The sequence below is a fragment of the Burkholderia lata genome (genome assembly GCF_902499025.1).
GTDB classification, from domain to species: domain Bacteria; phylum Pseudomonadota; class Gammaproteobacteria; order Burkholderiales; family Burkholderiaceae; genus Burkholderia; species Burkholderia lata_C.
Genome location: NZ_CABVPW010000030.1, coordinates 1 through 113,331, shown reverse-complemented (window position 1 = coordinate 113,331; position 113,331 = coordinate 1). Strand labels below are relative to the sequence as shown.

Annotated in this window: 106 protein-coding genes and 1 riboswitch (1 of these 107 only partly in view); of the genes, 72 read left to right on the top strand and 34 right to left on the bottom strand. The window is 66.0% G+C overall.

All coding sequences use genetic code 11. The features are described 5' to 3' along the window. From BDI24065_RS27575 to BDI24065_RS27515, 13 genes are all read left to right on the top strand, one after another. Positions 1-295 carry the 3' portion of a hypothetical protein gene (locus BDI24065_RS27575; protein WP_254609873.1) on the top strand. 92 nt of this gene lie to the left of the window's left edge, so the window shows 295 of its 387 coding nt (coding positions 93-387); the start codon falls outside the window, past its left edge; it ends in the stop codon at positions 293-295. Between the two features lie 14 nt (positions 296-309). Next, on the top strand, positions 310-693 hold the full coding sequence (locus tag BDI24065_RS27570) for a hypothetical protein (protein WP_175033943.1): 384 nt from the start codon (positions 310-312) through the stop codon (positions 691-693). 89 nt (positions 694-782) lie between these two features. After that, complete coding sequence (locus BDI24065_RS27565; RefSeq protein ID WP_254609874.1) at positions 783-1,214, top strand: lytic transglycosylase domain-containing protein; 432 nt, start codon at positions 783-785, stop codon at positions 1,212-1,214. A 276-nt stretch (positions 1,215-1,490) separates the two neighbouring features. Further along, on the top strand, positions 1,491-2,735 hold the full coding sequence (locus tag BDI24065_RS27560) for a Crp/Fnr family transcriptional regulator (RefSeq protein ID WP_175033941.1): 1,245 nt from the start codon (positions 1,491-1,493) through the stop codon (positions 2,733-2,735). A 13-nt stretch (positions 2,736-2,748) separates the two neighbouring features. Further along, positions 2,749-3,513, top strand: coding sequence for a flagellar motor protein (locus tag BDI24065_RS27555; protein ID WP_089453483.1), 765 nt, complete (start codon positions 2,749-2,751; stop codon positions 3,511-3,513). Positions 3,514-3,552: 39 nt separating this feature from the next. Further along, the gene (locus BDI24065_RS27550) at positions 3,553-4,233 is read left to right on the top strand and encodes an OmpA/MotB family protein (protein ID WP_175033940.1); all 681 of its coding nucleotides are present in this window, start codon (positions 3,553-3,555) and stop codon (positions 4,231-4,233) included. A 169-nt stretch (positions 4,234-4,402) separates the two neighbouring features. After that, positions 4,403-6,265, top strand: coding sequence for a methyl-accepting chemotaxis protein (locus BDI24065_RS27545; RefSeq protein ID WP_175033939.1), 1,863 nt, complete (start codon positions 4,403-4,405; stop codon positions 6,263-6,265). A gap of 105 nt (positions 6,266-6,370) precedes the next feature. Beyond that, complete coding sequence (locus BDI24065_RS27540; protein ID WP_175033938.1) at positions 6,371-7,159, top strand: hypothetical protein; 789 nt, start codon at positions 6,371-6,373, stop codon at positions 7,157-7,159. Between the two features lie 192 nt (positions 7,160-7,351). Continuing rightward, on the top strand, positions 7,352-7,807 hold the full coding sequence (locus BDI24065_RS27535; RefSeq protein WP_175033937.1) for a GNAT family N-acetyltransferase: 456 nt from the start codon (positions 7,352-7,354) through the stop codon (positions 7,805-7,807). Positions 7,808-8,183: 376 nt separating this feature from the next. Beyond that, entirely contained in the window at positions 8,184-9,194 is a 1,011-nt protein-coding gene (locus tag BDI24065_RS27530) for a hypothetical protein (RefSeq protein WP_175033936.1), read from the top strand. Continuing rightward, positions 9,191-9,802 (top strand): GTP pyrophosphokinase, encoded by a 612-nt coding sequence (locus BDI24065_RS27525; protein WP_175033935.1) that lies wholly within the window; start codon positions 9,191-9,193, stop codon positions 9,800-9,802. Before BDI24065_RS27530 ends, BDI24065_RS27525 begins: the two co-directional genes overlap by 4 nt. A 246-nt stretch (positions 9,803-10,048) precedes the next feature. Continuing rightward, entirely contained in the window at positions 10,049-11,776 is a 1,728-nt protein-coding gene (locus tag BDI24065_RS27520) for an RNA-directed DNA polymerase (protein ID WP_175033934.1), read from the top strand. 257 nt (positions 11,777-12,033) lie between these two features. Further along, a complete protein-coding gene (locus BDI24065_RS27515) occupies positions 12,034-12,288 on the top strand; it encodes a hypothetical protein (protein WP_175033933.1) in 255 nt (84 codons plus the stop codon). 295 nt (positions 12,289-12,583) lie between these two features. Here the strand turns inward: BDI24065_RS27515 and BDI24065_RS27510 are convergent, their stop codons facing one another. From BDI24065_RS27510 to BDI24065_RS27500, 3 genes are all read right to left on the bottom strand, one after another. Next, on the bottom strand, positions 12,584-13,819 hold the full coding sequence (locus BDI24065_RS27510) for a metal-dependent hydrolase family protein (protein ID WP_175033932.1): 1,236 nt from the start codon (positions 13,817-13,819) through the stop codon (positions 12,584-12,586). Positions 13,820-13,831: 12 nt separating this feature from the next. Further along, positions 13,832-15,148, bottom strand: coding sequence for an MFS transporter (locus BDI24065_RS27505; RefSeq protein WP_175033931.1), 1,317 nt, complete (start codon positions 15,146-15,148; stop codon positions 13,832-13,834). A 133-nt stretch (positions 15,149-15,281) separates the two neighbouring features. Then, on the bottom strand, positions 15,282-16,193 hold the full coding sequence (locus tag BDI24065_RS27500) for a LysR substrate-binding domain-containing protein (RefSeq protein WP_175033930.1): 912 nt from the start codon (positions 16,191-16,193) through the stop codon (positions 15,282-15,284). 69 nt (positions 16,194-16,262) lie between these two features. On the opposite strand from BDI24065_RS27500, the gene BDI24065_RS27495 reads away from it, so the two are divergent. The 4 genes from BDI24065_RS27495 (at position 16,263) to BDI24065_RS27480 (ending at position 19,680) form a co-directional block, all read left to right on the top strand. Next, positions 16,263-16,661, top strand: a complete 399-nt coding sequence (locus tag BDI24065_RS27495) for a hypothetical protein (protein WP_217481836.1) — start codon at positions 16,263-16,265, stop codon at positions 16,659-16,661. A 43-nt stretch (positions 16,662-16,704) separates the two neighbouring features. Beyond that, on the top strand, positions 16,705-16,932 hold the full coding sequence (locus BDI24065_RS27490; protein ID WP_175013407.1) for a hypothetical protein: 228 nt from the start codon (positions 16,705-16,707) through the stop codon (positions 16,930-16,932). A 504-nt stretch (positions 16,933-17,436) separates the two neighbouring features. Then, a complete protein-coding gene (locus BDI24065_RS27485; RefSeq protein ID WP_175033928.1) occupies positions 17,437-18,699 on the top strand; it encodes a serine hydrolase domain-containing protein in 1,263 nt (420 codons plus the stop codon). A 78-nt stretch (positions 18,700-18,777) separates the two neighbouring features. Further along, positions 18,778-19,680 carry a LysR family transcriptional regulator gene (locus tag BDI24065_RS27480; protein WP_175033927.1) on the top strand — a complete coding sequence of 301 codons (903 nt, stop codon included), beginning with the start codon at positions 18,778-18,780 and terminating at the stop codon, positions 19,678-19,680. Here the strand turns inward: BDI24065_RS27480 and BDI24065_RS27475 are convergent. Beyond that, a complete protein-coding gene (locus BDI24065_RS27475) occupies positions 19,631-20,086 on the bottom strand; it encodes a carboxymuconolactone decarboxylase family protein (RefSeq protein WP_175033926.1) in 456 nt (151 codons plus the stop codon). The two genes, BDI24065_RS27480 and BDI24065_RS27475, sit on opposite strands and share 50 nt — an antisense overlap. Before the next feature lie 271 nt (positions 20,087-20,357). Between BDI24065_RS27475 and BDI24065_RS27470 the strand changes: the two genes are divergently transcribed. From BDI24065_RS27470 to BDI24065_RS27460, 3 genes are all read left to right on the top strand, one after another. Further along, entirely contained in the window at positions 20,358-20,768 is a 411-nt protein-coding gene (locus BDI24065_RS27470) for a TIGR02594 family protein (RefSeq protein ID WP_175033952.1), read from the top strand. 143 nt (positions 20,769-20,911) lie between these two features. Continuing rightward, positions 20,912-21,544 carry a glutathione transferase gene (gene yfcF / locus BDI24065_RS27465; protein WP_175033925.1) on the top strand — a complete coding sequence of 211 codons (633 nt, stop codon included), beginning with the start codon at positions 20,912-20,914 and terminating at the stop codon, positions 21,542-21,544. 142 nt (positions 21,545-21,686) lie between these two features. Continuing rightward, positions 21,687-22,193, top strand: coding sequence for a hypothetical protein (locus BDI24065_RS27460; RefSeq protein WP_175033924.1), 507 nt, complete (start codon positions 21,687-21,689; stop codon positions 22,191-22,193). Positions 22,194-22,645: 452 nt separating this feature from the next. Here the strand turns inward: BDI24065_RS27460 and BDI24065_RS27455 are convergent, their stop codons facing one another. Then, positions 22,646-23,563 carry a LysR family transcriptional regulator gene (locus BDI24065_RS27455; protein WP_175033923.1) on the bottom strand — a complete coding sequence of 306 codons (918 nt, stop codon included), beginning with the start codon at positions 23,561-23,563 and terminating at the stop codon, positions 22,646-22,648. A gap of 176 nt (positions 23,564-23,739) precedes the next feature. On the opposite strand from BDI24065_RS27455, the gene BDI24065_RS27450 reads away from it, so the two are divergent. Continuing rightward, positions 23,740-24,372: an FMN-dependent NADH-azoreductase gene (locus tag BDI24065_RS27450; RefSeq protein ID WP_175033922.1), complete on the top strand. Its 633-nt coding sequence runs from the start codon at positions 23,740-23,742 to the stop codon at positions 24,370-24,372. Between the two features lie 155 nt (positions 24,373-24,527). On the opposite strand, the gene BDI24065_RS27445 is transcribed toward BDI24065_RS27450, so the two are convergent. The 5 genes from BDI24065_RS27445 to BDI24065_RS27425 all read right to left on the bottom strand — a co-directional run bounded on the left by BDI24065_RS27445 (position 24,528) and on the right by BDI24065_RS27425 (position 30,163). After that, positions 24,528-25,964, bottom strand: a complete 1,437-nt coding sequence (locus BDI24065_RS27445; RefSeq protein WP_175033921.1) for an efflux transporter outer membrane subunit — start codon at positions 25,962-25,964, stop codon at positions 24,528-24,530. 19 nt (positions 25,965-25,983) lie between these two features. Beyond that, on the bottom strand, positions 25,984-27,558 hold the full coding sequence (locus tag BDI24065_RS27440; protein ID WP_175033920.1) for a DHA2 family efflux MFS transporter permease subunit: 1,575 nt from the start codon (positions 27,556-27,558) through the stop codon (positions 25,984-25,986). A 13-nt stretch (positions 27,559-27,571) separates the two neighbouring features. Next, the gene (locus tag BDI24065_RS27435; protein ID WP_175033919.1) at positions 27,572-28,666 is read right to left on the bottom strand and encodes an HlyD family secretion protein; all 1,095 of its coding nucleotides are present in this window, start codon (positions 28,664-28,666) and stop codon (positions 27,572-27,574) included. A 63-nt stretch (positions 28,667-28,729) separates the two neighbouring features. Continuing rightward, positions 28,730-29,161 carry a MarR family winged helix-turn-helix transcriptional regulator gene (locus BDI24065_RS27430; RefSeq protein WP_175033918.1) on the bottom strand — a complete coding sequence of 144 codons (432 nt, stop codon included), beginning with the start codon at positions 29,159-29,161 and terminating at the stop codon, positions 28,730-28,732. Positions 29,162-29,242: 81 nt separating this feature from the next. Further along, positions 29,243-30,163 (bottom strand): LysR family transcriptional regulator, encoded by a 921-nt coding sequence (locus BDI24065_RS27425; protein ID WP_175033917.1) that lies wholly within the window; start codon positions 30,161-30,163, stop codon positions 29,243-29,245. Between the two features lie 90 nt (positions 30,164-30,253). On the opposite strand from BDI24065_RS27425, the gene BDI24065_RS27420 reads away from it, so the two are divergent. The 3 genes from BDI24065_RS27420 to BDI24065_RS27410 all read left to right on the top strand — a co-directional run bounded on the left by BDI24065_RS27420 (position 30,254) and on the right by BDI24065_RS27410 (position 32,560). Further along, positions 30,254-30,682, top strand: coding sequence for a MarR family winged helix-turn-helix transcriptional regulator (locus BDI24065_RS27420; protein WP_175033916.1), 429 nt, complete (start codon positions 30,254-30,256; stop codon positions 30,680-30,682). Positions 30,683-30,870: 188 nt separating this feature from the next. After that, positions 30,871-32,118: an aconitase X gene (locus BDI24065_RS27415; protein WP_175033915.1), complete on the top strand. Its 1,248-nt coding sequence runs from the start codon at positions 30,871-30,873 to the stop codon at positions 32,116-32,118. Then, positions 32,111-32,560, top strand: coding sequence for an aconitase X swivel domain-containing protein (locus BDI24065_RS27410; protein ID WP_175033914.1), 450 nt, complete (start codon positions 32,111-32,113; stop codon positions 32,558-32,560). The genes BDI24065_RS27415 and BDI24065_RS27410 overlap by 8 nt, the downstream gene beginning before the upstream one ends. 21 nt (positions 32,561-32,581) lie before the next feature. Here the strand turns inward: BDI24065_RS27410 and BDI24065_RS27405 are convergent, their stop codons facing one another. The 3 genes from BDI24065_RS27405 to BDI24065_RS27395 all read right to left on the bottom strand — a co-directional run bounded on the left by BDI24065_RS27405 (position 32,582) and on the right by BDI24065_RS27395 (position 34,905). Further along, on the bottom strand, positions 32,582-33,184 hold the full coding sequence (locus BDI24065_RS27405) for a hypothetical protein (RefSeq protein WP_175033913.1): 603 nt from the start codon (positions 33,182-33,184) through the stop codon (positions 32,582-32,584). Further along, positions 33,181-33,726 (bottom strand): hypothetical protein, encoded by a 546-nt coding sequence (locus BDI24065_RS27400; protein WP_175033912.1) that lies wholly within the window; start codon positions 33,724-33,726, stop codon positions 33,181-33,183. Before BDI24065_RS27400 ends, BDI24065_RS27405 begins: the two co-directional genes overlap by 4 nt. Positions 33,727-33,822: 96 nt before the next feature. Next, positions 33,823-34,905 carry an AraC family transcriptional regulator gene (locus BDI24065_RS27395; RefSeq protein ID WP_175033911.1) on the bottom strand — a complete coding sequence of 361 codons (1,083 nt, stop codon included), beginning with the start codon at positions 34,903-34,905 and terminating at the stop codon, positions 33,823-33,825. A gap of 85 nt (positions 34,906-34,990) precedes the next feature. Between BDI24065_RS27395 and BDI24065_RS27390 the strand changes: the two genes are divergently transcribed. Beyond that, positions 34,991-37,024 (top strand): NADPH-dependent 2,4-dienoyl-CoA reductase, encoded by a 2,034-nt coding sequence (locus tag BDI24065_RS27390; RefSeq protein ID WP_175033910.1) that lies wholly within the window; start codon positions 34,991-34,993, stop codon positions 37,022-37,024. Positions 37,025-37,200: 176 nt separating this feature from the next. On the opposite strand, the gene BDI24065_RS27385 is transcribed toward BDI24065_RS27390, so the two are convergent. Beyond that, positions 37,201-37,605: a DUF2471 family protein gene (locus BDI24065_RS27385; RefSeq protein WP_059237403.1), complete on the bottom strand. Its 405-nt coding sequence runs from the start codon at positions 37,603-37,605 to the stop codon at positions 37,201-37,203. Positions 37,606-37,770: 165 nt separating this feature from the next. Further along, positions 37,771-38,664 carry a LysR family transcriptional regulator gene (locus BDI24065_RS27380; protein WP_175033909.1) on the bottom strand — a complete coding sequence of 298 codons (894 nt, stop codon included), beginning with the start codon at positions 38,662-38,664 and terminating at the stop codon, positions 37,771-37,773. An 86-nt stretch (positions 38,665-38,750) separates the two neighbouring features. Here BDI24065_RS27380 and BDI24065_RS27375 point away from each other — a divergent pair, with 86 nt between their 5' ends. Both BDI24065_RS27375 and BDI24065_RS27370 read left to right on the top strand, forming a co-directional pair. Continuing rightward, positions 38,751-39,536: an NAD(P)H-dependent oxidoreductase gene (locus tag BDI24065_RS27375; RefSeq protein ID WP_175033908.1), complete on the top strand. Its 786-nt coding sequence runs from the start codon at positions 38,751-38,753 to the stop codon at positions 39,534-39,536. 152 nt (positions 39,537-39,688) lie between these two features. Beyond that, the gene (locus BDI24065_RS27370; protein ID WP_175033907.1) at positions 39,689-40,879 is read left to right on the top strand and encodes a hypothetical protein; all 1,191 of its coding nucleotides are present in this window, start codon (positions 39,689-39,691) and stop codon (positions 40,877-40,879) included. A 105-nt stretch (positions 40,880-40,984) separates the two neighbouring features. Here the strand turns inward: BDI24065_RS27370 and catC are convergent, their stop codons facing one another. From catC to BDI24065_RS27355, 3 genes are read right to left on the bottom strand one after another with little or no spacing between them, the layout of a single operon-like run. Next, the gene (gene catC / locus BDI24065_RS27365; RefSeq protein WP_021157297.1) at positions 40,985-41,275 is read right to left on the bottom strand and encodes a muconolactone Delta-isomerase; all 291 of its coding nucleotides are present in this window, start codon (positions 41,273-41,275) and stop codon (positions 40,985-40,987) included. 43 nt (positions 41,276-41,318) lie between these two features. Continuing rightward, the gene (gene catA / locus BDI24065_RS27360; protein ID WP_175013304.1) at positions 41,319-42,221 is read right to left on the bottom strand and encodes a catechol 1,2-dioxygenase; all 903 of its coding nucleotides are present in this window, start codon (positions 42,219-42,221) and stop codon (positions 41,319-41,321) included. Between the two features lie 31 nt (positions 42,222-42,252). Further along, positions 42,253-43,386 carry a muconate/chloromuconate family cycloisomerase gene (locus BDI24065_RS27355; RefSeq protein WP_175033906.1) on the bottom strand — a complete coding sequence of 378 codons (1,134 nt, stop codon included), beginning with the start codon at positions 43,384-43,386 and terminating at the stop codon, positions 42,253-42,255. Positions 43,387-43,477: 91 nt separating this feature from the next. Between BDI24065_RS27355 and BDI24065_RS27350 the strand changes: the two genes are divergently transcribed. Then, entirely contained in the window at positions 43,478-44,368 is an 891-nt protein-coding gene (locus BDI24065_RS27350; protein ID WP_175033905.1) for a LysR family transcriptional regulator, read from the top strand. Positions 44,369-44,518: 150 nt separating this feature from the next. Here the strand turns inward: BDI24065_RS27350 and andR are convergent, their stop codons facing one another. Continuing rightward, on the bottom strand, positions 44,519-45,478 hold the full coding sequence (gene andR / locus BDI24065_RS27345; RefSeq protein ID WP_175033904.1) for an anthranilate 1,2-dioxygenase regulatory protein AndR: 960 nt from the start codon (positions 45,476-45,478) through the stop codon (positions 44,519-44,521). A gap of 213 nt (positions 45,479-45,691) precedes the next feature. Here andR and andAc point away from each other — a divergent pair, with 213 nt between their 5' ends. From andAc to BDI24065_RS27320, 5 genes are all read left to right on the top strand, one after another. After that, positions 45,692-46,981: an anthranilate 1,2-dioxygenase large subunit AndAc gene (gene andAc / locus BDI24065_RS27340; protein WP_175033903.1), complete on the top strand. Its 1,290-nt coding sequence runs from the start codon at positions 45,692-45,694 to the stop codon at positions 46,979-46,981. After that, entirely contained in the window at positions 46,978-47,466 is a 489-nt protein-coding gene (gene andAd, locus BDI24065_RS27335) for an anthranilate 1,2-dioxygenase small subunit AndAd (RefSeq protein WP_011355917.1), read from the top strand. The genes andAc and andAd overlap by 4 nt, the downstream gene beginning before the upstream one ends. Positions 47,467-47,486: 20 nt before the next feature. Then, positions 47,487-47,813: an anthranilate 1,2-dioxygenase ferredoxin subunit AndAb gene (andAb, locus tag BDI24065_RS27330; RefSeq protein WP_089474370.1), complete on the top strand. Its 327-nt coding sequence runs from the start codon at positions 47,487-47,489 to the stop codon at positions 47,811-47,813. Then, entirely contained in the window at positions 47,803-49,023 is a 1,221-nt protein-coding gene (andAa, locus tag BDI24065_RS27325) for an anthranilate 1,2-dioxygenase system ferredoxin--NAD(+) reductase (RefSeq protein ID WP_175033902.1), read from the top strand. The genes andAb and andAa overlap by 11 nt, the downstream gene beginning before the upstream one ends. A 173-nt stretch (positions 49,024-49,196) precedes the next feature. Next, a complete protein-coding gene (locus tag BDI24065_RS27320; protein WP_175033901.1) occupies positions 49,197-50,483 on the top strand; it encodes a DUF445 domain-containing protein in 1,287 nt (428 codons plus the stop codon). Positions 50,484-50,540: 57 nt separating this feature from the next. On the opposite strand, the gene BDI24065_RS27315 is transcribed toward BDI24065_RS27320, so the two are convergent. Together BDI24065_RS27315 and BDI24065_RS27310 are read right to left on the bottom strand one after the other, a co-directional pair. Then, positions 50,541-50,840 (bottom strand): addiction module antidote protein, encoded by a 300-nt coding sequence (locus tag BDI24065_RS27315; protein ID WP_039344756.1) that lies wholly within the window; start codon positions 50,838-50,840, stop codon positions 50,541-50,543. A gap of 3 nt (positions 50,841-50,843) precedes the next feature. After that, positions 50,844-51,161, bottom strand: coding sequence for a type II toxin-antitoxin system RelE/ParE family toxin (locus BDI24065_RS27310; protein ID WP_166886314.1), 318 nt, complete (start codon positions 51,159-51,161; stop codon positions 50,844-50,846). Positions 51,162-51,512: 351 nt separating this feature from the next. Between BDI24065_RS27310 and BDI24065_RS27305 the strand changes: the two genes are divergently transcribed. The 12 genes from BDI24065_RS27305 to BDI24065_RS27250 all read left to right on the top strand — a co-directional run bounded on the left by BDI24065_RS27305 (position 51,513) and on the right by BDI24065_RS27250 (position 68,035). After that, the gene (locus BDI24065_RS27305; RefSeq protein ID WP_175033899.1) at positions 51,513-53,153 is read left to right on the top strand and encodes an acetolactate synthase large subunit; all 1,641 of its coding nucleotides are present in this window, start codon (positions 51,513-51,515) and stop codon (positions 53,151-53,153) included. A gap of 29 nt (positions 53,154-53,182) precedes the next feature. Then, entirely contained in the window at positions 53,183-54,616 is a 1,434-nt protein-coding gene (locus BDI24065_RS27300) for an aldehyde dehydrogenase family protein (RefSeq protein WP_175033898.1), read from the top strand. A 242-nt stretch (positions 54,617-54,858) separates the two neighbouring features. After that, entirely contained in the window at positions 54,859-56,442 is a 1,584-nt protein-coding gene (locus BDI24065_RS27295) for a Na+/H+ antiporter (protein WP_175033897.1), read from the top strand. Between the two features lie 479 nt (positions 56,443-56,921). Then, positions 56,922-58,055: a hybrid sensor histidine kinase/response regulator gene (locus BDI24065_RS27290; protein ID WP_175033896.1), complete on the top strand. Its 1,134-nt coding sequence runs from the start codon at positions 56,922-56,924 to the stop codon at positions 58,053-58,055. 123 nt (positions 58,056-58,178) lie between these two features. Then, positions 58,179-59,855 (top strand): methyl-accepting chemotaxis protein, encoded by a 1,677-nt coding sequence (locus tag BDI24065_RS27285; RefSeq protein ID WP_175033895.1) that lies wholly within the window; start codon positions 58,179-58,181, stop codon positions 59,853-59,855. Then, positions 59,852-60,364 (top strand): chemotaxis protein CheW, encoded by a 513-nt coding sequence (locus BDI24065_RS27280; RefSeq protein WP_175033894.1) that lies wholly within the window; start codon positions 59,852-59,854, stop codon positions 60,362-60,364. The genes BDI24065_RS27285 and BDI24065_RS27280 overlap by 4 nt, the downstream gene beginning before the upstream one ends. Beyond that, positions 60,361-61,797, top strand: a complete 1,437-nt coding sequence (locus tag BDI24065_RS27275) for a CheR family methyltransferase (protein ID WP_175033893.1) — start codon at positions 60,361-60,363, stop codon at positions 61,795-61,797. Before BDI24065_RS27280 ends, BDI24065_RS27275 begins: the two co-directional genes overlap by 4 nt. A gap of 46 nt (positions 61,798-61,843) precedes the next feature. Next, complete coding sequence (locus tag BDI24065_RS27270; RefSeq protein ID WP_175033892.1) at positions 61,844-62,557, top strand: chemotaxis protein CheW; 714 nt, start codon at positions 61,844-61,846, stop codon at positions 62,555-62,557. Beyond that, entirely contained in the window at positions 62,554-64,863 is a 2,310-nt protein-coding gene (locus tag BDI24065_RS27265) for a hybrid sensor histidine kinase/response regulator (protein WP_175033891.1), read from the top strand. The genes BDI24065_RS27270 and BDI24065_RS27265 overlap by 4 nt, the downstream gene beginning before the upstream one ends. Then, positions 64,860-65,879 carry a chemotaxis response regulator protein-glutamate methylesterase gene (locus BDI24065_RS27260; protein ID WP_175033890.1) on the top strand — a complete coding sequence of 340 codons (1,020 nt, stop codon included), beginning with the start codon at positions 64,860-64,862 and terminating at the stop codon, positions 65,877-65,879. The genes BDI24065_RS27265 and BDI24065_RS27260 overlap by 4 nt, the downstream gene beginning before the upstream one ends. A gap of 70 nt (positions 65,880-65,949) precedes the next feature. Further along, positions 65,950-66,056: riboswitch (Fluoride riboswitch) on the top strand. A 79-nt stretch (positions 66,057-66,135) separates the two neighbouring features. Beyond that, positions 66,136-67,377: a voltage-gated chloride channel family protein gene (locus BDI24065_RS27255; RefSeq protein ID WP_175033889.1), complete on the top strand. Its 1,242-nt coding sequence runs from the start codon at positions 66,136-66,138 to the stop codon at positions 67,375-67,377. A gap of 76 nt (positions 67,378-67,453) precedes the next feature. Continuing rightward, the gene (locus tag BDI24065_RS27250; RefSeq protein ID WP_175033888.1) at positions 67,454-68,035 is read left to right on the top strand and encodes a shikimate kinase; all 582 of its coding nucleotides are present in this window, start codon (positions 67,454-67,456) and stop codon (positions 68,033-68,035) included. 31 nt (positions 68,036-68,066) lie between these two features. Here the strand turns inward: BDI24065_RS27250 and BDI24065_RS27245 are convergent, their stop codons facing one another. Together BDI24065_RS27245 and BDI24065_RS27240 are read right to left on the bottom strand one after the other, a co-directional pair. Next, positions 68,067-68,780 (bottom strand): riboflavin synthase subunit alpha, encoded by a 714-nt coding sequence (locus tag BDI24065_RS27245; RefSeq protein ID WP_175033887.1) that lies wholly within the window; start codon positions 68,778-68,780, stop codon positions 68,067-68,069. 208 nt (positions 68,781-68,988) lie between these two features. After that, positions 68,989-70,851 carry an ABC transporter ATP-binding protein gene (locus tag BDI24065_RS27240; RefSeq protein ID WP_175033886.1) on the bottom strand — a complete coding sequence of 621 codons (1,863 nt, stop codon included), beginning with the start codon at positions 70,849-70,851 and terminating at the stop codon, positions 68,989-68,991. A 490-nt stretch (positions 70,852-71,341) separates the two neighbouring features. Here BDI24065_RS27240 and BDI24065_RS27235 point away from each other — a divergent pair, with 490 nt between their 5' ends. Continuing rightward, on the top strand, positions 71,342-72,223 hold the full coding sequence (locus BDI24065_RS27235) for a Dyp-type peroxidase (RefSeq protein WP_175033885.1): 882 nt from the start codon (positions 71,342-71,344) through the stop codon (positions 72,221-72,223). A 101-nt stretch (positions 72,224-72,324) separates the two neighbouring features. On the opposite strand, the gene BDI24065_RS27230 is transcribed toward BDI24065_RS27235, so the two are convergent. Both BDI24065_RS27230 and BDI24065_RS27225 read right to left on the bottom strand, forming a co-directional pair. Continuing rightward, positions 72,325-72,726, bottom strand: a complete 402-nt coding sequence (locus BDI24065_RS27230) for an OsmC family protein (protein ID WP_175033884.1) — start codon at positions 72,724-72,726, stop codon at positions 72,325-72,327. 98 nt (positions 72,727-72,824) lie between these two features. After that, positions 72,825-73,748 (bottom strand): LysR family transcriptional regulator, encoded by a 924-nt coding sequence (locus tag BDI24065_RS27225; protein ID WP_175033883.1) that lies wholly within the window; start codon positions 73,746-73,748, stop codon positions 72,825-72,827. A gap of 496 nt (positions 73,749-74,244) precedes the next feature. Here BDI24065_RS27225 and BDI24065_RS27220 point away from each other — a divergent pair, with 496 nt between their 5' ends. The 6 genes from BDI24065_RS27220 to BDI24065_RS27195 all read left to right on the top strand — a co-directional run bounded on the left by BDI24065_RS27220 (position 74,245) and on the right by BDI24065_RS27195 (position 80,270). Continuing rightward, on the top strand, positions 74,245-75,297 hold the full coding sequence (locus tag BDI24065_RS27220) for a helix-turn-helix domain-containing protein (protein ID WP_175033882.1): 1,053 nt from the start codon (positions 74,245-74,247) through the stop codon (positions 75,295-75,297). Next, positions 75,246-76,562 (top strand): Nramp family divalent metal transporter, encoded by a 1,317-nt coding sequence (locus BDI24065_RS27215; RefSeq protein ID WP_175033881.1) that lies wholly within the window; start codon positions 75,246-75,248, stop codon positions 76,560-76,562. Before BDI24065_RS27220 ends, BDI24065_RS27215 begins: the two co-directional genes overlap by 52 nt. An 81-nt stretch (positions 76,563-76,643) precedes the next feature. Beyond that, a complete protein-coding gene (locus BDI24065_RS27210; protein ID WP_175033880.1) occupies positions 76,644-77,234 on the top strand; it encodes a phosphatase PAP2 family protein in 591 nt (196 codons plus the stop codon). 469 nt (positions 77,235-77,703) lie between these two features. Beyond that, entirely contained in the window at positions 77,704-78,492 is a 789-nt protein-coding gene (locus BDI24065_RS27205; protein WP_059521513.1) for an SDR family oxidoreductase, read from the top strand. A gap of 37 nt (positions 78,493-78,529) precedes the next feature. After that, positions 78,530-79,546, top strand: a complete 1,017-nt coding sequence (locus BDI24065_RS27200) for an NADP-dependent oxidoreductase (protein WP_096474887.1) — start codon at positions 78,530-78,532, stop codon at positions 79,544-79,546. 208 nt (positions 79,547-79,754) lie between these two features. Continuing rightward, positions 79,755-80,270 (top strand): thioesterase, encoded by a 516-nt coding sequence (locus BDI24065_RS27195; RefSeq protein ID WP_175033879.1) that lies wholly within the window; start codon positions 79,755-79,757, stop codon positions 80,268-80,270. A gap of 43 nt (positions 80,271-80,313) precedes the next feature. Here BDI24065_RS27195 and BDI24065_RS27190 read toward each other — a convergent pair whose 3' ends face one another. The 4 genes from BDI24065_RS27190 to BDI24065_RS27175 all read right to left on the bottom strand — a co-directional run bounded on the left by BDI24065_RS27190 (position 80,314) and on the right by BDI24065_RS27175 (position 84,788). Continuing rightward, entirely contained in the window at positions 80,314-81,366 is a 1,053-nt protein-coding gene (locus BDI24065_RS27190; RefSeq protein WP_175033878.1) for an AI-2E family transporter, read from the bottom strand. A gap of 250 nt (positions 81,367-81,616) precedes the next feature. Further along, positions 81,617-82,201: a BPSL1445 family SYLF domain-containing lipoprotein gene (locus BDI24065_RS27185; RefSeq protein ID WP_175033877.1), complete on the bottom strand. Its 585-nt coding sequence runs from the start codon at positions 82,199-82,201 to the stop codon at positions 81,617-81,619. A 64-nt stretch (positions 82,202-82,265) separates the two neighbouring features. After that, positions 82,266-82,652, bottom strand: coding sequence for a DUF883 family protein (locus BDI24065_RS27180; protein ID WP_011355880.1), 387 nt, complete (start codon positions 82,650-82,652; stop codon positions 82,266-82,268). Positions 82,653-82,937: 285 nt separating this feature from the next. Continuing rightward, positions 82,938-84,788, bottom strand: a complete 1,851-nt coding sequence (locus tag BDI24065_RS27175; RefSeq protein WP_175033876.1) for an ExeM/NucH family extracellular endonuclease — start codon at positions 84,786-84,788, stop codon at positions 82,938-82,940. A 205-nt stretch (positions 84,789-84,993) separates the two neighbouring features. On the opposite strand from BDI24065_RS27175, the gene BDI24065_RS27170 reads away from it, so the two are divergent. The 8 genes from BDI24065_RS27170 (at position 84,994) to BDI24065_RS27135 (ending at position 92,024) form a co-directional block, all read left to right on the top strand. After that, positions 84,994-85,347 carry a YciI family protein gene (locus tag BDI24065_RS27170; protein WP_175033875.1) on the top strand — a complete coding sequence of 118 codons (354 nt, stop codon included), beginning with the start codon at positions 84,994-84,996 and terminating at the stop codon, positions 85,345-85,347. 125 nt (positions 85,348-85,472) lie between these two features. Continuing rightward, positions 85,473-85,892: a YciI family protein gene (locus BDI24065_RS27165; RefSeq protein ID WP_175033874.1), complete on the top strand. Its 420-nt coding sequence runs from the start codon at positions 85,473-85,475 to the stop codon at positions 85,890-85,892. A 42-nt stretch (positions 85,893-85,934) separates the two neighbouring features. Then, positions 85,935-86,351 (top strand): VOC family protein, encoded by a 417-nt coding sequence (locus BDI24065_RS27160; RefSeq protein WP_175033873.1) that lies wholly within the window; start codon positions 85,935-85,937, stop codon positions 86,349-86,351. Next, positions 86,348-87,616, top strand: coding sequence for an RNA polymerase sigma factor (locus tag BDI24065_RS27155; RefSeq protein WP_175033872.1), 1,269 nt, complete (start codon positions 86,348-86,350; stop codon positions 87,614-87,616). The genes BDI24065_RS27160 and BDI24065_RS27155 overlap by 4 nt, the downstream gene beginning before the upstream one ends. A gap of 245 nt (positions 87,617-87,861) precedes the next feature. After that, on the top strand, positions 87,862-88,284 hold the full coding sequence (locus BDI24065_RS27150; RefSeq protein ID WP_089428047.1) for a rubrerythrin family protein: 423 nt from the start codon (positions 87,862-87,864) through the stop codon (positions 88,282-88,284). 123 nt (positions 88,285-88,407) lie between these two features. Further along, the gene (locus BDI24065_RS27145; RefSeq protein WP_175033871.1) at positions 88,408-89,745 is read left to right on the top strand and encodes a heterodisulfide reductase-related iron-sulfur binding cluster; all 1,338 of its coding nucleotides are present in this window, start codon (positions 88,408-88,410) and stop codon (positions 89,743-89,745) included. 31 nt (positions 89,746-89,776) lie between these two features. After that, positions 89,777-90,358 (top strand): DUF3501 family protein, encoded by a 582-nt coding sequence (locus BDI24065_RS27140; protein ID WP_175033870.1) that lies wholly within the window; start codon positions 89,777-89,779, stop codon positions 90,356-90,358. 724 nt (positions 90,359-91,082) lie between these two features. Continuing rightward, entirely contained in the window at positions 91,083-92,024 is a 942-nt protein-coding gene (locus tag BDI24065_RS27135; protein ID WP_175033951.1) for a transposase, read from the top strand. 122 nt (positions 92,025-92,146) lie between these two features. Here BDI24065_RS27135 and BDI24065_RS27130 read toward each other — a convergent pair whose 3' ends face one another. Then, entirely contained in the window at positions 92,147-93,673 is a 1,527-nt protein-coding gene (locus BDI24065_RS27130; RefSeq protein WP_175033869.1) for a mannose-1-phosphate guanylyltransferase/mannose-6-phosphate isomerase, read from the bottom strand. Positions 93,674-94,101: 428 nt separating this feature from the next. Between BDI24065_RS27130 and BDI24065_RS27125 the strand changes: the two genes are divergently transcribed. From BDI24065_RS27125 to BDI24065_RS27080, 10 genes are all read left to right on the top strand, one after another. Further along, a complete protein-coding gene (locus tag BDI24065_RS27125) occupies positions 94,102-95,475 on the top strand; it encodes an undecaprenyl-phosphate glucose phosphotransferase (protein WP_175033868.1) in 1,374 nt (457 codons plus the stop codon). A gap of 66 nt (positions 95,476-95,541) precedes the next feature. After that, a complete protein-coding gene (locus BDI24065_RS27120; RefSeq protein WP_175033867.1) occupies positions 95,542-96,954 on the top strand; it encodes a UDP-glucose dehydrogenase family protein in 1,413 nt (470 codons plus the stop codon). A 30-nt stretch (positions 96,955-96,984) separates the two neighbouring features. Further along, positions 96,985-97,428: a low molecular weight protein-tyrosine-phosphatase gene (locus BDI24065_RS27115; protein ID WP_175033866.1), complete on the top strand. Its 444-nt coding sequence runs from the start codon at positions 96,985-96,987 to the stop codon at positions 97,426-97,428. Then, on the top strand, positions 97,422-98,600 hold the full coding sequence (locus BDI24065_RS27110; protein ID WP_175033950.1) for a polysaccharide biosynthesis/export family protein: 1,179 nt from the start codon (positions 97,422-97,424) through the stop codon (positions 98,598-98,600). Before BDI24065_RS27115 ends, BDI24065_RS27110 begins: the two co-directional genes overlap by 7 nt. Positions 98,601-98,650: 50 nt before the next feature. Beyond that, the gene (locus tag BDI24065_RS27105; RefSeq protein ID WP_175033865.1) at positions 98,651-100,876 is read left to right on the top strand and encodes a polysaccharide biosynthesis tyrosine autokinase; all 2,226 of its coding nucleotides are present in this window, start codon (positions 98,651-98,653) and stop codon (positions 100,874-100,876) included. 64 nt (positions 100,877-100,940) lie between these two features. Beyond that, the gene (locus BDI24065_RS27100; protein WP_175033864.1) at positions 100,941-101,900 is read left to right on the top strand and encodes a glycosyltransferase family 2 protein; all 960 of its coding nucleotides are present in this window, start codon (positions 100,941-100,943) and stop codon (positions 101,898-101,900) included. Between the two features lie 43 nt (positions 101,901-101,943). Further along, positions 101,944-103,092: a glycosyltransferase family 4 protein gene (locus BDI24065_RS27095; RefSeq protein WP_175033863.1), complete on the top strand. Its 1,149-nt coding sequence runs from the start codon at positions 101,944-101,946 to the stop codon at positions 103,090-103,092. 10 nt (positions 103,093-103,102) lie between these two features. Continuing rightward, entirely contained in the window at positions 103,103-104,569 is a 1,467-nt protein-coding gene (locus BDI24065_RS27090; protein WP_175033862.1) for an O-antigen ligase family protein, read from the top strand. Continuing rightward, a complete protein-coding gene (locus tag BDI24065_RS27085; protein ID WP_175011723.1) occupies positions 104,566-105,750 on the top strand; it encodes a glycosyltransferase family 4 protein in 1,185 nt (394 codons plus the stop codon). Before BDI24065_RS27090 ends, BDI24065_RS27085 begins: the two co-directional genes overlap by 4 nt. Further along, positions 105,750-106,916: a glycosyltransferase family 4 protein gene (locus tag BDI24065_RS27080; RefSeq protein ID WP_175033861.1), complete on the top strand. Its 1,167-nt coding sequence runs from the start codon at positions 105,750-105,752 to the stop codon at positions 106,914-106,916. The genes BDI24065_RS27085 and BDI24065_RS27080 overlap by 1 nt, the downstream gene beginning before the upstream one ends. Before the next feature lie 126 nt (positions 106,917-107,042). Here the strand turns inward: BDI24065_RS27080 and BDI24065_RS27075 are convergent, their stop codons facing one another. Then, positions 107,043-108,278, bottom strand: a complete 1,236-nt coding sequence (locus BDI24065_RS27075) for an MFS transporter (protein ID WP_175033860.1) — start codon at positions 108,276-108,278, stop codon at positions 107,043-107,045. A gap of 154 nt (positions 108,279-108,432) precedes the next feature. On the opposite strand from BDI24065_RS27075, the gene BDI24065_RS27070 reads away from it, so the two are divergent. Continuing rightward, complete coding sequence (locus BDI24065_RS27070; RefSeq protein WP_175033859.1) at positions 108,433-108,885, top strand: winged helix-turn-helix transcriptional regulator; 453 nt, start codon at positions 108,433-108,435, stop codon at positions 108,883-108,885. Between the two features lie 13 nt (positions 108,886-108,898). Here BDI24065_RS27070 and BDI24065_RS27065 read toward each other — a convergent pair whose 3' ends face one another. The 3 genes from BDI24065_RS27065 to BDI24065_RS27055 form a co-directional block, all read right to left on the bottom strand. Beyond that, on the bottom strand, positions 108,899-110,347 hold the full coding sequence (locus BDI24065_RS27065) for an MFS transporter (protein WP_175033858.1): 1,449 nt from the start codon (positions 110,345-110,347) through the stop codon (positions 108,899-108,901). A 166-nt stretch (positions 110,348-110,513) separates the two neighbouring features. After that, complete coding sequence (locus tag BDI24065_RS27060) at positions 110,514-111,287, bottom strand: helix-turn-helix transcriptional regulator (RefSeq protein ID WP_175033857.1); 774 nt, start codon at positions 111,285-111,287, stop codon at positions 110,514-110,516. A gap of 35 nt (positions 111,288-111,322) precedes the next feature. After that, positions 111,323-111,664, bottom strand: a complete 342-nt coding sequence (locus BDI24065_RS27055) for an FKBP-type peptidyl-prolyl cis-trans isomerase (protein ID WP_011355854.1) — start codon at positions 111,662-111,664, stop codon at positions 111,323-111,325. Between the two features lie 581 nt (positions 111,665-112,245). Here BDI24065_RS27055 and BDI24065_RS27050 point away from each other — a divergent pair. Beyond that, a complete protein-coding gene (locus BDI24065_RS27050; protein ID WP_175033856.1) occupies positions 112,246-113,163 on the top strand; it encodes a metal-dependent hydrolase in 918 nt (305 codons plus the stop codon). The last annotated feature ends 168 nt before the right edge of the window (positions 113,164-113,331 follow it).

Here is a 113,331-nt window from a genome sequence, read left to right as displayed (position 1 = left end):
GCACAACGACGCGCCCTCCGCGTCGACGTCCCTCGTCGATTTCGTCATACCAGCCGATGCGCTTGGGGCACGCGATCCTCAGCTGACCGCGTTGCTCGCGAAAGTCGGTGCGCTGGCATCGAAGCAATCGCAACCGATGACGATTCGCGTGGCCGCGCTGCCGCAGGATTTCGGCTACCTGAACCAGTCCATCCGGCGCGGCATCGCGACGCCGCGTGTTGCGGCGGTGCGCGTCGAGAACGTCGCGGCCGGTAGTTGCCGGCCGTACAGCGTCCAGGTCGGACCGACCCAGTAACAGGAGATCCCGCGATGCTACGACTATCGATCTGTGCAGCTGTGCTCGTGTGCGGCACCGCGTTTGCGGCGCCACCCGGCGACGGCGCGCCGTTTGCCCCTGCCGCATCCAACCAGGTGTTTCCGCCGCTGCCGCCGTTCGCGTCGCTGCCGCCGGGAGCGGGGGGGGACGACGAAGTGCAGGCGCCCGCACCGACGGGCGGGCGTCGCGCGAAGAAGCTGCGCCACGCGCAGCCCGTGAAGAAGGCGCCGGAATTTCAGGTGCGTCTCGTCGTGACCGACGAGTCGCGCGCGGCGCTCGCCGCCGAGGACAAGAAGCTCGACGACGCGCTGGCGAAGAGCACACACGAGCGGCGCACGACGGGGGCCGGTGCCGCTGCGCTGGCGATGACGCCATGAACCCGCGGAATCGAAGCGGCGGATACGTGGCGGCCCGCACCCGGATTGTCTCGATGCGACCCGGCGGCATGCCGTGGCGGTGGTTCGCGATGTTGTTGCTGAGTGCGCTCTTCGTCGCGCCGGTGCGTGCGGATGACGCGGTGCCCGACGGCGAATGCTTCGAGCGCGCGGCCGGCTATCAGGGCGTCAACCCGCAGATCCTGCGCGCGATCGCCTGGTACGAATCGAAGGGCAATCCGGCTGCCGTGCATCGCAACGCGGATGGCAGCATCGACGTCGGCCAGACCCAGATCAACTCGGTGCATTTCGGCGAGCTGCGCCGCTACGGCGTGCCGCCGGGCGCGCTGAAGGATGCCTGCGTGAACATCTACGTCGCGGCGTGGATGCTGAAACGCAAGATGGTCCGCTACGGGAACACCTGGCAGGCGATCGGCGCCTATCACTCGGAGACGCCGCGCTTTCGGGACGAATATGCGCGAAACATCCACGCGGTGCTCGTGTCGTGGGGCTTGCACGAGTGAGCCGCGTGTTCGTGTGCGTTGAAGGCCGGAAGTAAGGATCGCGGCGGGCCCGGCCGATTCGAAGCACGCGCCGCGGCCTGTCGTTTTCCCTGATGCATCAAGCCGTTTCCGCAGCGCAAACGATTTACATCAAATTCTGCTCACGGAACCCCTGCGACGAGGTTAAAGAACTCCACCGCTCGTGTCGTAAACGGGAGCACGGGGACGGCGGCGATGATCGCGCATGCAGCGCGACGCGCAGCCGCACAAGAAAGCAAGCGCAGCAGGGGAATCGACGTGAATCGTCAGCAATCATGGACGCGTACAGCGGCGCCCGGGGAAATCATTTACTCCGAGGGCTTTGCGGGTGAGCCCGTCATCTTCTTGATCACCGACGGCAAGGTCGAGCTGTCCACGCGATGCGACGACAAGCGCGTCGTCGTCGCGACGCTCGGCCGTGGCGAGTTCTTCGGTGAATCGGCGCTGCTCGCGGCCGAGCCGCGTGCCCATACCGCGAAGGCCCTTTCATTCTGTCAGCTGACGGTCGTGCCGGCCGGCATGCTCGACGAAGAAATCGAGCGCGTGTCGGCGCTGCTGCGCCATATCGTGCGGACGATGATCCGCCGCGTGAAGCGCAAGGACGACCAGCTCGCCACCTACACGCACGCGGACTTCATGCCGGGCGTGCTGTCGTATGCGCATGTGCTGGCGCTGATGGCGGGTGCCGATGCGCGCGATGGCGGCGATGCGTGGGCGCGCCGGCCGATGCAGACCCATGCGGCCGAAACCTCGGTACCGCTCGCCGAAGTGATCCGCAAATGCCGTGCGATTGCCGGCCACTCGCGGCCGCACGTGCTCGCGATGCTGCGACGCATGGAGAAGCTCAATCTCGTCACGATAGAGGCCGCGCAGACGGACCTCTCCGGCGGGGCAACCGACTATGCGTCTTCGTCGGATGCACGCCAGGTCGTCACGTTCGACGCCGCGCGCGTGATCGATCGCGCGCAGCAGGTGGCCGATCACGATCTCGACCTGTCGATCAACAGCGAACTCGAGCTCATCGAGCTGGCCGATCTCGAAGCGCTGATTGGTGTCGAGAAGACGATGCTGCTCAACAAGCTGTCGAACGGCGAGATTGCCGACGAGTTGTTTGCGTTCCGTAAATCGAAGGTCCTCAGTTACGTCGAGCAGAAGGGGGTGACGTACTTCTCGCGGCGCAACGCGCGACGCGGCGGCGACGTGCGCGCGCTCGAGGATCTCGTGTGGATCGACCAGCGCACGCTGTTCGACGTCATCAGCGCGTTCGATACCTACGATCTCGCGAAGCTGATCGCGAATCTCGACGATCGCGCGGTGGCCGACAAGCTGTTCTCCGTGATGACCGAGGCGCGGCGCAACGAGGTGTCGTGGGTGATGCGCCGCGAGCTCAAGCTCGATCCGGTCGAGATCGAGGACATCGAGCGGCGCGTGCTGGATGCCGTTCGCGCGGCGAAGGCGCCGGCGGCGGGCACTGCGCCTGTCGCATCGGCTTCGGATGCATGACGAGGAGGCGCGTATGGATCTGTTGACCCTGGCCGGTGTGGTGTTGGGTGGCGCGGCGATCGTGTTCGGTTTCGCGCTAGAAGGCGGGCACTTCTCGATGTTGTTCCAGTTCGAGGCGCTCGTGATCGTGCTCGGCGGCACGCTCGGTGCGGTGATGATCCAGAACACCTGGGCGCGCTTCTTCGACGCGGTGAAGCAGTTGCGGCTCGCGTTCGTGCGGGCGCGCGAGGTCGATCGCAAGAACCTGTCCGACCTGCTCGAATGGGGCGATCGCGCGAAGCTCGACGGGCTGCTCGCGTTCGAATCGATGGACGTGAGCGGCATCCATCCGTTCGCGCGCCGCGGGCTCGAACTGCTGGCGAACGGCGTATCGACCGCCGTGCTCGAGGACGCGTTGCAGCGCGAACTCGATGCCTACGAACGCAGCCGCCTCGCCGCCGCGCGCGTGTGGCAGCAGGCCGGCGGGTATGCGCCGACGTTCGGCATCCTCGGGTCGGTGCTCGGGCTCGTGCAGGTGACGAGCCATATTCTCGAACCGGCGCAGCTCGGGCCGGGCATTGCAGTCGCGTTCATCGCGACGCTGTACGGGCTGGCGTTCGCCAACCTCGTGTTCCTGCCGCTTTACGGCAAGCTGCGCGCGCAGATCGACAGCGAGCTGCGGTTTCGCAAGCTGTATCTCGACGGCTTGCTGGCGATATCGCGCAAGGAATCGCCGCATACGATCGAGACGCGCCTGACCGGTGACGTGCGCGGGCGTGCGGCCGAATCGCTCGCGTGATGCGCGTGTGTCATACGACGAACCCGGAATTCCAATCGCATGACTGCTCGAACTGACGGTGCATCCGCCGCCGATCGCGACGACGACGAACTCGAAGGCGCGCAATCCGGCCGCTGGCTGATTTCGTACGCGGATCTCATCACGACGCTGATGGTGCTGTTTCTCGCGTTGTACGTGCTCCAGCTCGCGAAATACAACGCGCTCGACGCACGGTACCAGACGCTTGCGCGGCATGCCGAAAACGCGGCGAGCGCATCGGCTGCCGCTTCCGCTGGCGTGACGCCTGAGCACTCGCCGCCGTGGCTCGCGTTGCTCGATTCGTTGAAGTCGAACGGCCGGATCTCGCTCGTGAAGGCGCCGCATGGCGTCGAGATCGGCATCGACGCGAAGATCCTGTTCAATGTCGGCGATGCGCGCCTGCTGCCCGATTCGTCGCCCGTGCTGAACCAGATTGCGCAGGCACTGAGCGATCACGCGACCGGCGACATTCTCGTCGAAGGGCATACCGACAGCGTGCCGATCGCGAATGCGAAATACGAATCGAACTGGGAGCTGTCGTCGGCGCGTGCGGGGAGCGTCGTGCGCTACCTGACCGAGCGCGGCGTCGCCCCGCATCGGCTCGCGGCGATCGGGCGGGCCGATACGCAGCCGCTCGTCGCGGGGGACGATGCGGCCGCGCGGGCGCGAAACCGGCGTGTCACGATCTTCGTTGCATACTGATTCGCGCTGAATTTTTGTCGATCTTGCGTCTATAGGCGGCCGCATATGCCCGCCTGACAACAACATAACGAATCTCGCATGATGAACATCTGAAATCAGCGATGCGGTTCTGCGCATGCATGCCGATAACCCAATCTGGCTCAGACCGAGCGGTTATCGAGGGTTCCCCATGCATTTCTGGCGCAAGCTTTCCATACAGAACAAGCTGATTCTCAGCATGACGAGCTGCCTGCTCGTGTTCGTCGCGATCTCGAGCGGACTCAGCATCCGTCTGATCGGCAACGCGGTGCGCGATCGCGTCGTCCGCGAAGAGCTGCCGACGGCCGTGAACGGCATCCGCGCCGACGTGCAGCGGCAGATGGCCGGGCCGATCGCCGCGTCGCGGATTTTGGCGCGTGACGCGTTCCTGCTGCAATGGGAAGCCGACGGCGAACCCGACGCCGGCACGCGCAACTGGATCCAGCTCGCGAAGAACGTGAAGGACGAGCAGAAGGCGGCGTCGGTGCAGTGGGTGTCCGTGAAGAGCGGCAACTACTACAACGAATCCGGCCTGCAGCGGAAGGTGACCGACAAGGATCAGTGGCTGACCGGCTTCCTGTCGTCCGGCAAGGCGTTCGACGTGAACATGGACCGTGAGGTGACGGTCGGCGGCTACATGATGTTCATCAACAGTCGCGTTGAACTCGACGGTGTGCCGATCGGTGCGGCGTGCATGAGCTTGTCCGTCGATGCGCTCGCGAAGGGTATTGCTGCGTATCGGATCGGTGAGACCGGGTTCGCGTATCTCGTGCGTCCCGATGGCGCGATCATGATGCATCGTGATACGGCGCTGATTGATGGCAAGCATTTCATGAAGGATCAGCCGGGGCTGCCTAGTGATGCGTCGTCGACGCTGTTGGCTGGTCAGCCGTATGCGTATCTGAGCTACAACGGCGACGGCGGTGCGCGATTCATCGCGACGTCGTTTATTCCGGAGTTGAACGCGTATGTCGTGGTCGAGGTGCCGCAGGCCGAGCTGCTCGGGCCGGTGACGCGTGCGATTCGTAGTGCAGCGCTGGTTGCTGCGGTGGTGGGGCTGGGTGTCGCACTGCTCGTGATCTGGCTGGTGGGGCGCGCGATTGCCGCGCCGATCCGCCGGGCGGCGACGTTGCTGTCGGAGATCGCAAGCGGTCAGGGCGACCTGACGCGCCGGATGACGGTCGAGAGCCAGGACGAGATCGGGCAGTTGTCGGATGCGTTCAATCGGTTCGTGTCGTCGCTTTCGACATTGGTGCACAGCATTCGCGCGGCTTCCTCGTCGATTGCGACCGGGTCGGCGCAGATTGCGACGGGGAATGCGGACCTCAGCGAACGCACCGAAGGGCAGTCGAGCAACCTGGAACGCACGGCTTCGTCGATGGAAGAGATCACGGCCGTGGTGCGGAACAACACCGAGACGGCGACGACGGCCGCGAAGATGATCAACGGCGCTTCCGATACGGCGGCGCGCGGCGGGCAGGTGGTGGGTGAAGTCGTGAGCACGATGCAGGAAATCAGCGACGCGTCGCAGCGGATCTCCGAGATCATCGTGATGATCGACAGTATTTCGTTCCAGACGAATATTCTTGCTTTGAACGCGGCTGTGGAAGCGGCTCGGGCCGGCGAGCAGGGGCGCGGGTTTGCGGTGGTGGCTTCGGAAGTGCGGAATCTGGCGCAACGCAGCGCGCAGGCGGCGAAGGAGATCAAGGTGCTGATCGAGCATAGCGCGGGGACGGTGAATACCGGGTCGCGGCTGGTGAGTGAGGCCGGGAAGGTGATGCGCGATGTTGTCTCGCAGGTTCAAGGCGTGAGCGCGATGATGAGCGAGATCGCCGAGGCTAGTCTGGAGCAGAGCGCTGGTATCGATCAGATCGGGGACGCGGTGCAGTCGCTCGATCAGATGACGCAGCAGAATGCGGCGCTGGTGGAGGAAAGTGCGGCGGCCGCGGCGAGCTTGAAGCAGCAGGCGGCGGAATTGACAAGGCTGGTGTCGGCTTTCAAGGTGGATGAGTAAAGTCTGATTCGCGATTTAGAATAAGGCGTTTCTGAGGGACGGCTGCCGTGGGGTCACGGCAGCCGTTTTTGCATGTCGGCGCGGGATTTGGTAACGCTTATAAAAATGAAACGCATTTCCAAGTGGAAGATCGGGGTGGGGGCGGCGGTGCTCGTCGCGGTGGCGGCTGCGGTGGGGGCGAAGGTGATTGCTTCGCCTACCGATTCGTATCTTGCCTATCGGAAGAAAGCCGTCGACACGATTACAGCGGCGCGGATGGAAGATCAGGGGGATCTGGACAAGAAATACACGGCTGAGGTGAGTGCGCGGCTGGTCAAGCTTGTCGGGACGGTTAGGGCGAGAGGCTTTTCCGCGAAGGCGGGGAGTACCGTGGATACCCTTTACATCGACAACGGGATGACGCCCGGGCCGGACGGACTGCTTTTGAAGTCAAATGACGGGAAGGTGAATCTCGTTGTAACGACGGTTCCGCTTTTGAAGGCCTGGGTGGCGACGGCCGATGCGGGGATCAAGTCGGCGGATGACGTAGCCGCGATTTTCGATTACGAGACGTTTTACACCGACGTGCTCGGTGGCGACGCTGCGGAGTATCGATTTGCTGAATTGCCGGTGAAGCGGAAACCGGCTGATGCGGTGGTGAAGGCGTTGTTGTTGGGTGACAGCCAGGACGGGATGCCGGATGGGCCGAATACGTTGATGGTGTCGGTCAGGCAGGGGGCGCGGGTTTATCTCATGTGGCGGGATGCGACGTTGCCGACGATTGTCGCTTGCAGTGCGGGGCACGTGGCCGAGGAACAGCGGCCAGCCTGTTTCGCGCAGCAATTGCCCAAGCAGAGGCGCTATTCACGGTTTGTCTCGGATGCGCAGGCGATGGTCGATGCGGTTGTTCAATAGGATGCATTTGTCTTGATGGTCGGTGAATCGGGCGATCTCACGAGGTGATCGGATTCGCCTGGTTTTTTGAGAGGTTCGACAGCGCCGGAGACATCGCTGAGAATTAGCGTCTGAAAACCGGACGGCCATCGATGTCGCGCATGGCTTCGTCGCCGGGTACTTCAATTTCCCTTTTGCCCAGCTTTGTCAGCCATGACTATCGCCTTCGAGTCTCCCGACCAGCCCGATGTGATTGCTCTCATCGCCGATCTTGATGCGTACCAGGACACCCTATACCCGCCTGAGAGCCGCCACGCTCTGGATATCGCGTCACTGAAGCAATCCAATGTGCTGTTCGCCGTTGCGCGGGACAGCGAGGGCAAGGCAATCGGGTGCGGGGCGATTGTCCTCAACCCCGAGTTCGGCGAATTGAAACGCATGTACGTCAGCCCGCGCGGGCGTGGGCAGGGTGTGGCGAGGAAGCTAATGACTATGCTTGAGCTACGGGCGGTCGACTCGGGTTGCAAGGTGATCAGACTTGAGACTGGACCCTATCAACATGAGGCGCTGGCTTTGTATGCATCTGCCGGATATCAGCGAAGGGGACTGTTTGGCGATTATTCGGACGATCCGTTGAGTGTTTTCATGCAGAAACACATCGGGTCCTGAGGGGCAGACTAGTGCGGACTCGAAATGGCATCTAGTGATGTCCAGTTGGTGGTCTAGTTTCGGGCATCTATGGACGTTAATCCATACTTGCACTCGGACGTTCGAATGTCGGCTCCGCCTCGCGTGCTCTGTGCCCTGAAATTCAGAGGGAGGGCTGCTCCACGGCATACCTTGGTCATCAGACTGGCTCGACTAAAAATTGTCGCTTGATGACAGATTGACCTGCCCCTAAATTATCAGAAGACACTCTAGTTCTTTCCCTTATCTACGCAAAGAAAGAAGCATCGATCGAAGCCGATCTGATACGCTAATCAGGAAACTAAGAAAAAAGGTCGACCGAGTTAGATCTACTCTAGGGCATCGGGGGAATTTGAGTATGTCAATCGAAAGCATCTACAGTTTTCTGACCTATCCAAAGAACCATGAGCGGGCTGCCGATTCCATCGATGGTATCCACATCAGACCAGACAAGGGCAAGCTTTCCAAGATGCTTTCGGAAGTATTTGATAGCGCCAAGTCCCGGCGCGATGTTCCGGTCACATTCGTTTCCGACAATCAAATCAATCCGATCCGGGAGCAACTGCTTGCCTTCTTTGCGAAGCCGAGGCTAGCGAGTGCGCTCCCGTTGGCACAGTCATTGCAAGCCGCAACGCCTGGCACTGCAGGTATGGGGCTATTCTTCGTCTGTCTGGGTGCTGACGAGGGCAAGGCAGGTAAACGCACCGTGCTTTCTCGCTTCGCTGCGGACGAAGGAGTTGTAGCTAGTAAGAACGGCAGCGCGCTAAGTGTGGAGTTTGTTGAGCAAGTTTTTTTAAAGAATGCACACACGTACAAAGCTGCGACATATCGGCACGAAGCGGGTAAAAGCGACGCATGGAAAGGCATCGCCACAGATCGACAACTAAATCACGGATCGAAAGCAATCGCCGATTATTGGATTGTGGACTTCCTGCGCTCAGAACTCACAACCACCGCGGCGGAGGGGACCCGTCGGCTCGCCATTGCCATGAAGGATGCAAGCAGGTCTACCAGCGACCCTCGAGTTCGTGGAGAGATCGTCGCAGCCGCGCGACTCGCGGGCAATTTGACATCAAACGCAATGACTATTGAACAGTTCTGCGATCAGTTCGCGATGTCCCAAAGGGCCAAAGACGCAGTAAAAGCCGCTGTCAAGCCAGCGCGTCTCATCACTGAATCATTTCGATTTGATGCCGACGAGTTCATTAAGCATGTCCCATACAAGCAAATAGAACTGGATAATGGTGCAACTTTGTCCGCACCGACGGATAGATTTGAGGACATCTTCCATCCGGAGAAAATAGGTGACGCCCACGCCTATTCCACTCAAGGGATGATCGTGGACGAAAAGCTGAGGTCAAGTCGATGAGTGACGAAGAACTTTTCGCTGAGTATTCGCGCCGGCATGCGAATGTTCTTTCTCCCTTGGCTACGGGCCTAATGTCATTCCTAACTCAGCGTCTCGACGGCATAAAACACATCGATCGAGTCAGCGCACGCGCCAAGGATCCTGCGCGATTCCTCGCAAAGGCAGTCAAAGAAAACGGCGGGAAGCGCAAATATTCCGACCCTTTTAGTGAAATACAGGATCAGGTCGCCGCTCGTATCATTGTCTTCTATCTGTCGGACGTTGAAGCGGTCGAGGTAGCAATCATGAAATACTTCAATCGCATCGAAGCAAACTCAGTCATACAAGATTCGCCAAAGCAATTTGGCTACGAAGGTAGGCACCTTGTGTTGGCGATTCCTGAAGAACTATTCGAGGATGAAGAGCACAACGATGCCCCGGATTTCTTTGAGTTGCAAATTAAGACGCTTTTTCAACATGCATGGGGAGAAGCCGAACACGACCTATCCTATAAACCGTCGTCACCGCTAACCGAACTTCAAGCGCGGGAGATTGCGTTCACTGCAGCGCAGGCTTGGGGGGCAGACCAAATGTTTGCCAAGCTCGCTAAAGAATTAGCGGCTAGATAAATTTTTATATTTCGGTGACGACCGGGATCCAACTAGACGGTGATGACTGCAGTAATCTGCAACCCGCCATTCAAAGGAGACGAGTTCGAGCATCCGAGAAGTGCCGGCATCTACCGTCGGCATCCGCGGCATCCAACTTTCACTTTAAAAGACAATCGCTGGATTCGATTTTTCCGTATCAAAGAAAAACGGAATGTTTTTGTGATCTCTACTGGTAAACTGTAATTTATATTACAAGAATTAATAATGACAATTTACAAAAATCTTCTTGCGCGTGGTTATTTCCCGAAGGAACTACCTCCTTCATTTTTCTCCGATCATTTCGCGGCCTATGCGACGTCAAAGGCTGGAAGGGCAGTTTTGGATAGCTACAAGCCTTCTGACAATTTTACCGAGTGCGTCTCCTACCGCCTCGCGTTGCCTGGATTAAATCATCGACTGCTTCGTATCCCTCATCCTTACTCTTATTCAAAACTGGCTAGGATAACCGCGAAGAATTTTCGACGCCTTCTTCAGAAGGCTGGCAAATCAACTTTTTCCAAAAGCCGCCCTGTGTATCAAGTTGGACAACGACGTGCGTTACGCACACTTGTCAAACCTAGCAGCTTGGCACGCGAGCGCGCTTTGAGCCGCGGGGGGGCGTCGCATCTTCTTAAGGTCGATATTAGTCAGTTTTATCCGTCTCTCTATACTCATGCGGTCGGTTGGGCAGTTGATCCAAAGCTCCGGGATCGAGCAAATTGGTCAAAAAAATCTTTGGTTGGCAAACAACTTGATCAAGCTTTAATGGATTTGCAGGGGAAGGTGAGCCAAGGAATCCCTATTGGAACTGACCTCTCATTTCTACTCGCTGAAACGGTTTTATCGCAAGTTGATAATTCTATAGATATCGGCAAGAGCAGCGCCTACCGGTGGTTCGATGATTATGAATTCGCATGTAATACAAGAGAGGAGGCTGAAAGAATCCTATCCAGCCTTCAACGAGAACTTGACAGCTTCCGGTTGCGCCTCAACCCCAAAAAAACACAGATTATTGAGTTGCCGCAACCGGCGAGTGATGGCTGGCATGACGTAATAATTGATGCGAGTAAAACTGCATTCTCTCGCCCTCACGCGATGGTCAGGTATTTTGATATTGTATTTTCTCTGGCATCAGGACACCCCGAGCTACCAATATTGCTGTATGCAATCGGAGCGCTTTTCCAAAATCATAAACCTTGGGATTCTGTCCTTCGTGTGGCGGAAAGTTGCATCTCCCAAGCTATGCTGCGAGAGCCTGGCTGCGCCCAAAAAGGACTGTCGCTTCTCCAGTTCTGGCAAATTAACGGTTGTCCGATTGATAGAGCGCTTTGGGCGCATACGGTTGAGCAGATTATCCTGCGCCACGAACGGAGCGGCGCCAGCAGCGATGTCGCATGGGCCTTAGCTTTTTGCATAGCCCAAAAGCTGCCGGTTTCAAAGAAAGCCGGCCGCATTCTCGCCTCTCTCGATGACGACGTGATATCAATTCAGTCATTGCACGCTAATTCATTAGGGCTGGTTAGTGGCTTATCGAAATCTGGAATAGAGAAGTTTCTCTTAAAAAGCGAGATGGACGGAAACCATTGGTTTGCAATATATGAATCTGTTCGTCATGGTTTTCTGACTAGCCTTGCGTTGAAAGTGACAAGCAATAATCTGATGAATGATATGCTTAATAAAGGTGTTACTTTCTACCGTCCCACTTTGCCATCATACTCGTTAGTGATTCACTCTGGTGGGGCTCCTGATTGGATTACTCGAAAATGGATCAAAACCATTACCACTACAAATCCAGAGAAGTTTGAAGAAATTTTTGCTGGCAATTCCATACTTGCGCTGATGGGAGAGGACCTAAAGAGCATCCCACACCAGGAGAAAAATGAAATTGAGATTCTCCTCGACTTGATGAGCATCGAGGAACCGGACACCGCTGTTTTTGAGCCTTACGCTTGACTCTCTGATGCCTGGACATCCTGAACTTCCGGGGGCGTTCGCAGCCCGCTCAGATATGTCTGTGGGTGTTGACGAGCAGCCATTGGAGTTCGGATGTCTTGATAGTCCGCTCAGGGTCGCTTCCGGCCAGTCGCCATACTTCGATGCCGTCTTGGCTTATGCGAAGCGCATGAGGTGTAGTCGACCAGTAGTGGTCGTTCGACCCCATTGACTAGATCGTCGATAATGCGGTTATGGACCGCACCGGGATCAGAATAATGAACACAAAACGAGAGTTTTTGCTGCCGTTCGGGATCGAAATCACCGTCGAACACGGAAATGTAAGTATCGAATCTCACTTGCCAGAAGTGCTACCCAGCTTCCACGATCCCGTCGGAAGTGGACGCATTGTCGGAGTTGTCGAAGGGGTGGAGCAATTGTTGCGTTCGCTCGCTCGTGTTGGCATCGATTTATCCCATCCGCACTTCGCAGAAGCAATCCTCGACTGCGTAGCCAACCTTCGATCTGGCTGATCGGCATCCAGCCCGACGTGTATCTCGTATTCAATTTCGATCTTCGGATCATCACCATCCAACCTGATCGCAGGGCGCTGAACTGGCGAGAGCAGCCTTACGGCGCGGCCGCCCAAGAAGAGGAACCGGAATAAGCAACAAGCGCCGCTTCGCGCGGCTCTTGTTGCGGGATTGCTGTTTCCGCGTGAGCACAACCGAGAGCGGGGGCTATTGCGGGCCCCGTGCCGGTGTTGATACTCACCTTTAACGATTGTCACGGCCGCTGTACACGGCGCGATCCACGCAACCGCAAACCCTAACCCGCCCGCACCTTCACGATCTTCCCACGCTGCAGCACATATTCGACTCGCTCCCCCTGACCGGCCACCACCCCGATATCCTCAAGCGGATTCCCATCGAGCACGACCAGATCTGCAATCGCTCCCGCCGCCGCCACCCCGAGCTGCCCCTGCATATTGACGATCTCCGCCGCCACGGTCGTCGCCGACCTGAGCGCTTCCAGATTCCCGAGCACCTCCGCCCGAATCCGAAACTCGCCAGACTGAAACGTATGCATTTCCCCGAGCAGATCCGACCCGAACCCCATCTTCACGCCGGCGTTCGCATAGATTTCCAGCGATTCGCGTCCTTTCTGCTGAACGGAGGCCACCTTCGCCACCGATTCCGGCGGCATCCCAAACTCCGCACCGTGTTTGGCAAGCGCGTCATAAGTAACAAGCGTGGGCACCACAAACGCCCCGCGCTCATGCATCAGTTTCGCCGCCGCCTCATCCACAAGATTCCCGTGCTCAATCGTCCTAACCCCACAGCGCACCGCCCGAGCAATCGCCCGCCCCGTATACGCATGCGCCATCACATAAGTATTCGCGGCCTCGGCTTCATCCACGATCGCCCGAATCTCGTCCTCCGAATACTGCGTGTTCGCAATCGGATCGGTCGGCGAAGCCACGCCACCTGACGCCATGATCTTGATCTGCGTCGCGCCTTTCTGAATTTCTTCACGCACAGCGAGCCGCACACCCTCAACCCCGTCCACCACCCGAGCAATCGCCCCCGTCCTGAAGCAGCAAGAACAAGGCTCCAGCAAATCCCCGCGAGGCCGAAAGTCCCCATGCCCGCCGGTCTGCGACAACGCCTTTCCCGACGGAAAAATCCGCGGCCCCGACACCAGCCCGGTTTCGACTGCCTGCATCAAACTCCAGTCCGCACCGCCTGCATCACGCACGCTGGTGAACCCGCGCGACAACATCGCATCGAGAATCGGCAACGACCGAATCGCGGCAAGAATATTCGGCTGCGTCGCATTCGCGCCGAGATTCGCATTCGAAGCCAGCACATGCACATGGCAATCGATGAACCCCGGCATCACGGTATTGCCGCGCACGTCGATCACCTGCGCATTCGGAAAATCCACCGGCCGATCGGTGACTTCGACGATCCGGTCGCCGTCGATCACGACATGATGATGGTCGAGCAGCACGCCCCGTTCGAGATCGAGTACGTTGCCGCCTTGCAGCACGGTAATGGTCATGGAGAGAGATCCTTATCGATTGACGGAAACGGCACGCTTGGCGTCCTTCACGAAGCGCGTGCCGATGAAGCTGACGGCTGCCGCGAGGGTCACGTAGAAAGCAGGCGCCATGTTGCTGCCGGTGCGGGCGATGAGCCAGGTGATCAGGAACGGCGCGAAGCCGCCAAAGATCGTGACCGCGAAGTTGTAGGCGACGGACAGCCCGGTCGACAGCACCTTGGTCGGGAACAGTTCGGCGAACGCCGCGAGGATCGGCCCCGTGTAGATCGCGATCAGCACGCCGAACACGGCCTGGAACACGATCAGCGACGTGAACCCGGGCGCATGGTTGATCCACGCGAACATCGGCCACGCGAGCACGAAGATGGCAAGCGCCGATCCGGACAGGAACACGCGCCGTCCCCACACGTCGGCGAGCCGGCCGACGATCGGCGAGCAGCACATGATCATCAGCCCGCCGACCATGCCGGCCGCGAAACCGGTCGATTGCGGCAGATGCAGCGTGCGCACGGAATAAGTCGGCATGTAGAAGAGCAGCACGTAGGTGCAGACGGTCCACAGAATCACCATCGAAAAGCTCGCGAACGTCTCGCGCGGGTAGGTGGACAGCACTTCCTTCAGCGGCGAGCTTTCTTTTGCCTGCGCTTCGACGGCACTGAATGCGGGCGTCTCGTCGATATGGCTGCGGATGAAGTAGCCGACGGGCCCGACGATGATCCCGAGCAGGAACGGCAGTCGCCAGCCCCAGCTATGCAGCGCCTGCACGTCGAGCGACGTCGTGACGAAGGTGCCGGTCGCGGCGCCGAGCAGCACCGCGAAGCCGATGCTCGACTGGATCCAGCTCGAGTAGTACGCGCGCTTCTCCGGCGGCGCGTATTCGGTGAGGAACGCGGTGGCGCCGCCCATCTCGCCGCCGGCCGAGAAACCTTGCAGCAGCCGCGCGACGACGATCAGCAGCGGCGCGGCGATACCGGCCTGTTCGTAGGTCGGCGCGAGCCCGATGAGCGCGGTGCCGGCGGCCATCATGAGGATGGTGAGCGACAGCGCGGCCTTGCGCCCGACCTTGTCGGCATAGATGCCGAGCACGATGCCGCCGACGGGCCGCATGAAGAAGCCGACGCCGAACGTCGCGACGGTCAGCAGCACGGACGTCAGCTCGTTGCCGGTCGGAAAGAACAGTTTCGCGATGATGACCGCGAAGAAGCTGTAGACGGTGAAATCGAACCATTCGAGACCGTTGCCGATCACGGTCGCGACGATGGCGCGGCGACGCTGCTGCACTGCCGCATCGACGGCAGGCGCGGCGCGCGGGGAAAGCGTTCCTTGCATGGTCTCTTCCTTGGTCAGAAGACGGGACGGGCGCCCCGCGTGAACCCCATGCTAAGGACAGCGCGATTTTTTTCTGAAACGAAAGATTCGCATGCACGCATGCGCTGCACGCATGCGTTGCGTTCCGGATGAGTCAGGGCGCCGTCTGCCGCTCCGCCTGTTCGAACAGCCAGCGTGTGAACAGGCGTGCGGCGTGGTTCTGCGCGCGGTCGTTGGGCGAGATCACGTAGTAGCCGCCACCGTGGCTCGCGGATGCGTCGGTCACGCGCACGAGCAGCCCGGCCTCGATGCACGCGTCGATCATGTAGCGCCAGCCGAGCGACACGCCCTGGCCGAGAATGGTCATCTGCACGATCTGCGGATACGAGTTGATCGTGATGTCTTGCGGTTGCGTCTTCTGCCGGTCGATGTCGTTCTGGTCGAACCATTCGGACCACGACATCCACTGACGTTGCCCGTCCTCGAGGCGCAGCAGCGTCTCGTTCGCGAGATCGGCCGCGTCGAGCGTGCGGCCGGCCAGGTAACCCGGCGCGCAGACGGGAAACACTTCCTCGTCGAACAGGCGGCGCGCGGTGTATTCGGCGGGCGCCTGCTGGCGCACGTAGTAGACGCCCACGTCGAACTCCGCCGGCGACATCGACGCAAGCCCGTCGCGCACGATCAGCCGCAGCTTGATGTCCGGATACGTGGCGCGAAAATCGGGCAGCCGCGGCGTGAGCCACAGCAGCGCCACACCGGACGAGCACGCGATCGTCAGTTCGAGATCGCCGTAGGGTTTCATCACGTCGTGCGTGGCTTCCGCGCATTGCGTGAGCAGATGGTGCACCTGCGCCGCGTATTGCTCGCCGGCGATCGTCAGCCGCAGCGAACGATGTTCGCGCACGAACAGCGAGCGGCCGAGGAATTCCTCGAGCTGCTGGATCTGCCGGCTGATTGCGCTTTGGGTCAGGTGCAGCTCGGCGGCCGCGCGCGTGAAGCTCGCATGCCGCACGGCGGCTTCGAACGCGATGAGGCACTGGAGGGGCGGTAGGGGCGTGATGCGCATGGCGGGCGTGAAGGTCTCGTGGCTCGCGACATCATAAGCGCGGATCGAAAGGAAATCACAAGCTGACGCATGGGGGAAAGCCCGACCGTCTGGGGCGTAATACAGATTTACAAAGTCCGGGCGATGCGGCGTCAACAGTGGATCGCGGCGGGGCGTTCACTACTGCGGGAACAATCCCTTTCACGACAAGACGGAAGAACTGCACTCATGAAACTCAAATCCATCCCCGTGATTCTGTGCGCCGCTTTGATGGCGAACGCCGCGTTCGCCGACGAGCTTCACAACAAGGCAATGGCCGCCACGCACGATCTTCAGCGGTCCATCGAGGAAATGCACATCATCCAGCAGGAACATGGCGGCGAGTTCGGCGGCCACATGGCGCGTGCGGAGCAACTGGCCCGGCAAGCCGAGCAGGAGCGTAATGCCGCGCTCGAGTACTACCGCGCGCGACATCCCGGCTGGCAGTAACCCCAGTCCGCCTCACATGGCCACGACGTCTGGATGATCAATGATGAAAACGAAAACCTGTTACACCCTGGTCGCGTCGCTGCTGTTGGGCGCGTCGCTGTCCGGCTGCGTGGTGGCGCCGGCTGAACCGCCGGCAGTCGCCCCTGCTGGCGTCGTCTATGTTGCGCCGGTCGGCGTGATGCCGGCTCCCGGCTATTCGTGGCGCTATCACCCGCACTATGGGTGGGGATGGTGGCATCCGCACTACGGCTGGCATCGCGGCTGGCGTTGATGGGTGACCGTGCGCGGGAAGGCCCGCGCGTCGATCGCGGACGCAGAGCAGGGTACTCGCGATTTAGAATGACGCGTTTCTGAGTGACGGCTGCCGTGGGATCACGGCAGCCGTTTTACCTATCCGCGCAGGATTCGGTGACGTCCATAAAAATGAAAGGATCCGAGCGGGGGCGGTAGTGCTGCTCGCGATCGTTGCAGGGGGGCGGCGAAGGCGATCGAGTCGCCGACCGATGCTTGCCTGGCCTATCGAAAGCGGGCTGTCGAGGTGATCGATGCGGCGCAACTGGACGACCAGGCGGATCTGGACAAGAGGATGCAATTGTCCTGGAACCGATGCGCCGGCATCCGGGAATTTCCCGTGATTCGTGGCGCCCGCATCGATAAAAACGAAGCGAACACCGAGTAACAAGCTGAAATACTTCGACCGTCAACGACATCGCACATTGACCGTCGAGCGTCGATTTGAAGGTAGCTGCAGCCCCTATAAAAAAGGAGTCTTGCCATGCTGCACAGTGTTAAAGCGGTTGCTGTCGGTAGCGTATTGATTCTGTCCTGTACCGTTGCACAACCCAATCCCGTCTTTTCCGATACCGGATACGCGGCCGACGCCTACGGTGCCGGCGATCACTATCCGTTGCCGGTGCCCGGCCACACGAGAACGCAGCGGCAGTTCGTCGGCTATTACACGCACTTCGACAAGGTTCGCATGGCCGATCCCATCGCCCGGGCCGGCACGCCGTCGATACTGAAGTCGTCCGAGCACGAGCTGACGCTGAATTACCCGTATGGCGGGCAGAATCGCAATCTCGACGATTATCTCGAGCGCAATCCAGTAACCGGCCTGCTGATCGCGCGTGGCGACACGATCCTGTACGAACACTATCGCTACGCGCGAACGGATTCCGATCGCTTCATGTCGCAATCGATGGCGAAGACGCTGGTCGGCATGCTGGTCGGCATCGCGGTATCGGAAGGCGCGATTCGCTCGATCGACGATCGTGCGGCTGTCTATGTGCCGGAGCTGGCGGACAGTCCATACGGACAGACGTCGATCCGCGACCTGCTGCACATGTCGTCCGGCGTCCGTTTCTTCGAGGACGACAACGCCGGCGACGATCGCGACAAATTCGGGCTTGCACTCTTCGATCCGCACGGGCTGGGCGCGATCGATGCCGTCAAGCACTTCAACACGCGCGAGCGTGCACCCGGTACGCATTTCCACTACGCGAGCATCGAAACGGAAGTGCTCGGGCTCGTGTTGAGCCATGCAACCCACATGACCGTCGCGCAATACGCGAGCGAGCGGATCTGGCAAAAAATGGGCATGGAGTCGGATGCATCGTGGGGGCGTGATGCGACGGGACAGAACATTACGTATTGCTGCGTGAGCGCCACGCTGCGCGACTGGGCACGGCTCGGCATGATGCTCGCGTACGACGGTCGGTGGAACGGCCAGCAGATCGTTCCGCGAGACTGGGTGTTGCAGGCCACGACGGTGGCGGCGCGCGACGGCTTTCTGGCGCCGGGCACGGCGAATCCGGTTTTCGGATACGGGTATCAGGTCTGGCTGTTGCCGGGCGAGCGGCGCATGTTTGCATTGCAGGGGATGGACGGTCAACGAATCATCGTCGATCCGGCCTCGAAACTCGTCGTCGTGCAGACAGCGGTGTGGACCAACGATCATGATCCCGGCATGAAGGAGATTTATGCGCTGTGGTATGCGCTCGTCGCCCAATATGGAAACACCAGCCTCGCGAGTCGCTGACGGGTTGCTCTCGGGAAACGCGATCGATCATGGCGGGCGGATGCTCGCCCCACATCCAATTCACCCAGCCAGACCACCATGGACCGCTTCGAAAGCATGTCGGTGTTCGTCGAGATCGTCAGCACCGGCAGCCTGACCACCGCGGCCGAGCGGCTCGGCCTGTCGCCGAGCATGGTCGGCAAGCACCTGAACGCGCTCGAAGCACGCCTGGGCGTGAAGCTGCTTCACCGCACGACGCGGCGCCATCATCTGACCGAGGCCGGCGCGCTTTACCTGGAGCGCTGTCGCGACATCCTCGACCGGGTCGAGACCGCCGACGATGCCGCATCCACGCTCGGTAGCGATCCGTCGGGCCACCTCCGCATCGCCGCGCCGATTTCGTTCGGCGTCACGCAGCTCGCGCCGGCCGTTGCCGCCTTTCTCGTGCAATACCCGCGCGTCGATATCGAACTCGTGCTGACCGATGCGGCAGTCGATCCGGTCGGTGACGGTATCGACCTCGCGTTTCGCGTCGGTCCACTGGCCGATTCGACACTCGTCGCGCGGCCGTTGCCGTCGTACTACCGGATGGTCGTATGTGCGTCGCCGGATTATTTGGCCCGCCACGGCACACCGGCCACGCCGCACGATCTGCTGAATCACGATTGCCTGGGCCATACGCGCTGGGGGCCGCGTTACCGGTGGCGATTCGACGGGCCGGATGGCGCGATCGAAGTGCCGGTCGCGTATCGATTGCGAGTCGACAGCGGCCCCGCGCTGCGCGAGGCCGCGCTGGCCGGTGGCGGCGTGATCCTGCAGCCGTTCGGGCTGGTCAAGGCCGACCTCGAAGCCGGCCGCCTGCGTCGGCTGCTGGCCGCGTATGAATCGCGCGGCCGCGATTTATACCTGCTCTACGCGCGCGATGCCGGCGCGCCGGCCAAACTCCGCGCGTTCATCGCGTTTGCGCTGGATCGTTTTGCGGCGGCGGACTCGACGGATTGAGCGTGTCGGCATCGGGCAGGGCGGCGAAGACTTCCGCCACGACGCCCAGCGCATTGTTCACGGCCGCACCGCCGGCATAGAACATCGTCTGCAGGATCGTCTCGATGATCTGCTCGCGCGTCGCGCCGGCAACCAGCGCGGCTTCGGTGTGCGCGCGCAACTGCGGCAACGCGTATCCGAGCGTCACGCAGCAGGCGATCACGACCAGCTCGCGCGTCGCCAGATCGAGCCCCGGCCGGTCCAGCACGCCGGCGAACGCCCATTGCATCGTCATCGTCAGGAAGTCGGGGCAGAGCGTTTCGCGCGACTGCGCAAGATCCTTGCCGCTGTGCGCGCCGTGCAGGCGCTCGAACAACGCGAGGCCACGTGCATAGGTGTCGTCGCGGGGAAGTAGGGGCTGCGTCATCGTTGACCTCGTCGGGAAGCGCCGAAATGCCGGCGGACCAACGCAGTGTGGGGCGACGGGGCGCGTTGAAAAACACCTGTTCGGTTGGATCATTTCGCACCGGGAGTGGGGAATGCATCAGGGGCTGATCGTCCATCCGGCGTCGTGTTACCGGTGACGCTCGTCGCCGTGCATCATTCATGCGAAGATTGACCGCACATCACACTCGCCCGAGAACGACGTGACCCGATCGAACCCTGAGAGCAAACCGGAAGCCGCCGATCCGCCGTGGATGCCCGTCGCGATGGCCGAACTCGGCATCCGCCGCCATCCTCCCGGCAGCATCAACCCGCGCATCGTTGAATACAACAACCAGACGAACCTGGTCGGCTACGACGACAAGATTTCCTGGTGCTCGTCGTTCGCCAACTGGTGCATGACGCACGCCGGCATCCGCGGCACCGGCTCCGCACTCGCACGCTCGTGGCTCGAATGGGGCCGGCCGCTGGAACGCCCGGTCTACGGCTGCATCGCGATCCTGACGCGCGACGACCCGGCGAGCTGGAAAGGGCATGTCGGTTTCTACCTGCGTCACGACGACGAACAGGTGTATCTCTTCGGCGGCAACCAGCTGGAAGAAGTCCGCGAACTTGCATACCCGTTGAACGAAGTGATTGGATACCGTTGGCCCGACGCCGCATGACCGCGTAGCAACAGCACACACAAAACCACAGACATTACGAAACCAGCCGCTGCTAACCTGTCACACAACCGCATCGACCCACCCGGAGCCCGTCGGCGCATCAACGAGCAGCCGCCGGCCTCCGTACCCACAAGGAGCCAGCAGTGCAAACCGGTAATCTCCGCCTCTACGCAGATACGCAATACGCGAGCCCTTACGCGATGTCGGTCTTCGTTGCGCTCGAGGAAAAATCGCTGCCTTACGAACTGGTGACGGTCGATCTCGGCAACCGCGCGCATTTCGCGCCCGACTATGCGGCGACGTCGCTGACGCAACGCGTGCCGACGCTCGTGCATGACGATTTCGCGCTGTCGGAATCGTCGGCGATTACCGAGTATCTCGACGAGACGTTCCCGGGCACGCGGCTCTATCCGGTCGAGCCGCGCCAGCGTGCACATGCACGACAGGTGCAGGCATGGCTGCGCAGCGACCTGATGCCGGTTCGGACGGAGCGGTCGACTGAAGTGCTGTTCTACGGCCCGTCGAGCGAGCCGCTGTCGAGTCTGGCGCAGGCTGCCGCGCAAAAGCTGTTCGCGGCCGCCGACAAGCTGCTCGCGCCGGGCACGGCAAACCTGTTCGGCGAGTGGAGCATTGCCGATGTCGACCTGGCGGTGATGCTGAACCGTCTGGTGCTGAACAACGATCCGGTGCCGCAGCGCCTCGCCGACTATGCGCGTGCGCAGTGGGAGCGGCCGTCGGTGCAGCGCTGGGTGAAGCTGAAGCGGCCGCCGCTGTAATTCGCGGAGGCAAGGGGCGGCAGCGCGGGCGTCTGCGCTGCACGCCGATGAGTTGTAGGTCAGTCGGTCCCGCACGCATCGAGAAGTGGTATGTCGGCGCGACTTCATGTCACCCGCCGAATCGGCGTGAGAGCGTATATCGATGAAGAAGATCGGTTTGTCGGTCGCGATCATGGCCGTGTCCTGTATCGGATGGGCAGCGCCTCCGGGCGACGGGCTGGTGAAAAGCTGCCTGATGGCGCAGTCTGTCTCGCCGTCCATTGCGATCCAGGACATCGACACGCACGAGGTGTCGCAAGAGGGTGACTACGCAGACGGATTCAACGCCAGTTACGTCGTCAAACATGAGGGTGCCGACGTTGGCTACGCTGAAGGAAAGTCGACGCAGGCGCTGATCTACGCTGGCAAGCTCTACCGATTGTCCGCGGCGATACCCGTTGGAAATAACGGTGGAATCAAGCCGACTGCATTCGATCCCGCGCTGGCCGAGTGGAGCATGGCAACGGTCGGCCGTCAGCGCTATCTATGCGTGAGCTTCGATTTCGACGGGCTCGGGCGAAGCGGGTCGTATCAGAATGTTCACGGTGGATACCTGCTGAACGCGAAAACCAAAGACCTGTACTTTGTTGTGCGCGACGTCAGGAAGTGAGTGACCTTTTCTTGCACGGTGCTGCGTCGTGCAGGGCAGGGGTGCCATTCGGTGCTGTATCAGTCTGGACTACAGCAGGCCGGCAGCGTCAGATTGTCTGACTCGGTTCGGCCAGTTTCGGTCGTTCGCATGAAGCGATGGCGGGACATTCAAACGTCGGGTGGGCGTTCAAAAGCGGACGCCCGATCGATGTATCGCGCACAGGCACCATCGGATACCTGTCGCGGAAATCTCATTGCTGCTCGGATTCAAAGAGGCGAGTTCTTTCTATCGCGCCTTCGAGCGCTGAACAGCAACAACGCCCGATGAAATTCGGTGACGACGGGTGCGTCCCGCTGAACCCGTCTGACGCGATCGCCCGGTCAATCCGTGCCGAGGTACGGGCCAATGGCAATTGCTGCACGTGCATCTATCTTCCATGCCGGATTGAGCATCCGCGGGGACTGGAACGCTCACGACTCCCCGTCGAACGACTGCTTCAAGCGATGCCGCAGATCTTCGAGCAGCCAGCCTCCTGCACGGCCCAGAGGTCGATCGCGAACATGTGCCGCGTAGATCGGCAGCGATCCCGTTGGCGACAACGCTTCATCGGCAATGTTCAGCTCGACGAGGCTACCGTCGGCCAGATACGGCTCGACGATATACGGCGGCATCTTGCACCAGCCAAAGCCAGCACGAAGGAAATCGAGTCGCCTGCCAAGATCGACGAAGCGCCAGATGCGACGCCCGATGACGCCGTGCCTGGGGCCCTCCGCGCCATAGGCATCGGACAAAACGAGCTGCACGTGCGACTCCAGGTCGTACCGGTTGAGCGGCCGGCCAAGGCGAACGAGCGGGTGATCGGCGGCGGCGACAGGCACCAGCGTGAGGTCCATGAGCGGATAGGCGATCAGGTCGTCCGGGATGGACGGCAACAGCAGGCACAGTGCGAGCGACGCTGCGTTGTCGCGCAGACGTTGTTCGGCACCGCCCACCCCCTCGGTGGAGAACGAAACCGGCAGGTCCGGGAAAGCATCGTGCAACGCACGCAGACTGGCTATGAGCGGCGCGGTCGGGACCAGCGGGTCGATCGCCACGGTGATTGACGGTTCAAGCCCTGTCTTCGTACCTGCCGCAATGGCCTCGAATCGGTCTGCGCTCGCCAGGACGGCGCGGGCCTGCTCAACGAGTGCGCGGCCAACCGGTGTCAGCACGGGTCGTTGTCGGGTGCGGTCGAACAGCTCGATTCCCTGTGTTTCCTCGAGCGTCCTGACCGACTGGCTGATGGCCGACTGAACGCGCCCAAGTGCGCGGCCAGCTGCCGAGAAACTGCCGACATCGCTAACGGTCACGAGGACACGCAACTGATCGAGTGTGAGACTGCCAATCAAACCTATCTCCAAATATGATTGAACTCATCGAAATTTAATCACTTCCGGAGTTAGGTGTCACGTCTTATATTGCGTTGCATGTTCGCAGGCTTGCGCATCACGCGATGAGGCGTGTCTTGCAGAAAAGCCGTCCGGCAAGACGGTTCTCCCATCCATCAACGTCAAAGGTTCCTCTCATGCCCACATTGCTCGTAGTCGAAGCCAGCCCGCGCGGCGAACGGTCCATCTCCCGTGGACTCACGAAAATGTTCGTCAATCAATGGAAGCGGGAACAGCACGACGGCCGCGTGATCCAGCGCGACCTGATGGCGACCGACCTGCCGTTTGTGACGATGCCGTGGCTCGACGCCTATTTCACGCCCCCGGAACATCAAACGCAGGATATGAAAAACCTTCTGCGTCTTTCCGATGAACTCGTGGAGGAGATACTGTCCGCTGACCACATCGTCATTGGCACGCCGGTTTACAACTACAACGTCCCCGCCGTGCTGAAGGCGTATATCGACCATATCGTGCGAAAGGGCAAAACGCTGGGCTTCTCCGGCGAAGGTCTGGTCAAAGGCAAGGCATGCACGATCCTGATGGCGTCCGGTGGCGCGTACACGCCGGATTCGCCCATTCGGGACCGCGATATCGCGACCGGCTATTTGCGACTGATCCTCAAGGTGATCGGGATTGAAGACGTCACGGTCATCGCAGGGGGGAACGCAAAGGCGGTCGATATGGGTGAAATATCGCGTAGTGACTTCCTGGAAGCGTTCGCGTCCGATATGGCTGGCGCAGTGGCAAGATCCGTAGTGCAGGTGTAAATCTGGACGGCCGGCATCCTCACAAACCGGCCACTCGATTTGCTGCAGTGGACAGACGGGTTCGGGTCGGTCACCGCCCTTGACGAGGTGACGTCCAGGCAAGCGCAGAGCTGATCCGACGCTGACTGGGAGAGCAGTTCCAGACTGACACGGCTTCAGTCCTTCGCCACCGCCTCTACCTCCGGCCCACCCGCCGCGTCATTCCTGCTCCACCCACCCCCAAGCGACCGATACAGCGCGACCGCCGCCAGCGCATGCTCGCGCTTGACCTGATTCAGCGAATCCGAATCCCGCAGATAAACCTCCTGCGCGGACAGCACATCCAGAAAATCCGTCGCGCCACCCTTATAGAGCTGATTCGCCAGCCCAAGCGCTTTGTCCGACGCAGACAGCGCACTACCAAGCCTGCGCGACGCCTCATCGGAACTGACGAGATTCGCCCGCGCATCCTCGACTTCCCGCAACGCCTGCAGCATCGTCTGCCGTAGCCCGAGTTCCGACTCGCGCATCCGGCTTTCGCTCTGCGAGATATCGGCGGTAATCCGCCCCGCGTTGAAGATCGGGCTCGTCGCGCTCAACGCGGCGCTGAACAGGTTATCGGTCAACGTAGGCAACCCGAGATACGAAGCAGCGAGAATCCCGTCCGTCAGGTTCAACGAAAACTTCGGATACCGCTCGGCCTTTGCCACACCGACTTGCGCTGCTCGCCGCTCGACCTGCGCATACGCCGTCAACACATCCGGCCGCCGCAGCAACGCCTGCGAAGGCAACGTCCCCGGCGCGCCAACCGGCGGCGCCGGAATCTCCCCGGCCTGCACGAGCACGAGCCGATCGACCGATTCCGGCGTGCGCCCCGAATACACGGCAATCAGATTGAGCTGATGCGCAATCTGCGCCTGCGTCGGCGGAATGCGCGCTTCGAGCGCATCGAGCTGGTTCTGTGCGCGTGTGACGTCGAGTTCCGTCGACAGTCCGAACGCCTGCCGCTTGCGCGTGAGTTCGAGCGCATGCTGCCGGATCTTCGCGTTGTCCTGCAGGATCTTCAATTCCTGCTGCGCCCAACGCAGATCGACATACGCGGAAGCCGCATCCGCCGCGAGCGCAAGCCGCATCGCATCTTCCGCGTGCTTCTGCCCGACCAGCTCGGATTGTGCGGCGAGGAGGTCGAGCCGTTCACCGCCAAACACATCAGGCGACCAGCTCAGCGCGAGCCCCGCGCCGGCCTGCCGCACATACCCGAGCGGGGGCGGCGTGTTCTGCCGCGCGTCGGCCGCATGCGCGGTCGCATCGAGTTCGGGCAGCAGCACCGCGCGCTTCTGCACGGTCAGCGCCTGCGCCTGCTTCACGCGTTCGGCTGCCGCCTGCAGATCGAGGTTGCCGTCGAGCACGGTCGCGATCAGCCGGTCGAGCACGGGATCGTGGAATTGCGCCCACCACGCGGCGGCGTCGATGTCCGCGCGCGGCACATCGGTATCCCAACCATCGGGCGCGAGCGTTCGAACCGAATCCTGAAGCGCCGGATGCTGCGCGGGCTGCACCGCACATCCTGCGGCGAGTGCGCTGACGGCGAGGGCGACGAGAAGTTTTTTCATGATGGTGATGACCTCAACCTCAGTGCGCGTCCGGCGGCGGCGCGTTCAGGGAAATGGGTTTGGAGAAGACGACCGCGATCAGCGCGACGACGAAGCACAGCGACAGCGCGTAGTACGCATCCGCATAGGTGAGCGTCAGCGCTTCGCGATAGATCAGGTGGTGCAGGTTCGCGAGCCCGGCTTGCGCGGTGTCCAGCGTGTTGCCGGCCACGGAGGTCCAGTACGCGGCCTGGCGATCGAGCAGCGATGCGACCTGCGGCTGGCCGGCGCTCACGTGCTCGTTCAGGCGCAGGTAGTGAAAGTTCAGCCGGTCGTTGAGCATCGTCGCACTCACCGCGATGCCGATCGCCCCGCCGAGATTGCGCATCAGGTTGAACAGGCCGCTCGCCGATTTGAGGCGCGACTGCGGCAGCGAGCCGAGCGCCATCGTCACGATCGGCGGCACGCTGAACTGCTGGCCGATGCCGCGCAGCGCCTGCGGCAGCAGCAGTTCGCGCCAGCCCCAGTCGTGCGTGATCGGCGTGTACAGGTAGCAGCCGAGCCCGAAACAGATCAACCCGAACACGAGCAGCGCACGCAGGCTGAAGTAGCGCGCGGCGAACGCATACGCACAGAGCGCGACCAGCTGGAACGCGCCGACCGACAGCAGCGCCATGCCGATCTGCAGCGAGCTGAACGCGCGCACCTGCGCAAGAAACAGCGGCGTCAGGAACACGGTCACGAAGATCCCGATGCCGGTCACGAACGACAGCAGGCTGCCGATCCCGAAGTTGCGCACGACGAGCGCGCGCAGGTCGACGATCGGATCCTTCGCGGTCAGCGCATGCACGATGAACAGGAAGCCGCAGATGCCGGAGATCCATGCGCAGATCACGATCGCGTCGTCGCCGAACCAGTTCTTGCGCGGGCCTTCCTCCAGCACGTATTCGAGGCAGCCGAGGAAGCCCGACATCAGCACGATGCCGAGATAGTCGCCGCGCTTGATGAGGCTGAGGTCGGGTTCGTCGATGTGCACGTAGCGCGGCACGAGCGCGGCCACCGCGATGCCCGGCACGAGGTTCAGGTAGAACAGCCAGTGCCACGACCACTGGTCGGTGATCCAGCCGCCGATCACGGGGCCGATCGCCGGCGCGAGCGACGCGAGCGCGCCGATGGTCGTCGACGCGATCAGTCGCTGCTTGCCGGGGAACAGCACGAACGCGGTGGTGAACACGGTCGGGATCATCGCGGCGCCGAGCGCACCCTGCAGCCCGCGAAACAGGATCATCGAGTTGATGTCCCACGCGACGCCGCACAGCATGCTGGTGATCGTGAAGCCGACCGCCGATGCGGCGAACAGCCAGCGCGTCGACATCACTTTCGACAGCCAGCCCGACATCGGGATCACGATGATCTCGGCGATCAGGTAGGCCGTCTGCACCCACGACAATTCGTCCTGGCTGGCGGACAAGCCGCCGCCGATGTCGCGCAGCGACGACGCGACGATCTGGATGTCGAGTGTCGCCATGAAGAAGCCGACGCACATCAGCGCGAACGCGAACACGCGCTGCCTGGTCGGTTGCGACGCCGGGTCGCCGGAAAACGCGGTGGTCATCGTCGTCTCCCGTTCAGCTCGCGTGGCCGGTATGCACGGTCACGACCGCGGACAGGCCGGGACGCAGCACGTGGTCGAGGCCCGGCTGCGGATCGAGATGCACGCGCACCGGCACGCGCTGGACGATCTTCGTGAAGTTGCCGGTCGCGTTCTCGGGCGGCAGCACGCTGAAGGTCGCACCGGTGGCGGGCGCGAGGCTGTCGACGCGGCCGTGCAGTTTCGTGTTCGACGCATCGAGCGACACGTCGACGCGATCGCCCGCATGCATCTTGCGCAGCTGGTCTTCCTTGAAGTTCGCGTCGATCCACAGCCCGGAAGCCGGTACGACCGTCAGCAGCGGCACGCCGACGTTCGCGAGCATCCCGACGCGGCCCGTGCGGTTGCCGACGTAGCCGTCGACCGGCGAGCGGATCGTCGTGTATTCGACGTTGAGTGCGGCGACGCGCTGCGCGGCGAGCGCGGTGTTCACGCGGGCCTGCGCATCGGCGAGCTGCGCGCCGAGCACGTCGAGTTGCCGCTTCGACGCGAGCAGCGCGGCGTCGCTGCGCTCGACGGCGGCACCTGCCTTCGAATAATCGGCGTCCGCGCGTTCGACGATCTGGTTCGACACGGCGTCGGATTTCACGAGTTCGCGGTAGCGCACGCGATCCGATGCGGCACGCGTGAGTTCGGCCGACGACGCGTTCTTGTCGGCCGCCTGCTGGCCGATCACCGCGTATTGCAGTTGCTGCTTCGCCGCGAGTTCGGTCACGGCGGAGCGGGCGCTGTCGACTTCTGCGCTGGCCTGCGCGAGCTTTGCGTCATAGTCGCGCGCATCGAGCTGCACGAGCACGTCGCCGGCCTTCACGCGCTGGTTGTCGGTCACGAGGATCTTGTCGACGAAGCCGTTGACCTTCGGCGCGAGCACCGTCACGTCGCCGCCGACATACGCATCGTCGGTGCTCTCCTGGAAGCGCAGCACGAACAGCCAGTCGAGCGCGGCGGCGGCGACGACGACGATGACCGCACCCACCGCGATGCGCATCCACGGCACGCGGCGCTGCTGCTTCGCGGGCTTGTCGAGTGTGGCTGCTTCACGGGATGAGGCAGCGGCTTGGGTCGTATCCATCGATTCACCTATGTATATGCACTTATCAAGTCGATCGACGGCATGTCGTCGATCGGGGAAGGGCTAGCGTTCCGGCAGGTTGTGCGTGATCCGGAACAATTCGTCTCTCAGGCGGGCCGCCTGCGTCGGCCCGAAGCGCCGCTCGAACGCTTCCTGCGCGGCGAGCCAGTGCACCTGCGCATCGGCGATCTTCGTTTCGCCGTGCGCGGTCAGCGCGAACGTCTGGCGGCGGTACGGCGGATCGATCCGGCCGGCCACCAGCGCCGCGCCGACGAGCGGCTTGAGCGCGCGCAGCAGCGCGGTGCGTTCGATCACCAGCACCGCCGACAGCGTCGCCATCGTCAGGCCCGGCCGGTCGCGCAGCAGCGCGAGAATGCTGTACTGCGACGGCGTCACGCCCGCGCGCGACAGATAACGCTCGTAGAACTGCGAGATCCGGCGTGCGGCTTGCCGGACCGCGAAGCAATCGTCATCGGTGAGCGTCGTCTTGTGCATGTACACATGTTAGGGGGCAATACGGCGCGAAGCGAGCAGTGGGGCGCGATCAGATTGTTGTCACGGCTGTACCAATCGGCGTCAGGCCGCCGCCGGAACGATCCAGCCTTCGCGGTCGCAGTAGGCGGCCGTGTAGTCGATGAACGCCTTGACCTTCGCGGGCAGCAGCGCGCGGTTCGCGTACGCGAGCTTGATCTCGACGAACGCATCGACGAGATCGGCGTCGGCCAGCAACTGCACGAGCGCGCCCGACGCGAGCTGGGCACCGACGAGCGTCTTCGGCACGACGCCGATGCCGAAGTCGTGCATCACCATTTCGCGGTTGAAGACGGGGCTGTTCGACGAGATGTCGAAGCGGAACGGCACGGTCAGCGTGTTGCCGTCGACGCGGAACGACAGCGCGGGCCGGCGCAGCGATGGCGACATCGGCACGAACGGATGGTCGGCGAGATCGGCAGGCGCGACCGGGCGCGGATGGGCGCGCAGGTACGCGGGCGTCGCGACGATCACGAGTGGAATCCGCTCGACCAGCCGCACGACGGTCGATTCGTTCGTCAGCATGTACGGCACGACGATGCCGATATCGTAGCCTTCGCCGACCAGATCGACCGGCCGCTCGGTGAGCGTCACGTCGAGGCGCACCTTCGGGTGTGCGGCCTTGAAGCCGGCGATCAGCGGCACCAGTTGGTTCAGCGCGGCCGTCGTGTGCGCGACGAGGCGCAGCAGACCCTCGGGCTCGCGCGTGTGCGTCTGCGCTTCCACCTCGAGTGCGTCGAGTTCGTCCAGCACGGCCGCGCAGCGCTCGTAGATGCGCTCGGCCGTTTCGGTCAGCGACACCTGGCGCGTGGTCCGGTGCAGCAGCCGGCTGCCGAACCGCGCCTCCAGATCCGCGACCGCGCGCGACACGACAGGCCGTGCGAGGCCGTGCATGTCGGCGGCGCGCGTGAAGCTGCGCATCTCCACCACCGACCGGAAGATCCGCAGCTTGTCGATGTAGTCCATGTCCGTCTCCTTGACGCGAGGCCGGCCACCGGCCTTGTTACGGCGGAGTGTACATTGACTTTATGCATATGCACATATAAATTGGCAGGCATGAACGACACCTCGATTGCCCAGGCGTGCAACTGTCTCGCGCTGCGTCAGGCGGCGCGTTTCGTCACGCAACTGTATGAGCGCCATCTGGCCCCGGTTGGCGTCACGCCCGCCCAGTTCTCGATCATGGCGAACCTGACGCGCCGGCCCGGCCTGCTGATGAGCGAACTCGCCGATACGCTCGTGATGGACCGCACGACGCTGCTGCGCGCGCTGAAGCCGCTGCAGCGCGACGGCTTCGTCGCGACGGCCGCGTCCGAGCACGATGCGCGCGCGCATGCGCTGAGCCTCACGAAGCTGGGCGAGCGCACGTTCGTGCAGGCGAAAGTCGCGTGGCAGGCCGCGCAGGACGAATTCGAGACCCAGTTCGGCCGCGACCGCGCGAAGGCGCTGCGCGACGAACTGTTCAGTGTGACCGCGGAACGCTAGACGGCGGGCTGGCGGCAAACTGGAGCGGAATTCGAGCCATTGGCCACTTCCGCGGCGTTCAAGAGCGGAAATTGGTTTTTGAAACTGTCCGGATCGATGGCGATCTGGACAGTTTTTATTTCCAGTTGTAGAGTCCCCTGACGGATTTCACGGGCCGGCGCCGCCGGCACGCGTCAGAGGAGTCACCGATGCTGCAGTTGAGTGACCGCGACAGCGCGATGCTGCGCGGGGATTTCGGCGAGGGCGTCGCACGCGCGATGCGGATCGTCGCGCGCACGGCGCACGTGATGTCCGCGCCGCACCTGATCGACATCACGTCCGCCCATATCGACGGCTGCCTGTACCACGGCCAGACCAGCCTCGACTTCGTCGAGTATTTCGTCGACACCGGCGCGAAGGTCGCGGTGCCGACCACGCTGAACGTCGGGTCGCTCGACCTGATCCATCCCGAGCTGTACCACGGCGACCGCACGATCCAGCGCGACGCGCAGCGCCTGATGGACGCGCATCTGCAGCTCGGCTGCGAATCGAGCTTCACGTGCGCGCCCTATCAACTGAAGAACCGTCCCGCGAAAGGCGAGCAGATTGCGTGGGCCGAATCGAACGCGATCGTGTTCGCGAACTCGGTGCTCGGCGCGCGGACGAGCCGGTACGGCGATTTTCTCGACCTGGCCGCCGCGATCACCGGGCGTGCGCCTTATGCGGGGCTGCATGTGGAGGCGAACCGCGCCGCGCGGATCGTGTTCAACGCGCCGGACTTCAGCCGCTTGCCGTCGCGCGATATCTATTTCGCCGCGCTCGGGCTGCTGATCGGCAGGATCGCGGGCGCGGTCGTGCCGGCGATCGTCGGGCTGCCCACGGACACCACGGAAGACGAACTCAAGGCGCTCGGCGCGGCGGCCGCGTCGAGCGGCGCCGTCGCGCTGTTCCATGCGGTCGGCGTGACGCCGGAAGCGCCTACGCTCGACGCCGCGTTGCACGGGCAAGCGGCGCAACGCACGGTTGACGTCACGATGGCCGACCTCGACGAGATTCGCCGCACGCTGAACCACGGTGCGGCCGGCGATGCGCTCGTCGCGGTGGCGCTCGGCACGCCGCATTTCTCGCTGGCCGAATTCCGCACGCTCGATGCCTTGCTCGACGCGTTCGACGGCAAGCCGGCCTGCGATTTCTACGTGAACACGAGCCGGTTCATCTTGTGGGAGCTGGACGAAGCCGGCCTCGCGGAGAAATTCGCCGCGCGCGGCATCCAGATCGTCGTCGACACCTGCACGTACATCACGCCGGTGATGAAGCAACTGTCGGGGCTCGTGATGACCAATTCGGGGAAATGGGCGTCGTATGCGCCCGCGAATATCGGCGTGACGGTTGCGTACGGCAGCATGCGCGAATGCGTGCGCTCGGCGTTCGAAGGAAAGGTGCGATTCGATGACTGACGCGACGGGCAAGGTGTTGACGGGCGATACGCTCGTGCCGGGCAGCGCGTGCGCGCGCCCGTTCGTGCTCGACAAGCCACTCAGCTTCTGGGGCGGCTACGACTCCGGTGCGGGAAAGATCGTCGATCGCGGGCATCCGCAGGCGGGCGCGAGCCTCGCCGGCAAGGTGATGGTGATGCCGCACGCGAAGGGCTCGAGTTCGAGCAGCAGCGTACTCGCGGAAGCCGTGCGCAACGGCACGGGGCCGGTCGCGATCGTGCTGAAGGAGCGCGACCTGATCATCTCGATCGGCGCGATCGTGGCCGCCGAGCTGTATGCGATCGCAGTGCCGGTGGTGTGCGTGACCGATGACGTGTATGACGCGATCGTCGCCGCGACGGGGGAGGTGCGGATCGAAGCGGGCGAGGGGGATGGCGGCGCGAGGATCTGCGTCGGCCACTGACGACTCGTGTGCCGGATCGGCTCAGATGAAGCGAATGTGCGGTGTTTCTTCGTTCGAGAGCGACAGTGCGCTCCGGGCAGCATTCATCTCGCGCTTGCCGCCTGGCTGCCTGAGCCGCCGGATCTCGGGCCACACGATTGCGCCGAACACGGTGCGCAGGATCGTGCTCAGCAGGAAGAGGGCGATCGCGGCGCCGCCGAACCATGTGGATATCTCCAGCACGCTGTCCGTGCTGCGTTCCATCGCGGACACGAGGCCGATGGTGATGGCCATGGCGACCAGCATGCCGATCGTTACGACAACATCGATGCGGGCAGCCGCGACTTTCGCGGTGCGAACGAGATACACCGAGCCATCGGTCACGTTGCGGATAGCGTAGATGGCGCGGCGATCCTGACTTTGGGTGTATGCGACTGTCAACTGGTCGCCCGCGACGATGAACACGCTTCGCGTGCTGTCCGTCCCGAGTGTGAGCGGTACGTCGATCGTGTCGAGGTGGAGCGCGATCTCCTCGATGCTTTGCGTGGTCATGCCCAGGTTGTTGCTCCAGACCTTCGTACTGATCGTCTGCTGGCTCACGGACGTCACGCAGCCAGACGCGATCTGCATGGTGCGATCGCTCATGCGTTGCTCCGTTCCACCGTGAAACTGACGGGTTCGTATTGCCACTTTTCCTGGGCTTCGCGCCGTTGAGGCCGGAAGACCAGTTCGGACAGGCCGGCGATCGCGAGCAGGGTGCCCAGCAGGCTGATGATGCCCACGACCAAGGTCACCGCGCCGACGAACGCCCAGCCCGATTTGAAGGCGGCCCCGTCGATCAGCAGGCTCAGCATGAAGATGCATGACGCCCACGTGAGCAGCGACAGGTTGCTGTTCTTCTGTCGGAACGCATCGTAAGGGGCGATCGCCAGATCGTGGCTCCTGATCCACGCGATCTGGTGCCGGCCGCGATCGTCGAAGGTGCACGCGCGCACCGCCATCCCGGGCTTCAATTGATCGATCTGCTTGAACGCCTCTGCGTCGATATCGTCGGCGGAGAGGAAGTAGCACGTGCCCCGCATCGTCAGGCGATAAAGCGGCACCTTCTTGATATCGGACGCGACACGGATGAGGTTCGTATCGATACGGTCGATCGTCGCTTCGATCAGGGTGGTGTGATTGGGCATGGGGCGGGAAGTGCGCCGGTGGGCGCCGCTTTGGCGTGGGAATGATCATACCGATGAAATCGCGGGCGGGGGCGTCGTGCCGTTCGCAGTTTCCCATTACTCGCGTGCGGCACCCGCGGCCGCGTCCCGATACGCACTCGGCGTCTGCCCCGCCCAGCGCCGGAACGCGCGCGTGAAATTCGCCGGGTCGGTGAATTGCAGCCGCTCGGCGATCGTCTTCAGGTCGAGATCCGACGCGGCGAGCAACTGCTTCGCGTCGCGAAACCGCGCTTCGTCGAGCAATTGCCGATAGCTCGAACCGGCTTCCTCGAGCCGGCGCCGCAGCGTGCGTGTCGACACGAGCAGCGCGTCGGCGAGCGTCTCCGGCCCGGGATAGTCACCGGCCCCGCGTGCCAGTTCCGCGCGCACGCGCTCGACCAGATCGCCTTCTTCCTGGCGTACCTGCGCATACTCGCGCTCCACCTGCACGAGCGCCTGCCGGTGCGCGACTTCGTCGGCGAGCGGCAGCGGCCAGTCGAGCACGTCACGCGCGATCCACAGCGCGTTGGCGGCGCAGCCGAATTCGACCGGCGGCAACTGGTCGCGATAGCGCGCGAAATAGGGCGGCTCCGGCCACGCGAATTGCAGCTTGATCGGCGGCGACGCGCGCCCGGCCCATTGCGAGATGTTCTGCGCGAGCCCCGTCAGCACGAATTCGAACATCACGTGATGCTGCAGCACGGGGCTGGCCTGCACGCCGTGCAGTTCGAGCGTCGCGCCGCGCGCGTCTTCGTCATAGGTCAGCCGATATTGGCGGTTGCGCATCCGGAAGTAGCGCTGCGTGACGGAGAGCGCCTCGCGGATGTCCCGCGCGGTCAGCGTTGCGTAGCCGAGAAAGCCGTGCACGGTCGGCTTCAGCAGCAGCCCGAACGCGAGCCCGATGCCCGGATCGCCGCCGATCTCGATCGCATTGAGCACGAGCCGCCCCCATTGCGACGGCGCAACGCGCGCGTCCGGTTCGGCCAGCACCGCATCGCGCAGGCCCGTGCCGGCGCGCACGGCGGCCAGGTCGACGCCGCGCGCGGCCAGCGCCTGCAGCAGCAGGCGCGTATAGGCGACCGGAATCGTCGGCCGGCGCAGCCCGAGGCGGTCCTTGGCGAGAGGGGAAGTCATGTCGTCTTGGCCGGAAATGACAAGCATTATGGCTGTTTGCCCCCTCACGTTCAAGGCGGCGCGCGCCTACGATGTCACGCATCGCTTACTGGTACGAATTGGCACGCTCATCATGACCACGACCTTTCCCCACCTGCTCGCCCCGCTCGATCTCGGCTTCACGACGCTGAAGAACCGCGTGCTGATGGGCTCGATGCACACGGGCCTCGAGGACAGCCGCAAGACGCTGCCGCGGCTCGCCGAATATTTCGCCGAACGCGCACGCGGCGGCGTCGGCCTGATCGTGACGGGCGGCTTCGCGCCGAACGTGGCCGGCTGGACCAAGCCGTTCGGCGGCACGCTGATGACGTCGGCTGCCGCGCGGCGGCATCGCGAGATCACGGAGGCCGTGCACGCGGAGGACGGCAAGATCGCGCTGCAGATCCTGCATACGGGCCGTTACGGCTATCACCCGTTCGCGGTCGCGCCGTCGAAGATCAAGTCGCCGATCTCGCCGTTCGCGCCGCACGAACTGAGCGCGCGCGGCGTCGAGCGGCAGATCCGCGCGTTCGTCCGCTGCGCGACGCTCGCGCGTGAAGCCGGGTATGACGGCGTCGAGATCATGGGCTCCGAAGGCTACCTGATCAACCAGTTCATCTCGATGCATACGAACAAGCGCACCGATCAGTGGGGCGGTTCGTACGAGAACCGTATCCGGCTGCCGATCGAGATCATCGAGCGCACACGCGAAGCGGTCGGCCGCGACTTCATCCTGATCTACCGGCTGTCGATGCTCGACCTGATTCCGGACGGCAGCGACTGGAGCGAAACCGTGCAGCTTGCGAAGGCCGTCGAGCGCGCAGGTGCGACCATCATCAACACGGGGATCGGCTGGCACGAAGCACGGGTGCCGACGATCGCGACGTCGGTGCCGCGCGGCGCGTTCGCCTGGGTGACGAAGAAGATGAAGGGCGAGGTCGGCATTCCGCTCGTGACCACCAACCGGATCAACCGTCCCGAAGTGGCCGAGCAGATCCTCGCGGACGGCTGCGCGGACATGGTGTCGATGGCGCGCCCGCTGCTCGCGGATGCCGAGTTCGTCGTCAAGGCTGCACAGGGCCGCGCCGACGAGATCAATACCTGCATCGGCTGCAACCAGGCGTGCCTCGATCACGCGTTCAAGAACAAGATCGCGTCGTGCCTGCTGAATCCGCGCGCGTGCCACGAGACGGAGCTGAAATACACGCCCGCCGCGCAGCCGAAGCGCATCGCGGTGGTCGGCGCGGGGCCGGCCGGGCTCGCGTGCTCGACCGTGCTTGCGCAGCGCGGCCATCAGGTCGACCTGTACGATGGCGCGGCCGAGATCGGCGGCCAGTTCAACATGGCGAAGCGGATTCCGGGCAAGGAAGAGTTTCATGAGGCGCTGAGCTACTTCGGCCGCCAGGTCGAGCTGACCGGCGTGAACCTGCACCTGAACCGTCGTGTCGACGCGAGCGACCTGATCGCGGGCGGCTACGACGAGATCGTGCTCGCGACCGGCGTCGCGCCGCGCGACCCGAAGATCCCGGGGCAGGACGGGCCGAACGTGCTGAGTTACATCGATGTGCTCGCGGGCAGGCAGCCGGTCGGCCGGCGTGTCGCGGTGATCGGTGCGGGCGGGATCGGCTTCGATGTCGCCGAGTACCTGGTGCAGGAGGGCGAATCGCCGGCGCTCGATCTGGAAGAGTGGAAGGCCGAATGGGGCGTGACCGACCCGGCCGCGACGCGTGGCGGCGTGACGCGCGCACAGGTGACGGCGCCGGCGCGCGAAGTGACGCTGCTGCAGCGCAAGGCCGCGCCGCTCGGCAAGGGGCTCGGCAAGACGACCGGCTGGATTCACCGCGCGACGCTGAAGATGAAGCAGGTGAAGATGATCGGCGGCGTGAACTATGAACTGATCGACGCGCGCGGGCTGCATGTGTCGTACGGCAAGCAGCGCACCGATCACGAGCTGATCGAGGCCGACACGATCGTGCTCTGCGCGGGGCAGGAGCCGCAGCGCGCGCTGCTCGCGCCGTTGCAGGCGGCCGGGCGCTCGGTGCACCTGATCGGCGGCGCGGAACTGGCCGCCGAACTCGACGCGAAGCGCGCGATCGATCAGGGCTCACGGCTCGCGGCACGGCTGTAACGGGCGGTCGCTGCAACGGCCAACCGGAGGTACGCCGCGCGGCGGTTCGTGGCTCACCGGTCGATGCACCGATTCGCTGGCGCAGGGCTGCCATGAGCTGCAGTACCGGCCGCGCCACCACGCAACGTGACGGCGCGATCCGGACAGACCGTGACCGCGAACGGCCATCGCATGGCTCAGGCCGCTTCGGCGCGCTCTTCCTCTTCCGCGTCGAGCATCGCCTTGACGATCAGGTAGATGGCCGGCAGGTCGTCATCGTCGCGGCGCCAGTCGACCGGCTCCTCGACGTCCGCTGCGACCAGGCGGCTGTCGCGCAGCCGGATGAAGGCATCGACGACGGCCGGATCGTTGCGGTTCAGGAAGCCGGCATTCGAGAATGCCAGCTCTTCGACGTTCAGCAGCGCCTGCCAGCTCATCGTGCGGACGGCCGCAGGATGGGTGCGGCGCCGCAGGCCGAGCGCCCGCTGCGCGGGGCCGCCGGCGACACGCTGCAGATCGACGACCGCCCGCTGCGCGGCGCGCTCGAAGTGGACGGGGTTGAAGCCGGGTTGCTCGGGATCGAATGCGGATGCCTGGAACATGGTCGCCTCACAAAAGTCCGTCCGTCTGTGGATGACGGAATTCGGGTCAAATGGTGCAAAAAGCACTGTAAATATATACAGTGTTTGGAGCGGTTTCAAGCCCCGGATGAAGGATTTCGTGCGACGGCCATCGAAGCGGGTGGCCGCACCGGGCAGGCGAACGATCTACACCGCTGCCGCGATCGTCTCCCGCAACCACCGGTGCGCCGGATCGCGATGCACGCGTTCGTGCCACAGCATCGACATTTCGTAGCCGGGCACCTCGACGGGTGCTTCCACGACCCGCAGCGCGGGCACGTCGCGCGCCAACCGCTCGGGCACCATCGCGACCAGATCGGTGCTGGCAACGGCCGACATCACGAACAGGAAATGCGGCACCGACAGCACGACGCGCCGCGTGGCACCCACCTTCGCGAGCGCTTCGTCCGTCACGCCGAAGAAGCCCGCGCCGTCGGGCGACGTGATCACGTGCTCGAGCGTGCCGAACTGCGCGAGCGTGGGGCGCCGCTTCAGCTTCGGGTGACCGGCGCGGCCGATGAGCACGTAACGTTCGACGAACAGCGGCAGGCGCCGCATGCCTGCCGGCGATCCTTCGGTCGTGTGGAACGCGAGGTCGACGCCATTTCGTTCGGTATCCTGTTCGATGCGCGGCGGCACGAGCTCGACGACCGCGAGCCGCGTACCGGGGGCGGACGAACGCAGCGCATTCAGCGCGGGCAGGACGATCGTCGATTCGCCGTAGTCGGTCGCGGCCACGCGCCACGTGTTCTGCGCGGTGGCGGGATCGAACGGCGTGGCGGGGATCACCGCGCGCTCGATCGCTTCGATCGCGTCCCGCAACGGTTCGCGCAGCGCTTCCGCGCGCGCGGTCGGCCGCATCCCGCGCGGCCCCGGCAGCAGCAGCGGATCGCCGAACAGGTCGCGCAGCTTCTGCAACTGCACGCTCACCGACGGCTGCGACATGTTCAGCTTCTCGGCCGCACGCGTGACGTTGTGCTCGGCGAGCAGCACGTCCAGCGTCACGAGCAGATTGAGATCGAGTCGTCTGAGATTATTCATGGCTATACCTGGAATATCAGGAATTCATTTCAAATATACCGTTGATAGCGGCATCCTGCAGTCATTCAATCAACGGAGTACCGAACATGAATGTGCTGATCGTTTATGCCCATCCCGAACCGCGTTCGCTGACCGGCGCGTTGCGCGACTTCACCGTCGAGCATCTCGAAGCGGCCGGCCACACGGTGCAGGTGACCGACCTGTATGCGATGAACTGGAAGGCGGCGTTCGACGCGGACGACATGACCGGGCGTGACCCGGACGCGCGTTTCGATCCGTCGAACGACTCGAAGCACGCGTTCGCGACCGGCACGCAGCGCGAAGACATCGTGCGCGAGCAGGACAAGCTGAGGTGGGCCGATGCGGTGATCCTGCAGTTCCCGCTGTGGTGGTTCTCGATGCCGGCGATCATGAAGGGCTGGTTCGAGCGCGTATATGCGTGCGGCTTCGCTTACGGCGTTGGCGAGCACTCCGACACGCATTGGGGCAATCGCTATGGCGAAGGTTCGTTTGCCGGCAAGCGCGCGATGCTCATCGTCACGGCGGGCGGGTGGCAATCGCATTACAGCCCGCGCGGCATCAACGGACCGATCGACGACGTGCTGTTCCCGATCCAGCACGGGATGCTGTATTACCCGGGCTTCGACGTGCTGCCGCCGTTCGTGATCTACCGGTCGGGGAAGATGAACGAAGCGCGCTTCGACGAAACGCGTGCGGCGCTCGGCAAGCGCCTGGACGAACTGTGGGCCACGCAGCCGATTCCGTTCCGGCGGCAGAACGCGGGCGACTACGAGATTCCGGCGTTGACGCTGAAGGACGAGATCGCACCGGGGACGGTGGGGTATGCGGCGCATCTGGCGCACGCGTATTGATGACGCATGGCGGGCCCGCGCGCGAACGCGACGCGCGGGCATATCGACACGTGCGCTCGAATCAAGTAGTTTCCGGAGATCGACACGATTCGTCTGCACAATAAGCCGGCACATCCCGCACAGCGAATCGGTCTCGACGGAGAACAACAACGATGACTTTCGAACAACCGGGCCACGCAGAACCGATCGATGACAACCGCGCCGTCCTGCTGATCACGCTCGAAGCCGGCGGCTATCTGACGGAGGAGCAGGCGGCGCGTGTCACCCAGCGTCTGAGGGACGCACCGGCCGAGTTTCCCGATACCGATTCCGCCCGCACACTGCTCGACTGGCTGATCGCCGAGGGCTACACGACCGCGGACGCCGAGGCGAAAGCGACGCATGAGCTGCTGGACGGCAGCTACGGGAGCGCCGACGAGAAACTCGTCCTGATGACGATGCTGGAGGAGATCGATCCGCCCCGGTTCGAACAGCGTCTGAACGAAACGGTCGCATCGATCCAGCGCGCGCAAAAGAAGAAGCAGATGCTGATCGGCTTCGGCGGCCTTGCTGCGGCGCTCGCGGTGGGCGCTTACCTGTTGTGGCCCGCATCGACGCCTGCGTGCAGCGCGTCGAGCACCACCAAGGCGCTGAATTCGCTGATGTTCGACGCACGCATGGCCATGATGCGCGAGAACCCGATGCAGATGCTCGACCAGGGCAGCAAGTCGTTTCCACGCGTCAGCAACCCCCGTGAGGTCGGCTACGACGAGGCCGATCGTGCACGCGGCTGCCTGGCGGACGTGAGTATCGCCGGCGAGCACGCGACGCTCGGCTATGTGGTCCGGCACGACGACAAGGACAAGAGCGCCTTTGTCGTGCAGATGTTCCCGCCCGAATACGTGACGGCTCGCTACAGTGCGCAAGGCCTCGATCCGAAGCTCGGCGCACCGCTCGGCCGCGACGCCATCAGCACGGCTTTCATGGCGGGCGTCGCACAACTCGACAAGGACGTGTCGGCGCGCATGCCGAGCTACGGCAAGCCGATGTTCGGCGACGACAAGCCGACGACGCTGACGAGCAGCGTGCTGGGCGTCATGCCGGCCGCCGACTGCAAGCAGATCGACGGCGACCATGTGTCGTGTCCGTTGCTGATCGATTATCGCGACCGGTTGCTCGGCGCGATCGGCGCACCGTCGATGCTGCAACTGAAGGGCGATTTCACGTTCGTCAAGGATGGCAGCGGCTGGAAAACCGCCGACGATTTCGACAAGACGCTGATGCAGGCGATCGTCGCGCGACGTGTCGCGAAGGTGTATGGCGACGAAGCCGCCGACAAGATGGAGGCGCAGAAGCAGAAGTAGGCCGCGCGGCAACCCGATCCACCGCTGCGAATGACGAAATGAAACGGGCGGCCTGCGAGGCAATCGCGGGCCGCCCGTTGTTCTTGTCAGTGCTCGACCGTCTGCTTACCGATCGTCTTCCCGCACCGAAGAAGGATGCCGGCACAGCGCCCGCACTTCCATCTCCATATACGGGAACAGCGGCAGCTGACTCAGCAGGTCATGCAGCTGCTGCACGCTTTCGACGTCGAAGATGCTGACGTTCGCATACTGCCCGGCGATCCGCCACAGATGCCGCCAGATCCCTTCGTTCATCAGCCGCTGGCACATCGCCTTTTCTTCCGCCTTCAGCGTGGCCGCCTTGACCGGATCCATGTCCGTCGGCAGACGGACGGTCATTTCCACATGAAACAGCATCCTGCACTCCTTGCGTTATCGGTTCGTCGAACGGGAAGGCCGCTCACGCCTGCGCGCGGGCCCGCTCGACTTCGCTGCCCGGCACGTCCTGCTTTTCCTTGAGCAGCGAGAAGTCGAAGTCGATCAGCGCGAACTGCCCGTCGACGCCGTACGGTTTGCCTTCCGCGCCTTCGGCCTGCTTCACCGGCGGAATCAGCCCGTCGCGCGTCGCGAACGCGAAGTCGTCCCACAGGTGCGGATCGCCATCGATGTTGATCTGCGTCGTCAGCTTACGATAACCGTCCGCCGAAACGAAGAAGTGAATGTGCGCCGGACGATGGCCGTGGCGGCCGAGCTGGTCGAGCAGCTGCTCGGTCTTGCTGCCCGGCGGCACGCTGTAGCCGACCGGCAGCACGCTGCGGAAGCTGTAGCGGCCTTCGGCATCGGTGCGGATCGAGCGGCGCAGGTTGAACGCGGGCTGCGACTGATCGAAGTACGAGTAGTTGCCGAGATGGTTCGCGTGCCACACCTCGACCAGTGCGTTCGCGATCGGCGCGCCATCCTGGCCGAGCACCTGGCCGCGCATGATGAGCGTTTGGCCCGGATCGGTGCCGTCGTCGAGACGCGCATGGCCGAGCGACTCCGGCGCACCGGCGACATACAGCGGCCCTTCGATCGTGCGCGGCGTGCCGCCCTGGATGCCGGCCTTTTCCTCGGCTTCGTCCATGCGCACGTCGAGGAAGCGCTCGAGGCCGAGGCCTGCGGCGATCAGCCCGAATTCGCGGCCGGCTTCGTTCAGGTAGTTCAGCGCCGTCCAGAATTCGCTCGGCTGCACGTCGAAGTCCTCGATCGTGTAGCAGATGTCCTGCACGATCCGGTTGACGATCGCGCGCACGCGCGGGTTGCCCGGCTTTTCGGCGGCGTCGTCGAAGGTCTTCAGCAGTGCGTCGATGGCTTGCTTGTTCATCTGTGTCTCCGGTTTCGGTTGTCGTGTGGGGTCAGCGGGCGTCGCGTCGCATCCGTTCGATGCGGGCCCAGTCGAAGGTGATGCCGAGGCCGGGCGCTGCCGGCAGGTGCAGCTTGAAATCCGCGTAGCGCAGCGGCTCGACGAGGATTTCCTCGGTGAGCAGCAACGGGCCGAACAGCTCGGTGCCCCATTTCAGCGAGTCGAACGTGCTGAACAGTTGCGCGGACGCCATCGTGCCGGCCGCGCCTTCGAGCATCGTGCCGCCGTACAGTTCGATGCCGGCGGCCGCCGCGATCGACGCGACGCTCGCCGCCCCCTGCAGGCCGCCCGATTGCGCGATCTTCACCGCGAACACGTCGGCCGCGCGATCCTGCGCGAGCGCGAATGCATCGACGGGGCCGTGCAGCGCCTCGTCGGCCATGATCGGCACTTGCGCGAGCTGCGTGAGGCGTTTCAGCCCCGCGCGGTTGGTCGCGGCGATCGGCTGTTCGACGAGGCTCACGCCGGCTTCCGCCAGGCGCGCGCCGGCCCAGATCGCGTCGGTTTCGCTCCAGGCCTGGTTCACGTCGACGCGCACGTCGCCACGCTCGCCGAGTGCGCGCTTGATCGCGATCACGTGCGCGACGTCGTCGGCCACGGCGTTCGAGCCGATCTTCAGCTTGAACGCGCGGTGGCGGCGCGCTTCGAGCATCGCTTCTGCTTCCGCGATGTCGCGCTGCGTGTCGCCGCTCGCAAGCGTCCATGCAACATCGACCGCATCGGTTCGACGGCCGCCGAACAGTTCCGACAGCGGCACGCCGAGGCGGCGCGCCTGCGCGTCGAACAGCGCGGTCTCGATCGCGCACTTCGCGAAGCGGTTGCCCTGGAACAGCTTGCGGGCACGCGCCAGCGCGGCGCCCGGACGGGTCGCGTCCATGCCCTGCAGCAGCGGCGCGAAGTAGGTGTCGATGTTGACCTTGATGCTTTCGGGGCTCTCCTCGCCGTAGGCGAGACCGCCGATGGTCGTCGCCTCGCCGACGCCTTCGATACCGTCCGTGCATCGAACACGCACCAGCACGAGGGTCTGGCAATTCATCGTGGCGACCGACAATTTGTGGGGCCTGATCGTCGGCACGTCGACGAGCAGCGTCTCGATGCGTTCGATGGTGGCGGCAGTTGCTATCATGCGATTCCTCCTGTTGGTGCACATGGTAGGAATTCCCGCCCCGCGTCGTCCAACACTCTTTCCGACTACTTCCATACCTTTGAGGCATGAAATGGAATTGCGTCAGCTCCGCTACTTCATCGCCGTCGCCGAGGAAATGAACATCACGCGGGCGGCGGAGCGGCTGCACATGACGCAGCCGCCGCTGAGCCGCCAGCTCCAGGCGATCGAGGACGAGATCGGGTTGCCGCTGTTCGAGCGCGGTGCGCGGCCGCTGAAACTGACGGATGCGGGGCGCGTGTTCTATGCGCAGGCGAAGCGCCTCGTCGACCAGGCCGACGAGCTCGGCCCGCTGACGCGGCGGCTCGCGCAGCTGTCGGAGCGGATCGTGATCGGCTTCGTGCCGTCAACGCTGTATGGCGCGCTGCCGGACGTGATCCGCGCGTTTCGCGAGGCGCAGCCGGACGTCGAGCTGTCGCTGATCGAAATGTTCACGCTCGAACAGCTCGGCGCGCTGAAGGGCGGGCGGATCGACGTGGGCTTCGGCCGGCTGCGCTTCGACGACGACCAGCTGGTGCGCGAGGCGCTGATCGAGGAAAAGCTGATCGCGGCGCTGCCGGTCGGGCATCCGCTTGCCGATCCGGCCCGGCCGCTGACGCTCGCGGATATCGCGGGCGAGACGCTGATCGTCTATCCGAGCACGCCGCGGCCGAGCTTCGCCGATCAGCAGCTGTCCGCGCTGCGCGACGGCGCGCTGGTGCCGGCGGCCGTCCACGAAGTGCGCGAGCTGCAGACGGCGCTCGGGCTCGTGGCTGCGCAGGTCGGCGTGTCGCTGGTGCCGGAGAGCGTGGAGGGCGTGCGCGTGAAGGGCGTGGTCTACCGGCGGTTGCCGGAGCCGGCCGCGACGTCGCCGATCATCATGAGCCGCCGGCTGCACGGCGAGAGCGCCGCCACGGCCGCGTTTTGCGCGATTGCGCGCGAGATGATCGTGCCGGTAGGGTGACGATCGCCATTAAATTCCGCAAATCGCAACTAACGGTCTGTTTCGGCCGGTACTGGCAGATGCGGGGAGGGCGTCGCGATGTCATGCGCTGTCGTGTGAGCGCTTTGGCGGTTACGCAAGCCGCAGGGCGCGCGAGCATGCGCGACGACGTCAGCGCTTCCCGTCGAGCGTTTCCGACGGCGATTCCCCGAACTTCTCCCGATACGCGATCGCGAACCGCCCCAGGTGTGTAAACCCGCAATCGAGCGCGACATCGGCGATCCGCCGGTCGGACGCCGTGCCGCGCAGCAGCTCGCGCGCGTGGTCGAGCCGCGTCGCGCGCAGGTATTGCATCGGGCTCATTCCGCGGAACTGCAGGAACGCGTCGCGCAGCGTCCGTTCCGGCACGTTGGCGGCCTGGACGATATCGGCGAGCTGCAGCGGCTGCGCATAATGCGCGTTCACGAACTCCTGTGCACGCCGCACGAAGCCCGGTGCCGGGTCGCGGTGCGATGCCTGCAGCACGGACGGCGGGTGGCCCTCGATCAGCAGGTCGATCAGCAGGTGCTCGAGCTGGGACGCGACGCGCGGGTTCGCGTTCGCGCGTTCGAGCAGTTCGGGCGAGCGTGCGACGAGCATCAGTTGCTGGCGCCACGCGGCGAGCGCGGCGTCGCTGACATGCAGCACGGGATCGAGCGTCGCGCGCGGGTCGCCGGTCAGCGAGCCGACGGTCGCCGCGTCGATGCGCAGCACGAACTGTTCGCAATCGGCCGACAGCACCGCGTCGAAGCGTTCGCCGGGCGCACACAGCACGCCGGTCTGGCCGTCGACGCCGAGCTGCCGCCCCATCGCGCGCACCTCGGCCTGGCCGGACAGGCAGAACATCAGCAGGTAGTAGCCGTCGACCGCGTCGACCTGCACGCGCATCGCGTCGCCGAATGCGATCGTGCCGATCCCGAGCCCGCCGAGCCTGACGAAATCCATGTGCGACGCACCCCGCGTGCGGCCGCTCGGCAGCAGCGCATGCGGCTGCATCACGCGCGAGATCCGCTCGCGCGTCTCGTCGAGATCGCGGGATTCGAACAGCCGGTGCGCGCGCAGCGCGAGCGGCTCGAACGACGTTGGGGACATGGGCATCAGCCTTGGTGTAGACGGCGTGCGCTTCGATCCGATCAATGGGTCGCGATCGTGCGCCGGGTCGTGTGTGCCGTCATGCTAGCGCAGAAATCCGCCGAAAGTGGATATTGCACCGCCGCAATCGCACTTTCCGGATAGACGGGGAATATTAGCTTTTCAAAAATCGGCTCCATGCATTCAACGAAACGGATCGACAAGGAGTCCGACATGGAGCAGACAGAATCGCCCGTCGTTTTCGCCGCGCGCGGCGACGCATCCGACGTGACCTTTCCGCACGACGACGGCTCGCGCGTGCCGTACAAGGTGTTCAGCTCGCGCGCGGTCTACGATCGCGAGCAGGAACGCATCTTCCGCGGCCCGACCTGGAACTTCGTCGCGCTGGAAGCGGAAATCCCGAACGCCGGCGACTTCAAGAGCACGTTCGTCGGCGATACGCCGGTGGTCGTCACGCGCACCGAGGACGGCACGCTGTCCGCGTGGGTGAACCGCTGCGCGCACCGTGGTGCGCAGGTGTGCCGCAAGTCGCGCGGCAACGCGAGCTCGCACACGTGCGTCTATCACCAGTGGAGCTTCGACAATTCGGGCAACCTGCTCGGCGTGCCGTTCCGGCGCGGCCAGAAGGGGATGTCCGGGATGCCGGCCGACTTCGACCCGAAGCAGCACGGGCTGCGCAAGCTGCGCGTCGACAGCTATCGCGGGCTCGTGTTCGCCACCTTCAGCGACGACGTGATGCCGCTGCCCGACTATCTCGGCGAGCAGATGCGCCCGTGGATCGACCGGATCTTCCACAAGCCGATCGAGTATCTCGGCTGTACGCGCCAGTATTCGAAGTCGAACTGGAAGCTGTACATGGAGAACGTGAAGGACCCGTATCACGCGAGCATGCTGCACCTGTTCCATACGACCTTCAACATCTTCCGCGTCGGGATGAAGGCGCGCTCGATTCCGGATGCGAACCACGGGCTGCACAGCATCATCACGGTGACGAAGACGGGTGACGACACGTCGGCGGCCTACAAGCAGCAGAACATCCGCTCGTTCGACGAAGGCTTCCATCTGGAAGACGAATCGATCCTCGATCTCGTGTCGGAATACGACGAGGACTGCACGAACCATATCCAGCCGATCTTCCCGCAGCTCGTGATCCAGCAGATTCACAACACGCTGGTGGCGCGGCAGATCCTGCCGAAAGGCCCCGACAACTTCGAACTGATCTTCCACTTCTTCGGCTACGCGGACGATACGCCCGAGCTGCGCGCGCTGCGCATCAAGCAGGCGAACCTCGTCGGGCCGGCCGGCTACATCTCGATGGAGGACACGGAGGCGACCGAGCTCGTGCAGCGCGGCACGGTGCGCGACGGCGACGCGACGTCGGTGATCGAGATGTCGCGCGGCAATCCGGACCAGCAGGACACGGTGATTACCGAAAGCCTGATCCGCAAGTTCTGGGTCGGCTACCAGAAGCTGATGGGCTATCGAAGCGGGAGCGCGGAATGATGGAAAACCTGACGGAAGACATGAAGACGTGGTTCGAGATTTACATGCTCCAGAACCGCTATATCGGGCACCTCGACAACAACCGGCTCGAAGCATGGCCGACGATGTTCACCGAGGACTGCACGTACGAAATCGTGCCGAAGGAAAACGCCGATCTCGGGCTGCCGGTCGGGATCGTCCACTGTACGAACCAGCGGATGCTGCGCGACCGCGTGGTGTCGCTGCGGCACGCGAACATCTATGAAGAGCACACGTACCGGCACATGACGTCGGGCCTGACGATCGTCGCGGAACGCGACGGCGAGATCGACACGGAGAGCAACTACGTCGTCGTGCAGACGCGCAGCAACGGCGAGTCGAACGTGTACCAGGCCGGCAAGTACTACGACACGGTCGTGCGCACGCCGGACGGGCTGCGCTACAAGACCAAGCGGGTGATCTACGACACGTCGCGCGTGCAGACGCTGCTCGCCACGCCGATCTGATACGCAAGCAAGGAACAGACATGACCGAAGCAACGCTGACCGAGTGGCATCCGCTCGGTGCTTTCGACGAATTCTCCGAAGACGAACCGGCGGCGCGCGTCGCCGGCCAGAAGCCGATCGCCGTGTTCCGGATCGGCGACGAACTGTTCGCGATGCACGACCTCTGCACGCACGGCCATGCGCGGCTGTCCGAAGGCTATGTGGAGGACGGCTGCGTCGAATGCCCGCTGCACCAGGGGCTGATCGACATCCGCACCGGTGCGCCGAAATGCGCGCCGATCACGGAGCCGGTGCGAACCTATCCGATCCGGATCGTCGACGGGCAGGTGGAAGTCAATGTCGGCTGACCCGTTCGTGATCGTCGGCGCCGGCCATGCGGCGCGGCGCACGGCCGAAGCGCTGCGCGAGCGCGATGCGGCGGCGCGCATCGTGATGATCGGCGCGGAGCGCGAGCTGCCGTACGACCGGCCCGCGCTGTCGAAGGATGCGCTGCTGAGCGACGGCGGCGAGCAGCGTGCGTTCGTGCGCGATGCGACGTGGTACGACGCGCAGCGCATCGAGCTGCGGCTCGGCACGCGCGTCGATGCGATCGAGCGCGATGCGCTGCGCGTGCGGCTCGACGACGGCACGACGCTGCCGTATGCGCGGCTCGTGCTCGCGACGGGCTCGCGGGTGCGCACGTTCGGCGGGACGATCGACGAAGGCGTCAAGCCGCATTACGTCCGCACGGTCGACGATGCGCGTGCGTTGCGCGCGCAACTTTCGCCGGGCCGCCGCGTGGCGGTGCTCGGCGGCGGCTTCATCGGCCTCGAGGTTGCGGCGGCGGCGCGCCAGCTCGGCTGTGACGTGACGGTGATCGATCCCGCGCCGCGCCTGCTGCAGCGCGCGTTGCCGGAAGTCGTCGGTATGTATGCGCGTCAGATGCACGACGCACGGGGTGTGGTGTTCCAGATGGCGACGCTGCCGCGCGCGATCCGTCGCGCACCGGGCGGCGGCGCGATCGTCGAGACCGATCGCGGCGACGTGCCGGCCGATCTCGTCGTGGTCGGCATCGGTGTGGTGCCGAATGTCGAGCTGGCGCAGGCGGCCGGACTCGATGTCGACAACGGGATACGCGTCGACGCGGGCTGCCGCACGGTCGATCCCGCGATCTTCGCGGCGGGCGAGGTGACGATGCACTTCAATCCGCTGCTCGGGCGTCACGTGCGGATCGAATCGTGGCAGGTCGCGGAAAACCAGCCGGCCATTGCGGCCGCGAACATGCTCGGTGCCGACGACACCTATGCCGAGCTACCGTGGCTGTGGTCCGATCAATACGACTGCAACCTGCAGATGCTGGGGCTGTTCGGCAGCGAGCGCACGATCGTCGTGCGCGGCGATTCGGCGAATGGGCCGTTCACCGTGTTCGGGCTGGGGGACGACGGCAGGATCGCGGCGGTGGCCGCAGCGAACCTGGGGCGCGACATCGGCGCATCGCGCCGGTTGATTGCGGCGGGGGCTGTGCCGGACCCGGTGAAGCTTGCGGATCCGGCGGTAAACCTGAAGACGTTCATGTAGCAGGCGCACGGTCGTCCGGCCCGGCATGCAGTGACGATGCCGGCCGGCGCCGCCGTGTGCGATCCGCCGGTCAGATCCGGGGGGCTGCGGCCCGCTCGACGCGCGTCGCAATGTTTGTCGGCGGCACCGCAACCGGTGCATATTAGCGGCATCGTTCGCCCGACCCGTTGCCCATGACGCCAGACAAAGCCCTTGAACTGAAACGCAGCAAGCGCCGCGCGCTGTGGCTGCTGCTGGCCGCCGTCGCGGTGTTCGTCACGACGATCCTGCTGCCGCGCGGCCCGTGGGTCGACGGCTTCAAGGCCGTGGCCGAAGCCGCGATGGTTGGCGCGCTCGCCGACTGGTTCGCGGTCGTCGCGCTGTTTCGCCGCGTGCCGATCCCGTTCGTGTCGCGCCATACCGAGATCATTCCGAAGAACAAGGACAAGATTGCCGACAACCTCGCGGTGTTCGTGCGCGAGAAATTCCTCGGCCCCGATGCGCTCGCCGCGCAGATCCGCCAGCACGATCCCGCGCAGAAACTCGGTGCGTGGCTCGGCGAGCCGGCGAACACCGAGGCGCTCGGCGGCTACGTGACGAAGCTGATGAGCTTCGCGCTCGACATGACCGACGACGCGCGGATCCAGTCGTTCGTCCACGACGCGTTTCGCGCGGTGATCGACCGGGTCGACCTGTCGCAATCGGCCGGCGCGATCCTCGACACGCTGACGAAGGACGGCCGCCACCAGGCGCTGCTCGATGATGCGATCGAACAGGTGGTCGACGTGCTCGACAAGGAGGAGAACCGCGAGGTGATCGCGGGTTTCATCGTCGAATGGCTGAAGACGCAGTACCCGAAGGTCGAGAAGATCATGCCGACGCAGTGGTTCGGCGAGAACGGCGCGCGGATGCTCGCGAGCGCGGTGAGCCGCGTGCTGGAAGGCGTGGCGGCCGACCCCGAGCACGAACTGCGGCAGCGCTTCGACCGGACGGTCGTGCGGCTGACCGAGCGGTTGAAGCACGATCCCGCGTTCATCGCGAAGGGCGAGGAGATCAAGCGCTATGTCCGCGATGGTGCGGCGTTCAACGAGTATGTGCGCGACCTGTGGGATCAGTTGCGCGCGTGGCTGAAGGCCGATCTCGCGCGCCCCGATTCGGCGCTGCACCGGCAGGCCGCGACGCTCGGCGGCTGGCTCGGCGCGCGGCTTGCGGAGAGCCCGGCATTGCGCGCGTCGCTGAACGAGCACGTCGAGAAGGCGGTGCACGAGATGGCGCCGGATTTCGCGGATTTCCTGATGCGTCACATTCGCGACACGGTGCGCAACTGGGATGCGCGCGAGATGTCGCAGCAAATCGAGCTGAACATCGGCAAGGATCTGCAATACATCCGCATCAACGGCACGCTGGTCGGCGGACTGATCGGGCTCGGGCTGTACCTGGTGTCGCTGGTGCCGCGCTGGGCGGCCGGCTGGCTGCACTGACGCGGCCACCGGTATCGCACGGCGGGCGCGGCGGGCGCGACGGGCTGCGCCCGCGCATCACGCGTGCGCTTTCGAGCCGTGCAGTTGCAGGCCGAGCGCCTTGATGACCTTCAGGATCGTGCCGAAGCTCGGGTTGCCGTCGTGCGACAGCGCCTTGTACAGCCCTTCGCGCGACAGGCCCGCATCGCGCGCGACCTGCGACATGCCGCGTGCGCGTGCGATCACGCCGAGCGCGTGCGCGATGAAGGCCGGATCGTCGCCGGCTTCCTGCAGGCACGCTTCGAAGTAGTCGGCCATGTCGTCTTCGGTCTTCAGATGATCGGCCGAATCCCACGGCCGGGTGCTGATCTTGTCCATCGGTTACTCCATGTCGAGATGCGCGAGCATCGCGTGCGCGGCGCGGATGTCGGCCTGTTGCGTCGATTTATCGCCGCCGCAGAGCAGGATGACCCAGATCGTTCCGCGCCGGACGTAGTAGACGCGATAGCCGGGGCCGTGGTCGATCCGCATCTCGACGACCGGCGAGCCGGCGGACTTCCAGTCGCCCGGATTGCCCATCGAGAGACGATCGATGCGTGCCTGGATGCGGCGCTTCGCGACGCGATCGGGCAGGCCGGCAAACCAGGCATCGAAGACGTCGGTGGTCCGGATGCTGAACGTAGGCGCACTGTAGGGCATGGATTGCAATGTGTCAACCATGGTTCACAAGTCTGATGTGTTGAATGGCGTGGCCGCTACAGTAGGGCGCGCGCTTCGTTTGCGTGCGAATTGGCCGTTCGGCCGAAGTCGGGATCTTCCGAATCCGTCTACAATCAAAAACATCTTTGCCGCCCGTGCGTGCTTGCCGCGCACGGGCGAGTCCGTTTGTCCTCCGGTATCCGGAGGCGCCGCCGTGCAGCGCGTGTCGCGCGGCGGGCAGTGCCGTGGTTTGTGTCCAGTAGGTAAAGCGTCCGCGTGCCGTAGGCCGGCGCGCGTTCTGAACGCTGCGTGTCCGTAGGCCGGGCAGGCGGCATCAACCGAGAGTCCCCCATGAAAGCATCGGATCTGTTCGTGAAGGCGCTGGAAGCCGAAGGCGTCGAGTACGTGTTCGGCATTCCCGGCGAAGAAAACCTCGATCTGCTCGAATCGCTGCGGCGATCGAAGATCAAGCTCGTGCTGACCCGGCACGAGCAGGCGGCCGGGTTCATGGCCGCCACCTACGGCCGCCTGACGGGCCGCACCGGCGTGTGCATCGCCACGCTCGGGCCCGGCGCGACGAACTTCGTGACGGCTGCCGCGTATGCGCAGCTCGGCGGCATGCCGATGCTGATGATCACCGGGCAGAAGCCGATCAAGTCCAGCAAGCAGGGTCACTTCCAGATCGTCGACGTGGTCGACATGATGCAGCCGCTCACGAAGTTCACGCGGCAGATCGTGTCGATCGGCAACATCCCGTCGGCCGTGCGCGAGGCGTTCCGCCGCGCGGAGGAAGAGCGCCCGGGCGCGGCGCACCTCGAACTGCCGGAAGATATCGCGCACGAGGAAGGCGACGGCAAGCCGATCCCGCGCAGCTACAGCCGGCGGCCGGTGGCCGAGGAGAAGGCGGTCGCGCACGCGATCGACGCGATCCAGGCCGCGCGCCATCCGCTCTTGATGATCGGCGCGGGCGGCAACCGCAAGACCACCTGCAAGATGCTGCTCGAATTCGTCGACAAGACGGGCATCCCGTTCTTCACGACGCAGATGGGCAAGGGCGTGATCGACGAGACGCACCCGCTGTGGCTCGGCAACGCGACGCTGTCCGACGGCGATTTCGTGCACCGCGCGATCGAGCATGCGGACTGCATCATCAACGTCGGCCACGACGTGATCGAGAAGCCGCCGTTCTTCATGCGTACCGACGACAAGACCGTGATCCACGTGAACTTCCTCGGTGCGCAGGTCGACCCCGTCTACTTCCCGCAGATCGAGGTGGTCGGCGATATCGCGAACGCGGTATGGCAGATGAAGGAGGCGCTCGCGCCGCAGCCGCACTGGGATTTCGCGCGCTTCGCGATGATCAAGGAGCACTTCGACGCCCATCTGGAGAAGGGCCAGCACGATCCGCGCTTCCCGATGTACCCGGTGCGGATCGTCAACGATCTGTACAACGCCATGCCGGTCGACGGCATCGTCTGTCTCGACAACGGGATGTACAAGATCTGGTTCGCACGTTACTGGCGTGCACACGAGCCGAATTCGCTGCTGCTCGACAACGCGCTCGCGTCGATGGGCGCGGGCCTGCCGTCGGCGATCGCGACGAAGATCGTGCATCCGCAGCGCAAGGTGATCGCCGTGTGCGGTGACGGCGGCTTCATGATGAATTCGCAGGAGCTCGAAACGGCCGTGCGGCTGAAGCTCGACCTCGTCGTGATGATCCTGCGCGACGACGCGTTCGGGATGATCCGCTGGAAGCAGGAGAACATGAACTTCCCCGATTTCGCGATGACGCTGCAGAACCCCGATTTCGTCGCGTATGCGCAAAGCTACGGCGCGCACGGGCATCGCGTCGAATCGGCCGACGATCTCGAGCCGCTGCTGCGCGAGTGTTTCTCGTCGCCGGGCGTGCACGTGATCGATGTGCCGATCGACTACTCGGACAACGAGCGCGTGCTGAACCGCGAGATCAAGCGCCTGTCGGCGCAACTCTGAATGTCCCGTTCACAGGAAGGAGTCGTTCCATGTTGAAGGAAACCTATCCGTACTACCTCGCCAACGAAGCCGTCTACGCGAACACCGATCTGGAAGTGACGGACAAGTTCAGCGGCAAGGTCGCGACGCGCGTCGCGCTGGCCGACGCGAAGGCCATCGACGCGGCGATCGGCGCGGCGGTCGATGCCGCGAAGCCGATGCGCGAGCTGCCGGCCTACAAGCGCCAGGCCGTGCTCGACCATTGCGTTGCGCGCTTTCGCGAGCGTTTCGACGAGCTGGCCGAGGCGTTGTGCATCGAGGCCGGCAAGCCGATCAACGATTCGAAGGGCGAAGTGACGCGGCTGATCGACACGTTCCGCGTGGCGTCCGAGGAATCGGTACGTATCGACGGCGAGATCATCAACCTCGAGATCTCCGCGCGTGCGCAGGGCTATACGGGCTACACGAAGCGCGTGCCGGTCGGCCCCTGTTCGTTCATCTCGCCGTTCAACTTCCCGCTGAACCTCGCCGCGCACAAGGTCGCGCCCGCGCTCGCGGCCGGCTGCCCGTTCGTGCTGAAGCCCGCGAGCCGCACGCCGATCGGCGCGCTGATCATCGGCGAGGTGCTCGCGGAAACCGACTTGCCGAAGGGCGCGTTCTCGGTGCTGCCCGCGCATCGTGACGGCGCCGACCTGTTCACGACCGACGAGCGTTTCAAGCTGCTGTCGTTCACGGGTTCGCCGGCCGTCGGCTGGGCGCTGAAGGAAAAGGCCGGCAAGAAGAAAGTCGTGCTGGAGCTCGGCGGCAACGCGGCCGCGATCGTCGATGCGGACCAGCGCGACCGGCTCGACTACGTGGTCGAGCGTCTCGCGTTCGGCGCGTACTACCAGTCGGGCCAGAGCTGCATCGGCGTGCAGCGGATCCTCGTGCATGCCGACCTGTACGACGCACTGCGCGAGAAGCTGATCGCGAAGACGCGTTCGCTGAAGATGGGCGATCCGAAGGATCCGTCGACGTTCGTCGGCCCGATGATTTCCGAATCCGAATCGCGCCGGCTGTCGGGCTGGATGGATGCAGCCGTCGCAGCGGGCGCGAAGATCGTCGCGGGCGGCAAGGTCGATGGCGCGATGTTCGAGGCGACGCTGCTGGAAGACGTCGGGCACGAGCAGGACCTGTACCGGAAGGAGGCCTTTGGCCCCGTTGCGATCCTCGAGAAGTTCGACCGGTTCGACGATGCGCTCGCACGCGTGAACGACAGCGACTTCGGGCTGCAGGCCGGCGTGTTCACCGATTCGCTCACGCATGCGCAGCGTGCGTGGGACGAGCTGGAGGTCGGCGGCGTCGTGATCAACGACGTGCCGTCGTTCCGCGTCGACAACATGCCCTATGGCGGCGTGAAGGATTCGGGCCTCGGCCGGGAAGGGATCCGCTACGCGATCGAGGACATGACCGAGCCGCGGCTGATGGTCGTGCGGCGCCGGTAACGCGCGGGCAAGCGGCGCGGTGCCTCGACGGCACGCGGGCGGGCGATCGGGCCGGCCCGCGTGCCGTTTTTCATGGTATCGCACGCATCGGGCCGGCATCGGGCGTGCCTCGTGCCCGCAGCGCGTGGCGGGTTGCCCAAACGCGCTCGACTGCGGGCCGCGCCTCGTGATGTAATCGCGCGAAACTGCCGACCGGGGTACGACGCCGGAAAGCGCGAATTCATTCTTCACGAGGTCGATTCATGTCTCCCGTCTCGGCATTCAAGCTGGTTTTGTTGTCATTTCTCGCGATCGTCGCGCTCGAATGCATCGCCAAGCGGCTGCGGTTGCCGCCCGCGGCCGCGCTGCTGATCGGCGGCATCGGCATCGCGTTCATCCCCGGCCTGCCGCCGATCAATCTCGATCCCGAACTGGTGCTGCTGGTGTTCCTGCCGCCGCTGCTGATGGACGGCGCGTACTTCTCGGTGTGGGAGGAGTTCAAGCGCAACGTCGGCGGCATCCTGCTGCTTGCGATCGGCGCGGTCGTGTTCACGACGTTCGCGGTCGGCTTCGCCGTGCACTGGGTGGCGCCGTCGCTGCCGTGGGCCGCGTGCTTCGCGCTCGGCGCGATCGTGTCGCCGCCCGACGCCGTTGCCGCGAAGGCCGTGCTCGAACGCGTCGCGCTGCCGCGCCGGCTGATGGTGCTGCTCGAAGGCGAGAGCCTGCTGAACGATGCGGCCGGCCTCGTGCTGTTCCGCTTCGCGGTCGCGGCCGCGCTCACCGGCGCATTCAGCCTCGAGCACGCGGTCGTGCGCTTCGCGGAGCTCGGGCTCGGCGGCGTGGCGATCGGCTTCGCGGTCGGCAAGCTCGTCGTGTGGTTCCTGAAACAGCTCGACGACGACTATCTCGTGATTACCGTCGCGGTGATCGCGGGCTGGATCGCGTACATCGCGGGCGAAATGGTGGAAGTGTCCGGCGTGATCGCCACGGTCACGGCCGGCATGATCATCGGCTGGCATCAGCACGAGGTGTTCTCGGCGGCCGTGCGCACGCGCGGCACCGCGTTCTGGCAGGTCATCGTGTTCCTGCTCGAAGCGATGGTGTTCGTGCTGATCGGGTTGTCGCTGCGCGGCGCGATCCACCGGCTCGGCGGCTTCGAGCAGGTGCTCGCCACGATGGTGCCGCCGATGCTCGCGGTGCTGGCGGCGGTGATCGTGTCGCGCTTCGTGTGGATCTACGCGGTCGAGGCGCTGAAGTGGCCGGTGCGCGGGATCGCGCGGCGTGGCGAAGCGCCGGACTGGAAGGCCGCGACGATCATGAGCTGGGCCGGGATGCGCGGCGTCGTCACGCTGGCGATCGCGCTGTCGCTGCCCGAGGCGATGCCCGGCCGCGACGTGATCCTGGTCGCGTCGTTTGCGGTGATCCTCGTCACCGTGCTGCTGCAGGGCACGACGATCGGGCCGCTGATCCGGCTGCTGCGCCTGCCGCAGCGCGAGGAACGCGCGGCGCATCATCTGACCGAGCCGCAGACGTGGGCGTACGTCGAGGCTGCGCAACTCGCGGCGATCCAGCCGCTCGTGCGCGACGAGAACGGGGTCGTGATCCATCCGCGCCTGCTCGAGCAGTACACGTATCGCGCGGAGTTGACCGAGCGGGCGAAGAACGAGCCCACCTATCCGGCAGAAGTGCGTACCGCGCACTACGACGTCGTGCTGGCCGCGATCAAGGCCGGGCGCGCGGAACTGTTGCGCCTGCACCGTTCGGGCCATATCCACGACGAGATGCTGCACGCACTCGAGCGCGACCTCGACCTGCAGGAAGTGTCCGCGCAGCACGCGCGCGGGTAGGGCCGCACAGCGCCTTCACATCACCATCGAGCGGCCGGCGCCAGCCGGCCCGAAGCGCGCGCGGGCCGATCGTTGCCCGGCGCGCTTTTTTTTCGCGCGCCCGCCAATTCGGCTCATTTCAATCCGGCCCCAAATGCAGCGGATAGCCAGCCTTGCAGCGCATGCAAACCTTATCGCACCGGTCTCGCAAACGTTATCGTCTTTCGAATCCGGAAATGATCGGATTTAACTGTTTCCGTCTGTTTCTGCATATTTGGCAAAACTAAACCGGATTGAGATAGATGCTGTGTTCTAATTTCATTTAGAATCAGCCGGTTATGTTTATTGAGAGAAAGGATGCGGAGGTAATGCGGCCGCCAACGGGGAGAAATCGGCGTCCAAAACCCTGCGAGGCAGTGCCGACAGGCCAAATCGGCGGAATCAGGCGGGGTTTTCAACCGCCCGAATAAGATAGCGTCCAAGTCTGATAAACAACTCCTATGAAAGAATCGATTGGAGAATCGGCGTTTGAAACTGTATTTATGAAAGAATCGAGCGGTGATAATGCCTCGGATTGTCTTGAATCGGGGTTATCGGTCCTTCTCGTCGACGATCAACCGTTCGTCGGCGAGGTGATCCGCCGCGCGCTGCGCAGTGAACACGACATCGACCTGCACGTGTGCACCGACGCGCACCGGGCGATGGCGGTGGCGCGCGACGTGAAGCCGACAGTCATCCTGCAGGATCTGGTGATGCCGGAGATCGACGGCCTCGATCTGGTCCGCGCGTGGCGCGCGGACGCCGGCACTGCCCGCGTGCCGATCATCGTGCTGTCCGCGAAGGAGGAGCCGATCGTCAAGCGCGAGGCGTTCATCGCCGGCGCGAACGACTATCTGGTGAAGCTTCCCGACGCGATGGAGCTGGCCGCCCGTATCCGCTATCACTCGAATTCCTACCTGATGTCGCGGCAACGCGACGAGGCGCTCGATTTCCTGTCGCACGACATGCGTTCGCCGCAGACGTCGATCCTCGCGCTGCTCGACGTCTACCGCGCCGAGCACGGCGAGATGCCGGCGATCATGGAGCGCATTGCCGGCCACGCGCGGCGCGCGCTGGCGCTTGCCGACGGCTTCATCCACCTGACCCGCGCGCAGTCCGAGCGCCGCGCGCACGAGGTCGTGAGTCTCAACGAAATCGTGCTCGACGCCGTCGACCAGCTGTGGGAGAAGGCGGCCGGGCTCGGCAGCCGGGTCGCCGCGCAGGTGCCCGATACCGAGTGCGTGACGATGGGCGACCGCTTGATGCTCACGCGCGCGGTCGCGAACCTGATCGACAACGGGCTGAAGTACGGCCCGGCCGGCACGGACGTGCACTGCACGCTGAGCAGCGAGGACGGTGCGTGGCTGATCGGCGTCGAGGATACCGGCGCCGGGATCGCACCGGAGCAGCGCACGGCGGCGACCGAGTCGTTCGTGCAGCTCGAATCCGCGCATGGCGCGGCGCGCGGCGGCTTCGGCCTCGGGCTCGCGTTCGTTCGCGCGACGGCGGCGCGGCATCGCGGCCAGATCCTGATGCGCAATACGGCGCGCGGCTTCATGGTCGCGCTTCGGCTGCCGGCGCAAGCGGAGCGGTGATTTCGCGGCGCGGCCTGCCGGCGCCGCGCCGCCCGCAGACCCCGATGCGCTCGTGGCGCGCCGTCCGGCGCGCAGGCGGGCGCGGATTTTTTCAACGCTGATATTAGAAAGCCCATAACGAACATGGCCACCGTGACGCCCCGCGCGACCAATGAAAGCCTGCATCCGACGATCGGCGCTGCCCGGCTGACGCTCGGCAATCGCATCCTGCTCAGCTTCGGCGTGCTGTTCGTGCTGATGCTGGTGACAGCCGGCGTGTCGTACGAGCGACTGCGCGCGATCAACAGCGAAGCCGTCAGCATCGAGCGCGACTCGTTGCCCGGCGTCTACCTCGCGTCGTCGCTGCGCGGTTCGGTCAACGAATCGTTCACGCTGCTGCAGCAGGCGACCTTCGTCGACACCGATCCCGAAATCGTGCAGCGCGATCTCGCGAAGATTTCCGACGCGCTGAAGGATATCGAGTCGCTGTCGGTCGACTACCAGAGCACGACGTTCCGCGACGACGACCGGCAGCGCTTCGCGGCGTTCCGCGGCGCGTACGACCACTATGTGCCGCTGCTGAACGAAGCCGTGCAGAAGAGCCGCGTGTCCCGCGAGGAGGCCGTCGCCGCGTACGCAAAAACGCAGCCCGCGTGGACCGAGGTCGTGCGCAACGCGAACGTGCTGGTGCAGGAAAACCGCAAGTTCGCCGAACAATCCGCGAAGCTGATCCGCGAATCCGTGCAGGACACCGAGGTGGTGCTCGCGGTCGCGGTGGCGTTCGTGCTGCTGTCCGCGCTCGGGCTCGGCTATGTGCTGTACCGTTCGGTGACCGTACCGATGGCGCGGCTCGTCGAGGTACACGACGTGATGCGCACCGGCAACCTCACGCATCGCCTCGACCTGCGCCGCCGCGACGAATTCGGCACGCTCGAGACGGGCTTCAACCGCATGGCCGACGAGCTGACCGAGCTCGTCGCACGCGCGCAGCAGTCGTCGCTGCAGGTGACGACGTCGGTGGCCGAGATCGCGGCGACGTCGCGCGAACAGCAGGCGACCGCGAACGAAACCGCGGCCACGACGACCGAGATCGGCGCGACCTCGCGCGAGATCTTCGCGACGTCGCGCGACCTGCTGCGCACGATGAACGAAGTGGCCGGCGTGGCCGAGCAGTCGGCGACGCTCGCGGGCGTGAGCCAGAGCGGGCTCACGCGGATGGGCGAGACGATGCGCAGCGTGATGGACGCGGCCGGCTCGGTGAACGCGAAGCTCGCGATCCTCAACGAGAAGGCGCTGAACATCAACCAGGTGGTCGCGACGATCACCAAGGTGGCCGACCAGACCAACCTGCTGTCGCTGAATGCGGCGATCGAGGCGGAGAAGGCCGGCGAGTACGGCCGCGGCTTCGCGGTCGTCGCGACCGAGATTCGCCGCCTCGCCGACCAGACGGCGGTGGCGACCTACGACATCGAGCAGACGGTGAAGGAAATCCAGTCGGCGGTGTCGGCCGGCGTGATGGGGATGGACAAGTTCTCCGAGGAAGTGCGTCGCGGCATGCTCGACGTGCAGCAGGTCGGCGGGCAGCTGTCGCAGATCATCGCCGAGGTGCAGACGCTCGCGCCGCGCTTCCAGATGGTCAACGAAGGGATGCAGACGCAGGCGAACGGCGCCGAGCAGATCACGCAGGCGCTGTCGCAGCTGTCGGAAGCCGCGCAGCAGACGGCCGAGTCGCTGCGCCAGTCGTCGCAGGCGATCGACGACCTGACGCTCGTCGCGAACCAGTTGCGTACCAGCGTGTCGCGCTTCAAGGTCGACGCGTGACGCGCGCCGACCCGCAGAACGGCGCCCACGCGCTGTTCCTGATGTTCGAGCTCGACGGCGAACGCTATGCGCTCGACGCGGCCGGCATCGAGGAGGTGCTGCCGCTCGCGGTCACGAAGGCCGTGCCCGGCGCGCCCGACTGGATCGCCGGGCTGCTGATGCGCGGCGGCCAGCCGGTGCCGGTGATCGACGTGCCGATGCTGGCGCTCGGGCGCCGCGCGCATGCGTTGCGCTCGACCCGGCTCGTGATGGTCCGCTATCGCGCGGCCGAGGCGGGCAGCGAGCGCACGATCGGGCTGATCGTCGAGCGTGCGACACAGACGATGCGGATCGACCGCGCGGCGTTTCGGTCGAGCGGCATCTCGACCGCGCGCACGCGCTGGCTCGGGCCGGTCGCGAATACGCCCGACGGTGTCGTGCAGCAGGTCTCGGTGTCCGACCTGGTCGACGACGTAGCGCGCCTGTATCTGTTCGACGGCCTGCCGGGCCACGGGGGGGAGTTCGCATGAAAGAGTCCGAATCGCGATTTCGCGGCTGGCTGCTGCGCGAGACCGGTATCGACCCCGATTCGCTCGGCAACGATTTCCTGACCCGTGCGCTGACGGAACGCGTGCACGCGCTGCAGGCGGATGGCGAGCGCCTGCCGTCGGCGGCGCGGCCGCCGGTAACGCAGGACGCGCTCGACGCCTACTGGCAACAGCTCAACGCGTCCGCCGACGAGCGGCGCGCGCTGATCGAGCTGTTCGTCGTGCCCGAGACCTGGTTCTTCCGCGATCGCGAGGCCTTCGCGACGCTCGCGCGGCTCGCGGCCGAACGGCTCGCCGCGCTGCCCGGCCGCATGATCCGCGTGCTGAGCGCGCCGTGCTCGACGGGCGAGGAGCCGTATTCGGCCGCGATGGCGTTGCTCGACGCGGGGCTCGACCCGGCCAGCTTCACGATCGACGCGATCGACCTCAGCGCGCGCGCGATCGAGCAGGCGCGGCTCGGCTGCTACGGGCGCAATGCGTTCCGCGGCACCGCGACGGAGTTTCGTGCGCGGCACTTCACGCCGACCCGCGACGGCTGGCTGCTCGACGAGCGCGTACGCGCGTGCGTGCAATTCAGTCAGGCGAACCTCGTCGAACCGGCTGCCGATACGGGCATTCGCTACGATTTCGTGTTCTGTCGCAACGTGCTGATCTACTTCGATCGCGACGCGCAGGACCGCGTGATCCGCTCGCTCGACGAGCGTCTGGCCGACGACGGCATGCTGTTCGTCGGGCCGGCCGAAACGGGGGTCGCGATGCGGCACGGGATGCGCTCGGCGCGCGTGCCGCTGGCATTCGCGTTTCATCGCGGGCCCGCCGGCGCGGCGGCCGACGTATTCGCGGCCCGGCCGGCGGCACCGCTGTCGGCGGCAGCGCCGTACCGGCGCGCGGAGCGTTTCACGGTCGCGCCGCTCGCGGCGACGCGTTCGGTGCTGGCGGTCGCGCCGCCGGCCTGGCTCGGCGATGCGCGTCAGCCGTTCGCGGCGCCGCCGCCCGCGATGCAGGCGACTGCGTTCGACGGATGGACCGACCTGCCGGTGGCGGCGGCCGAATCGGCTGCGCCGGTTGTGCCGGTTGTGTCGGTTGTGTCGGTTGCGCCGGTCGCTGAAGTCGCCGCGCCGACGCTGGAAGATGCGCAGGCGCTCGCGAATGCCGGCGCGTTCGACGAGGCCGAGCGTGTGCTCGCGCAGTTCTCGGCGCGTGTCGGTCCGCATGCCGATGCGTTCTACCTGAACGGGCTGATCGCGGATGCGCGCGGCCGCGCTGCAGAAGCCGGCGACTTCTACCGGAAGGCGCTGTACCTGCGGCCCACGCACCACGAAGCGCTGACCCATCTGGCGACGCTGCTTGACGTCGGCGGCGATCGTGCGGGCGCGCAATGGCTGCTCGAGCGCGCACGGCGCTCGGCCGGCTGACAAGACTACGGGTTGGGGACCGACACCGCGATGACGAGAGGATTTGATGAACCGCGCCGCCGCTGCCATTGACGAGACGACGATCGACGTCGACGATTGCTGGAACCGGATCGGCACGCGTGGCGACCGCACGTGCGAGCGGCTGAACGACTGCCTGCGCTGCCTGAACTGCCCGGTGTACGCGTATCACGCGGCGAAGCTGCTCGAGCGCCCGCTCGACGCGGCCGAGATGGCCGACGCCACGCGCCGGATGAGCGCGCCCGGCGCGCCGCACGTGCACGACACCGATGCCGATACGCGCCACGCGGCGCTGGCATTTCGCGTGGCCGACGAATGGCTCGCGCTGCCGATCGGCGTGCTGCGCGAGATCGCTGGCACGCGCCCGATCCATTCGCTGCCGCATCGGCGCAATTCGGCCGTGCGCGGCGTGGTCAACATCCGCGGCACGCTGCGCATTGCGATCTCGATCGGCGCGCTGCTCGGCCTCGACGCCGGCAAGGGCGGCCACGGCCACGGTGGTGACGATGGCCGCTTCACGCGGCTGTTGGTGGCTGCGCACCAGGGCGAGCCGGTCGTGTTTCCGGTCGACGAAGTCGAGGGCGTGCTGCGCTTCGGCGCATCCGACTGGGTGCCCGTGCCGGCGACGGTCGGGCGCGCGAGCGCCGGCCTGTCGCGCGGCGTGCTGTCGTGGCGCGGCAAGTCGGTGGGCCTGCTCGACGACGACCGCCTGTTCGACGCAGTCACACGGAGCATGCGATGAGCGGCGATGACGACCTGAGCCACCTGTCGCTGCTCGAGCTGTATCGCGAGGAGACGCGCACGCAGACCCAGGCGCTGTCCGAGCGGCTGCTCGCGCTCGAATCGGGCGAACCCGATTCCGTCGCGCTCGAGGCGTGCATGCGCGCCGCGCACTCGCTGAAGGGCGCCGCACGCATCGTCGGCGTGCCGCTCGGCGTCGAGATCGCGGGGCGCATGGAAGAGTGCTTCGTCGCCGCACAGGCCGGCACGATCGCGCTGACGGCCACGCACGTCGACGTGCTGCTGGCCGGCGTCGATTTGCTGGTGCGCGTCGGCGATCCGCAGGGGCAGCCCGTCACGCAGACCGAGATCGACGTGTTCGCGGCGGCGCTGACGGGTGCCGACGGCGCGCAGACGATGCAGGCGCCGGCCGCCGTCCCGCCGCCGTTGCCGCCGTCGGTCGTGCCGTATCGCGAGCACGACGGCGCGGCGAACGAGCCGGTCGGCGCCAACGCCGCGGTGCCGCCGCTCGCCGTGTCGGGCACGGTGCCCGATCCGGCCCAGGCCGGCCGCGTGGCCGGTGCCGGCGCGATGCGCCGCGTGCGTGCGGATACGCTGAACCGGCTGCTGAGCTTGTCCGGCGAATCGCTGGTCGAATCGCGCTGGCTCAAGCCGTTCGCCGAATCGATGCTGCGCGTGAAGCGCGCCCAGCGCGACGCGGCCCGCTCGCTCGATTTGATGTACGAACAATTCGCCGACGATCTCGACGCGGGCATGCTCGCGTCGATGAACGAAGTGCGGCACATGCTCAACGACCTGCAGCGTTCGCTCGCGGAGCGCATGGACGAATTCGACCGCTTCGAGCGGCGCAGCACGCATATCGCCGAGCAGCTTTACGACGAGGCGCTGCAATGCCGGATGCGGCCGTTCGGCGACGCGACACGCGCGTACCCGCGCATCGTCCGCGATCTCGCGCGTTCGCTCGGCAAGCAGGTGCGTTTCTCGATCGTCGGCGAGGGTACGCAGGTCGACCGCGACATCCTCGACCTGCTCGACGCGCCGCTCGGCCACCTGCTGCGCAACGCGATCGATCACGGTGTCGATTCGCCGGACGCACGGCGTGCGCGCGGCAAGCCGGCCGAGGCGAGCGTGACGCTGGAGGCGCGTCACAGCGCCGGCTCGCTGCTGGTCAGCGTGATCGACGACGGCCCGGGCGTCGACATGGACGCGCTGCGCGCGGCCGTCGTCCGCCAGCGCCTGACCGACGACGAGACGGCCGCGCGGCTGTCCGATCCCGAGCTGCTCGAATTCCTGCTGCTGCCGGGCTTCTCGATGCGCGATGCGGTGACCGACGTGTCGGGCCGCGGCGTCGGCCTCGACGCGGTGCAGGAAATGGTGCGCGGCGTGCGCGGCGCGGTGCGGATCTTCAACGAGCCGGGCGCGGGCATGCGCTTCGTGCTGCAGTTGCCGCTGACGCTGTCGGTGATCCGCAGCCTGCTCGTCGAAGTCGGCGGCGAGCCGTATGCGTTCCCGCTCGCGCACGTGCGCCGCACGCTCGAACTCGCGCACGACGATATCGACGTGCTCGAAGGGCAACCGCATTTTCCGTTCGACGGCCGGCGCGCGGGCCTCGTCGCCGCGCACCAGTTGCTCGATGCGGGCGAGCCCGACGTCGCGCGCACGAGCACGGCGGTGGTGGTCGTCGGCGGGGAGCCCGAACTGTACGGTGTCGCGGTCGACCGCTTCCTCGGCGAGCGGATGCTCGTCGTGCAGCCGCTCGACAGCCGCCTGCACAAGATCCAGAACATAGCGGCCGGCGCGCTGCTCGAGAACGGCGACCCGGTGCTGATCGTCGACGTCGAGGACCTGATCCGCTCGGTCGACAAGCTCGTGCGCGGCGGCCAGCTCGCGCGGCTCACGCGTGACCCGCAACTCGCGCTCGTCGACCGGCGCCGCCGCGTGCTGGTCGTCGACGATTCGCTGACGGTGCGCGAGCTCGAACGCAAGCTGCTGGAAAAGCGCGGCTACGACGTGACGGTCGCGGTCGACGGGATGGAAGGCTGGAACGCGGTGCGCAGCGACGCGTTCGATCTGGTCGTCACGGACGTCGACATGCCGCGCATGGACGGCATCGAGCTCGTCACGCTGATCAAGAACGATCCGATGCTCAAGCGCCTGCCGGTGATGATCGTGTCGTACAAGGATCGTGACGAGGATCGCCGCCGCGGGCTCGATGCGGGTGCCGACTACTACCTCGCGAAGAGCAGCTTCCACGACGAGGCATTGCTCGACGCCGTGCACGACCTGATCGGGGACGCGCGCGGATGAACATCGGCATCGTCAACGACTTGCCGCTGGCCGTGGAGGCGCTGCGCCGCGTGATTGCGCTGCGCACGGACCACCGCGTGCTGTGGGTCGCGACCGACGGCGACGAGGCGGTGGATTTCTGCGTCGCGCATCCGCCCGATGTCGTGCTGATGGATCTCGTGATGCCGAAGGTCGACGGCGTCGCCGCGACCCGCCGGATCATGGCGCGTGCGCCGTGCGCGATCCTGATCGTGACGGCGAGCGTCAGCGCGAACACGTCGTCGGTCTACGAGGCGATGGGCGCCGGCGCGCTCGATGCGGTCGACACGCCGACGCTCGCGCTCGGGCTGTCGGCCGGCGCGTCGCCGCAGGCGCTGCTCGCGAAAATCGACCAGATCGGCCGGCTGCTCGAAAGCCGCACCGCGGCGCTCGTGCCGCCGGGGCCGGCGCCCGAGCGCGGCCAGCCGACGCTCGTCGCGATCGGCGCGTCGGCTGGCGGGCCGACCGCGTTGACCGCGCTGTTGCGGGCGCTGCCGGCCGATTTTCCGGCGGCCATCGTGATCGTCCAGCACGTCGACCAGGCGTTCGCACTCGGGATGGCCGAGTGGCTCGACGGCTATACGCGGCTGCCGGTGCGCGTCGCGCGGCAGGGCAGCGTGCCGCAGGCCGGCGAGGTGCTGCTCGCGGCGACCAACGATCACCTGTACCTGTCGCCGCGCGGGGTGCTCGGCTATACGCGGCATCCGGTCGAGACGCCGTACCGGCCGTCGATCGACGTGTTCTTCAACAGCGTCGCCGACGGCTGGCAGGGCGAGGCGTTCGGCGTGCTGCTGACGGGCATGGGGCGCGACGGCGCGCTCGGCCTGAAGGCGATGCGCGCGAAGGGCTGCTACACGATCGCGCAGGACGAGGCGACCAGCGCCGTCTACGGGATGCCGAAGGCGGCCGCGGCGATCGGCGCGGCGTCGGCAATCCTGCCGCTGGAGCGGATCGCGCCCCAGCTGATCTCGCGCATCACGCGCCCGCTGCGCGACTGACGGCGCCCAGGGCGCGCGCGGAGCCGCCCGGTGGCCGCATTGCGAGCGGTGCGTGGCGTCGCGTACAATGGCGGCCAGCGGAGATGGCATGCCTCCCTGCGGTCGTACGCGGCGCGTTGTTGCGCACGGTGCGGCCCTCAACCGCCGGTTAGCCCGGCTGATGATGCCTGCGTGTTCCTGGGTCGTCAGGAGGTCGCAGGCCGTCCATGCGGATTTCTGCCGCCCAGGTTTTGATGTTCCGTCGAATCTGGAAATCATGTTTTTCACGACTTCTGCCGATCTTCTCGCGACCGTGCGCTACGTGTGCCGCTGGCTCGCGCTCTCGGCCCTGCTTGGCACGCTGGCCGGCACGGCTTCCGCCCTGTTCCTGATCGCGCTCGACTGGGCGACCGGCACACGCGTCGCGCATCCGTGGCTGGTGTGGGGGCTGCCGGCCGCCGGTTTCGCGACCGGCTGGATCTACCATCGCTTCGGCCAGTCCGTCGCGCGCGGCAACAACCTGCTGATCGACGAGATTCACGACCCCAAGGCACTCGTGCCGAAGCGGATGGCGCCGCTCGTGCTCGTCGCGACCGTCGTCACCCACCTGTTCGGCGGCTCGGCCGGCCGCGAGGGCACGGCGGTGCAGATGGGCGGCGCGCTCGCCGATCGCATCACGCACGTGTTCCGTCTCGATCGCGAACATCGCCGCGTGCTGCTGATGGGCGGCATCGCGGCCGGTTTCGCATCGGTGTTCGGCACGCCGCTCGCGGGCGCGGTGTTCGGGCTCGAGGTGCTCGCGATCGGGCGCGTGCGGTACGACGCGCTGCTGACCTGCGTCGCCTCCGCGATCGTCGCGGACGTCGTCTGCCGCGCGTGGGGCGTGCATCACACGGCCTATGCGATTCCGTTCGTGCCGGCCGTGTCGGCGACGGGGCTGGCCGTGACGGTCGTCGCGGGCATCGCGTTCGGCGTGGTCGGGCGGCTGTTCGCGTTCGCGACGCATGCGCTGACCGCGTGGTTCCGCCGCATCGTCCGCTATGCGCCGCTGCAGCCGGTGCTCGGCGGCCTGCTGGTCGCGGCGGCCGCCACCGCATTGAACGTGCCGCAGTATCTCGGCCTCGGCATCCCGACGATCGAGGCCGCGTTCCACGGCCCGCTGTCGCTCTACGATTTCGCCGGCAAGTTCGCGTTCACCGTCGTCACGCTCGCATCGGGGTTCAAGGGCGGCGAAGTGACGCCGCTGTTCTACATCGGCGCGACGCTCGGCAACGCACTCGGCCAGGTGCTGGCGCTGCCGGTGCCCGTGCTCGCGGGGCTCGGCTTCGTCGCGGTATTCGCCGGTGCGGCCAATACGCCGATCGCATCGACGATCATGGCGATCGAACTGTTTGGCGCGGATATCGGCGTGTACGCGATCGTTGCATGTGTCGTCGCGTATCTGTTCTCGGGGCACGCGGGGATCTATCGCGCGCAGCGTGTGGCGGTGGGGAAGGGCACGCAGGCCGAAGCGGAGTGACGCGGGTGCGTAATGAAGATTCGTCGCGGCTCCTCCGGGAACGCGATGCGAGCGATGCCGGCGGGGGAGCGAGTCGTTGCTGGTACATCTGATCGGGCCGGGCGGGGCCGGCAAGACCACGGTCGGGGCGATCGTCGCGGCGCGCCTGAACTGGCGGTTCGTCGATGTGGATCGCTGTTTCCTGGCCGCGCACGGGAACATCGCCGAGTTCATCCGGGACCGCGGCTATGTCGAATACGCCGCGCACAACGTCAGGCTGTACGCGCAACTCAGGCGCGATACTTCGGTGCCCACGATCTGCGCGGTTTCGTCCGGTTTCATGCTGTATCCGACCGAGGTCGCGCCGGCCTATCCGGCGCTTCGCCGTGGCATCGAGGAGGACGGATACACCGCGCTCCTGCTGCCGTCGTTCGACCTCGAACGCTGCGCGACACTGATCGTGGGCCGGCAAATGTCCCGGCCGTATCTACATGCGAATGAAGCCGACGAGATGCGCAAGATCCGCGATCGGCTCCCCGCGTTCATGCGCCTGAACTGCAAGCGGTTTGCGAGCGACGGTTCACCCGAAAATGTGGCCACCGACATCGAACGCTTTATCGTGGCGTCGATGGCTTTGCGTGACCACGGTTCGCATCCGGTCGCGGCCGGTACGCGGTGATCCAGCGGATCACCTGGCTTCCCGGCACCCGTTACTGCTTCGGCAGGCGCGCGACATGGCGCGCCAGCAGCTCCTCGATATCGATGCCTTTTTCCGCCAGCAAGGCGGTGACGACGCCGTTCAGTTCGCCGAGCGTTTCCTTGACCGATTCCCGGATCGTATCGACGACCACCTGCGTGCTGCGCTCGATCTCGATGTTGACCGTGTCGTTGACGCCTTTTGCATCGAAGGTCGTCGCGCGGCGCGTTTCGGGAATCAGCCAGACATCGAACCAGCCTTCGTCGCGGTTGACGTCGGACACCGTCAGGCTGCAGCCGTTGATCGCGATATAGCCCTTCGCGAACACATACCGCTTGAATGCCTCCGGCACTTCGATGCGCACCATCCGGTTGTGTTCGGACATCGCGATGTGCCGGATGGTCCCGGTGAAGTCGACATGGCCGGACAGCGGATGCCCGCCGATTTCCGCGCCGTCCTTCGCGGCCCGCTCCACGTTGATGTGCGCGCCCGTCGCGAGATCGGCCAGCGTGGTGATCCGCAGGCTCGGCAGCATCACGTCGAAGTCGATCAGTTCCGGCGAATGGATGGTCGTCACCGTCAGGCAGACGCCGTCGACCGACACGCTGGCGCCGATCTCGATGTCGTCGGTAAAGCGTTCCGGGAATTCGATGCTGAAGGTTCTCAGTTCCCCGTGATCGGCGATGGTCTTGATGGTGGCAACGCCCTGGACAATTCCTGTAAACATGGTCGATCCCTAGTCGCAAATTTCCTGGTCGACATGATAAGGGATACCGGAAAAGGGCACGTCGCGGCGCGCGGCGTCGGGGCGGCAGGTGCGAGGCGCGGACGCAAGAAAAGGCCGTGCACCTGGCACGGCCTTGATCCGGATCCGTTTATCGACGCGTGCCGGCGGTGATGACCGCACCGCCGGCACGCATGGCGACATGCTTGCGTCACACCTCGGCCGGCTCGCCCAGCGGCCCGGCATCGTCGTCCGCCGTGCGCCGCGGCGAATCGGTGAGCCCCTTCGCGAGTTCCAGCGCCTGCCGCTCGAACAGCCGGCGATAGATGCCGCCGTCGATCCGGATCAGCGCATCGTGGCTGCCTTCCTCGATCACCTTGCCGCGATCGAGCACCAGCAGCCGGTCGAGCGCGCGCACGGTCGACAGCCGGTGCGCGACCACGAGCGTCGTGCGGCCGACCATCAGCCGCTCCATCGCCTGCTGGATCAGCAGCTCGCTCTCGCTGTCGAGGCTCGACGTGGCTTCGTCGAGGATCAGGATCGGCGCATCGGCGAGGAACGCACGCGCGATCGCGACCCGCTGGCGTTCGCCGCCCGACAGCTTGATCCCGCGTTCGCCGACGAGCGTGTCATAGCCGTCCGGCAGCGTGGCGATGAAGTCGTGCGCGCTGGCCAGCCGCGCGGCACGCTCGATATCGGCCCGGCTCGCGTCGGGGCGCGCATACGCGATGTTCTCCGCGAGCGTGCGGTGGAACAGCACGGGCTCCTGCTGGACGATCGCGATCTGGCTGCGCAGCGAATCCTGCCGCACCCGCGCGATGTCCTGGCCGTCGATCGTGATGCGGCCGTCCGACACGTCGTACAGGCGCTGGATCAGCTTGATGAACGACGTCTTGCCCGACCCTGAATGGCCGACGAGGCCGACGCGCTCGCCCGGCGCGATCCGCATCGAGAAATCGTCGTACAGCGGCACCGGATGGTTGTCGTAGCGGAACGTCACGTGCTCGAAGCGGATCTCGCCTTGCCCGATCCGGATGGCCGGTGCGCCGGGACGATCGTCGATGCCGAGCGGCTGGCGTTCGAGCGCGACGAGTTCTTCCATGTCGTTCACCGAGCGCTGCAGGTTGCGGATGTGCATCCCGACGTCGCGCAGGTAGCCCTGCAGCATGAAGAACATCGTCAGCGCGAACGCGATGTCGCCGACGCTCGCCTCATTGTTCGCCCACAGCCGCAGCGCGACGCCGATCATCGCGGCCTGCATCGCGACGAGCATCGCGCCCTGCAACCCGCCGTTGAGCGTGCCGCGCACCCACGTGCGGCGCGTGCGCTGCCGCCACTTGCCGATCACGCGCGCGAGCCGCGCTTCCTCGCGCGTTTCCGCGCCGAACGCCTTGACGACCGCGTTGCAGCTCACGGCATCGGCAAGTGCGCCGCCCATGCGCGTATCCCACAGGTTGCCGAGCCGCGCGGCCGGCGCGACGATGCCGAGCGACACCGCGACCGTCACCGTGATGTACAGCAGCGAACCCGCGCCGACGACGAGCCCCATCACGGGCCAGTGCGTGCCGAGCAGCACGGTGGCGCCGACGAGCATGGTGACCGACGGCAGCAGCGCGATCAGCACGGTGTCGTTCAACAGGTCGAGCGCCCAGATGCCGCGCGTGATCTTGCGTACGGTCGAGCCCGCGAAGCTGTTCGCGTGCCAGTCGGTCGAGAAGCGCTGCACGCGATGGAACGACGCGGCCGCGATCTCGCTCATCATCTTCAGCGTGAGCGTGATGATGTTCAGGTAGACGCCTTGCCGCAGTATCGTCGCGCCGAGCCCGAGCGCGGCGAGCGTGCCGAACGCGACGAGCGCCGCATGCCACGCGGCGGCGCGGTCGGTCAGGCCGGTCGACAGCGCGTCGACGAGGCGGCCGGCGAACAGCGGCGTGAGCACGTCGGCGAGCGCGGCGAGCAGTGCGAGGCCGGCGACCGTGGCGGTGCGGGCCGGCTGCTTGCGCCAGTAACGGAAGGTGAAGCCGAAGACGGCCTGGAATGCCTGGCCGCCCAGATGGGAGGTTTTTCTGGTCATTTATCGTTGCCCGGCGCATCGCGCGACGGGACTTTCCGGTTCGGAGAACATCGAAAACGCAACAGCCGGACCGCGCGAAAATCGCGGGCGGAAAACGAAACGGGCTGTCGGGAAACGGCGCGGCTGACGGGTTAGCGGAAAACTCGGGAGCCGGCGCGGACGGCGGGCTGGATCAGCTGCGCCGTGGGACCACGTTCGGGAAGGTTGCTGGCAATCGGAACATCTGCACCTCCCCTGAAGTGAACGGTTGAAAGGACGCCGAAAAGACGTGGAAAGATTCTATCAGCAGTGTCGGGCGCGCCGCAACGTCTGACGAATGCGGCGTTGCAGCGTCGATACGGTTAGTATTCAGGGTTTCGGCCCTTCTTTTGCGGCCTTTCCCCAGTGCGGCAGCGCAAGGGGCGGCACCCGCATCGATTACACTTCAGCGTCTGCGGCGCACGCCGCCGCGGCCCTCGCAGATTCACCACGATACATTCCTGAGGAAACGATGAGCGACGTTCAGCAAGGCATCCTGACCCCGATCGATACGGCGGCCCGATACCTCACTTTCACGATGTCGAATGACGGCAATGTGGCGGCGGCGCTGGCCGCGCTGCGCGAGATCGTCGACGGACGCGACACGGTCGTCGGGTTCGGGCATGCGCTGGCGGCGCACCTCGGGCACCCGGTGCCGGGCCTGACCGAATGCCCGGCGTTCGCGGTGAAGGACCGCACGCTGCCGGTGACGCCGGCCGACGTGTGGGTCTGGCTGCGCGGCGACGATCGCGGCGAGATCGTGCTGCGCGCACGGGCGATCGAACGCGCGCTGGCGCCCGCATTTGCGTTGCAGGATGCGGTCGACGGTTTCCGCTATTCGAACGATCGCGACCTGTCCGGCTACGAGGACGGCACCGAGAACCCGGAAGGCGACGAAGCGGTGGCCGCGGCGATCGTGACGGGGCAGGGCGCGGGGCTCGACGGTGCGAGCTTCGTCGCGGTCCAGCAATGGCTGCACGACTTCGACCAGATGGAGCGCATCCCGACGGGCGACATGGACAACATCATCGGGCGCCGCCGCTCGGACAACGAGGAACTCGACGACGCGCCCGCATTCGCGCACGTGAAGCGCACCGCGCAGGAGAGCTTCGAACCCGAGGCGTTCATGCTGCGCCGTTCGTCGCCGTGGTCGGATGCGCGTCGTGCGGGCCTCTACTTCGTCGCGTTCGGCTGCTCGTTCCGCGCGTTCGACGTGCAGATGCGCCGGATGAGCGGCGCGGAAGACGGGATCGTCGACGGCCTGTTCCGCTTTACGCGGCCGCTGACGGGCGCGTATTTCTGGTGCCCGCCGCTGAAGGACGGCAAGCTCGACCTGTCCGCGCTCGGTCTGTAAGCGCCTGACGGGTTCGACGAAACGGGGGGCCGCGCATCGTGCGCGGCCCCCCGTTTTTTTGCGCGGCGATCGTGCGTCGCGTGCGCGGCGCGCGCTGCGTGTCAGTTCAACGTCGTGTCGATCCGCGTGCCGCGCTTGATGAACTGCGTGACCGGCGTCTTCTCGCAGATTTCGGCCAGGCGCTGGCGTTGCGCATCGTCGAGCGGGCCGTCGAGCGTCACGACGCGGCGCACGTATTGCGTGCCGTCGCGATCGGCATGCAGCTCGGTGCGCACGTCGATGCGTGTGGCCGGCCACGTCTTGCGCTGCATGTACATGCGTAGCGTCGCGGCCGTGCATTGCGCAAGGCCGGCCAGCACGAACTCGTAAGGCGCCGGCCCGCGACCCTGGCCGCCTTCGCGGGGCGCTTCGTCGCCGGTCAATGCGTGCGTGCCGGCCTGCAGCTGGACGACGTAGTCGGGCGCATCGGCGTCGAGGACGGCGGCGGCATGGATGAGCGACATGGCAAGTCTCCGGTCAGCAGTAGGAAGGAAGCGGGCGCCGCGTGGCGGCGTGCAGCCGTCAGCATACCGCCCCGGTCGTGACGACGCGCGCGATGCGGTTACGCGTCGGCGGCGCCGGCGCTGCTGCGCACGAGCGCGGCGATGCGTTCGCGCACCCACTGGTGCGCACGATCGGCGTCGCGCGATACGTGCCAGTACGCGAGGAGCGGGAACGGCTTGAGCCGCAACGGCAGCGGCCGCACGACGATCGGCAGCAGCGCGGCCATCCGCAACGCATAGGTGTGCGGCAGCGTGACCAGCAGGTTGCCGGTCGCGGCGATCTGGCACGCGGCGAAATAGTGCTGGCAGGTGAGCCGGATATCGCGCAAGCGTCCGTCGTTGCCGAGCAGCACGTCGAGCGATTGCGGCTCGCCGAGCGACGACACCGCGACATGCTGCGCCGCGAAATAGTCGCCGCGCCGCAGCGTGTCGCGCGCAAGCGGATGATCGCTGCGCAACGCGACGACGAGCGAATCGTCGAGCAGGTGTTCGGTGGCGATGCGCGGGCCGGTCGGCACGCGGCGATCGACGGCGAGATCGAGATTGCCCGATGCGAGTTCACGCTCGATGTCGGCCACCGCGATGCGGCGGCTCACGAGCCGCAGGCCCGGCGCTTCGTCGGCGAACGCGGCGACGATCCGCGGCAGAGCGATCGATTCGAGCACGTCGCGAATGCCGACCGCGATGCTCAGGTCGAGCGTCGCGGGATCGAATGCCGACGGCGTGCGTGCGGTGCCTTGCAGGCCCTTCAGGTGCAACTGCACGTCCGCGATGATCGAGCGCGTGCGCTCGGTTGCGACGACGCGGTTGCCCTGCCGCACGAACAGCGGATCGTCGAAGTGCGCGCGCAGCCGGTTGAGCGCATGCGTGACGGCCGGCTGCGTGAGATGCAGCGCGCGGGCGGCCGCGCCGATGCCGCCATGCACGTAGACGGCGTCGAGCACGCGAAACAGGTTCAGGTCGAGACGGTGATCGGCGGGCACGGGGCGCGGGTGGCGTGGTGAAGGGTGGACCGATTCTAAAGGATGCGCAGGCAACGGATGTGCAGGCTTTCGTGCATGGCGATCGATGGGTTTGAAACCGTATCGATATCGTTTGCGCCGATATTCGGTTGTGCATTTATCCGGATACCCGACGCAATATATCGCGATGAAATGCGCGGATTGCGACGTACACGATCGCAATAATTGGCGCCATCGGCCCGGGTAATTCCGCGCAGCCCCACCAGCAACCCCTGACAGCCTGTAGTAATCCGCCATCATGCTGTCCACGTCGGCCATTTCGCGCCAAAGGCGCGACCCGTTCGGCTAAGATGCCGTCGCTTCATATTTCGGGATAGCCGTCCTGTCGCACGCATTCAAACCAAATATAAGCCTGACAGTTCGACGGTATTAAAAGAAGTCGAACAAGTCGGGGGCTTGGCCAGTGAATGCAGCAGATCAGAGATGGGTCGTTATCTATTTGAGTACGGGATTTTCGTTGGCCCAGGCCGCGCGCCTTGGCGAGGCTTTCAACCTGGCGAATCGCCTGCACGCATACAGTGCCGACTACCAGTTGAAGTACGTATCCGAAAGCGGGGGGCTGTTGCAGTCGTCGTCCGGCGTCAGCATCGCAGCCGATCCGTTCGGCGACGAGCACGGTCGCCGCGCGCTCGCGTTCTTTCATCTTCACGGTGACCGCGCGGCCGTCAACTGGGACGACGCATTGCAGCGCCGCCTCACCGACATTCGCCGTCATGCGCGCTGGATCGTCGACGGGATGGACCTGCCCACGCTGGCGGCCATGCAGCGTCCGTCGGCGGCGCTCGATGAGCGGCCCGGCCGGGGCGGGCGTCGGGTCGCCACGACGGTCGAGGTGCAGGCCGGCGAAACCGACGTGTTCGCTGCCGTGCTCGACATATTCCGCGTCGATCTCGGCGACGGCGCCGCGCAGGAGATCGCCAGCAACATGCTGCGGCCGGTCGAGCAACGCTATACGCAGTCGATGTGGGCCTTTCGCGAGCTGAGCGCGAGCCCGTCGATCCGGATGTCGGCGCAGCGGCTGCGCGCGCAGAGCGTGAACCGCATCTCGATCGCGAACGCCGCACAGGCCGCCGCGATGAGCGAGCGCAACTTCCTGCGGCGCTTCAAGAAGGAGATCGGCGTGACGCCGACCGAGTTCGTCCAGCACGTGCGGCTCGAGCGCGCCTGCCACATGCTGGTGCACACGACGCTGCCGGCCGACAAGGTCGCGCGCCGCACCGGGTTCGGCAGCGGCGAGCGGCTCGCGAAGCTGTTTCGCCAGCGCATGCTGATGTCGCCGACCGAATATCGCGTCACCGAGCGTGAACGGATCCTCACCCGTGGCACCCCGCCGCCCGATGCGGACGGGGGGGACGGCGACGACACCGGGGGGCTATGCGCCACGTGCACCGTCGCGCGGGAGAAAACCGGACGGATACCCGTAGAATCGTCCTGTCGCGATCTCGATCCCCGGTTTCCATGCCCTTCCTCCCCACTACCGCCACCGCCCCTTTCTGCCCGTCGGAAGTAAAGGGCAGCATCACGATCGATGCCGGCGCGCCGCGCTGGCAGAAGCTCAAGCGTTTCTTCGGCCCCGGCCTGCTGGTCGCGATCGGCTACATGGATCCCGGCAACTGGGCGACGGACATCCAGGCCGGCTCGCAGTTCGGCTATTCGCTGCTGTGGGTCGTCGCGTTCTCGAGCCTTGCGGCGATCTTCCTGCAGATGCTCGCGGCGCGGCTCGGGCTCGTCGCGGGCAGGGATCTCGCGCAGGCCAGCTACGACCGTTATGGCCGGTTCGGCCGCATCGTGCAGTGGGTGACCGCCGAAGTGTCGATCATCGCGTGCGACATCGCGGAAGTCCTCGGCTGCGCGCTTGCGTTCAAGCTGCTGCTCGGCGTGCCGCTCGCGTGGGGGATCGTGCTGACCGCGCTCGACACGGTGATCGTGCTCGGCCTGCAGGGCAAGGGGTTCCGGCAGATCGAGGCGATCGTGCTCGCGCTGATCGCGACGATGGCGTTCTGCTTCGTCGCGCAGGTCGCGATCACGCCGCCCGACTGGCACGCGGTGGTCGGCGGGCTGGTGCCGGGCGATCCGGGCCACGACCGCAAGGACGCGATCGTGCTCGCGCTCGGCATCGTCGGCGCGACGATCATGCCGCACAACCTGTACCTGCATTCGTCGGTCGTGCAGACGCGGCGCGTGGTCGGCGGCGCGCGCGGGATGATCCGCGACACGCTTGCGCTGGTGCGCATCGATACCTTCGTGTCGCTGTTCGTCGCGATGCTCGTCAACGCGGCGATCCTGGTCGTCGCCGGCGCCGCGTTCCACGCGACGGGCCAGCACAACGTGACCGACATCGAGCAGGCCTACAAGCTGATTACGCCGATCGCGGGCGGCGCGGCCGCACTGCTGTTCGGCATCGCGCTGCTCGCATCGGGGCAGAGCTCGACGCTGACCGGCACGATCGCCGGCCAGGTCATCATGGACGGCTTCCTGCACACGAAGATCCCGTGCTACCAGCGCCGGCTGATCACGCGCGGGCTCGCGCTCGTGCCGGCGCTGATCGGCGTGCTGTGGCTCGGCGACGGCTCGGTCGGGCAGCTGCTCGTGTGGAGCCAGGTGCTGCTGAGCCTGCAGCTGCCGTTCGCGATGTGGCCGTTGATCCGCTCGGTCAGCGATCGCAACACGATGGGCGAGCACACGATCGGGCGCGGGATGCAAATGGCCGCGTGGGCGCTGTTCGCCGTCATCACCGGCACGAACCTGCTGCTGATTACCGGTGTCGCGGGCTGATACAGCCTGTCACAGGCTGACACAGTCGCGCGGCGCGCATGCGGTAAACTGCGGCCTTTCGATCGTCGTCCGAAGTCCGTTATGTGGAGTGAAATCAGCAACATCGGCGATGCCGCGCTGACCTTGCCGATCGCGCTGACGTGCGCCGCGTGGTTCGCGCTGACCGATTGGCGCCTCGCCGTCCGCTGGGGCGTGCTGCTCGCCGCCGGCATGGGCCTCGTCGGCGCCACCAAGATCCTGTATGCCGGGTGCGGCATCGAGCTGCCGCAATTCGATTTCCGCGTGATCAGCGGCCATACGATGCTGTCGACGTCCGTGTGGACCGTCGCGCTGTCGATGCTGTGGCAGGCGTTCCGGCCGGGCAAGGCGCCCGGCATCGCGGCCGGGCTGGCCGTCGGTGCGATCACGGCCGTCGCGCGCGTGTTCGATCATTCGCACACCGTTCCGGAAGTGATCGTCGGCTGGATGCTCGGCGCGCTGGTCGCATTGCTGTTCCTGCGCGGCTACGACAGCGCGCGGCAGCGTGCTTTCTCGCCGCGCGTCGCGGCCGCCTGCCTGCTGCTCGTGTCGGGCATCGCGTACGGGCACCGCGCGCCGTTCCAGCAGATGATCGACACCCATTCGCCGCAGCTCTGCGCGTTCGTGCGCGCGCCGTCGGGCGACGGATTCTGACGGTAGGCGGTCGCGGCGCACCGGCGCCGCTTTCTTGCCGCCGGCGTTCGCTCGGCGGTTGCACGGTTCCACACCCGTCCATCTTCCCGGTTGTTTCCTCGCCTGCGCGGCGCGCGCCTTCCGTTACGCCCCAAATCAATGAACCGGCGGCCCTGCATGACCGGCAGGCGCCGCGCGCCTGTGCATGCGTGCCGGCACGCGAAGGTCATGAACCGTGCGTATGACCGGGCATAACGATTATTCATTTCATCGATTGGCGGCATTCGCGTACGCTGGCTGTCGTTCAACGGCGTCAGGCTGCCCGGCGCGCGTCCGGCACGCGTCAGGTTCATCTCGATATACTCGCGGAAACCGTGCGGCGCCTTGCGATGTCGAGGCACGGTCGACCGGCCCGCGTCGGCCGGAACAGGCACGGCCAACCCGTCGCGGCAGCGTTCCGCGACGACGATTCACGATAGGAGCAGGTCACATGACAGTCGTTTCTTCGCGCCTTGCCGGCAAGTGCGCATACATCACGGGCGCCGCGGGCGGCCTCGGCCGCGCGATCGCGCGCCGGATGGTCGAGCAGGGCGCGCGCGTGTTCGTGACCGACATCGCCGACGCGGCGGTGCTCGACGCGTTCGCGCAGGAACTCAACGCGGGCCACGCGACGCCGGTCGCGTTCGCCGCGACGCAGGACGTGCGCGACGAAGCGCGCTGGCAGGCGCTGCTCGCGCAGGCGGTCGACGCGATGGGCGGGCTGTCGGTACTCGTCAACAACGCGGGCGTCGGCTCGATCGGCTCGCCCGCGCAGATCGAGCTGGACGAATGGCGGCGCGTGATGGCGATCAACGTCGAGAGCATCGTGCTCGGCTGCAAGCATGCGCTGTCGTATCTGGCCGAAAGCCATCCCGCGTCGATCATCAACATCTCGTCGGTCGCCGCGTTCAAGGTCGAGCCGGATTTCACCGCGTACAACGCGTCGAAGGCGGCGGTCGCGTCGCTGACGAAGTCGGTCGCGATCGACTGCGCACGCCGCGAGATCGACGTGCGCTGCAACTCGATTCACCCGGCGTTCATCCGCACGGGGATCGTCGAGCCGCTGTTCCAGTCGCTCGGCGAACGCGACGCGACACGCAAGCTCGCGCGCGGCATTCCGCTGCGCCGGCTCGGCGAGCCGGACGACGTCGCGCATGCGGCCGTGTATCTCGCGTCCGACGAGAGCCGCTTCGTGACGGCCGCCGAACTCGTGATCGACGGCGGCATGTGCGCGGTCTGACGCGCATCCCGAACTACAACGACCGGAGGAGAACATCGTGTCCACACCCGTGAACCGCCAACTGCTGCTGAAGACGCGCCCGGAAGGGCGGGTCGGCCGCGAACACTTTTCGCTCGTCGAGACGCCGGTGCCGGCGCTCGCGGACGGCGAGGTGCTCGTGCGCGTGCTGTACCTGTCGATGGACCCGACCAACCGCGTGTGGATGAGCGACGTGCCGCAGTACCTGCCGCCCGTCGCGATCGGCGAGGTGATGCGCGCGCTCGGCATCGGGCGCGTGGTCGCGTCGCGCCATGCGGGGTTCGCGGAAGGCGATCTCGTGCAGGGGCTCGTCGGCTGGCAGGACTACGCGGTCGTGCCGGCCGACCAGGCCGCGCAGCTCGTGAAGCTGCCCGCGCAGTCGGGCCTGCCGCTGCCGACGCTGCTCGGCGCGTGCGGGATGAGCGGGCTGACCGCGTACTACGGGCTGACCGACATCGCGCCGGTGCAGCCGGGCGAGACGCTCGTGGTTTCGGCGGCGGCCGGCTCGGTCGGCTCGATCGCCGGGCAGATCGGCAAGATCCACGGCGCGCGCGTGGTCGGCATCGCGGGCGGTGCGGACAAGTGCCGCTACCTGACCGAGACGCTCGGCTTCGACGCGGCCGTCGACTACAAGGCCGACGATTTCCGTCAGCAGCTGAAGGCGGCGACGCCGGACGGCGTGCACGTGAACTTCGAGAACGTCGGCGGCGAGGTGATGCGCGCGGTGCTGTCGCGGATGGTGATCGGCGGGCGCGTCGCGTTGTGCGGCGTGATCTCGAATTACAACAGCGGGCGCGCGGCGGACGACGTCGGCGTGCTGATCTCGAAGCGGCTGACGATGCGCGGCTTCCTGATCCTCGACTATCGCAAGAGCCGCGAGGCCGTGCAGACACTCGCAGGCTGGCTGCGCGACGGCCGGCTCAAGGCCGAGGAGACTGTTGCAGACGGTCTCGAGAATGCGCCCGACGTGCTGAATCGCCTGTTCGACGGCGACCATCGCGGCAAGCTCGTGCTGCGCGTCGATCCGGACGCGTGACCGGCCCGCGGCCCGGCGTGCGAGGCTGTTCGTACGCCGCCGCGAGCGGGTGCCGAACGCTGCGCGTTCGATCAGTCGGGCCTTAGTTTAGGACTTGTCCCATATCTTGTCCGGACGTCTCTCCCTAAAGTGATTGCCAGCAGACAGGCGGCGTGACCGACGCGTCACGCCGCCTTTTTTTCTGGTCACGCGGCAGAGGGGAGGGAACATGCGAAACGACGCGAATCGGGCGCAATCGGCAGTGATGCGCAATCGAACGGCGCAGTGCGCCGGTGCCGTGCGGAAGGTGGCGATCGGGTTTGGCGTGGCGTTCGCGATGTCGAATGCGGTGGCGGCCGGGCACGCCGCGTCAGGCGGTGACGTGCGGTTCACGGGCGCGCTCGTCGATCTCTACGACGTGACGCTCGACGCACCGTCGGCCGTAGTGGTCGAAAGTCGAGAGAGGGCGCGCGGCGGGGCGGCGGCAACGCTGCGGTTCGATGCACATGGCCGGCGTTTGCCGGGCGCCCATGTGGCGCTGGTCGGTCCCGACGGTGCGCCGTTCGCGCCGGAGGTCGCTTCGCGCGTGCGGGCCACGTGGCGCGATGCGCACGACGATCGAAGCATGCCGCTGGTGTCGGGGCGCACGTATCGCGTGGGCCCGTATGGCGGTGTGATGTCGCTGGCGGCGGATGCAGAAACGGGCGCCGAGGCGCCCGTCGTGATCCGCATTCGCCATCCGTGACGGCGCATGCCTGCAGGTGCGTGGCACGCGGCCACGCGCTGCGTCATTCGCCCTGTTCGGAGCGTGCGTAGATGTCCCAGCTCGCCATGAACAGCGCGGCGACGAGCGGCCCGATCACGAAGCCGGTGATGCCGAACAGCGCCATCCCGCCGAGCGTCGAGATCAGCACGACCCAGTCGGGCATCTTCGTGTCCTTGCCGACGAGGATCGGACGCAGCAGGTTGTCGACGAGGCCGATCACGCCGACGCAGAACACGACGAGGATCACGCATTTCCACACCGCGCCGATCATCAGCAAGTAGAGCGCGGCCGGCACCCATACGAGGCTCGCGCCGATCGCGGGCAGCAGCGACAGGAACGCCATCAGCGCACCCCACAGCACGACGCCTTCGATCCCGAGGATCCAGAAGATCAGGCCGCCGAGCGCACCCTGCACGAGCGCGACCGCGATGTTGCCCTTCACGGTCGCGCGCACGACCGTCGTGAATTTTGCCAGCAGCAGGTTCTTGTGCTCGTCGTCGAGCGGCAGCGCGCGGCGCACGCGGCGGCCGATCTCGCCGCCGTCGCGCAGCAGGAAGAACACCATGTACAGCATCACGCCGAAGCTCACGACGAACTGGAACGTGTTCTGGCCGATGCTGAGTGCCTGCGCTGCCGCGAGCTGGCTGATCTGCGCGGCGCCGTCGGTCAGTTTCTTCTGGATGCCCGGGAGGTTGCTCAGCCCGTATTTCTGCAGCAGGTGCTGGATCGACGACGGCAGCGCGTGGATGATGTCCTGGAAGTATTGCGAATAGTTCGGCTGCGCCGTCTTGATTTCCTGGTACACGTACGCGATTTCCTGCACGAGCGTCGCGGCGACGAACACGAGCGGCAGGATCACGATCAGGACGATCAGCGACAGCGTCAGGAGCGCGGCGAGGTTGCGCCGCTTGCCGAAGCGCGCGGCGAGCCAGCGTTGCACGGGCTGGAACAGGATCGCGAGAATGGTGCCCCAGAACACGGCTCCGGAAAACGGCGCGAGGATCCAGCAGAGTCCGACGGTGACCGCGGCCAGCAGGAAGTAGAAGAATTTTTGGTGGTCGTGTCCGCTTTCCATGGATGACATTCGCGCAGATTGATGCGTGGTTTGATTGAATCTCGTTGCTCCGTGCGCGATCGGTTCGCGATCGTCACGGGTTCGCGGCGCAACGCGCCGCGGGCGGCCGTCCGCCGGGCAACCCGAACCGGAGTATGCCCGCAAAGGTGCCGCCATCATAGCCGCTGCGCGCGGCACATGCGAAAACGCCGCGGCCGGGGCCGCGGCGCTGCCGGGAAGCAAACGCGGCGCGACGCCGCGTGCCGCATCGTCAGATATCGAGCTTCGTGACCTTCGTGCCATTGACGGACAGGTCGCCCATCAGGCCCGCATTGGTCAGGACCAGCACTTCGACCGGTGCGGTCGCCGTGGTCGTATCGACCGCGCCGTTCGCGCCGACCTTCACGACCGCAACCGATGCGTCGGCGCCCGCGGCCCAGCCTTCGGACTTGCGGAACGAGTCGAGCGCATCCTGCGTCATGAACAGGAACACGATCGCCTTCGACTGCGCGCCGGCCTGCAGGCCGACCGACAGCGACGACGTGTTGTAGTAGCCGACCGTGCTGCCCCCGACGCGCAGCGAGCCGTTGCCGGACTGGCCGCCGACGATGAAGCCGGCCTGCAGCACGTTCGGGAACACGAGCACGCCGCGCGATTTCGCGACGAGCTCACGCGAACCCGGCACCGTCGAATAGAGGCGCGACAGTGTCGCGTTGACGCTGGCGTCGATCGACTGACGCTTCGACGCGCTGGCCGCGGCGCTTTCCGGTTTGTCCGGGGTGGTCGTGCAGCCGGCGAGCGCGAGGCTGCCGAGCAGGACGGCGGCGGCGGCTTTCATGGCAAAGGTGTTTTGCATGGCGTTTCTCCTTCGTTGTCTGATTGAGGACGGACGGTGCGGGCGGCGGGGCAGCCGGCGCCGTTCAACGGCGGGCAAGGAGCAGGCCCGCAACGAACGCGAGGCCGGCGACGACGCCGGCGGTTTGCCACGGGTTGTCTTGCACGACCTGCGACACGCGTTCGGCTGAGTCGCGCAGCCGGGCGACGGCGCTGCCCGACGCATGGTCGAGCGTGCTGCGCGCTTCATCGAGCCGGGATTGCACGCGCTTGCGCAGCGCGGCGATATCGCCGTCGCCATCGTTTTTCAGCAGATCTTCCAGTTCGTCGACCAGCCCGCGCAGATCGTCGGTGACGTCGGCATGCAGGTCGCGGGCAGCCGAACGCGTCGTGCGTCCCACGCGCCGGCCCGTGCGGCGAATGTCGGACAGGCCGCGGTCCAGCTTGTGTTCGATCGAGTCGGTGAGCGCCATGGTGTTTATCCTCCTTCGATTCAAGGCCAATTTGAAGATAAGACGAATCCCTGCAACTAATGTGATTCACTTGGCCCAGTTGAGTTTCGAGACAAATTTTCAATTCGTCGGCAGGATTGCCGCGAAGCCCCGCCACACGGGGCGGCGCGGCGGTTGAAAAAAATTCGCATTCCGGGCGAAGCGGCGTATCGGGCTGCGGTACGCGGTGACGGTCCGGTAAATATCGCGTCGCCAGGGCTACCAGGTAAATAGTGCCGTTGCAGGCGTTGTGCTGATGCAAATGCACTAGTCGACGGTTTGTCGACGAGCACGGCTTGTGCCCGTGACCGCCAAGGGTCCGCTGTCGCCAAGCGCGACGTCGATCACGACGGGATCGTGATCCGATGACCGGTACGCGTCGGGTGCGTAATAAGACGACCGTTGTGCGGACGTTTTGTAATCGGGCACGGGTTGCAGCGCGACCGGCTCGTCGGCGTTGATGTGCCAGACGTGCACCGCCTTCACGCGCGCGGCGAGCGCCGGCGTGGCGAGCGCGTGGTCGAGGCTGCCCGCTTCGCCGCGAAATACGTAGCTGTACGCAGCATCGCCGACGAAGCGGGCCACCAGATTCGCGTAGCCGCGCGATTCGAGCGCGCGAACCGGATCTTCCTTCGCGTAGCTGTTCAGGTCGCCGATCAGCAGCACGCCGTCCGCCGCGGTGCCGGTTGGCGATGTGGCGAGCCAGTCGGCGACGCGCGCGGCGGCCCGCGTGCGCGCCGCATTCCAGCAGCCCTGGCCGTCCGACTGGTCGCGATCGGCGCCGGTCGCGTTCGGGCAGTTCTTCGATTTCAGGTGATTGACCGCGACCGTGACGGCGCGCGTGCCGCCGATGCGCCGGAATGTCTGCGCGAGCGGCGGGCGGTGCCGGCCGCCGAGCGCGACGGTCGCCGCGCGCCCGGCCGGCTCGACCGTGCGGCTGTCGTACAGCAGCGCGACCGCGATCGCATCGCGGCCGAGCCGCGCGGTGCCGGGATCGACCACGCGCCAGCCGTCGCCAAGTCGCGCGGCGAGACGGCGCACGGCGCTTGCTTCACCGTGGCCGTTGTTCGCGATTTCCATCAGCCCGATCACGTCGGCACGCAGTGCGCGCAACGCCGCGGCGATCTTCGCCTCCTGCCGCGCGAACGCGGCGGGCGTTTTCGCACCCCGGTTGGCCGGGGCATCGAATCCGCCGCCATGCCCGTCGCCGTTGAAATAGTTGAATACGTTGAACGACACGATGCGCATGTCGGCGTCGGGATGCCGGGCCGGCGCATCGGTACGCGGGTTCGCGGCGGCATCGAACACCGGCGCCGCGCCGGCCACCGGTTGCAGCCGCCACGCGCCGTGGCGCAGTTCGAGCACAGCTTCGACGCCGCGCACCGTGTAGCCCGCGCGCAGCGTGTTGGCGGCGCTCAGTGTGGGCGGCGGATAGCGCACGGTCGCGGGATCGCGGCGATTCGAGCCGTCGTCGAGCACGATGCGGTTGCGTGCGTTGGCTGCCGCGAGCGCGGCGGCCTCGGCCGGCGGTGCGACGTGGGTCGGGATGCGCAGCCGGCCGTTGCTGAGGACGACGCTGCCGTAGCGGCCGAGTTCGTAGGTATCGCTGACCATCAGCGTTTGCGGCAGGCGCACCCGCATGCCTTCATGTGCGGCCAGTACCGCCGGCGTTGCGACCGGCAGCGTGAGCGTCGCCGGTGTGACCGTCTGACCGCGTGCGCAGACGGTCACGCCGCCCGACAGCGTGAATTGCGTCCGGCCGTATCGCTCGTCGACGCGGCCCGTGAGATGCACGAGGTCGCCGGCCTGCGCGTGCGCGTTCGGCGCGTACACGAACACGCCTTCCGGGACGCCCGGCCGGTGCCGTCGCTGCGCGTCGGCCTGCTGGACGAAAAAGCCGCCGAGGCCGTCGGCGCCGCCGAAGGCCGCGGTGACGACCGCTTCGATCGAGGTCGTTTGCCCGGCCAGCGGCGACGGGCCGCCTGCGCCGCGGAGGTCGGCAATCGGCGTGGCTGTGCCGCCGCAGCCGGCACTGACCGACGGCGCGGCCGCGGCCGGCTGGACCGAGCAGGCGGCGAGGGCGAGGAACGGAGCAGCGGCAAGCGACAGGCGTGACATGGGACGGTCCACAGGAAGAAAATCCGACAAGTTCGAGAGGGCATCTTGACGGCAAAATGTCAGGAAGCGGCCGAAATGGCCGTCCGGCCAGTTGCCGATTGGCCGACGATGCAAGCCGCACGGCGGCTGCTACGCTTTTGCATCGGCCGGCGCATCCCGATCGCGCAGCGACCGCTGCCGCGCCCCGTTCCCACAGGAGAAGTCCATGTCTTACATGCTGTTGATTGTCGAGCCGACCGACCAGCGTGCCGAACGCACGCTCGAAGAAGGCCAGGCGCTGTACGCACGGATGGTCGATTTCGCCGAGACGCTGAAGGCGCGCGGCGTGCTGCGCGGCGTCGAGTCGCTGGAGCGTTCCGAGCGCGGCACGCGCGTCCAGGTGCGCGACGGCGAGACGCGCCTGCTCGACGGCCCGTTCGCGGAGGCGAAGGAGATGGTCGGCGGCTTCTTCATCGTCGACGTCGGCACGCGCGAGGAAGCGATCGAGATCGCGCGCCAGTGCCCGGCCGCGCAGTGGTGCACGGTCGAGGTGCGCGCGGTCGGCCCGTGCTTCCTGTAAAGGCTGCGACTCGGTATTTACCCTGATATGTCGCGGAATATGTCGATCCGGCTGTCTTCCGGCCGTCGTCCGGATAAGGCGCCGATGAATGGGCGCTGCCTTCCACCGACGACAAGGAGTGAACGATGCGATTCATGATCATGATCCGGGCGAACGCCGTCAGCGAGTCCGACGCGTTGCCGGACAACCGGCTGGTCGAGGCCATGACCGTCTATCACGAGGAACTGGCCAAGGCTGGCGTGCTGCTCGACGCGAACGGGCTGCGGCCGAGCGCGCGCGGCTGGCGCGTGCGCTACGCGGGCGGCAAGGGCACCGTGGTCGACGGCCCGTTCGCCGAAACGAAGGAACTGATTGCCGGCTACACGTTGATCCAGGTGCGTTCGCGCGACGAAGCGCTCGAATGGACGCGCCGGTTCCCCGCGCCGTTCGGCGCCGAGATGGATTGCGAGATCGAGGTGCGGCCGCTGTTCGAGCTCGACGACCTCACGCCGAGCGACGCGGTCGAGCGGTTCCGCGAACTCCACGTCGGCCGCACCGGCGCCTGATTGATTGCCCACCTGAACCCAACCTCACCGGGAGCACCCGTCATGCACAAGATGGTCTTCATCAACCTGCCCGTGGCCGACCTGCCGCGCTCGAAGGCGTTCTACCAGGCGCTCGGCTTTGAAGTCGTGCCGGCTTATACCAACGACCAGGCCGCCTGCATCAAGATCAGCGACACGATCTTCGCGATGCTGCTCGTGCGGCCGTTTTTCCAGACGTTTACCGGCAAGACCATCATCGATCCGGCGACGCAGGTGCAGGTCCTGTCGTGCCTGTCGTGCGACAGCCGCGCCGAGGTCGACGCGATCGTCGCGAAGGCGCTCGCGGCCGGCGGCTCCGCGCCGCAAGCGCCGCGCGAGTACCCGAACATGTACGGCCACGGGTTCGACGATCCCGACGGCCACGCATGGGAGCTGATGGCCATGCCGCTGGACGCGTCCGCCGAGGGGCATGCGTCGTGACGCGTGAGGCGACTCACCGTGCGATCGAAGCGGTCTGGCGGATCGAGGCGCCCAAGATCATCGCGCGCGCCGCGCGCGTGGTGCGCGACGTCGGCGTGGCCGAGGAGCTGGCGCAGGACACGCTCGTCGCGGCGCTCGAGCACTGGCCCGTCGACGGCGTGCCGGACAACCCGGCCGCATGGCTGATGACGGCCGTGAAGCGTCGCGCGCTCGATCGTGTCCGGCAGGAGTCGCTGCACGCGGTGAAGCGCGACCAGCTCGGCCACGAGATGGACGCGCTCGAAGCGCATGTCGTCCCCGATATCGCGGAGGCGCTCGCCGACGCGAGCGACGACGACATCGGCGACGACCTTTTGCGGCTGATCTTCACGTCGTGCCACCCGGTGCTGTCGACCGATGCGCGCGTCGCGCTGACGCTGCGGCTGCTCGGCGGGCTGACGACGGGCGAGATCGCGCGCGCGTTCCTCACGCCCGAGCCGACGATCGCGCAGCGGATCGTGCGCGCCAAACGCACGCTCGCGGCGGCGCACGTGCCGTTCGAGGTGCCGGCCGCCGATGCGCGGCCGGCGCGGCTCGCGTCGGTGCTCGAAGTGATCTATCTCGTGTTCAACGAAGGCCATGCGGCGACCTCGGGCGACGACTGGACGCGCCCGGCGCTGTGCGACGAGGCGTTGCGGCTCGGCCGCGTGCTGGCCGGGCTGGCGCCCGACGAGAGCGAGGTGCTCGGGCTCGTCGCGCTGATGGAGCTGCAGGCGTCGCGCATGCATGCGCGTACCGACGCACAGGGCCGCCCCGTGCTGCTGCTCGACCAGGATCGCAGCCGCTGGGATCCGCTGCTGATCCGGCGCGGCCTCGCGGCGCTCGAACGCGCGACGAAGCTCGGCGGCGTACGCGGGCCGTATGCGCTGCAGGCTGCGCTGGCCGCCTGCCATGCGCGCGCGCGGCAGGCGTCGGATACGGACTGGGCGCAGATCGTCGCGCTGTATGACGCGCTCGCCGAAGTCGCCCCGTCGCCCGTCGTCGAGCTGAATCGCGCGGTGGCCGTCGGGATGGCGTTCGGGCCCGCCGCGGCGCTCGAACTCGTCGACGCGCTGCGCGACGATCCCGCGCTCGCGCGCTATCACTGGCTGCCGAGCGTGCGGGGCGACCTGCTGGCGAAGCTGGGCCGCGCCGACGAAGCCAAGGCCGAATTCCGCCGCGCGGCGGAACTGACGCGCAACGAGCGCGAACGCGAATTGCTGCTCAGGCGCGCGACGGACGCGTGATCCACGCGGCACACGCGGCACGCGCGAATGCCGCGCATCGCGCACCGTGCGCCGGGCACCCCCGGCAGCGCGCACCGCATCCCGCCAAGCACTATCGCCCGGATTGAAAAAGCCTATTGGGGGATGCGAACGCGAGCGCCTAGATTGGAGAGCACGATGCGCGCGCCCCGGCACACGCATCGTTCCCCACATACCTGATCGGCCCGGCTTCGCACGCGGCCGCGCCGACTCGAACGGAGGCGCAAATGGCTCAACTCAAGGGCAGCAAAACCGAAGAGAACCTGAAGGCCGCATTCGCGGGCGAATCGCAGGCGAACCGGCGTTATCTGTATTTCGCTTCGAAGGCTGACGTGGAAGGCCAGAACGACGTCGCCGCGCTGTTCCGCTCGACCGCCGAAGGCGAAACCGGCCATGCGCATGGCCATCTCGAATACCTGGAAGCCGTCGGCGATCCGGCAACGGGCTTGCCGTTCGGTTCATCGCGGCAGAATCTCGAATCGGCGATCGCCGGCGAAACGCACGAATACACCGACATGTATCCGGGCATGGCGAAGGCGGCGCGCGAAGAAGGCTTCGACGAAATCGCAAACTGGTTCGAGACGCTCGCGAAGGCTGAACGCAGCCACGCGAATCGCTATACGAAGGCGCTGGACAGTCTCGTCGACTGACGGGCCGCCGCGGGCCGCACGGCAGGCTGTGCGACCGGCAAGCGGCCGGCTGTTCGTTCATCGCTGCCCGCATCGCGCGGGCGGCGCTGGCGCGCATGCGCGCCACGCTGGATGGAGCGCCCCATGCCCCACAAGGAAGGCAGTCTCGAAGCCCCGACCCGGCATCCGCTCGACTGGCAGTCCGATGCGTTCTACGACCAGGCCGCGATCGACGCGGAAATGACGCGCGTGTTCGACATCTGCGCCGGATGCCGGCGCTGCGTGTCGCTCTGCGGCGCGTTTCCGACGCTGTTCGATCTGGTCGACGACACGCCGATGGGCGATATCGAGGAGGTGCCGAAGGAAGCGTTCGGCAAGGTCGTCGACCAGTGCTACCTGTGCGACCTCTGCTACATGACGAAATGCCCGTACGTGCCGCCGCACGCGTGGAACGTCGACTTCCCGCACCTGATGCTGCGCGGCAAGGCCGCGCGCTACAAGCGCGGCGAAGCGACGCTGCGCGACAAGGTGCTGTCGAACACCGATGCGCTCGGCCACTTCGCCGGCATTCCGATCGTCACGCAGGCGGTGAACGCGGTGAACCGCACGCCGCCCGCGCGCCATGCGCTCGAAGCGACGCTCGGCGTCGATCGCAACGCATGGCTGCCGGAATTCGCGCCGCGCAAGTTCCGGCGCACGGCGAAGCCATCGGACGGCTTGCCGGTGCGCGACGGCGAACGCACGCCCGGCAAGGTCGCGATCTACGCGACGTGCTACGTGAATTTCAACGAGCCGGGCATCGGCCACGACCTGCTCGCGATCCTCGCGCACAACGACATTCCGTACGAACTCGTCACGCGCGAAGCCTGCTGCGGGATGCCGCTGCTCGAGCAGGGCAATCTCGCCGGCGTGGCCGCGAAGAAGGACGTGAACCTGCCCGTGCTCGAACGCTATGCGCGCGAAGGCTATGCGCTGATCGGCGCGATCCCGAGCTGTGTGCTGATGTACAAGAGCGAGTTGCCGTTGATGTTCCCCGGCGACGAAGCCGTGCGCGCGGTGGCCGATGCATTCTGGGATCCGTTCGAATACGTGATCGCGCGGCATCGCGACGGACTGCTGAAGACCGATTTCAAGACGGGCCTCGGCACCGTGTCGTATCACGTGCCGTGCCATGCGCGCGTGCAGAACATCGGCCGCAAGACGGCCGACGTGCTGCAGCTCGTGCCCGAGACGCGCGTGAATGTCGTCGAGCGCTGCTCGGGCCATGCGGGCACGTTCGGCGTGAAAAAGGAATTTCACGCGGACGCGATGCGGATCGGCGGGCCCGTGTTCAAGGCGATGGCCGAGCCGCAGCCGGATTTCGTGTCGTCGGACTGCGCGCTGGCCGGCCATCACATCGTGCAGGGCATCGACGACAAGGGGCTGCCGTCCGCGCCGCTCGCGCATCCGCTCACGTTGCTGCGCCGCGCGTACGGCATCTGAGCCGCCGCCGGCCGACCCACGAGGACATCCCATGACGTTGACCCGCGACTCCCTGCTGACGCTCGAAGCGTACGCGAAGATCCGCAAGGCCGAACACGCGCGGCTGGTCGCGTACAAGCGCCGCCGCGCGGTGGCGCTCGGCAACCACCTGCGCTTCCTGTTCGAGGACGAGACGACGATCCGCTATCAGATCCAGGAGATGCTGCACATCGAGAAGATCTTCGACCAGGCGGGCATCGAAGGCGAGCTGGAAGCCTATCTGCCGCTCGTGCCCGACGGCACGAACCTGAAGGCGACGATGCAGATCGAGTACGAGCACGAGATCGAACGGCGCGCGGCGCTCGCGCGGCTGATCGGCGTCGAGGATCGCGTGTACCTGCAGGTCGACGGGCACGCGAGCGTCTACGCGATTGCCGACGAGGATCTCGACCGCGACAACGCCGAAAAGACGTCGGCCGTGCACTTCGTGCGCTTCGAGCTCGGCGCGCCGATGCGCGCGGCGCTCAGGGGCGGGGCGGCGCTGTCGATCGGCTGCGATCACCCGGCCTACACGATGCCGCCGCAGCGCGTGGGCGCGGATGTGACCGCCTCGCTGGCCGGCGATCTGCGCTGACGCGTCCACCGCGCGTCCGGCACACCGGTTTCCGTTTTTCCGTTCCGACCCGAAACAGAATTTCCGCCGCCGACGCGGTGCTTGCGCTCGCCTGCCGCCGCGGAGATGTAACAGGCATCACGAGTTTGCGTGCGGCGAAAAATGTGCATCTCGCGTCACCGTGCTTTCATCACTCGCAGAGAAACAATAAAAAGATTGTGCATGGAGATAATTAAAATCGGTGAAATTCGAATGATTTACCGATTCGTGAATATCTTGTTACGAATTTTCCCCTGATTTACCGATGTTGGGCAGCAATGCGCGGGATTGTTGCCGGCAGGGGTCGGGGTGGCCCGAAAATGCCCATAAAAAGGCATTCTTCATACGCTGCGGAGCCCCGCCGGACGGGCTTTTGCAGCGGAGCGCATAAAGATCTCGCAAAAAAATTCATGCGTAAATACATTACGCATCAATGGCAGGTTGTTTCAGTGCGTAACATTAAGTCATTGTCATACTGAGATAAACCCTAGGGGTGGTATGCTTCGTGCACAAAAATTCCCACATTGGAGTGAGACCGTGATTTGTGCGTCATTGCCGGGAATGGCGGCACCGTGAAAGTGCGGTGCTGCGCCGGCATGCACAACACCGGATAACCATAATGTGCAACCTGGCCGCCCCGCGACGCGATGTGTCGCGACGGCGCCGCCAATCGCAGCCCCGGCCTGGCTGCGTGGAGAGATCTACTATGTTCTTCGATGAGCTTAACGATGAAGAGTGGTTTCGTCTTTCAACGCTGATCGCCGATGAACCCATCCGGCTGAACCGTCGTGGGCGTCCACGCGCCGAACCGCGCGTCGTTGCCAATGCGGTGCTCTGGATCCTGACGACCGGTGAAGCCTGGTCGAAGCTGCCCGGTCGCTATCCGTCCGGGCCGACGTGCCGTCGCCGTTACGAGGAGTGGCTCGCGACCGGCACGCTGCTGCAGATGATCGACGTGCTGACCCAGTTCAGCGGGCGCACGTTCGCGTATATCCCGCCGCCCCCGGTGCCGGTCGTGCCCGCGCGTCGTGCCGAGCCCGTGCCCGACAACGACCGCTTGCGCGGCGTGTTCTGGCAAAACCCCGAGTCGTGGCAATTGCCGGTCGCTCAGGCAAACGTTTGGGATGGCGAGGGCGCGTCGCTGAGCGCGAGGCCGGACGACGAAGTGGTCGATCCGTCGGACACTGCGTTCACGGTGCCCGGTGCGCCGTCGACGGCGCTGCGCCATGCGCATGCGTCGTCGGCGAGCTTCGCCGCGGCCGAACCGCAAGTCGACGAATATCGCGGCTATACGATCTGCGGCATCGCGCAGCCCGTGCAGAACCTGATGTATCGCGCGTGGGCCGAGATTGCGCAGGACGACCGGCGCGTCGAGCGCTCGGGCCTGATCGGCCCGCGCTTCACCGATGCCGAGGAAGCCGAGCAGTTCGCGCTCGACTGGGCGCGCCAGTGGATCGATCGCCATGGCGCGAGCGACGAACCGGCGCGCGAGCCGCAAGGCGAGGTGCTGGCCGGCCTGTCCGCGCTTGCGCGTGCGGAGTCGGACATCCAGCGCTTCATTGCCGAGCGTCATGCGGGCGCACTGTCCGAAAGCCGTAACGATCCGGTGCAGTCGGAGCGTCGCGAATACGTGTACCGCGTAGGCTGATCGCCGCACCGCTGACACGCGCGGGCCGTCGTGTGCCACGACGCCCGTGCGGAAGTCCCGTCTTTCCGTGCCTGCCTTGTCCGGGGCGCCGCTGTCGAAGCGGCGCCCCATCTGCACGTGCGTTATTGCCGGCCGTAGGTGTCGTTGAAGCGGACGATGTCGTCCTCGCCGAGATACGCGCCCGACTGCACCTCGATCAGCTCGAGCGGCATCTTGCCCGGGTTCTCGAGGCGGTGCGATACGCCGAGCGGGATGTACGTCGATTCGTTTTCGGACAGCAGGAACGTTTCGTCGCCGCGCGTGATGCGCGCGGTGCCGCGCACGACGATCCAGTGCTCGGCGCGATGGTGGTGCATCTGCAGCGACAGTTGCGCGCCCGGTTTCACGACGATGCGTTTCACCTGGAAGCGCTCGCCCATGTCGACCGAGTCGTAGTGGCCCCACGGGCGATGCACCTTGCGGTGATCGGTCGCTTCCGTGCCGCGTTGCGCCTTGATGCGCCCGACGATTTTCTTCACGTCCTGCACGCGCGACTTGTCCGCGACGAGCACGGCGTCAGGCGTTTCGACGACGACGAGGTTCTGCGTGCCGACGCAGGCGACGAGCCGGCTCTCCGAATGCGCGAAAGTCGATTCCGCGCCTTCGAACAGCACGTGGCCGCGGCCGACGTTCTCGGCATCGTCCTTCGGCGAGATCTGCCAGATCGCGTCCCACGAGCCGACGTCCGACCAGCCCGCGTCGAGCGGCACGACCACGCTTTCGCACAGCTGCGGCAGGCTCGCGAGCGGCTCCATCACCGCGTAGTCGATCGAGTTCGACGGCGACGCGGCGAATGCTTCGCGATCGACGCGGAAGAAGTCGCCATCGGCCTTGCCCCGGGCGACGGCCTGTTCGCAGGCGGCGTAGATCGCAGGCTCGAGCTGGCGGATCGCTTTCAGCCACACCGAGGCGCGAACGATGAAGATCCCGCTGTTCCACCAGTACTCGCCCGATGCGACGTACTGCTGAGCGAGTTCGAGATGCGGTTTCTCGACGAAACGGTCGAGACGGCGCACGTCGAGGCTGCCCGTCGCGGCGTCGCCGAGCGGCGCGCCGACGCGGATGTAGCCATATCCGGTTTCGGCATGCTTGGGCACGATCCCCATCGTCGCGATCTTGCCTTGTGCCGCGCAGTGCACGCCGGCCGCGACGGCCGCGTGAAAGCGCGGCAGGTCGGCCACCGCGTGGTCGGCCGGCATCACGGTCATCACCGCATCGTTGCCGCCGGCGACGAGCCGCAGCGCGGCCAGCGTCAGCGCGGGCGCGGTGTCGCGGCCGAGCGGCTCGAGCATGATCGTCGAGGACTTGGCGGTCAGGCGCAGCTGTTCGGCGGTCGTGAAGCGGTGATCCTCGCCGCATACGATCAGCACGTCGTCGTTCAGCGGATGGTCGCCCGCCAGGCCGTCGAGACGCAGCGCGGTCGACTGCAGCAACGAATGTTCGCCGAGCAGGCCGATCAGCTGTTTCGGAAAACGTTCGCGCGACATCGGCCACAGGCGCGTGCCGGAACCGCCGGCGAGAATCACCGGTTGCACGGCGACGCGCGTGCCGGCGGCGGGTGCGGCGGAAGAAGAATGGCGCGTTTCGGCAGCCACGGCCGGAGCATTCATGGTGACACTCTCCACGGTTGAAGTCAGTGCCTGTCGTTGTAGCATGAAGTAAATCGACAATAAAACCGGGTCCATTGGTCGATATTCGCCACGCATTCATCAGGGAGAATTTTCCGCGCTAGCATCAGATGCAAATAAAAAAATAAAAAATAAATCCGGATATCGACCTGTCTTGACCGCCCGCAAAGGGTGAGCGGAAATCGTAAAGGTTCCGAAAAAATTCCGATTCCTGCGTATTTCGGGAAAACCTGCCGATTTAATTCAAAAACTTAACGGCAATAATTTCCGATTATTTTTCGAAATACTTGTACGCTTGAGGCGAAAATTTCTTACCGCTTCAATAACGTCATGCAACGTTTGAATCGAATGTGCGGCATGGGTCGCACAAGGAGCTGTTCGGCAAACGCCTGTTCAAAGAGGAAGCAGACATGTTGAGCGTGCTGGCGAGAGTCATCGATATCGCGATGGTCGTGACGGGGGCGCTGATCGCCGCCGCGCTGCACGGTGGCGGCATCTGGCTCAACGACCTGCAGCGCACGATGATGCTGTTCGATTGCCTGCTCGTCGTCGTGTGCTTTCCCGCGTTCGGCATCTACCAGTCCTGGCGCGGCAAGCGTCTCGTCGGGCTGGTGGGGCGGGTTGTGTTCGCGTGGCTCCTGGTCGAGCTCGCGGGCATCCTGCTGAGCTTCAGCTTTCATCAGTCGGGCGACCTGTCGCGGATGTGGCTGGGCTATTGGGCGCTCGTGACGATGGCGCTGCTCGCCGGCTCGAAGGCCTGCGTGCACGTCGTGCTGCGGCAACTGCGCCGCGGCGGCTACAACCTGAAGGCGGTCGCGATCGTCGGCGGAACGCCGGCGGCGCGGCGGCTGATCGCGCAGATGCGGGCGCGGCCGGAAGCCGGTTTCAACCCGGTGTGCGTGTATGACGAAAGCGAAGCGCCGGGCGAAGTCGCGCTCGACGACGTGCGCATCGAGCGGCAGTTCGAATCGCTGGTGTGGCTGGTGCGCAGCCGCGCGATCAGCGAGCTGTGGCTTACGCTGCCGATTACGGAAGAGCGCCGGATTCACCAGATCGTGACGGTGTTCCGCCATGACTTCGTGAATATCCGCTTCATCCCGGACGTGCGCACGCTGTCGTTCTTCAACCAGGAAGTGGTCGAGGTGCTCGGCGTGCCGGCGATCAATCTCGCGGCGTCGCCGATCACCGACGTGCGGATCCTGCCGAAGTTCGTGTTCGACCGCGCGTTTGCGCTGGTGGCGCTCACGGGCCTCGCACCGGTGATGCTGCTGATCGCGTGCCTGATCAAGCTGACGTCGCGCGGGCCGGTGTTCTTTCGCCAGAAGCGCAAGGGCATCGACGGGCACGAGTTCGAGATCTACAAGTTCCGCTCGATGAAGGTGCACCAGGAAGTGGCGGGGCAGGTCACGCAGGCGAAGAAGAACGATTCGCGCGTGACGCCGGTCGGCCGGTTCCTGCGCCGCACGAGCCTCGATGAGCTGCCGCAGTTCATCAACGTATTGAAGGGCGAGATGTCGGTCGTCGGCCCGCGTCCGCATGCGCTCGCGCACGACGACATCTACAAGGATCTGGTCAAGGGCTACATGTTCCGCTACCGGATCAAGCCGGGCATCACCGGGTGGGCGCAGATCAACGGCTTTCGCGGCGAGACCGACCAGATCGAGAAGATGATGGGACGCGTGAAGCTCGATCTGTACTACATGCAGAACTGGTCGTTCTGGCTCGACATCAAGATCGTCGTGCTGACGCTCTGGAAAGGCTTCACCGGCAGCAACGCTTACTGACCTGGTGCCGCACAGGCATTCCGGTTTTACGAATTTCGAATCATTGGTCACGAGGTCCGACACATCATGAATCTGACTATCATCGGCAGCGGTTACGTAGGGCTTGTCACCGGCGCATGTCTGGCCGACATCGGGCACGACGTGTTCTGTCTCGACGTCGACCAGGCAAAGATCGACATCCTGAACAACGGCGGCGTGCCGATCCACGAGCCGGGCCTCAAGGAAGTCATTGCGCGCAACCGCTCGGCGGGCCGCCTGCGCTTCTCGACCGATATCGAGGCCGCAGTCGCGCACGGCGACGTGCAGTTCATCGCGGTCGGTACGCCGCCCGACGAGGACGGCTCGGCAGACCTGCAATACGTGCTCGCCGCGGCACGCAACATCGGCCGCACCATGACGGGCTTCAAGGTGATCGTCGACAAGTCGACGGTGCCGGTCGGCACGGCCGAGCGCGTGCGCGCAGCGGTGGCGGAAGAGCTTGCGAAGCGCGGCTGCGACCAGATGTTCTCGGTCGTGTCGAATCCGGAATTCCTGAAGGAAGGCGCGGCGGTCGACGATTTCACGCGGCCGGACCGCATCGTGATCGGCTGCGACGACGACGTGCCGGGCGAGCGCGCCCGCGAGCTGATGAAGAAGCTCTACGCGCCATTCAACCGCAACCACGAACGCACGCTGTACATGGACGTGCGCTCGGCCGAGTTCACGAAATACGCGGCGAACGCGATGCTCGCGACCCGCATCTCGTTCATGAACGAGCTGGCGAACCTCGCCGACCGCTTCGGCGCGGACATCGAGGCTGTGCGCCGCGGGATCGGTTCCGATCCGCGCATCGGCTATCACTTCCTGTACGCCGGCTGCGGCTACGGCGGCTCGTGCTTCCCGAAGGACGTCGAAGCGCTGATCCGCACCGCCGACGAGCACGGGCAGGCACTGCAGATCCTGAAGGCCGTGTCGTCGGTCAACGCGACGCAAAAGCGCGTGCTCGCCGAGAAGATCGTCGCGCGCTTCGGCGAGGACCTGACCGGCCGCACGTTCGCCATCTGGGGCCTCGCGTTCAAGCCGAATACCGACGACATGCGCGAAGCGCCGAGCCGCGAGCTGATCGCCGAGCTGCTGTCGCGCGGGGCGCGCATCGCCGCGTACGACCCGGTCGCGCAGCAGGAAGCGCGTCGCGTGATTGCCCTCGATCTCGCCGATCACCCGAGCTGGCTCGAGCGCCTGACCTTCGTCGACGACGAGGCGCAGGCCGCCCGCGACGCCGACGCGCTCGTGATCGTCACCGAATGGAAGATCTTCAAGAGCCCCGACTTCGTCGCGCTCGGCCGCCTGTGGAAGACGCCGGTGATCTTCGACGGCCGCAACCTGTACGAGCCGGAGACGATGAGCGAGCAGGGCATCGAATACCACCCGATCGGCCGGCCGGGCTCGCGCCAGGCCGTCGCCGCCCGTGTACCGGGCACCGCGCCCGCGAGCGCATAACCCGTTTCCCGTCACTCGTTACGAGACGCCATGTTCCGGAACATCCTGATCGTCTGCCACGCAAACGTCTGCCGCAGCCCGGCAGCGGAAATGCTGTTCAAGTCGCACGCCGCGTCGCGCGGCGGCCCGCGCCCGACGTTCCACTCGGCGGGTGTGCATGCGAATGACGGCGACGGCATCGATCCGGTGATGCGTCAGCTGCTTGCCGAGCGGGGCGTCGATGCGACGACCCATCGCTCGCGGCGGCTGTCGCGCCGGATCGTGCGCGACGCCGACCTGATTCTCGTCAGCGAGCGCGGACAGATCAAGGCCGTCGAATCGGTCGATCCGTTCGCGCGCGGCAAGGTCCACCTGCTCGGCAAGTGGGAAGAGGCCGAGATTGCCGACCCGCACGGCGGCCCCGAGGCCGATTACCGCGAGAGCTACTCACTGATCGAACGTCTGGTTCAAGGATGGCTACAGAAACTATGCTGAAACGCCCGATGCGCCCGGTGGCGCTTGCCGTCGCGCTGACGACTTTCCTGTCAGCCTGTGCAACCGCGCCCGGCAACTACCTCGACTCGTCGAACCTGAAGGACGAAGGCCGGCAGCAAGCGGCCGAAACCTATCCGGTTCATTACATCGACGCCAAAGTGGTGATGGACCAGCTGCAGAAAGCGCAGGTCGATCATCCGCTGCCGCCCGGACGCTATACCGATCCGTCGCAGTACGTGTACCGCGTCGGCCCGCAGGACATCCTCGGCGTCACCGTGTGGGATCACCCGGAACTGACGACGCCGCAGGGCCAGTCGTTCTCGAGCGGCGGCAACACGACGCAGACGGTCGCGGGTGCGCTGCAGCAGCCGTATACGACCGCGCTGCCGGGCCAGGCCGATCCGTACGGCCAGACGGTGGCCGCCGACGGCACGATCTTCTTCCCGTTCGTCGGCCGCATCAAGGTGGCCGGCAAGACGGTCGCGCAGATCCGCGAGCAGATGGCCACCACGCTGTCGCGCTACGTGAAGAATCCGCAGCTCGACGTGCGCGTGCTGTCGTTCCGCAGCCAGAAGGTGCAGGTGACCGGTGAAGTGAAGCAGCCGGGCCCGCTCGCGGTGAGCGACGTGCCGCTGACGCTCGTCGACGCGATCTCGCGCTCGGGCGGCTCGACCAACGAGGCCGACCTGCAGCGCGTGCGCCTGACCCGCGACGGCAAGCTCTACACGCTCGACGCGAACGGCGTGCTCGATCGCGGCGAGGTGCGGCAGAACGTGATGCTGCAGCCGGGCGACATCGTCAACGTGCCGGACCGCAGCGACAGCCGCGTATTCATCATGGGCGAGGTCAAGACGCCGGTCACCGTGCCGATGCTCAAGGGCAAGCTGACCCTCGCCGATGCGCTGACGTCCGGCGGCGGCATCCTCGACACCGATGCGAATCCGCGCAAGATCTACGTGATGCGGGGGATGCACGACAACCCGACGAAGCCCGAAGTGTTCCGTCTCGACATGACGCAGCCGGATGCGCTGATGCTGTCGAGCCGCTTCCCGCTTCAGCCGCTCGACGTCGTCTACGTCAGCACGGCCGGCTCGGTGCAGTTCAACCGTGTGCTGCAGCAGGTGTTGCCGACGATTCAGACGATCTTCTTCATGCGGCAAATCACGCGCTGATAGCCCGCCGGGGCGGCGCCTCCGCCCCGGCACCACTCAAGCGGGAACGAATGGTGAACACGCAAGCGAAACACTCCTACGCGGATCTGTCCGCGAAAACCGAGGAAGAGGACGTCGTCCTCGGCCAGCTGCTCCAGGTGATCATGGACGACATCTGGCTGCTGCTGGGCATCGCGGTGACGGTCGTCGCGCTCGCCGGCCTCTACTGCTACATCGCGAAGCCGGTGTACCAGGCCGATGTGCATGTGCGGGTCGAGGGCAACGACAACACGTCGCAGGCGCTCACGCAGACGCAGACGGGCGCGATGATCAACAGCGGCCCGCAGCAGGCGCCGACCGATGCGGAAATCGAGATCATCAAGAGCCGTGGCGTGGTCGCGCCGGTGGTCGAGCAGTTCAAGCTGAACTTCTCGGTCGTGCCGAAGACGCTGCCGGTGATCGGCAGCTTCGCCGCGCGCGTCGCGACGCCGGGCGAACCGGCGAAGCCGTGGCTCGGCCTGAAGTCGTACGCCTGGGGCGGCGAAGTGGCCGACGTCGATTCGATCAACGTCGTGCCCGCGCTCGAAGGCAAGAAACTGACGCTGACGGCCGGCCCGAACGGCACCTATTCGATCGTCGACCAGAACGGCATGCGGCTGCTGTCGGGCCAGGTCGGCGAATCGGCGCAGGGCGGCGGCGTGACGCTGCTCGTGTCGAAGCTCGTTGCGCGCCCCGGCACGCAGTTCACGGTGGTCCGCTACAACGATCTCGACGCGATCAGCGGCTTCCAGACCGGCATCCAGGTGACCGAGCAGGGCAAGCAGACGGGCGTCGTGCAGATCTCGCTCGAAGGCAAGGACCCGGACCAGACCGCCGCGATCGCGAACGCGCTCGCGCAGTCGTACCTGAACCAGCACGTGGTCGCGAAGCAGGCCGAAGCGACCAAGATGCTCGACTTCCTGAAGGGCGAGGAGCCGCGCCTGAAGGCCGACCTCGAACGCGCGGAAGCCGCGCTGACGCAGTACCAGCGCACGTCGGGCTCGATCAACGCGAGCGACGAGGCGAAGGTCTACCTCGAGGGCAGCGTGCAGTACGAGCAGCAGATCGCCGCCCAGCGCCTGCAGCTCGCGTCGCTCGCGCAGCGCTTCACCGATTCGCACCCGATGGTGATCGCCGCGAAGCAGCAGCTCGCGGAGCTGCAGGGCGAGAAGGACAAGTTCAGCAACCGCTTCCGCAGCCTGCCGGCCACCGAAGTGAAGGCCGTCCAGCTGCAGCGTGACGCGAAGGTTGCCGAGGATATCTACGTGCTGCTGCTGAACCGCGTGCAGGAGCTGTCGGTGCAGAAGGCCGGCACGGGCGGCAACATCCACCTCGTCGATTCCGCGCTGCGTCCGGGCGATCCGGTCAAGCCGAAGAAGGTGCTGATCCTGTCGGCTGCGGTGTTCCTCGGGCTGATCCTCGGCACGGGCGTCGTGTTCCTGCGCCGCAACATGTTCCAGGGCATCGAGGATCCCGACCGCATCGAGCGTGCGTTCAACCTGCCGCTGTACGGGCTGGTGCCGCAAAGCGCCGAGCAGGTGAAGCTCGACGCGCAGGCGGAGAAGGGCGGCAGCCGTGCGCGGCCGATCCTCGCGAGCCTGCGTCCGAAGGATCTCAGCGTCGAGAGCCTGCGCAGCCTGCGTACCGCGATGCAGTTCGCGATGATGGATGCGAAGAACCGCGTGATCGTGCTGACGGGCCCGACGCCGGGCATCGGCAAGAGCTTCCTGACGGTCAACCTCGCGGTGCTGCTCGCGCATTCGGGCAAGCGCGTGCTGCTGATCGACGCGGACATGCGTCGCGGCCTGCTCGACCGCTACTTTGGCCTCACCTCGCAGCCGGGCCTGTCCGAGCTGCTGAGCGACCAGTCGGCGCTCGAGGATGCCGTGCGCGAGACGCCGGTGCAGGGCCTGTCGTTCATTTCGGCCGGCACGCGTCCGCCGAACCCGTCGGAGCTGCTGATGTCGACGCGCCTGCCGCAATACCTCGAAGGGCTCGGCAAGCGCTACGACGTCGTGCTGATCGATTCGCCGCCGGTGCTGGCGGTGACCGACGCGACCATCATCGGCCGCATGGCCGGCTCGACGTTCCTCGTGCTGCGCTCGGGCATGCATACCGAAGGCGAGATCGCCGACGCAATCAAGCGCCTGCGTACCGCGGGTGTCGACCTGGAAGGCGGGATCTTCAACGGCGTGCCGCCGAAGGCACGCGGCTACGGCCGCGGCTATGCGGCCGTGCATGAATACCTGAGCGCCTGATCCGCATCGCACGTAACCGGGCGGGCAGCCAGTGTTGCCCGCCCGGCCGACAGGAGAATCAACGATGAAAATTTCCGTGCTCGTTCCGACCTACCGGCGTCCCGCCGACCTCGCGCGCTGCCTGCTGGCGCTGCAGCGGCAGCATCGGCTGCCCGACGAGGTGATCGTCGTCGCGCGCCCGGAGGATGACGCCACGCACGAACGGCTCGCCGATCCGGCGGTCGGCGGCGCGCTGCCGCTGCGCGTCGTGCCGGTCGACGTGACAGGGCAGGTCGCTGCGCTGAACAAGGGGCTCGACTCCGCGAACGGCGACATCGTCGCGATCACCGACGACGATGCGGCACCGCACCCCGACTGGCTGGCGCGCATCGAGTCGGTATTCGAGGCCGATCCGCGCGTGGGCGCGGTCGGCGGACGCGACTGGGTGCACGAGAAAGGCCGGCTGCTCGACGAATCGCGCGAGCTGGTCGGCCAGCTCACGCTGTCCGGCAAGATCGTCGGCAATCACCATCTCGGCGTTGGCGGCATGCGCGAAGTCGACATGCTGAAGGGCGCGAACATGAGCTACCGCCGCGCGGCGATCGAGCGGCTGCGCTTCGACACGCGGCTGCGCGGTGCCGGTGCGCAGATGCACAACGACATGGGTTTCAGCATGCACGTGCAGCGCGACGGCTGGAAGCTCGTCTACGACCCGGCGATCGCGGTCGACCATTTTCCGGCCGAGCGCTTCGACGACGACCGGCGCGATGCCGCGTCGCTGAATGCGATCAGCAACGGCGCGTACAACATGCACCTGATCCTGCGCGAGCATCTGCCGCCGGTCCGGCGCGAAATCGCGTGGTGGTGGTGGACGCTGGTCGGTACGCGCGTCTATCCGGGCCTCGCGCACGTGCTGCTGTCGCTGCATACGGCGAAGCGCGAGCGGATCCGCGAGCACTGGCGCGCGGTGCGCCGCGGTGCGCGCGATGCCCGCCGCGCGAACCTTGCCCCCCATCGTGCGGCGATGCCGCCGGTGACGTCTTGAACGGCCTGCGCGCCTCGCGCGCGGCCACCCACGGAGGGCTCGCATGACTGCAACGAAAGCTGCAACGAACGTCCACGTTCACCTGTTTTACGGCGCCGATCCGCGTACCTACCGGAAAGGCGAGAACATCGGCTGCCTGTACGGCTATCACCATGCCGAATCCGACGAATTCCGGCTGAGCTATTCGCAGGACGGTGGCGAGAACCGCGTCGCGAGCCTCGCGCGCCGCGCGCTGAAGGCCGCGCTCGGCTTCGACGTCGTGCATGCGTGGCGCAATCGCGCGGCGCTGCTGAATACCGACGTGATCTGGACGCACACGGAGCAGGAGCATCTTGCCGCTTCGCTGATCCTGAAACTCGCCGGTGCGCAGGGCAAGCGCCCGCTGCTGCTCGCACAGAGCGTGTGGCTGTTCGACAAGTGGGGCAGCTTCGGCGGCCCGCGTCGCTGGCTGTACCGCAAGCTGATCGCACGCGCCGACGCGCTGACCACACTGGCCCGCGACAACGCCGACCTGTGCCGCCGCTATCTCGGCCGCGACGCCGAGTTCGTCTACTACGGGCTGAACACGCAGGACTTCCCGATCGCCGAGCCGCAGCAATGGCAACCGAACCGGCCGCTGCGGATCGCGGCGATCGGCAACGACCGCGACCGCGACTGGCGCACGTTCCTCGCCGCGTTCGGCGGCGACGAGCGCTACGACGTGCGGCTCGCGACGCGCCGCCGCGTGCCGCGCGAGTGGCATGCGCCGAACGTGAAGATCGGCTCGGCGTCGGGCCTTGCGAAGCAGCACGAGCTGTACGCGTGGGCCGACGTGATCGTCGTGCCGCTGCGGCCGAACTTCCATGCGTCGGGCATCACCGTGATGCTCGAGGCGGCAGCCGTCGGCAAGCCGATGATCGTGTCCGACGTCGGCGGGCTCAGCGACTACTTCCCGCACGATACGGTCGCCTATGTGCCGGCGTTCGACGCACAGGCGATGCGCCAGGCCGCCGATCGCTTCGTGGCCGATCCGGTCGCGGCGCTCGCCTGCGCGCAGGCCGCCGCCGCGTGCCTGCGCGACCGCGACCTGACCACGCAGGCGTTCGCCGAGCAGCACGTGCGGATCACGCGCGACATGCTGCGTCGGCGCCGGACATCGGCAGCGGCGGGCCGGGCGATGCCGCTCGCGGATTCGCGTCCGTCGTCGCGGTGAGAGCGGTTCGATGAGTACGATTACTGCCGAACGCGCACCGTCGCGCAACCGCAACTGGCTACCCGAACCGAAGCACTGGGTCGGGCAGGCCGGGCTGTGGACGTTTACCGCCGCGCTGATCGCCATTCACCAGGGCAAGGTGTTGACGCTCGCGTTTCCGGTGCTGGCCATCGCGGTCGGCATCTGGCTGTATTTCAAGAGTCCGGCGCGCTACGTCGGCTTCATGTGGTGGGTGTGGTTCCTGAGCCCGGAAGTCCGGCGTCTCGCCGACTGGTCGAAGGGCGCATTCACGCCGACGAGCCTGATCCAGGTCGCGCCGCTTGCGGTAACGATGATCGCCGGCCTGGGGCTGATCCGGCATTACCGCGTGCTCGCGCAGCGGCGCGGGATCCCGATCCTGCTGATGCTGTTCGGGCTCACGTACGCGTACCTCGTCGGGATCGTGTCGAGCGGCGTGATGGCCGCGACCTACGACCTCGCGAACTGGGTGTACCCGGTGCTGATCGGCTTTCACATCATGGTCAATGCGCGCGACTACCCCGAGTACCGCGACGTGCTGCTGTCCACGTTCATGTGGGGCATGCTCGTGATGGGCGTGTACGGCGTCGTGCAGTACTTCGTGATGCCGCAGTGGGACGTGCTGTGGATGATCGGTTCCGACATGGGTTCGCAGGGCGAGCCGGTGCCGTACGGCGTGCGCGTGTTCAGCACGATGAATTCGTCGGGGCCGTTCGCGTTCGCGATGATGGGCGCGCTGGTGTTCGTGCTCGCGGCGCCGCAGAAGATCCGCTGGTTCGCGGGGGCGGCCGGCTTCGTGTCGTTCGCGCTGTGTCTCGTGCGTTCGACGTGGGGCGGCTGGGTGATCGCGCTCGCGATCCAGCTCGCGCAGTCGAACAACCGCGTGCGGATGCGGATTCTCATCAGCGGTGTCGTGCTGGTCGGGCTGTGCGTGCCGCTGCTGACCGTCGGGCCGGTGGCCGATCGTCTCGGCCAGCGTCTGCAGTCGATCACGAACCTGAAGGACGACCGCAGCTACGACGATCGCAACAAGTTCTACGCCACCTTCGCGCAGACGGCGTTCACCGACGTCGCCGGCGAAGGGATGGGCGCGACGGGCGCATCGACGAAGCTGTCGAGCGACAGCGGCGAGCTCGGCAAGTACGGCAGCTTCGACAGCGGCGTGATGAACGTGCCGTTCGTGCTCGGCTGGCCCGGCACGCTGCTGTACCTCGCCGGCGTCGTGATGCTGTTCGGCCGCACGCTGCGCGCGGCGTTCAAGCTGCGCAAGGACAAGTTCGTCGGCGCGTGCCTGAGCCTGTGCCTGTCGACCTTCGCGATGCTCGTGTTCACGAACTCGCTGATCGGCACGGGCGGCCTGCTGATGTTCACAGCCATTTTTTCGATTCTTTCCGCGGCGCACTGGCAAAAGGCACAACGCCTGCTGGCCGCCGCGCGTTTACGGGGAGGCGACCATTGAGAATCGCGATCGTCACGCACGTCGTGCGACATAACGACGGGCAGGGCCGCGTCAATTACGAAATCGCGCGCGCGGCGCTGGCCGAGAACTACGAGGTCACGCTGGTCGCGTCGCACGTCGCGCCCGAGCTGCTGGCCGACCCGCGCGTGCGCTGGGTGCCGGTGAAGGTCGGCGGCTTCTGGCCGTCGAATCTCGTCAAGCAGCAGGTGTTCGCGCTGAAGAGCGCGGCGTGGCTGCGCGCGCACCGCGACGAGTACGACGTGCTGCACGTGAACGGCTTCATTTCGTGGATCAAGGCCGACGTGAATACCGCGCACTTCGTGCACGGCGGCTGGTTCAAGAGTCCGTACTATCCGTTCGGGCCGACGAAGGGGCTGTGGTCCGCTTACCAGTACGTCTATACGCGCGTGAACACCACGCTCGAGCGCTGGGCATACCGGCGCTCCCGCGCGATCACCGCCGTGTCGCAGAAGGTGGCCGACGAGATCGCCGGGCTCGGCATCGACAGCCGCAAGATCAGCGTGATCTACAACGGCGTCGACGCCGGCGCGTTCGCGGGTGCGCAGGCCGACCGCGCGGCGTTCAAGCTGCCGGACGATGCGTTCCTGCTGCTGTTCGTCGGCGACCTGCGCACGCCGCGCAAGAACCTCGGCACCGTGCTGAAGGCGCTGACGAAGCTGCCGGCGAACGTGCATCTGGCGGTGGCCGGCTATCTGCCCGGCAGCCCGTATCCGGAGGAGGCGCGCGCGCTCGGCATCGATTCGCGCGTGCATTTCCTCGGTCTCGTGAAAAACATGCCGACGCTGATGCGCTCGGTCGACGCCTACGTGTTCCCGTCACGCTACGAAGCGATGAGCCTGTCGCTGCTCGAGGCGATGGCGGCCGGGCTGCCGGTCGTCACCGCGCGCACGGCGGGCGGCGCGGAAATCATCACGCGCGAATGCGGGATCGTGCTGGAGGATCCGGACGATCCGGCGGCACTCGCGCAGGCGATCGGCTCGCTCGCGGCGTCGCGCGACACCTGTCGCGCGATGGGCGAAGCAGCCCGCGAACTGATGACCCGTTTCGGCTGGGCGCACATGGGCGCCCAGTATGTCGCGCTCTATCGGCGCATCGGCCAACCCTCGCAGCCGTCCGCTTTCGAGCGGGTCGAGCATGCGGTCACGCAGGAGCAAACGTGATGTCCCAATCTTCCCGGCCGATCAAATCGTTGCAGATCGGCATGCACTGGTTCCCCGAACGCGCGGGCGGCCTCGACCGGATGTACTACTCGCTCGTCGGCGCGCTGCCGGGCGCGGGCGTCGAGGTGCGCGGGCTCGTCGCCGGCTCGCCGAAGGTCGCCGACGACACGGACGGTGCGATCCACGGCTTCGGCCCCGCAACGGAGTCGCTCGCGCGGCGGATGCTCGCCGCGCGGCGCGCGTTGCGCGAGGAGATCCGCAGCGAGCGGCCGGACGTGATTTCTTCGCACTTCGCGCTGTACACGTTCCCGGGTCTCGACGTCACGCGCGGGATTCCGCAGGTGTCGCATTTCCAGGGGCCGTGGGCCGACGAAAGCCAGGTCGAAGGTGCTGCGTCCCTCGGCCAGCGCGCGAAGCGCTATCTCGAACACACGGTCTATACGCGTTCGTCGCGGCTGATCGTGCTGTCGCAGGCGTTCGGCCAGATCCTGACGAACCGCTACGGGATCGATCCGTCGCGCGTGCGCGTGATTCCCGGCTGCGTCGATACCGCACAGTTCGATACGCCGCTCACGCCGGCCGAGGCTCGCCACAAGCTGCAACTGCCGCAGGACCGGCCGATCGTGCTGGCCGTGCGCCGGCTCGTGCGGCGCATGGGGCTGGAGGACCTGATCGACGCGATCGGCCTCCTCAAGCACCGTCACCCGGACGTGCTGCTGCTGATCGCCGGCAAGGGCAAGATCGGCGAAGAACTGCAGCAGCGCATCGATGCGGCCGGGCTGCAGGACAACGTGAAGCTGCTCGGCTTCGTGCCCGACAATCATCTCGCGACGCTGTACCGCGCGGCGACGGTCAGCGTCGTGCCGACGGTCGCGCTCGAAGGCTTCGGGCTGATCACCGTCGAATCGCTCGCGTCCGGCACACCTGTGCTGGTTACGCCGGTCGGCGGGTTGCCGGAGGCGGTGGCCGGCCTGTCCGACGATCTCGTGCTGCCGTCCACGGGCGCGGATGCGATCGCGGAAGGGCTCGGTGCCGCGCTGTCGGGTGCGATCACGCTGCCCGACGAGGCCGCATGCAAGCGCTATGCGCGCGACCATTTCGACAACGCGGTGATCGCGCGGCGCGTTGCCGGCGTGTACGAAGAGGCGATCCAGGCAGCAGGCTGAGCGCCCGCGGCGCGCTACTTGCGCGCCGAACCGAAAGCCGAACCGGCGCGCGTGCGCGGCTGGTTCTTGTACCGGCCGGCCGCGAAGGGCCGGCCTTCTCCATCCGATACGCGGTGCCGGCACGCATCACGCGCGCCTGAGCGTCGCGGCCCAGACGCCGAGCGCCGCCACGCTCACGATCGCGCCGAGCACGCAGACGCCCGTCCATCCGGCGCGCGCATACATCATCGTCGACGCAATCGCGCCGAGCCCGCTGCCGGCCGAGTAGAACAGCATGTAGCAGCCGACGAGGCGCGCATGCGCATCGGGCCGCGCGCCGAGAATCATGCTCTGGTTGACGACGTGGACGGCCTGCCCGCCGACATCGAGCAACACGATGCCGACGATCAGCCATGCAATCGACGTATTGCCGAACGCGAGCGGCAGCCACGAACAGGCGAGCAGCACGAGCGCAGCGCCGGTCGTCGCTTCGCCGCGCCCGCGATCCGCGAGCCGGCCCGCGCGGGCGGCCGCCGCCGCGCCCAGTGCGCCGACCAGGCCGAACGCGCCGATCTGCGTATGCGACATCGCGTGCGGCGGTGCGCTCAGCGGCAGCACCAGCGCGCTCCAGAAGATGCTGAATGCCGCGAACATCAGCAGCGCGATCGCGCCACGCACGCGCAGCACGCGTTCAGCGCGCAGCAGCGACACCATCGATCGCAGCAGCGCCGCGTAGCCGATGCGCTCGCGCGGCCCGTTCTCGTCCGGCAGCAGCCGCGACAGCACGACGAGCATCGCGATCGCGAGCGCGTCCGACACGAGGTAGACGGCCCGCCAGCCCGCGATATCGGTGACGACGCCGGCCAGCGAGCGCGCGGCCAGCAACCCGACCACGACGCCGCCTTGCGCGGCACCCACCACGCGCCCGCGTTCGCCGGCGCCCGCGAGCGCGGCCGAGCACGCGATCAGCCCTTGCGTCATCGCGGTGCCGAGCAGCCCGACCGCAACCATTCCCGCCAGCAGCGCGACGCGCGTTGACGATGCGGCGACCCCGATGCAGGCCGCCGTCAGCAGCAATAGCTGCACGGTGATCAGGCGCTTGCGGTTCAGCAGGTCGCCGAGCGGCACGACGAACAGCAGCGCGAGCGCACAGCCGAGCTGCGTCGCGGTGATGACCCCGCCGACGGCCGCCTGCGACACGCGAAAATCGCGCGCGATCGAATCGAGCAGCGGCTGCGCGTAGTACACGTTCGCGACACTGGCCGCGCAGCAGACGGCCAGCAACGCGACGCGTGCCGCGGACAAGCGGCCGCCGTCGGCCTGGTGCGTCGCATGCGCAGGGGCGTTCGATGCAACGGTGCCGGAATGACAGGAAGAATCCATGGGGTCCCTCGTGCAAAGTGGTTGCAAATTGAAACTGGTGTGGAGTGTAGGAAAAGTAGTTTTAAAATGCAACCTGTTGTGCGGCGGGCGAGATGCCCGTGCACGGATGGCCGGCGTTGCCGCGAAGGCGGCCGGCACGATTGCGGAGAGGAACATGGCCAGGCAGAGAAGTCTTGCGGATTCGCCGTGCCCGGTGGCACGGGCGACCGATATCGTCGGCGATCGCTGGGCGTTGCTGATCGTGCGCGACGCGTTCGACGGCGTGCGCCGGTTCGGCGATTTCCGCGCGAGCCTGGGCGTCGCGAGCAACATCCTGTCCGACCGGCTGAAGATGCTGGTGGACGCCGGCGTGTTCGACGTCGTACCGGCATCCGACGGCACCGCGTATCAGGAATACGCGCTGACCAGGAAGGGCGAAGGGCTGTTTCCGGTGATCGTGATGTTGCGGCAGTGGGGCGAGGCGAACCTATTCGCGCGCGGCGAGCCGCATTCGGTGCTGGTCGACCGCAGCACCGGGCGTGCGATCCGCAAGCTCGCGCTGCGGCACGACGACGGCCGGCCGGTGAAGGCGGCAGAGATGGTCGTGCGGAAGATCGGCGACGCGTGACCGGATCCGTTGTTCAATCCGCCGCCGCCACCGCCTGACGCGCGGGCGACGCACCGCGATGGGCATCGGGCCGCACCAGCGTCGCAAGCAGCGCGGCGATGACCAGCAGCGCGACCGACACGGCCGTTTCGATCCGCAACCCGTCCACGACCTGCGCCGCGCCGCCACCGCCGGCGAGCGCGCCGAACGCGGCCACGCCCATCGCGCCGCCGGCTTGCCGCGCGGTATTCAGCACGGCCGACGCGATGCCGGCCCGTTCGGGCGCGACCGACGCGAGCACGGCGGTCGTCATTGCCGGCACCGCGAAGCCCATGCCGGTCGGAATCAGCAGGAACGGCACGAGCAGGACGGCCAGCGGCGTCGACGCGTCGATGAAATGCAGCGACCCGTAGCCGAGCGCGGCGACGAGCGCGCCCGCCAGCATCGGCGCTCGCGGGCCGTGACGCGCCACGACGCGGCCGCTCGCGAGGTTCGACAGCAGGAAGCCGCCCGTCAGCGGCAGGAACGCGAGACCCGCCTGCAACGCCGATTCGCCGCGTGCGCGCTGCAGGTACAGCGCGAGCACGAACACGGTGCCGTAGTACGTGAGATTCACGCAGATCCCGAACAGCACGGCCGCGCTGAAGGTGCGATGGCGGAACAGCGACAGCGGCAGCATCGGCGTGGCCGTGCGCGCTTCCACCGCAACGAACGCGAGCGCCGCGAGGGCGGCCAGCGCGAAGCCGCCGGCGACGACCGGATGCGTGAAGCCGAGCGGCCGCCATTCGATCACGGCGCCGGTCAGCGCGGTCAGCATGGCGATCGCGATGAACTGGCCGCGCAGGTCGAGCGCACGAACGGAACGGGCGGGCGCGGCCGGCGCCGCCCCCGCACGGCGCGCCGGTACCCACGCCAACGCAGCTGCCAGCCCGGCCGCACACAGCGGCAGGTTCACGAGGAAGATGCCGCGCCAGCCCCACGCCGCGATCAGCAGGCCGCCGACGACCGGGCCGGCCGCGATCGAAATCGAGCCGGCCGCCGTCCACCAGCCGACGGCGCGCGCGCGCAGATGCGGATCGTGCCGGCACGCGTCGTTGAGCAGCGCGAGCGAATTGGGCAGCATCGCCGCGGCGCCGACGCCCTGCAGCGCGCGCGCCGCAACCAGCATCGCGGGTGCGCTCGCGGCACCGCAGGCGAGCGACGCGAGTGCAAACAGCACGAGGCCGGCGATGTACAGGCGGCGCGCGCCGAAGCGGTCGCCGAGCGCGCCGCCCGACAGCATCAGGACGGCGAACGCGAGCGTGTACGCATCGACGACCCACTGCAGGCCGGCGACCGGCAAGTGCAGGTCGCCGGCGAGATGCGCGAGCGCGATGTTGACGATCGTCACGTCGAGCTGCGTGACGACGAAACCGGCGCTGACGGTCGCGACGACGCGGGCGAGCGTGGACGGGAAGGCGGAGGGGGGCGTGGTCGTATCCATGCGTCAATCGTAGGCGCGACCGGAGGGCGATGTTTCAGCGGAACGTGAAGCGTCGAAGCGCCGGATGCGAAGCAGCGGGGCGGGAACGACGAAGGCGGTGGCGCGATTTACCGAATCGTGCGGCTACGTGCGCTGATGCGTGCGCGGCGGGGGCGCGCAGCGGCGTTCAATGCCGCTCGCCGCGCCAGCGACCTGGCGCAACGCCGAAGCGCTTCGTGAAAGCGTGCGTAAACGTGCTTTGATCCGCGAAGCCGACCATGCCGGCGATATCGACGAGCGGATACCGGCCGTCCGCGAGCAGGATCACGGCCGCGTCGAGCCTGAGCCGCTGCAGGTAGCGATGCGGCGTTTCGCCGAACGCTTCGACGAACAGTTGATGAAAGCGGCGCATCCCGTAGCCGCAATGCGCGGCGAGATCGGCGATGCGCAATGGCTCCGCGAGCCGTGCGCGCAGCCAGCGGTCGATGCGCGCGAAATCGAGGCCCGACGCGGGTGCGGCGATGTCGCGTTCGTCGAGCAGCGCGCCACACAGCCGCGCGGCGGCTTGCCACTGGAAACGGTGCGCGGCCGCGTGCTGCGCGTCGCCGGCGCTCGCTGCGAGTTGCGCGGCGGCGGCTGCGATCTGCGCGACCAGCGACGTCAGCGCCGGGTCGATCGCCACGGCGCGCGCGCTGTCGAACAGCCGCTGCGGCACCGCGAGCGATGCGAGGGGCAGATTGAGCACGAGTTGGCGGTTCTCGCCAAGGCCCGCGTAATCGTGGCGCGCGCCGGCCGGAACCAGCCACGCGCCGTGCCGGTCGAGCCGCTGGCTGACGCCGTCCACCGCCATCACCATCGCGCCGTCGATGCCGAGCACGATCTGGTGAAAGTCGTGCACATCCGACGCTTCGAGCGTGTCGTAGCGTTGCAGTGCGACGGTGGGGGACGGAAGGTGTGCCATGGGGCAGGGCGTCAGCGAGCGGCTTGCGTGCGGTGTCAGATGTCGAGCAGTTCGACTTCGAACACGAGCGTCGCATTCGGCGGAATCACGCCGCCTGCGCCGCGCGGGCCGTAGCCGAGTTGCGGCGGGATCGTCAGGCGACGCACGCCGCCGACCTTCATGCCCTGGACGCCTTCGTCCCAGCCCTTGATGACCATGCCGCCGCCGAGCACGAACGCGAACGGGTCGTTGCGATCCTTGCTCGAGTCGAATTTCTGACCGTCGGTCAGCCAGCCCGTGTAGTGGACGCTGACGGTCTGGCCGGCTTGCGCTACGTCGCCGGTGCCTTCGGTCAGGTCTTCGTATTTGAGGCCCGATTCGGTCGTGATGACAGACATGACTTCTCCTGAAAAAGGATGGGTAAAACCGCTATTGTAGGCGAGCGCGCAGCGGGCCGCCGCACGTGGCTTTCGGCCGGTCGCACGCGGGTCGCGGCGGGCGGCGGGCTGCCACGGCCGCGATCGCCCGGAACGCAAATGGAACGCGCGTTTGAATTTTTCGCGAGCCGTGCGACCGGGGTTGCACCGCGCGAGTGCGACACGTGTATGAATCGGTGCTACCGGCGCGCTCGGCCGCGTGCGGCACGGCTTCGCCGGATTCCCCGAAACGCTTGCCACGCGGGGCTTTCGGGCCATCGGCATCACACGGCACGAGTCAGCGCGTAGCGCCCTCGAGCCGCCGCGCGCGTTCGAATCCCGCCCCGTCCGGACGCTGTTCGAGCGCCGTTTTTTCCGCCTTTTCGACCGTGCCCTGTTTGGAAGCGCGCATCTACCGCGCGGCTTGCGCGCGCCGCCGCGGGCGACCTATCTTTACAGCTGTCGATGTCAAGATTTTGGCGGTGCGCGATGCGCCGCCCGGGCCCGCGCCGGCCGCGTCGGATGACGCGCCGGGCCGCTCCGGAACCAGGAGAACGATGAACATGAAGTCAGCCGCTTCCGCCACCGCAGCCGGGATCATGCCGGTGCGCCGCGACCTGCGCTTCGACCTGCCGGTCGAGCGCGCGAAGGACTGGCATGGCCTCGGGTCGCACGTGACCCATTTCTTCAACGCGCTGTCGTTGCTGTTCCCGGCCGGCGAGCGTTTCTTCATGGATTCGGTGCGCAACTATCGCGACCGGATCGACGATCCCGTGCTGAAGCAGCAGGTGCTCGGCTTCATCGGCCAGGAGGCGATGCACACGCGCGAGCACGTCGAATACAACGAGCTGATGCAGGCGAACCACCTGCCCGCGCGCAAGCTCGACCAGCGTGTGTGGACGGTGCTCAACTACATGAAGCGCAAGCTGCCGCATTCGGTGCAGCTCGCGCACACGGTCGCGGCGGAACACTACACGGCGATGCTCGCCGACTGGCTGCTGCGCGACCCGACGCGTCTCGAAGGCTCGGTCGAGGGCTACCGCCAGATGTGGATCTGGCACGCGCTCGAGGAAACCGAGCACAAGGCCGTGTCGTTCGACGTATGGAATACCGCGATGGAACCGGGGCTGCGCCGTTACCTGATCCGCATCGGCGTGTATCTGCTGACGACGCTGACGTTCTGGCCGACCGTGTTCCTGATGCACGCGACGCTGCTGTGGCGCGATCGCGGCGCCGGCCATCACGTGCGCGGCATGCTGCGGATGATCGCGTTCCTGTACGGGCCGCGTCGCGGGCTGTTCCCGCGGATCGCCGGCGAATGGCTGAGCTTCTTCCGGCCGGGCTTCCATCCGTGGGATCACGACAATCACCACCATCTCGCGCGGGTCGACGCGCTCTCCGCCACCTATGGCGAACACGGCGGCACGCCGGCCGGCCGTGGCCGTGCGAACGCGCCGGCACCGCTCGCATCGGGCCGCTGAGACCGCCGCTGCGCCCGCATGCGCGGCATCGGGCCGCGCATGTTGCGTTCGTGCATCAGCCGGCTTCTTCTGACGATTGACCGAAATCAATTCGAACCGGCTGCGCGGGCGTCAGGCCGGCCGGTCGGCCGGCCGCGCACGCATGCGCGGGCGAGCCGATCCCGCCTG

Bases quoted from the DNA above. Each gene is read 5' to 3' on its own strand.
- BDI24065_RS27300 (WP_175033898.1), top strand. From the start codon at position 53,183: ATGTTGAAGGAAACCTATCCGTACTACCTCGCCAACGAAGCCGTCTAC.
- BDI24065_RS27505 (WP_175033931.1), bottom strand. From the start codon at position 15,148: ATGCAAGGAACGCTTTCCCCGCGCGCCGCGCCTGCCGTCGATGCGGCA.
- BDI24065_RS27150 (WP_089428047.1), top strand. From the start codon at position 87,862: ATGGCTCAACTCAAGGGCAGCAAAACCGAAGAGAACCTGAAGGCCGCA.
- BDI24065_RS27120 (WP_175033867.1), top strand. From the start codon at position 95,542: ATGAATCTGACTATCATCGGCAGCGGTTACGTAGGGCTTGTCACCGGC.
- BDI24065_RS27065 (WP_175033858.1), bottom strand. From the start codon at position 110,347: ATGGATACGACCACGCCCCCCTCCGCCTTCCCGTCCACGCTCGCCCGC.
- BDI24065_RS27475 (WP_175033926.1), bottom strand. From the start codon at position 20,086: ATGACGCAGCCCCTACTTCCCCGCGACGACACCTATGCACGTGGCCTC.
- BDI24065_RS27395 (WP_175033911.1), bottom strand. From the start codon at position 34,905: ATGCTTGTCATTTCCGGCCAAGACGACATGACTTCCCCTCTCGCCAAG.
- BDI24065_RS27565 (WP_254609874.1), top strand. From the start codon at position 783: ATGTTGTTGCTGAGTGCGCTCTTCGTCGCGCCGGTGCGTGCGGATGAC.
- andAa (WP_175033902.1), top strand. From the start codon at position 47,803: ATGTCGGCTGACCCGTTCGTGATCGTCGGCGCCGGCCATGCGGCGCGG.
- BDI24065_RS27355 (WP_175033906.1), bottom strand. From the start codon at position 43,386: ATGATAGCAACTGCCGCCACCATCGAACGCATCGAGACGCTGCTCGTC.
- BDI24065_RS27420 (WP_175033916.1), top strand. From the start codon at position 30,254: ATGAACGACACCTCGATTGCCCAGGCGTGCAACTGTCTCGCGCTGCGT.
- BDI24065_RS27390 (WP_175033910.1), top strand. From the start codon at position 34,991: ATGACCACGACCTTTCCCCACCTGCTCGCCCCGCTCGATCTCGGCTTC.
- BDI24065_RS27275 (WP_175033893.1), top strand. From the start codon at position 60,361: ATGAAAGAGTCCGAATCGCGATTTCGCGGCTGGCTGCTGCGCGAGACC.
- BDI24065_RS27520 (WP_175033934.1), top strand. From the start codon at position 10,049: ATGACAATTTACAAAAATCTTCTTGCGCGTGGTTATTTCCCGAAGGAA.
- BDI24065_RS27510 (WP_175033932.1), bottom strand. From the start codon at position 13,819: ATGACCATTACCGTGCTGCAAGGCGGCAACGTACTCGATCTCGAACGG.
- BDI24065_RS27440 (WP_175033920.1), bottom strand. From the start codon at position 27,558: ATGACCACCGCGTTTTCCGGCGACCCGGCGTCGCAACCGACCAGGCAG.
- andAd (WP_011355917.1), top strand. From the start codon at position 46,978: ATGATGGAAAACCTGACGGAAGACATGAAGACGTGGTTCGAGATTTAC.
- BDI24065_RS27100 (WP_175033864.1), top strand. From the start codon at position 100,941: ATGAAAATTTCCGTGCTCGTTCCGACCTACCGGCGTCCCGCCGACCTC.
- BDI24065_RS27195 (WP_175033879.1), top strand. From the start codon at position 79,755: ATGCGAAACGACGCGAATCGGGCGCAATCGGCAGTGATGCGCAATCGA.
- BDI24065_RS27125 (WP_175033868.1), top strand. From the start codon at position 94,102: ATGTTGAGCGTGCTGGCGAGAGTCATCGATATCGCGATGGTCGTGACG.
- BDI24065_RS27245 (WP_175033887.1), bottom strand. From the start codon at position 68,780: ATGTTTACAGGAATTGTCCAGGGCGTTGCCACCATCAAGACCATCGCC.
- BDI24065_RS27055 (WP_011355854.1), bottom strand. From the start codon at position 111,664: ATGTCTGTCATCACGACCGAATCGGGCCTCAAATACGAAGACCTGACC.
- BDI24065_RS27175 (WP_175033876.1), bottom strand. From the start codon at position 84,788: ATGTCACGCCTGTCGCTTGCCGCTGCTCCGTTCCTCGCCCTCGCCGCC.
- BDI24065_RS27425 (WP_175033917.1), bottom strand. From the start codon at position 30,163: ATGGACTACATCGACAAGCTGCGGATCTTCCGGTCGGTGGTGGAGATG.
- BDI24065_RS27410 (WP_175033914.1), top strand. From the start codon at position 32,111: ATGACTGACGCGACGGGCAAGGTGTTGACGGGCGATACGCTCGTGCCG.
- BDI24065_RS27460 (WP_175033924.1), top strand. From the start codon at position 21,687: ATGAAGAAGATCGGTTTGTCGGTCGCGATCATGGCCGTGTCCTGTATC.
- BDI24065_RS27305 (WP_175033899.1), top strand. From the start codon at position 51,513: ATGAAAGCATCGGATCTGTTCGTGAAGGCGCTGGAAGCCGAAGGCGTC.
- BDI24065_RS27530 (WP_175033936.1), top strand. From the start codon at position 8,184: ATGTCAATCGAAAGCATCTACAGTTTTCTGACCTATCCAAAGAACCAT.
- BDI24065_RS27135 (WP_175033951.1), top strand. From the start codon at position 91,083: ATGTTCTTCGATGAGCTTAACGATGAAGAGTGGTTTCGTCTTTCAACG.
- BDI24065_RS27165 (WP_175033874.1), top strand. From the start codon at position 85,473: ATGCGATTCATGATCATGATCCGGGCGAACGCCGTCAGCGAGTCCGAC.
- BDI24065_RS27540 (WP_175033938.1), top strand. From the start codon at position 6,371: ATGAAACGCATTTCCAAGTGGAAGATCGGGGTGGGGGCGGCGGTGCTC.
- BDI24065_RS27555 (WP_089453483.1), top strand. From the start codon at position 2,749: ATGGATCTGTTGACCCTGGCCGGTGTGGTGTTGGGTGGCGCGGCGATC.
- BDI24065_RS27235 (WP_175033885.1), top strand. From the start codon at position 71,342: ATGAGCGACGTTCAGCAAGGCATCCTGACCCCGATCGATACGGCGGCC.
- BDI24065_RS27430 (WP_175033918.1), bottom strand. From the start codon at position 29,161: ATGCACAAGACGACGCTCACCGATGACGATTGCTTCGCGGTCCGGCAA.
- BDI24065_RS27535 (WP_175033937.1), top strand. From the start codon at position 7,352: ATGACTATCGCCTTCGAGTCTCCCGACCAGCCCGATGTGATTGCTCTC.
- BDI24065_RS27080 (WP_175033861.1), top strand. From the start codon at position 105,750: ATGTCCCAATCTTCCCGGCCGATCAAATCGTTGCAGATCGGCATGCAC.
- BDI24065_RS27060 (WP_175033857.1), bottom strand. From the start codon at position 111,287: ATGGCACACCTTCCGTCCCCCACCGTCGCACTGCAACGCTACGACACG.
- BDI24065_RS27160 (WP_175033873.1), top strand. From the start codon at position 85,935: ATGCACAAGATGGTCTTCATCAACCTGCCCGTGGCCGACCTGCCGCGC.
- BDI24065_RS27240 (WP_175033886.1), bottom strand. From the start codon at position 70,851: ATGACCAGAAAAACCTCCCATCTGGGCGGCCAGGCATTCCAGGCCGTC.
- BDI24065_RS27110 (WP_175033950.1), top strand. From the start codon at position 97,422: ATGCTGAAACGCCCGATGCGCCCGGTGGCGCTTGCCGTCGCGCTGACG.
- BDI24065_RS27215 (WP_175033881.1), top strand. From the start codon at position 75,246: ATGCCCTTCCTCCCCACTACCGCCACCGCCCCTTTCTGCCCGTCGGAA.
- BDI24065_RS27095 (WP_175033863.1), top strand. From the start codon at position 101,944: ATGACTGCAACGAAAGCTGCAACGAACGTCCACGTTCACCTGTTTTAC.
- BDI24065_RS27550 (WP_175033940.1), top strand. From the start codon at position 3,553: ATGACTGCTCGAACTGACGGTGCATCCGCCGCCGATCGCGACGACGAC.
- BDI24065_RS27090 (WP_175033862.1), top strand. From the start codon at position 103,103: ATGAGTACGATTACTGCCGAACGCGCACCGTCGCGCAACCGCAACTGG.
- BDI24065_RS27405 (WP_175033913.1), bottom strand. From the start codon at position 33,184: ATGAGCGATCGCACCATGCAGATCGCGTCTGGCTGCGTGACGTCCGTG.
- BDI24065_RS27205 (WP_059521513.1), top strand. From the start codon at position 77,704: ATGACAGTCGTTTCTTCGCGCCTTGCCGGCAAGTGCGCATACATCACG.
- BDI24065_RS27270 (WP_175033892.1), top strand. From the start codon at position 61,844: ATGAACCGCGCCGCCGCTGCCATTGACGAGACGACGATCGACGTCGAC.
- BDI24065_RS27075 (WP_175033860.1), bottom strand. From the start codon at position 108,278: ATGGATTCTTCCTGTCATTCCGGCACCGTTGCATCGAACGCCCCTGCG.
- BDI24065_RS27350 (WP_175033905.1), top strand. From the start codon at position 43,478: ATGGAATTGCGTCAGCTCCGCTACTTCATCGCCGTCGCCGAGGAAATG.
- BDI24065_RS27385 (WP_059237403.1), bottom strand. From the start codon at position 37,605: ATGTTCCAGGCATCCGCATTCGATCCCGAGCAACCCGGCTTCAACCCC.
- BDI24065_RS27315 (WP_039344756.1), bottom strand. From the start codon at position 50,840: ATGGACAAGATCAGCACCCGGCCGTGGGATTCGGCCGATCATCTGAAG.
- catC (WP_021157297.1), bottom strand. From the start codon at position 41,275: ATGCTGTTTCATGTGGAAATGACCGTCCGTCTGCCGACGGACATGGAT.
- BDI24065_RS27435 (WP_175033919.1), bottom strand. From the start codon at position 28,666: ATGGATACGACCCAAGCCGCTGCCTCATCCCGTGAAGCAGCCACACTC.
- BDI24065_RS27470 (WP_175033952.1), top strand. From the start codon at position 20,358: ATGCCCGTCGCGATGGCCGAACTCGGCATCCGCCGCCATCCTCCCGGC.
- BDI24065_RS27480 (WP_175033927.1), top strand. From the start codon at position 18,778: ATGGACCGCTTCGAAAGCATGTCGGTGTTCGTCGAGATCGTCAGCACC.
- BDI24065_RS27290 (WP_175033896.1), top strand. From the start codon at position 56,922: ATGAAAGAATCGATTGGAGAATCGGCGTTTGAAACTGTATTTATGAAA.
- BDI24065_RS27380 (WP_175033909.1), bottom strand. From the start codon at position 38,664: ATGAATAATCTCAGACGACTCGATCTCAATCTGCTCGTGACGCTGGAC.
- BDI24065_RS27370 (WP_175033907.1), top strand. From the start codon at position 39,689: ATGACTTTCGAACAACCGGGCCACGCAGAACCGATCGATGACAACCGC.
- BDI24065_RS27130 (WP_175033869.1), bottom strand. From the start codon at position 93,673: ATGAATGCTCCGGCCGTGGCTGCCGAAACGCGCCATTCTTCTTCCGCC.
- BDI24065_RS27295 (WP_175033897.1), top strand. From the start codon at position 54,859: ATGTCTCCCGTCTCGGCATTCAAGCTGGTTTTGTTGTCATTTCTCGCG.
- BDI24065_RS27415 (WP_175033915.1), top strand. From the start codon at position 30,871: ATGCTGCAGTTGAGTGACCGCGACAGCGCGATGCTGCGCGGGGATTTC.
- andAc (WP_175033903.1), top strand. From the start codon at position 45,692: ATGGAGCAGACAGAATCGCCCGTCGTTTTCGCCGCGCGCGGCGACGCA.
- andAb (WP_089474370.1), top strand. From the start codon at position 47,487: ATGACCGAAGCAACGCTGACCGAGTGGCATCCGCTCGGTGCTTTCGAC.
- BDI24065_RS27400 (WP_175033912.1), bottom strand. From the start codon at position 33,726: ATGCCCAATCACACCACCCTGATCGAAGCGACGATCGACCGTATCGAT.
- BDI24065_RS27320 (WP_175033901.1), top strand. From the start codon at position 49,197: ATGACGCCAGACAAAGCCCTTGAACTGAAACGCAGCAAGCGCCGCGCG.
- BDI24065_RS27145 (WP_175033871.1), top strand. From the start codon at position 88,408: ATGCCCCACAAGGAAGGCAGTCTCGAAGCCCCGACCCGGCATCCGCTC.
- BDI24065_RS27140 (WP_175033870.1), top strand. From the start codon at position 89,777: ATGACGTTGACCCGCGACTCCCTGCTGACGCTCGAAGCGTACGCGAAG.
- BDI24065_RS27485 (WP_175033928.1), top strand. From the start codon at position 17,437: ATGCTGCACAGTGTTAAAGCGGTTGCTGTCGGTAGCGTATTGATTCTG.
- BDI24065_RS27190 (WP_175033878.1), bottom strand. From the start codon at position 81,366: ATGGAAAGCGGACACGACCACCAAAAATTCTTCTACTTCCTGCTGGCC.
- BDI24065_RS27050 (WP_175033856.1), top strand. From the start codon at position 112,246: ATGAAGTCAGCCGCTTCCGCCACCGCAGCCGGGATCATGCCGGTGCGC.
- BDI24065_RS27115 (WP_175033866.1), top strand. From the start codon at position 96,985: ATGTTCCGGAACATCCTGATCGTCTGCCACGCAAACGTCTGCCGCAGC.
- BDI24065_RS27260 (WP_175033890.1), top strand. From the start codon at position 64,860: ATGAACATCGGCATCGTCAACGACTTGCCGCTGGCCGTGGAGGCGCTG.
- BDI24065_RS27170 (WP_175033875.1), top strand. From the start codon at position 84,994: ATGTCTTACATGCTGTTGATTGTCGAGCCGACCGACCAGCGTGCCGAA.
- BDI24065_RS27375 (WP_175033908.1), top strand. From the start codon at position 38,751: ATGAATGTGCTGATCGTTTATGCCCATCCCGAACCGCGTTCGCTGACC.
- BDI24065_RS27070 (WP_175033859.1), top strand. From the start codon at position 108,433: ATGGCCAGGCAGAGAAGTCTTGCGGATTCGCCGTGCCCGGTGGCACGG.
- BDI24065_RS27525 (WP_175033935.1), top strand. From the start codon at position 9,191: ATGAGTGACGAAGAACTTTTCGCTGAGTATTCGCGCCGGCATGCGAAT.
- BDI24065_RS27255 (WP_175033889.1), top strand. From the start codon at position 66,136: ATGTTTTTCACGACTTCTGCCGATCTTCTCGCGACCGTGCGCTACGTG.
- BDI24065_RS27210 (WP_175033880.1), top strand. From the start codon at position 76,644: ATGTGGAGTGAAATCAGCAACATCGGCGATGCCGCGCTGACCTTGCCG.
- BDI24065_RS27490 (WP_175013407.1), top strand. From the start codon at position 16,705: ATGAAAACGAAAACCTGTTACACCCTGGTCGCGTCGCTGCTGTTGGGC.
- BDI24065_RS27310 (WP_166886314.1), bottom strand. From the start codon at position 51,161: ATGCCCTACAGTGCGCCTACGTTCAGCATCCGGACCACCGACGTCTTC.
- BDI24065_RS27445 (WP_175033921.1), bottom strand. From the start codon at position 25,964: ATGAAAAAACTTCTCGTCGCCCTCGCCGTCAGCGCACTCGCCGCAGGA.
- BDI24065_RS27230 (WP_175033884.1), bottom strand. From the start codon at position 72,726: ATGTCGCTCATCCATGCCGCCGCCGTCCTCGACGCCGATGCGCCCGAC.
- catA (WP_175013304.1), bottom strand. From the start codon at position 42,221: ATGAACAAGCAAGCCATCGACGCACTGCTGAAGACCTTCGACGACGCC.
- BDI24065_RS27515 (WP_175033933.1), top strand. From the start codon at position 12,034: ATGAACACAAAACGAGAGTTTTTGCTGCCGTTCGGGATCGAAATCACC.
- BDI24065_RS27180 (WP_011355880.1), bottom strand. From the start codon at position 82,652: ATGGCGCTCACCGACTCGATCGAACACAAGCTGGACCGCGGCCTGTCC.
- BDI24065_RS27500 (WP_175033930.1), bottom strand. From the start codon at position 16,193: ATGCGCATCACGCCCCTACCGCCCCTCCAGTGCCTCATCGCGTTCGAA.
- BDI24065_RS27545 (WP_175033939.1), top strand. From the start codon at position 4,403: ATGCATTTCTGGCGCAAGCTTTCCATACAGAACAAGCTGATTCTCAGC.
- andR (WP_175033904.1), bottom strand. From the start codon at position 45,478: ATGTCCCCAACGTCGTTCGAGCCGCTCGCGCTGCGCGCGCACCGGCTG.
- BDI24065_RS27185 (WP_175033877.1), bottom strand. From the start codon at position 82,201: ATGCAAAACACCTTTGCCATGAAAGCCGCCGCCGCCGTCCTGCTCGGC.
- BDI24065_RS27265 (WP_175033891.1), top strand. From the start codon at position 62,554: ATGAGCGGCGATGACGACCTGAGCCACCTGTCGCTGCTCGAGCTGTAT.
- BDI24065_RS27495 (WP_217481836.1), top strand. From the start codon at position 16,263: ATGGGGGAAAGCCCGACCGTCTGGGGCGTAATACAGATTTACAAAGTC.
- BDI24065_RS27570 (WP_175033943.1), top strand. From the start codon at position 310: ATGCTACGACTATCGATCTGTGCAGCTGTGCTCGTGTGCGGCACCGCG.
- BDI24065_RS27105 (WP_175033865.1), top strand. From the start codon at position 98,651: ATGGTGAACACGCAAGCGAAACACTCCTACGCGGATCTGTCCGCGAAA.
- BDI24065_RS27450 (WP_175033922.1), top strand. From the start codon at position 23,740: ATGCCCACATTGCTCGTAGTCGAAGCCAGCCCGCGCGGCGAACGGTCC.
- BDI24065_RS27285 (WP_175033895.1), top strand. From the start codon at position 58,179: ATGGCCACCGTGACGCCCCGCGCGACCAATGAAAGCCTGCATCCGACG.